Source organism: Chryseobacterium sp. MEBOG06 (assembly GCF_021869765.1).
GTDB lineage: Bacteria > Bacteroidota > Bacteroidia > Flavobacteriales > Weeksellaceae > Chryseobacterium.
This window is the reverse complement of record NZ_CP084580.1, coordinates 1326446-1441788: the sequence shown is the minus strand read 5'-3', so window position 1 is coordinate 1441788 and position 115343 is coordinate 1326446. Positions and strand designations below refer to the sequence as shown.

106 protein-coding genes, 3 tRNA genes and 2 riboswitches (1 of these 111 cut by a window edge) are annotated in these 115343 nt (G+C 36.5%); of the genes, 65 read left to right on the top strand and 44 right to left on the bottom strand.

Translation table 11 applies throughout. The features are described from left to right. Positions 1 to 41: 41 nt before the first annotated feature. Positions 42 to 1115 (bottom strand): prolyl-tRNA synthetase, encoded by a 1074-nt coding sequence (locus tag LF887_RS24310; protein WP_317207789.1) that lies wholly within the window; start codon positions 1113 to 1115, stop codon positions 42 to 44. A gap of 144 nt (positions 1116 to 1259) precedes the next feature. On the opposite strand from LF887_RS24310, the gene proS reads away from it, so the two are divergent. The 6 genes from proS to LF887_RS06685 all read left to right on the top strand — a co-directional run bounded on the left by proS (position 1260) and on the right by LF887_RS06685 (position 8160). After that, positions 1260 to 2735 carry a proline--tRNA ligase gene (proS, locus tag LF887_RS06710; protein WP_236858071.1) on the top strand — a complete coding sequence of 492 codons (1476 nt, stop codon included), beginning with the start codon at positions 1260 to 1262 and terminating at the stop codon, positions 2733 to 2735. A 119-nt stretch (positions 2736 to 2854) separates the two neighbouring features. After that, positions 2855 to 4180, top strand: a complete 1326-nt coding sequence (locus tag LF887_RS06705) for an OmpA family protein (RefSeq protein WP_236858070.1) — start codon at positions 2855 to 2857, stop codon at positions 4178 to 4180. A gap of 113 nt (positions 4181 to 4293) precedes the next feature. Beyond that, positions 4294 to 5628 (top strand): Nramp family divalent metal transporter, encoded by a 1335-nt coding sequence (locus LF887_RS06700; RefSeq protein ID WP_236858069.1) that lies wholly within the window; start codon positions 4294 to 4296, stop codon positions 5626 to 5628. 229 nt (positions 5629 to 5857) lie between these two features. Next, positions 5858 to 6394 carry a nucleotide exchange factor GrpE gene (locus LF887_RS06695; protein WP_410681015.1) on the top strand — a complete coding sequence of 179 codons (537 nt, stop codon included), beginning with the start codon at positions 5858 to 5860 and terminating at the stop codon, positions 6392 to 6394. Positions 6395 to 6503: 109 nt separating this feature from the next. After that, positions 6504 to 7622 carry a molecular chaperone DnaJ gene (dnaJ, locus tag LF887_RS06690; protein WP_236858068.1) on the top strand — a complete coding sequence of 373 codons (1119 nt, stop codon included), beginning with the start codon at positions 6504 to 6506 and terminating at the stop codon, positions 7620 to 7622. A gap of 154 nt (positions 7623 to 7776) precedes the next feature. After that, positions 7777 to 8160: a hypothetical protein gene (locus LF887_RS06685; RefSeq protein ID WP_236858067.1), complete on the top strand. Its 384-nt coding sequence runs from the start codon at positions 7777 to 7779 to the stop codon at positions 8158 to 8160. A gap of 63 nt (positions 8161 to 8223) precedes the next feature. On the opposite strand, the gene LF887_RS06680 is transcribed toward LF887_RS06685, so the two are convergent. Beyond that, positions 8224 to 9102 (bottom strand): DUF808 domain-containing protein, encoded by an 879-nt coding sequence (locus LF887_RS06680; protein WP_236858066.1) that lies wholly within the window; start codon positions 9100 to 9102, stop codon positions 8224 to 8226. A gap of 132 nt (positions 9103 to 9234) precedes the next feature. On the opposite strand from LF887_RS06680, the gene LF887_RS06675 reads away from it, so the two are divergent. Then, positions 9235 to 10104 carry an alpha/beta hydrolase gene (locus LF887_RS06675; protein WP_236858065.1) on the top strand — a complete coding sequence of 290 codons (870 nt, stop codon included), beginning with the start codon at positions 9235 to 9237 and terminating at the stop codon, positions 10102 to 10104. A gap of 125 nt (positions 10105 to 10229) precedes the next feature. On the opposite strand, the gene LF887_RS06670 is transcribed toward LF887_RS06675, so the two are convergent. From LF887_RS06670 to LF887_RS06660, 3 genes are all read right to left on the bottom strand, one after another. Next, entirely contained in the window at positions 10230 to 10925 is a 696-nt protein-coding gene (locus tag LF887_RS06670; RefSeq protein WP_152291316.1) for a DedA family protein, read from the bottom strand. Between the two features lie 85 nt (positions 10926 to 11010). Next, positions 11011 to 12123 (bottom strand): peptide chain release factor 2, encoded by a 1113-nt coding sequence (gene prfB / locus LF887_RS06665; RefSeq protein ID WP_236858064.1) that lies wholly within the window; start codon positions 12121 to 12123, stop codon positions 11011 to 11013. Between the two features lie 168 nt (positions 12124 to 12291). Then, positions 12292 to 13650 (bottom strand): AAA family ATPase, encoded by a 1359-nt coding sequence (locus LF887_RS06660; protein WP_236858063.1) that lies wholly within the window; start codon positions 13648 to 13650, stop codon positions 12292 to 12294. Between the two features lie 117 nt (positions 13651 to 13767). Here LF887_RS06660 and LF887_RS06655 point away from each other — a divergent pair, with 117 nt between their 5' ends. The 3 genes from LF887_RS06655 to LF887_RS06645 all read left to right on the top strand — a co-directional run bounded on the left by LF887_RS06655 (position 13768) and on the right by LF887_RS06645 (position 16259). Next, positions 13768 to 14670 (top strand): ABC transporter ATP-binding protein, encoded by a 903-nt coding sequence (locus tag LF887_RS06655; protein ID WP_236858062.1) that lies wholly within the window; start codon positions 13768 to 13770, stop codon positions 14668 to 14670. Positions 14671 to 14672: 2 nt separating this feature from the next. After that, on the top strand, positions 14673 to 15518 hold the full coding sequence (locus tag LF887_RS06650; RefSeq protein WP_236858061.1) for an ABC transporter permease: 846 nt from the start codon (positions 14673 to 14675) through the stop codon (positions 15516 to 15518). Positions 15519 to 15617: 99 nt separating this feature from the next. Continuing rightward, entirely contained in the window at positions 15618 to 16259 is a 642-nt protein-coding gene (locus LF887_RS06645) for a hypothetical protein (RefSeq protein ID WP_236858060.1), read from the top strand. A gap of 52 nt (positions 16260 to 16311) precedes the next feature. Here the strand turns inward: LF887_RS06645 and msrB are convergent, their stop codons facing one another. From msrB to LF887_RS06625, 4 genes are all read right to left on the bottom strand, one after another. Continuing rightward, positions 16312 to 17409, bottom strand: coding sequence for a peptide-methionine (R)-S-oxide reductase MsrB (gene msrB, locus LF887_RS06640; RefSeq protein WP_236858059.1), 1098 nt, complete (start codon positions 17407 to 17409; stop codon positions 16312 to 16314). A 17-nt stretch (positions 17410 to 17426) separates the two neighbouring features. Continuing rightward, a complete protein-coding gene (locus LF887_RS06635) occupies positions 17427 to 17876 on the bottom strand; it encodes a DUF417 family protein (RefSeq protein ID WP_236858058.1) in 450 nt (149 codons plus the stop codon). A 79-nt stretch (positions 17877 to 17955) separates the two neighbouring features. Continuing rightward, on the bottom strand, positions 17956 to 18168 hold the full coding sequence (locus LF887_RS06630; protein WP_236858057.1) for a hypothetical protein: 213 nt from the start codon (positions 18166 to 18168) through the stop codon (positions 17956 to 17958). Positions 18169 to 18233: 65 nt separating this feature from the next. Beyond that, positions 18234 to 18785 (bottom strand): sigma-70 family RNA polymerase sigma factor, encoded by a 552-nt coding sequence (locus tag LF887_RS06625; protein ID WP_236858056.1) that lies wholly within the window; start codon positions 18783 to 18785, stop codon positions 18234 to 18236. Between the two features lie 367 nt (positions 18786 to 19152). Between LF887_RS06625 and alaS the strand changes: the two genes are divergently transcribed. From alaS to LF887_RS06605, 4 genes are all read left to right on the top strand, one after another. Continuing rightward, entirely contained in the window at positions 19153 to 21756 is a 2604-nt protein-coding gene (gene alaS, locus LF887_RS06620) for an alanine--tRNA ligase (protein ID WP_236858055.1), read from the top strand. Between the two features lie 309 nt (positions 21757 to 22065). After that, the gene (locus LF887_RS06615; protein WP_236858054.1) at positions 22066 to 24390 is read left to right on the top strand and encodes a hypothetical protein; all 2325 of its coding nucleotides are present in this window, start codon (positions 22066 to 22068) and stop codon (positions 24388 to 24390) included. A gap of 68 nt (positions 24391 to 24458) precedes the next feature. Further along, positions 24459 to 24695: a hypothetical protein gene (locus tag LF887_RS06610; protein WP_236858053.1), complete on the top strand. Its 237-nt coding sequence runs from the start codon at positions 24459 to 24461 to the stop codon at positions 24693 to 24695. Positions 24696 to 24703: 8 nt separating this feature from the next. Beyond that, positions 24704 to 26173, top strand: coding sequence for a M20/M25/M40 family metallo-hydrolase (locus tag LF887_RS06605; protein WP_236858052.1), 1470 nt, complete (start codon positions 24704 to 24706; stop codon positions 26171 to 26173). A gap of 60 nt (positions 26174 to 26233) precedes the next feature. Here LF887_RS06605 and ilvA read toward each other — a convergent pair whose 3' ends face one another. The 7 genes from ilvA to folP all read right to left on the bottom strand — a co-directional run bounded on the left by ilvA (position 26234) and on the right by folP (position 34750). Then, positions 26234 to 27493, bottom strand: a complete 1260-nt coding sequence (ilvA, locus tag LF887_RS06600; protein ID WP_236858051.1) for a threonine ammonia-lyase IlvA — start codon at positions 27491 to 27493, stop codon at positions 26234 to 26236. 14 nt (positions 27494 to 27507) lie between these two features. Then, a complete protein-coding gene (gene ilvC / locus LF887_RS06595) occupies positions 27508 to 28554 on the bottom strand; it encodes a ketol-acid reductoisomerase (protein WP_236858050.1) in 1047 nt (348 codons plus the stop codon). Between the two features lie 41 nt (positions 28555 to 28595). Continuing rightward, a complete protein-coding gene (locus LF887_RS06590; RefSeq protein ID WP_236858049.1) occupies positions 28596 to 28877 on the bottom strand; it encodes an ACT domain-containing protein in 282 nt (93 codons plus the stop codon). Between the two features lie 17 nt (positions 28878 to 28894). Beyond that, positions 28895 to 30616, bottom strand: coding sequence for a biosynthetic-type acetolactate synthase large subunit (gene ilvB / locus LF887_RS06585; RefSeq protein WP_236858048.1), 1722 nt, complete (start codon positions 30614 to 30616; stop codon positions 28895 to 28897). Between the two features lie 10 nt (positions 30617 to 30626). Continuing rightward, entirely contained in the window at positions 30627 to 32306 is a 1680-nt protein-coding gene (gene ilvD / locus LF887_RS06580) for a dihydroxy-acid dehydratase (RefSeq protein WP_236858047.1), read from the bottom strand. 361 nt (positions 32307 to 32667) lie between these two features. Continuing rightward, entirely contained in the window at positions 32668 to 33540 is an 873-nt protein-coding gene (ilvE, locus tag LF887_RS06575) for a branched-chain-amino-acid transaminase (RefSeq protein WP_236858046.1), read from the bottom strand. Between the two features lie 358 nt (positions 33541 to 33898). Continuing rightward, a complete protein-coding gene (folP, locus tag LF887_RS06570) occupies positions 33899 to 34750 on the bottom strand; it encodes a dihydropteroate synthase (protein WP_236858045.1) in 852 nt (283 codons plus the stop codon). Positions 34751 to 35033: 283 nt separating this feature from the next. On the opposite strand from folP, the gene LF887_RS06565 reads away from it, so the two are divergent. From LF887_RS06565 to tpiA, 5 genes are all read left to right on the top strand, one after another. Then, a complete protein-coding gene (locus tag LF887_RS06565; protein WP_236858044.1) occupies positions 35034 to 35600 on the top strand; it encodes a DUF1599 domain-containing protein in 567 nt (188 codons plus the stop codon). Position 35601: 1 nt separating this feature from the next. Next, the gene (locus LF887_RS06560; protein WP_236858043.1) at positions 35602 to 36711 is read left to right on the top strand and encodes a BT_3928 family protein; all 1110 of its coding nucleotides are present in this window, start codon (positions 35602 to 35604) and stop codon (positions 36709 to 36711) included. Between the two features lie 109 nt (positions 36712 to 36820). Further along, positions 36821 to 37171 carry a TerB family tellurite resistance protein gene (locus LF887_RS06555; RefSeq protein ID WP_236858042.1) on the top strand — a complete coding sequence of 117 codons (351 nt, stop codon included), beginning with the start codon at positions 36821 to 36823 and terminating at the stop codon, positions 37169 to 37171. A gap of 24 nt (positions 37172 to 37195) precedes the next feature. Further along, positions 37196 to 37600, top strand: coding sequence for a hypothetical protein (locus tag LF887_RS06550; RefSeq protein ID WP_236858041.1), 405 nt, complete (start codon positions 37196 to 37198; stop codon positions 37598 to 37600). A gap of 12 nt (positions 37601 to 37612) precedes the next feature. Continuing rightward, positions 37613 to 38371 (top strand): triose-phosphate isomerase, encoded by a 759-nt coding sequence (gene tpiA, locus LF887_RS06545; RefSeq protein ID WP_236858040.1) that lies wholly within the window; start codon positions 37613 to 37615, stop codon positions 38369 to 38371. A gap of 158 nt (positions 38372 to 38529) precedes the next feature. Here tpiA and LF887_RS06540 read toward each other — a convergent pair whose 3' ends face one another. Continuing rightward, positions 38530 to 39792: an esterase-like activity of phytase family protein gene (locus LF887_RS06540; RefSeq protein ID WP_236858039.1), complete on the bottom strand. Its 1263-nt coding sequence runs from the start codon at positions 39790 to 39792 to the stop codon at positions 38530 to 38532. Positions 39793 to 40051: 259 nt separating this feature from the next. Then, a riboswitch (cobalamin riboswitch) is annotated at positions 40052 to 40244 on the top strand. 62 nt (positions 40245 to 40306) lie between these two features. On the opposite strand from LF887_RS06540, the gene LF887_RS06535 reads away from it, so the two are divergent. The 3 genes from LF887_RS06535 to LF887_RS06525 all read left to right on the top strand — a co-directional run bounded on the left by LF887_RS06535 (position 40307) and on the right by LF887_RS06525 (position 44419). Beyond that, positions 40307 to 41410, top strand: coding sequence for a T9SS type A sorting domain-containing protein (locus LF887_RS06535; RefSeq protein WP_236858038.1), 1104 nt, complete (start codon positions 40307 to 40309; stop codon positions 41408 to 41410). Between the two features lie 303 nt (positions 41411 to 41713). Continuing rightward, positions 41714 to 41904, top strand: a riboswitch (cobalamin riboswitch). A gap of 102 nt (positions 41905 to 42006) precedes the next feature. Beyond that, complete coding sequence (locus LF887_RS06530) at positions 42007 to 43287, top strand: T9SS type A sorting domain-containing protein (protein ID WP_236858037.1); 1281 nt, start codon at positions 42007 to 42009, stop codon at positions 43285 to 43287. A gap of 7 nt (positions 43288 to 43294) precedes the next feature. Further along, positions 43295 to 44419, top strand: a complete 1125-nt coding sequence (locus tag LF887_RS06525) for a T9SS type A sorting domain-containing protein (protein ID WP_236858036.1) — start codon at positions 43295 to 43297, stop codon at positions 44417 to 44419. 108 nt (positions 44420 to 44527) lie between these two features. Here the strand turns inward: LF887_RS06525 and clpP are convergent, their stop codons facing one another. The 4 genes from clpP to LF887_RS06505 form a co-directional block, all read right to left on the bottom strand. Next, complete coding sequence (gene clpP / locus LF887_RS06520) at positions 44528 to 45214, bottom strand: ATP-dependent Clp endopeptidase proteolytic subunit ClpP (RefSeq protein WP_034726592.1); 687 nt, start codon at positions 45212 to 45214, stop codon at positions 44528 to 44530. 111 nt (positions 45215 to 45325) lie between these two features. Next, positions 45326 to 47311: a DNA primase gene (gene dnaG, locus LF887_RS06515; RefSeq protein WP_236858035.1), complete on the bottom strand. Its 1986-nt coding sequence runs from the start codon at positions 47309 to 47311 to the stop codon at positions 45326 to 45328. Between the two features lie 220 nt (positions 47312 to 47531). After that, positions 47532 to 48407: a GLPGLI family protein gene (locus LF887_RS06510; RefSeq protein WP_236858034.1), complete on the bottom strand. Its 876-nt coding sequence runs from the start codon at positions 48405 to 48407 to the stop codon at positions 47532 to 47534. Then, a complete protein-coding gene (locus LF887_RS06505) occupies positions 48382 to 48969 on the bottom strand; it encodes a GLPGLI family protein (RefSeq protein ID WP_236858033.1) in 588 nt (195 codons plus the stop codon). Before LF887_RS06505 ends, LF887_RS06510 begins: the two co-directional genes overlap by 26 nt. A 471-nt stretch (positions 48970 to 49440) precedes the next feature. On the opposite strand from LF887_RS06505, the gene tsaE reads away from it, so the two are divergent. The 8 genes from tsaE (at position 49441) to LF887_RS06465 (ending at position 56695) form a co-directional block, all read left to right on the top strand. After that, positions 49441 to 49848 (top strand): tRNA (adenosine(37)-N6)-threonylcarbamoyltransferase complex ATPase subunit type 1 TsaE, encoded by a 408-nt coding sequence (tsaE, locus tag LF887_RS06500; protein WP_236858032.1) that lies wholly within the window; start codon positions 49441 to 49443, stop codon positions 49846 to 49848. 66 nt (positions 49849 to 49914) lie between these two features. Beyond that, on the top strand, positions 49915 to 51105 hold the full coding sequence (locus LF887_RS06495) for an alanine dehydrogenase (RefSeq protein ID WP_236858031.1): 1191 nt from the start codon (positions 49915 to 49917) through the stop codon (positions 51103 to 51105). Further along, the gene (locus tag LF887_RS06490) at positions 51105 to 51476 is read left to right on the top strand and encodes a hypothetical protein (RefSeq protein WP_236858030.1); all 372 of its coding nucleotides are present in this window, start codon (positions 51105 to 51107) and stop codon (positions 51474 to 51476) included. The genes LF887_RS06495 and LF887_RS06490 overlap by 1 nt, the downstream gene beginning before the upstream one ends. 20 nt (positions 51477 to 51496) lie before the next feature. Next, positions 51497 to 52270 carry a histidine kinase gene (locus LF887_RS06485; RefSeq protein ID WP_236858029.1) on the top strand — a complete coding sequence of 258 codons (774 nt, stop codon included), beginning with the start codon at positions 51497 to 51499 and terminating at the stop codon, positions 52268 to 52270. Continuing rightward, positions 52245 to 52955 (top strand): LytR/AlgR family response regulator transcription factor, encoded by a 711-nt coding sequence (locus LF887_RS06480; protein WP_236858028.1) that lies wholly within the window; start codon positions 52245 to 52247, stop codon positions 52953 to 52955. The genes LF887_RS06485 and LF887_RS06480 overlap by 26 nt, the downstream gene beginning before the upstream one ends. A 108-nt stretch (positions 52956 to 53063) precedes the next feature. Further along, a complete protein-coding gene (locus LF887_RS06475; RefSeq protein ID WP_236858027.1) occupies positions 53064 to 53453 on the top strand; it encodes a hypothetical protein in 390 nt (129 codons plus the stop codon). Positions 53454 to 53549: 96 nt separating this feature from the next. Beyond that, entirely contained in the window at positions 53550 to 55829 is a 2280-nt protein-coding gene (locus tag LF887_RS06470; protein WP_236858026.1) for a cation:proton antiporter, read from the top strand. 329 nt (positions 55830 to 56158) lie between these two features. Then, entirely contained in the window at positions 56159 to 56695 is a 537-nt protein-coding gene (locus tag LF887_RS06465; protein ID WP_236858025.1) for a hypothetical protein, read from the top strand. Positions 56696 to 57080: 385 nt separating this feature from the next. Here LF887_RS06465 and LF887_RS06460 read toward each other — a convergent pair whose 3' ends face one another. Together LF887_RS06460 and LF887_RS06455 are read right to left on the bottom strand one after the other, a co-directional pair. Beyond that, entirely contained in the window at positions 57081 to 57842 is a 762-nt protein-coding gene (locus tag LF887_RS06460; RefSeq protein WP_236858024.1) for a hypothetical protein, read from the bottom strand. Positions 57843 to 58180: 338 nt separating this feature from the next. Further along, positions 58181 to 58963, bottom strand: a complete 783-nt coding sequence (locus LF887_RS06455; RefSeq protein WP_236858023.1) for a hypothetical protein — start codon at positions 58961 to 58963, stop codon at positions 58181 to 58183. Positions 58964 to 60322: 1359 nt separating this feature from the next. On the opposite strand from LF887_RS06455, the gene LF887_RS06450 reads away from it, so the two are divergent. From LF887_RS06450 to LF887_RS06425, 6 genes are all read left to right on the top strand, one after another. Then, positions 60323 to 60868, top strand: a complete 546-nt coding sequence (locus tag LF887_RS06450) for a suppressor of fused domain protein (protein WP_236858022.1) — start codon at positions 60323 to 60325, stop codon at positions 60866 to 60868. 200 nt (positions 60869 to 61068) lie between these two features. Further along, positions 61069 to 61320: a hypothetical protein gene (locus tag LF887_RS06445; protein WP_236858021.1), complete on the top strand. Its 252-nt coding sequence runs from the start codon at positions 61069 to 61071 to the stop codon at positions 61318 to 61320. A gap of 203 nt (positions 61321 to 61523) precedes the next feature. Then, the gene (locus tag LF887_RS06440; protein WP_236858020.1) at positions 61524 to 62366 is read left to right on the top strand and encodes a prephenate dehydrogenase; all 843 of its coding nucleotides are present in this window, start codon (positions 61524 to 61526) and stop codon (positions 62364 to 62366) included. A 378-nt stretch (positions 62367 to 62744) separates the two neighbouring features. Beyond that, positions 62745 to 63017: a DUF2089 family protein gene (locus tag LF887_RS06435; protein WP_236858019.1), complete on the top strand. Its 273-nt coding sequence runs from the start codon at positions 62745 to 62747 to the stop codon at positions 63015 to 63017. Between the two features lie 10 nt (positions 63018 to 63027). Then, entirely contained in the window at positions 63028 to 63609 is a 582-nt protein-coding gene (locus LF887_RS06430; RefSeq protein ID WP_236858018.1) for a YIP1 family protein, read from the top strand. 7 nt (positions 63610 to 63616) lie between these two features. Continuing rightward, positions 63617 to 65026, top strand: coding sequence for a serine hydrolase domain-containing protein (locus tag LF887_RS06425; protein WP_236858017.1), 1410 nt, complete (start codon positions 63617 to 63619; stop codon positions 65024 to 65026). A gap of 178 nt (positions 65027 to 65204) precedes the next feature. Here the strand turns inward: LF887_RS06425 and LF887_RS06420 are convergent, their stop codons facing one another. From LF887_RS06420 to LF887_RS06390, 7 genes are all read right to left on the bottom strand, one after another. Next, positions 65205 to 66623: an L-serine ammonia-lyase gene (locus LF887_RS06420; RefSeq protein ID WP_236858016.1), complete on the bottom strand. Its 1419-nt coding sequence runs from the start codon at positions 66621 to 66623 to the stop codon at positions 65205 to 65207. 101 nt (positions 66624 to 66724) lie between these two features. After that, positions 66725 to 68068 (bottom strand): ammonium transporter, encoded by a 1344-nt coding sequence (locus LF887_RS06415; protein WP_236858015.1) that lies wholly within the window; start codon positions 68066 to 68068, stop codon positions 66725 to 66727. A gap of 99 nt (positions 68069 to 68167) precedes the next feature. After that, on the bottom strand, positions 68168 to 68818 hold the full coding sequence (locus tag LF887_RS06410) for an alpha/beta hydrolase (protein WP_236858014.1): 651 nt from the start codon (positions 68816 to 68818) through the stop codon (positions 68168 to 68170). 220 nt (positions 68819 to 69038) lie between these two features. Then, the gene (locus LF887_RS06405) at positions 69039 to 69668 is read right to left on the bottom strand and encodes a YceI family protein (RefSeq protein ID WP_236858013.1); all 630 of its coding nucleotides are present in this window, start codon (positions 69666 to 69668) and stop codon (positions 69039 to 69041) included. A gap of 78 nt (positions 69669 to 69746) precedes the next feature. Beyond that, positions 69747 to 70313, bottom strand: coding sequence for a YceI family protein (locus LF887_RS06400; protein ID WP_236858012.1), 567 nt, complete (start codon positions 70311 to 70313; stop codon positions 69747 to 69749). Positions 70314 to 70456: 143 nt separating this feature from the next. Continuing rightward, positions 70457 to 71506 carry a glucokinase gene (locus LF887_RS06395; protein WP_236858011.1) on the bottom strand — a complete coding sequence of 350 codons (1050 nt, stop codon included), beginning with the start codon at positions 71504 to 71506 and terminating at the stop codon, positions 70457 to 70459. Between the two features lie 116 nt (positions 71507 to 71622). Continuing rightward, positions 71623 to 72186, bottom strand: coding sequence for a hypothetical protein (locus tag LF887_RS06390; RefSeq protein ID WP_236858002.1), 564 nt, complete (start codon positions 72184 to 72186; stop codon positions 71623 to 71625). A gap of 405 nt (positions 72187 to 72591) precedes the next feature. Between LF887_RS06390 and LF887_RS06385 the strand changes: the two genes are divergently transcribed. Continuing rightward, entirely contained in the window at positions 72592 to 73971 is a 1380-nt protein-coding gene (locus LF887_RS06385) for a DUF1800 family protein (protein ID WP_236857998.1), read from the top strand. A 109-nt stretch (positions 73972 to 74080) separates the two neighbouring features. Continuing rightward, complete coding sequence (locus LF887_RS06380) at positions 74081 to 75265, top strand: DUF1501 domain-containing protein (protein WP_236857997.1); 1185 nt, start codon at positions 74081 to 74083, stop codon at positions 75263 to 75265. A 64-nt stretch (positions 75266 to 75329) separates the two neighbouring features. Here LF887_RS06380 and LF887_RS06375 read toward each other — a convergent pair whose 3' ends face one another. The 3 genes from LF887_RS06375 to LF887_RS06365 all read right to left on the bottom strand — a co-directional run bounded on the left by LF887_RS06375 (position 75330) and on the right by LF887_RS06365 (position 77034). Beyond that, complete coding sequence (locus LF887_RS06375) at positions 75330 to 75467, bottom strand: hypothetical protein (protein ID WP_236857996.1); 138 nt, start codon at positions 75465 to 75467, stop codon at positions 75330 to 75332. 110 nt (positions 75468 to 75577) lie between these two features. Continuing rightward, complete coding sequence (locus LF887_RS06370; protein WP_236857995.1) at positions 75578 to 76597, bottom strand: helix-turn-helix transcriptional regulator; 1020 nt, start codon at positions 76595 to 76597, stop codon at positions 75578 to 75580. Positions 76598 to 76698: 101 nt separating this feature from the next. Next, positions 76699 to 77034: a HopJ type III effector protein gene (locus LF887_RS06365; protein ID WP_236857994.1), complete on the bottom strand. Its 336-nt coding sequence runs from the start codon at positions 77032 to 77034 to the stop codon at positions 76699 to 76701. Positions 77035 to 77191: 157 nt separating this feature from the next. Here LF887_RS06365 and LF887_RS06360 point away from each other — a divergent pair, with 157 nt between their 5' ends. The 4 genes from LF887_RS06360 (at position 77192) to LF887_RS06345 (ending at position 81248) form a co-directional block, all read left to right on the top strand. Continuing rightward, positions 77192 to 78574: an RtcB family protein gene (locus LF887_RS06360; protein WP_236857993.1), complete on the top strand. Its 1383-nt coding sequence runs from the start codon at positions 77192 to 77194 to the stop codon at positions 78572 to 78574. 122 nt (positions 78575 to 78696) lie between these two features. Beyond that, positions 78697 to 78803, top strand: a tRNA-OTHER gene (locus LF887_RS06355). 186 nt (positions 78804 to 78989) lie between these two features. Continuing rightward, positions 78990 to 80744: a hypothetical protein gene (locus LF887_RS06350; protein ID WP_236857992.1), complete on the top strand. Its 1755-nt coding sequence runs from the start codon at positions 78990 to 78992 to the stop codon at positions 80742 to 80744. 108 nt (positions 80745 to 80852) lie between these two features. Further along, complete coding sequence (locus LF887_RS06345) at positions 80853 to 81248, top strand: hypothetical protein (RefSeq protein ID WP_236857991.1); 396 nt, start codon at positions 80853 to 80855, stop codon at positions 81246 to 81248. Between the two features lie 38 nt (positions 81249 to 81286). On the opposite strand, the gene cobC is transcribed toward LF887_RS06345, so the two are convergent. Genes cobC through cobT form a run of 3 tightly spaced genes read right to left on the bottom strand, consistent with a single transcriptional unit; the run spans position 81287 to position 83612 of the window. Further along, entirely contained in the window at positions 81287 to 81841 is a 555-nt protein-coding gene (gene cobC / locus LF887_RS06340) for an alpha-ribazole phosphatase family protein (protein ID WP_236857990.1), read from the bottom strand. Next, positions 81826 to 82608: an adenosylcobinamide-GDP ribazoletransferase gene (locus LF887_RS06335; RefSeq protein WP_236857989.1), complete on the bottom strand. Its 783-nt coding sequence runs from the start codon at positions 82606 to 82608 to the stop codon at positions 81826 to 81828. The genes cobC and LF887_RS06335 overlap by 16 nt, the downstream gene beginning before the upstream one ends. Further along, positions 82608 to 83612, bottom strand: coding sequence for a nicotinate-nucleotide--dimethylbenzimidazole phosphoribosyltransferase (cobT, locus tag LF887_RS06330; RefSeq protein WP_236857988.1), 1005 nt, complete (start codon positions 83610 to 83612; stop codon positions 82608 to 82610). The genes LF887_RS06335 and cobT overlap by 1 nt, the downstream gene beginning before the upstream one ends. A 241-nt stretch (positions 83613 to 83853) precedes the next feature. Between cobT and LF887_RS06325 the strand changes: the two genes are divergently transcribed. The 11 genes from LF887_RS06325 to LF887_RS06275 all read left to right on the top strand — a co-directional run bounded on the left by LF887_RS06325 (position 83854) and on the right by LF887_RS06275 (position 92649). Further along, positions 83854 to 84603: a DNA polymerase beta superfamily protein gene (locus LF887_RS06325; RefSeq protein WP_236857987.1), complete on the top strand. Its 750-nt coding sequence runs from the start codon at positions 83854 to 83856 to the stop codon at positions 84601 to 84603. A gap of 11 nt (positions 84604 to 84614) precedes the next feature. Beyond that, a complete protein-coding gene (locus tag LF887_RS06320; protein WP_236857986.1) occupies positions 84615 to 85250 on the top strand; it encodes a hypothetical protein in 636 nt (211 codons plus the stop codon). A 19-nt stretch (positions 85251 to 85269) separates the two neighbouring features. Further along, positions 85270 to 86001, top strand: a complete 732-nt coding sequence (locus LF887_RS06315; protein ID WP_236857985.1) for an ATP-grasp domain-containing protein — start codon at positions 85270 to 85272, stop codon at positions 85999 to 86001. Between the two features lie 4 nt (positions 86002 to 86005). Then, complete coding sequence (locus tag LF887_RS06310; RefSeq protein WP_236857984.1) at positions 86006 to 86440, top strand: ATP-binding protein; 435 nt, start codon at positions 86006 to 86008, stop codon at positions 86438 to 86440. Further along, positions 86430 to 87191: a tRNA(His) guanylyltransferase Thg1 family protein gene (locus LF887_RS06305; protein WP_236857983.1), complete on the top strand. Its 762-nt coding sequence runs from the start codon at positions 86430 to 86432 to the stop codon at positions 87189 to 87191. Before LF887_RS06310 ends, LF887_RS06305 begins: the two co-directional genes overlap by 11 nt. 74 nt (positions 87192 to 87265) lie before the next feature. Further along, a tRNA-OTHER gene (locus tag LF887_RS06300) sits at positions 87266 to 87396 on the top strand. A gap of 94 nt (positions 87397 to 87490) precedes the next feature. Then, positions 87491 to 88867 (top strand): TROVE domain-containing protein, encoded by a 1377-nt coding sequence (locus LF887_RS06295; protein ID WP_236857982.1) that lies wholly within the window; start codon positions 87491 to 87493, stop codon positions 88865 to 88867. 79 nt (positions 88868 to 88946) lie between these two features. After that, positions 88947 to 89210, top strand: coding sequence for a hypothetical protein (locus LF887_RS06290; RefSeq protein WP_236857981.1), 264 nt, complete (start codon positions 88947 to 88949; stop codon positions 89208 to 89210). 145 nt (positions 89211 to 89355) lie between these two features. Then, positions 89356 to 90414, top strand: a complete 1059-nt coding sequence (locus LF887_RS06285; RefSeq protein ID WP_236857980.1) for a DNA polymerase beta superfamily protein — start codon at positions 89356 to 89358, stop codon at positions 90412 to 90414. Positions 90415 to 90579: 165 nt separating this feature from the next. Further along, positions 90580 to 91386, top strand: a complete 807-nt coding sequence (locus LF887_RS06280; protein ID WP_236857979.1) for a helix-turn-helix domain-containing protein — start codon at positions 90580 to 90582, stop codon at positions 91384 to 91386. A 60-nt stretch (positions 91387 to 91446) separates the two neighbouring features. Beyond that, the gene (locus tag LF887_RS06275; protein WP_236857978.1) at positions 91447 to 92649 is read left to right on the top strand and encodes a hypothetical protein; all 1203 of its coding nucleotides are present in this window, start codon (positions 91447 to 91449) and stop codon (positions 92647 to 92649) included. 73 nt (positions 92650 to 92722) lie between these two features. Here the strand turns inward: LF887_RS06275 and LF887_RS06270 are convergent. The 3 genes from LF887_RS06270 to LF887_RS06260 form a co-directional block, all read right to left on the bottom strand. Beyond that, positions 92723 to 93975, bottom strand: a protein-coding gene (locus tag LF887_RS06270) for an IS3 family transposase (RefSeq protein ID WP_236855320.1) whose coding sequence is annotated in 2 segments (ribosomal slippage) — positions 92723 to 93648 and positions 93648 to 93975 — 1254 coding nt in all. Because the reading frame shifts where the segments join, the coding sequence is not laid out codon by codon here. Between the two features lie 105 nt (positions 93976 to 94080). Beyond that, the gene (locus LF887_RS06265; RefSeq protein WP_236857977.1) at positions 94081 to 96342 is read right to left on the bottom strand and encodes a polyribonucleotide nucleotidyltransferase; all 2262 of its coding nucleotides are present in this window, start codon (positions 96340 to 96342) and stop codon (positions 94081 to 94083) included. A 136-nt stretch (positions 96343 to 96478) separates the two neighbouring features. Beyond that, positions 96479 to 97228, bottom strand: coding sequence for an NUDIX hydrolase (locus LF887_RS06260; RefSeq protein WP_236857976.1), 750 nt, complete (start codon positions 97226 to 97228; stop codon positions 96479 to 96481). Positions 97229 to 97783: 555 nt separating this feature from the next. Here LF887_RS06260 and LF887_RS06255 point away from each other — a divergent pair. The 5 genes from LF887_RS06255 to LF887_RS06235 all read left to right on the top strand — a co-directional run bounded on the left by LF887_RS06255 (position 97784) and on the right by LF887_RS06235 (position 105559). After that, a complete protein-coding gene (locus tag LF887_RS06255; RefSeq protein WP_236857975.1) occupies positions 97784 to 100036 on the top strand; it encodes a TonB-dependent receptor in 2253 nt (750 codons plus the stop codon). 10 nt (positions 100037 to 100046) lie between these two features. After that, complete coding sequence (locus LF887_RS06250; protein ID WP_236857974.1) at positions 100047 to 102347, top strand: glycoside hydrolase family 3 protein; 2301 nt, start codon at positions 100047 to 100049, stop codon at positions 102345 to 102347. Positions 102348 to 102371: 24 nt separating this feature from the next. Further along, positions 102372 to 103250 carry an alpha/beta hydrolase gene (locus LF887_RS06245; protein ID WP_236857973.1) on the top strand — a complete coding sequence of 293 codons (879 nt, stop codon included), beginning with the start codon at positions 102372 to 102374 and terminating at the stop codon, positions 103248 to 103250. Between the two features lie 395 nt (positions 103251 to 103645). Then, entirely contained in the window at positions 103646 to 105070 is a 1425-nt protein-coding gene (locus tag LF887_RS06240) for a sugar MFS transporter (RefSeq protein ID WP_236857972.1), read from the top strand. Between the two features lie 129 nt (positions 105071 to 105199). Further along, positions 105200 to 105559 carry a DUF4260 domain-containing protein gene (locus tag LF887_RS06235; RefSeq protein ID WP_236857971.1) on the top strand — a complete coding sequence of 120 codons (360 nt, stop codon included), beginning with the start codon at positions 105200 to 105202 and terminating at the stop codon, positions 105557 to 105559. Positions 105560 to 105743: 184 nt separating this feature from the next. Here the strand turns inward: LF887_RS06235 and rpsO are convergent, their stop codons facing one another. Continuing rightward, positions 105744 to 106013, bottom strand: a complete 270-nt coding sequence (gene rpsO, locus LF887_RS06230; RefSeq protein ID WP_034692246.1) for a 30S ribosomal protein S15 — start codon at positions 106011 to 106013, stop codon at positions 105744 to 105746. 173 nt (positions 106014 to 106186) lie between these two features. On the opposite strand from rpsO, the gene LF887_RS06225 reads away from it, so the two are divergent. The 5 genes from LF887_RS06225 to LF887_RS06205 all read left to right on the top strand — a co-directional run bounded on the left by LF887_RS06225 (position 106187) and on the right by LF887_RS06205 (position 110222). Further along, entirely contained in the window at positions 106187 to 106735 is a 549-nt protein-coding gene (locus LF887_RS06225) for a pyruvate decarboxylase (RefSeq protein WP_236857970.1), read from the top strand. 425 nt (positions 106736 to 107160) lie between these two features. Then, the gene (locus LF887_RS06220; protein WP_236857969.1) at positions 107161 to 107301 is read left to right on the top strand and encodes a bacteriocin-like protein; all 141 of its coding nucleotides are present in this window, start codon (positions 107161 to 107163) and stop codon (positions 107299 to 107301) included. 341 nt (positions 107302 to 107642) lie between these two features. Next, positions 107643 to 107792, top strand: coding sequence for a hypothetical protein (locus LF887_RS06215; protein WP_236857968.1), 150 nt, complete (start codon positions 107643 to 107645; stop codon positions 107790 to 107792). Between the two features lie 343 nt (positions 107793 to 108135). Beyond that, positions 108136 to 109458, top strand: a complete 1323-nt coding sequence (mgtE, locus tag LF887_RS06210) for a magnesium transporter (protein WP_236857967.1) — start codon at positions 108136 to 108138, stop codon at positions 109456 to 109458. A 26-nt stretch (positions 109459 to 109484) separates the two neighbouring features. After that, entirely contained in the window at positions 109485 to 110222 is a 738-nt protein-coding gene (locus LF887_RS06205) for an ABC transporter substrate-binding protein (protein ID WP_236857966.1), read from the top strand. Between the two features lie 229 nt (positions 110223 to 110451). Here the strand turns inward: LF887_RS06205 and LF887_RS06200 are convergent, their stop codons facing one another. Beyond that, positions 110452 to 110901: a GAF domain-containing protein gene (locus LF887_RS06200; protein ID WP_236857965.1), complete on the bottom strand. Its 450-nt coding sequence runs from the start codon at positions 110899 to 110901 to the stop codon at positions 110452 to 110454. A gap of 12 nt (positions 110902 to 110913) precedes the next feature. Beyond that, on the bottom strand, positions 110914 to 112341 hold the full coding sequence (locus tag LF887_RS06195; protein WP_236857964.1) for a TonB-dependent receptor: 1428 nt from the start codon (positions 112339 to 112341) through the stop codon (positions 110914 to 110916). Positions 112342 to 112395: 54 nt separating this feature from the next. Here LF887_RS06195 and LF887_RS06190 point away from each other — a divergent pair, with 54 nt between their 5' ends. Together LF887_RS06190 and LF887_RS06185 are read left to right on the top strand one after the other, a co-directional pair. Beyond that, positions 112396 to 113163, top strand: a complete 768-nt coding sequence (locus tag LF887_RS06190; RefSeq protein ID WP_236857963.1) for an MBL fold metallo-hydrolase — start codon at positions 112396 to 112398, stop codon at positions 113161 to 113163. Positions 113164 to 113256: 93 nt separating this feature from the next. After that, a tRNA-Leu gene (locus tag LF887_RS06185) sits at positions 113257 to 113336 on the top strand. 78 nt (positions 113337 to 113414) lie between these two features. On the opposite strand, the gene LF887_RS06180 is transcribed toward LF887_RS06185, so the two are convergent. Then, entirely contained in the window at positions 113415 to 115055 is a 1641-nt protein-coding gene (locus tag LF887_RS06180) for a hypothetical protein (protein ID WP_236857962.1), read from the bottom strand. 203 nt (positions 115056 to 115258) lie between these two features. Next, on the bottom strand, positions 115259 to 115343 hold the 3' end of the coding sequence (locus tag LF887_RS06175; RefSeq protein ID WP_236857961.1) for a hypothetical protein. The gene runs 386 nt beyond the window's last position; 85 of the gene's 471 nt are visible here — the last part of the coding sequence; the start codon falls outside the window, past its right edge — the gene reads right to left on this strand; it ends in the stop codon at positions 115259 to 115261.

The following is a 115343-nucleotide window of genomic DNA, read 5'->3' as shown; positions in this document are numbered from 1 at the left end:
TTTTTTTAACATTATTTTTTAATAGTTTATTCGTTTGAAAATTATCTAAAGCCGCCTCTTCCGCCGCCAGATCTCATTCCGCCGCCTCCGCCGCCAGAGCCGCCTCTGAAGCCGCCGCCACCGGAATTAAAACCTCCGCTGGATCTGAAACCTCCGGAATCATTGGATCTGAAGCCTCCATTATTATTATATCTTGGCTGAGATTGCTGATAGTCAGGTCTTGACTGAGGAACTGAATTACGGAATCCGCCATTATTAGGCTGTGTACCTCTGAAACCTCCGGAATTACTATTTCTGAATCCTCCGGTGTTACCCTGCTGTCTGAATCCTCCGTTTGAGTTACCATCTCTGAAACCTCCACTATTTGTGTTTCTGAATCCTCCGTTATTATTGTTATTTCTGAATCCTGAATTAGCCGTATTGGTTCTGTACACCGCATTGTTTATACCGGTATTCTGGAATCCTCCTCCACTAATTCCACTTCTTCTGTATATAGGTCTATTGTAGTAACCATTACCCCAGTAGCCTCCTCCGTACCCCCAATAAGGGTTTCCGTAGTAACCACCCCAGAACGGATCATAATATCCGCCCCAGTAAGGACTTCCCCATCCAATAGAGCCGCCCCAGCCCCATCCAAATGATCCGCCCCAACCCCAGGACATATTAGCACCCCAGCCCCAGCCTCGGTTCCAGCCCCAATAGGGACTATATCCTCCATACCATCCATATGGAGATCCCCATGAGTTGTCATAGTAGTTGGTTTGGGAACCTGAATACAGTCCCCAATCAGAATCTGTGGCATTGGAACCCCAGTTCGTATTGGTTCCACTCCATTCGCTATATCTGTTTTGCTGTTCTCTGGAATTCGCTTCTGCATTTTGAATTACATTGGAATCCTGATAATAGTCATAATATTCACCTACTCTGTTACCGCTATCATTAATGATAACTCCTTCAGGTAGCGTATCCTTGTTAGGGTCGTAATACACCCCATCTGTCTCGCTATACCCTCCCATCTGAGCACCACAAGACACAAGCAATAATCCGCCTGCTACTGCCAGAATCCCTTTGGATCTTAGCAGATCAAGCAAATTTTTATGTATATTTCTTTTCATGATAACGTAAAAATTTTTAATTTAAATTATATTTGCAATCTGTACCAAAAATGTACCAAAATACTGGTAAAAAAATCTATCAAAAATAGATTTTTATTTTTAGATAACAATAATGTACAAAAGTTAAAAAAATTTTAAAAAATAATGGCAAAATTAACCTCAAGAAGCGAAGATTACAGCAAATGGTATAATGAGCTTGTTGTAAAAGCTGACTTAGCTGAAAATTCAGGTGTGCGCGGGTGTATGGTAATCAAACCATATGGCTATGCAATCTGGGAGAAAATGCGTGATGAAATGGATAAAAGATTCAAAGAAACAGGTCACGTTAACGCATACTTCCCGCTTTTTGTGCCCAAAAGCTTATTTGAGGCAGAGGAAAAAAATGCGGAAGGTTTTGCAAAAGAATGTGCTGTAGTTACTCATTACAGGTTAAAAACAGATCCAAACAATCCTCACAAACTTATTGTTGACCCGGATGCAAAATTAGAAGAAGAGCTTATTGTACGCCCTACTTCAGAAGCCATTATCTGGAATACTTATAGAAACTGGATTCAGTCATACAGAGATTTACCTATACTAATTAACCAATGGGCTAATGTTGTACGCTGGGAAATGAGAACCCGTTTATTCCTTAGAACAGCAGAATTCTTATGGCAGGAAGGGCATACAGCTCATGCTACAAAAGATGAAGCTGTTGAGGAGGCAGAAAAAATGAATGACGTGTATGCTGATTTTGCAGAAAAATTCATGGCGATGCCTGTTATTAAGGGTCTAAAAACGCCGTCTGAAAGATTTGCAGGTGCCGACGAGACATATTGTATCGAGGCATTGATGCAGGATGGAAAAGCTCTTCAGGCAGGAACTTCTCACTTCCTTGGTCAGAACTTTGCAAAAGCATTTGATGTTAAATTCACCAACAAAGAAGGGAAAATTGAACATGCTTGGGCTACCTCATGGGGAACATCAACCCGTTTAATGGGAGCTTTGATTATGACTCACTCTGATGATTTCGGTTTGGTACTGCCTCCAACCCTTGCACCTATTCAGGTAGTGATTGTCCCTATCTTTAAAGGAGAAGAACAATTAGAACAAATCAGTGAAGTTGCATTAGATATTCAGGCTAAGCTAAAAGCAAAAGGAATTTCTGTGAAATTTGATAACGATACTCAGAACAAACCGGGCTGGAAATTTGCTGAATACGAATTGAAAGGTGTTCCTGTAAGAATTGCAATGGGACCAAGAGATTTGGAGAACAAATCTGTTGAGATCGCAAGAAGAGATAACCTTACCAAAGAAGTACGTTCTATTGAAGGATTGGATTCTTATGTTGAAGAATTATTAAAAACCATTCAGGAGGAGCTTTATACTAAAGCTTTCAACTTCAGAAAAGAAAACATTACAAAAGTGGACTCTTATGAAGAATTTAAGAAAGTTTTAGAAGAAAAAGGAGGTTTCATCTATGCACATTGGGATGGTACTGCCGAAGAAGAAGAGCAGATAAAGGACGAAACTAAAGCAACAATCAGATGTATTCCTCTGGATGATGATGTAGAGGAAGGCATTTCACTGATCTCAGGAAAACCTTCTAAGAGACGTGTATTATTCGCAAAAGCCTATTAATAATTTTCAACGATTTAAAAAAAAATCGTTGTTTTTTAAAGAAAAATTCAAAAAAAGGTGACATTTGGACAGATTTTTGTTTAAATTTATATCAACATTAATCAAAAAAATTTATTATTATGTCTTTAAATGTCATTGATTTAATTAAAGGACAATTAGGTCCCGCTTTGGTTTCACAGGCTGCATCACAGTTTGGAGAAAGCGAATCCGGTATTTCTAAAGCAATAGGTGGCTTGTTACCTGCGGTAGTAGGTGGATTGGCCAATAACGCAGACAACCCTGGTGTTGTGGATGCTATTACAAAGGCCTCTTCGAGTGGAATTTTAGGTAATTTACTAGGTAATTCATCCAGTAATCCTATAGTTTCCAATTTATTATCTTCTATTTTTGGAGATAAGATAGGAGGGTTAGTAAATTCCATTGCCAGTTTTTCAGGAATCAGCAATACTTCTGCAGGTTCATTGTTAAACCTGGTTACCGGGGCTACAGCAGGCACTGTTGGAAAATATGCGGCAGACAATAATTTGGGTGCTTCGGGTATTTCCAGCTTACTGCATGATCAGAAAGGCATGATCTCTTCTTTATTGCCGGCAGGCCTATCTTTGGCATCCTTTGGATTAGGAGCTGAAAATTGGTTCGGGCAGGCTAAAGAAACAGTTTCTTCAGTAACCTCCACGGCGAAAGATAACCTTGCAGAAGGAGTAGCTACAGCCAGAGAACACGCTTCAGAAGGAGCCAGAGAAATAAGAGAACAGTTTGAAAATAATAACAATAATCAAGGCGGAGGCTCCATCTGGAAATGGTTGCTTCCGCTTTTATTATTACTAGCAGCGGCATATTTCTTATGGAAACAATGCGAGAAAAAGCAGACTACCACCACTACTACAGCTATGTCTGACTCTGCATCTGCCGTTTCACATACAGATACCACCAGTATGGGGGCTACAGCCCCGGCTCCTGCTACCGTTAAAACGGATGAAAATATAGACCTTAACGGGGTAATGCTGAAAGGCTATAAAGGAGGAATGGAAGATCAAATGATTGCATTCCTGAAATCCGGAGCCTACAAAAATGCAGCTGATGATTCAGCATTGAAAGATAAGTGGTACGATTTTGACCATGTAAATTTCAAAATGGGAAGTGCTGCCGAGCTGGAAGCTGGTTCACAAGGACAGCTGGATAATTTAGTAGCGATTCTTAAAGCTTTCCCTGAAGCTAAGATCAAAATCGGTGGCTATACTGACAAAACAGGAAATGAAGCTTCTAATGTAAAACTATCAAAAGCCAGAGCTGAATATATCAAAGCTGCTTTAGCAAAAGCAGGAATAGGAGCTCAGGTACTGGAAGCAGAAGGGTACGGAAGTAAATTTGCTAAAGTAGATGCAAAAGCATCTGATGCAGAAAGAGCTGCTGACAGAAAAATGTCTGTAAGATTTGCAAAATAATCTTTAGAATCAATAAAAATTAAGTCCCGGAAATTGATTTCCGGGATTTTTTCTTTCTATGATTTTTGTGTTTACATTTATTTAATTAAATTTGTTAGTCATTTCTAACATTTATGAGTTTCAATTTAAAAAGCGCTTGGCGAAAAGATAAAACATCTCACTCGTTATCAGAAGTATATTCTTCTATAAAAGTTCCTAGAAAAGCAGGTTTTTGGAGGAAATATCTCGCATTTGCAGGTCCGGGACTTATGATTGCTGTAGGATATATGGATCCGGGAAACTGGGCTACGGATATTGCCGGAGGAGCTCAATTTGGATATACCTTACTTTCTGTAATTCTTATTTCAAATATTTTTGCAATGGTTCTACAGCATTTATCTGTAAAACTGGGAGTTGTTGCAGAACGAGATTTAGCACAGGCCTGCAGGGATCATTTCAGCCCTACGACCAATTTTATTCTCTGGGTATTTTGTGAAATAGCCATTGCCGCCTGTGATCTGGCCGAGGTCATTGGCTCTGCCATTGCTCTAAACTTATTATTCCATATACCGCTTACGTGGGGTATTGTCATTACCACCGTTGATGTTCTCATCATCCTTTTACTTCAGGCAAAAGGTTTCCGATGGATTGAAAGTATTGTAGGCGGGCTTATTTTCATCATTTTAGCCTGCTTCGTTTATGAAATAGTCATTTCTCAACCTGCGTTCAATGAGATATTGGGAGGTTTGGTTCCTCAAAAGGAAATCATTACCAATCCGGCCATGTTATATATTGCCATAGGGATTTTAGGAGCAACCGTTATGCCGCACAACCTTTATCTTCATAGCAGTATTGTACAGACAAGAGATTATCCCCGTGATACGGAAGGAAAGAAAGAGGCGATCAAGTTTGCAACGCTGGACAGTACGGTTTCACTGATGCTGGCTTTCTTCATCAACGCCGCGATCCTTATTCTTGCTGCTGCAACCTTTCATACAACAGGTAACGAACATGTTGCAGATATTCATGATGCCTACAAAATGCTCACTCCTATTTTGGGAGCTTCAATGGCAAGTATTGCCTTTGCTATTGCCTTATTGGCTTCCGGACAGAATTCAACACTTACAGGTACTCTCGCAGGACAGATCGTCATGGAAGGTTTTCTTAATATCAGAATGAAACCATGGTTAAGAAGATTGATCACAAGGCTTATAGCAGTGATTCCTGCGTTAATTGTTGCTATTCTGTATGGTGAGCAGGGAACAACTCAGCTATTGGTCTTAAGCCAGGTCATATTGTCTATGCAGCTAAGCTTTGCAGTCGTTCCACTGGTCATGTTTACCAATGATAAAGCCAAAATGGGTGAATTCGTGAACAGGCCTTTTATGAAAGTATGTGTCTGGGGCATTTCCATTATCATTATTGTTTTAAACCTCTATCTTTTGTATCAGACGTTTACAGGAGAATAAAAGTATGAGAAATTAATAATGAGTAATTGATAATTGATAGTTAATAATTAAAAGCGAATGTGAATTATGGTCAATAAATAGTAATTGGGGTATTCATTATTTCAATTCTTAATTTTCAATAATTCTCTTTCAAAGCCCTTTTTCAGGTGCTGTCTTTTTCTGCCTAAATGTCCAGATTTCTGATTTGGCAGGTTCTTTGTGAAACATTTCTGTAAATAAATATTGAATTATGGAAAATCAGGATATTAACGAAGAAAGCATCAATAATCAACAGGAAAACAATGTTCAGAACGAAGCAGCGTCTCAGGACAATGTGACAGCTACCCCTTCTCCAGAGGAACTTTTGGCAGAAGAAAAAGACCGTTACATCAGATTGTATGCTGAGTTCGAAAACTATAAAAAAAGAACGACTAAGGAGAAGATGGAATTCTTCCAGTACGCTAATCAGGAAATGATGGTTTCTATGTTAGGAGTTTTAGATGATTTTGAAAGAGCATTAAAAGAAATCGCTAAAAACGGAAATCCGGCTGACCTTCAGGGGGTAGAGCTTATCTATCAGAAATTCAAAAATAAACTTACTGAAAAAGGGTTAAAAACAATGGAAGTTAGATCCGGAGACACTTTCAACGTGGATTTCCATGAGGCTATTACTCAAATTCCTGCTCCATCGGAAGATTTAAAAGGAAAAATCGTAGATGTTATCGAAACAGGTTACACTTTAAATGATAAAGTAATCCGTTTTGCAAAAGTAGTAACAGGAAACTAATATTATAAATGATAAATGATGAGTGATAAATGATGATCAGCTATACTTTTATTACTAAATTTTTAAATATCTTTTATCATTTATCCCATCAATTATAGAATAGAAAGTCATGTCAAAAAGAGATTATTACGAGGTTCTTGAGATCAGCAAATCTGCCTCAGCCGACGAAATAAAAAAAGCATACCGTAAGATGGCCATCAAATTTCACCCGGATAAAAACCCAGGTGATAAAGAGGCTGAAGAAAAGTTTAAAGAAGCAGCAGAGGCCTATGAGGTATTAAGCGACGATCAGAAACGTGCCAGATACGACCAGTTCGGCCATGCCGGAATGAGTGGAAACGGAGGTTACGGAGGTGGAGGCTTCGGAGGCGGTATGAACATGGAAGATATTTTCAGCCAGTTTGGAGATATTTTCGGTGGTGGTTTCGGAGGATTCGGTGGCGGCGGCGGCGGCCGTCAGCAGGTAAAAGGTTCTAATTTAAGAATCAGAATCAAGCTGAACCTTGAGGAAATGGTCAACGGAACTCATAAAACAATCAAAGTAAAAAAAATGAAGATGGCAGAAGGTGCCACTTCAAAAACGTGTCCTACATGTAACGGTTCCGGTGTTCAGCTTAAAGTAATGAACACTATGTTTGGTCAAATGCAAACCCAAACTACCTGCTCTACTTGCCAGGGAATCGGAAAGGTAGCTGATAAAATTCCGGCTGGAGCTAATGCTCAGGGCCTTATAAAAGAGGAAGAAGAAATCACAATCAATATTCCTGCAGGAGCCAGAGACGGTATCCAGCTTAATGTAAGAGGAAAGGGGAACGACGCTCCTTTTGGAGGAATTCCGGGTGACTTATTGGTGATTATAGAAGAGGACGTAGATCAGACAATTAAGAGAGAAGGTGATAATCTTCATCAGGAATTATATGTTTCATTTGCAGAAGCTGCTTTAGGAACTAAAAAAGAAATCCCTACCGTAGGTGGAAAAGTAAAAATTACAGTTGATCCGGGAACACAATCCGGAAAAATCCTAAGACTTGCCGGAAAAGGACTTCCAAGCATAGACAGCTATGGAAAAGGAGATATGTTTATTCACATCAATGTATGGACCCCTCAAAAGCTTACTAAAGAACAGAAAGACTTCTTTGAAAAGCAGATGTCCAGCGGAGAAATGGTTGCAGAACCATCCGGAAAGGAAAAAACTTTTTTTGATAAAGTAAAAGATTTATTCAATTAATATACAAAGGGTTCTTACGGGAATCCTTTTTTTATTTGTATTAACGGGCTTTAATTTAGCATCTAAATAAATCAAAGCCATGAAATTTATCTCAGTCTGCTTCTTACTTTTTTTAATAACAATTATTTCCTGTACAGATGGAAAACGAAATTTAATGATTAAAGAAACTAAAGCTGAAACTAAAAAATATAGTTTAGCTAATGATGAATTTCGTGAGAAGGTACTTCCTCAAATAAAACATGATAATGATAAAAAGAAGCTTCATTCTCTTTTAAAAGTTCTGGATCAAAAACAGCTAAGCTTCTGTAGTTTTGTGAAAAGGGAATTTGAGATGGATGATTCATGCTATACTGTTGCATTGAAAGAGTATCCCTTCCCTGAAATGCAAAATGAGTTTATTAAAATGCATGATGAAATATACGACGTAGCAGAGAAAAAATACTTAAGCAGAATTGGGCTCACTTATGAAGATGCAAATTATCTTACAACAGTATATTCCTTTGATCAAAACGTAAAATATTTCTGTGGTAAATATTAGTCATATAAAAATCCTGCACTCTCACGAATGCAGGATTTTCGGTTATTTAAATCTAATTCTATTTTATTTTTTTGCAGCCAGCGAATACACTGCTTTACCAATGGTAAATACAGCTACAGCTGCCAAACCTCCAACAAGCCCGAAGGTAAGTTGTTTGAGCATCTCCGGCCACGTTGGAAACATCTCATGCAGATAATGAATATTATGATCAAAAATACCGCCTGAAACAAGAATCAAGGCAATAGTTCCTACAATTCCTAAAAGTTTGATGATTACCGGCAATGCCTTTACCAATAAATGACCAAGTTTTGAAAAGAATCCTTTATCGTGGCTCTTTTTAATCAATGAAAAACCAGCATCGTCCATTCTTACAATAAGAGCAACGATTCCGTAAACCCCTACAGTTGCTAAAAATGAAACAAACGTCACAGTAAGAATCTGTGTAATGAGCGGATGCTCCTGTTGAATAACAGTTCCCAAAGCGATAATAACAATTTCAATAGAAAGAATAAAATCTGTTCTGATGGCTGAATTTATTTTTGCTTTTTCAGCGGCTTCTGAGTTTTCTTCTACTTTCTCTTCTACAGCTGCCTCTTCTTTTTTGGAGCGGTGAAATAAGTATTCTATAATTTTTTCTACTCCTTCAAAAGCAAGATATAAACCTCCCAGAATAAGAATAATCTCAATAGCCGGTTTATACAGCCAGTTGAGAAGAAAAGCTATAGGAAGAATAATAAGTTTATTGATAAATGAGCCTTTTGTAATCGCCCATAAAACAGGAAGCTCCCTTGAAGAAACAAATCCTGTAGCTTTTTCGGCATTTACAGCCAGATCATCGCCCAAAATACCTGCTGTTTTTTGTGTAGCTATTTTACTCGTAACCGCTACATCATCCATCAATGCAGCAATATCATCTAAAATCGCAAAAAAGCCTGATGCCATATTTTAATGTTTTTTTAATCTTTGTTAAGTTCAGCAAAAATAAATATTTAATTCTGTTTTTTAATAGTTTGTACCATAATAATTTTACTTCCCTAAAATCAAAGAATTTGTTATTTTCACTACATTTGATCTATGAAAAAGCTCATTCTCAGGTATCATTTTTTCGTTATGGGATCTATATCCTTTCTTTTGCAGTCATGCAATACGAAATTCCGGGTTTGGGTAGGTCCCGGAGGCCAGCAGAAAATCTATAACTTAAAATACGGAGAGCATAAAAAGCAGAGAATGGATGTTTTTCTTCCCAAAGACTATCCCGAGGATTCTCCGGTTGTTCTTATCGTGCATGGTGGGGCGTGGACTCTGGGAAATAAAGAACATATGATTCAGATTCAGAAAATGCTCTTTGATAATAAGATTCCCAGCATTAATATGAATTACCGCCTGGTTTCTGCCCGCAAGGAAATCACGTACAAAAAGCAGCTTGAGGATATCGGTTTGGTGATTGATAAATTCAATTCTTTGGCTGAGAAAGCTGAACTTCACCCCAACAACTATATTATTCTGGGAGAAAGTGCCGGTGGACATCTTGCTCTGCTCTATGGCTACCAGCATCCGGAGCAGATCAAAAAGATCATTTCTCTAAGTGCCCCTACAGATTTTTACAGTCCTGAATATCTTGATTCTTTTTACTCAAGATATACTTCCCCCACAGTCCAAAAAGTAGTAGGAAGCAAATTTGACCGGAAAAACATATCTGAAGCCTTTAAAGAAGCAAGCCCTACTGCCAATATTACGAATGTTCCCACGCTGTTATTTCAGGGAACCAATGATATTCTGGTGAACCAGCATCAGGGTTTAGCAATGGACTCAGCACTTACCCGTCTGAATGTTCCCCACAAGCTTATCTTTATGAAGAGAACCGGGCATGCTCCAAGATTTTTCAGTAAAAGAAAAAGAGACAGTATTATTTATCCCAACATTCTGGATTGGATAAAAAAATAAAACCTGTTCAAACATACTCCTGGTCTTTAGCCACTAAAGAGCATTTTTTATTATTACTCTCAATTAGAACAAAAAAGGCTGTCTCACTATTGAAACAGCCTCTATATTTTTGGTGTAATTACTTTTTATTCCAGGTCTTTATCTTCGTATTTAGAGAAATCCTCTTTTTTTCCGAAAACAAATTTGAAGATTACCGGAAGCGTTGTTACCAACACAATCACAATAATGATGTACTCCAGTTTTTCTTTCAGATTGATTCCAAACTGCTCCATGAATAATTTATCAAGGTAATGTCCTGCAAAGATCAAAATAAATGACCATAAAACAGCTCCGATAACATTATCTCTTAAAAACTCTTTCTTATCCATTTTTACAATTCCTGCAACAATTGGAGTAAAGGTTCTTACAACGGGTAAGAATCTTGCCATAATGATGGCTAAAGCCCCATGTTTTTCAAAGAAATCATGAGCCTGATAAAGGTATTTTTTCTTGAAAAGCATTGAATCTGGTCTTTTATACAAAGCCGGTCCTGCTTTTCTTCCAAAATAATACCCTACTTCATTTCCGATAATAGCAGCAAGCGCTACACCTGATGCAAGGATAGTGGTATCCAGAAAATCACTTCCTGTAGAACCAAAAGTCTCTTTGATGATTTCAACGGCATAAATTCCTGAAACAAACAGGAGTGAGTCTCCGGGAAGAAAGAAACCTACAAAAAGGCCCGTTTCAGCAAAGACAATAAATAATATAAGCCAAAACCCTCCCATTTTAATATAAAACTCAGGGTTTAATAAATCCTTCCAACTATTGAAATCTTCCATATATATCGATGAACAACAAAAATAAGTCTAAAATACCTGAAACAAAAATTAATTATAAGATTTTAACTAAAAATCCTATGATATTTTATAGATCCAGGTCATCATCCGAAACTGCCGTCCCATCGGCCATCAGGAAAGCTTTCAGGAAAGGGGTAATATTCCCGTTCATTACAGCATCCACATCTGATGTTTCATGACCTGAGCGTACATCTTTTACCAATTTGTATGGATGCATTACGTAGTTTCTGATCTGACTTCCCCACTCGATTTTCATTTTGTTGGCTTCAATTTCAGTTCTGGCCTTCATACGCTCTTCCAATTCCATTTCATATAGTCTTGAACGAAGGAGCTGCATTGCTTTTTCTTTATTCTGAAGCTGAGAACGTGATTCTGAATTTTCAATGATAATTCCTGTTGGCGCGTGTCGAAGACGTACAGCAGTTTCCACCTTATTTACGTTCTGACCTCCGGCTCCGGAAGATCTCATGGTTTCAAATGATATATCGGCAGGGTTGATATTAATTTCAATAGTATCATCTACCAATGGATATACGTATACGGATACAAAACTGGTATGTCGTTTTGCATTACTGTCAAAAGGGGAAATTCTTACCAAACGATGTACACCATTCTCTCCTTTCAGATAACCAAAGGCATATTCACCTTCAATTTCAAGGGTAACTGTTTTTACTCCGGCTACATCACCTTCCTGAAAGTTAAGCTCACGGATCTTATAGCCCTGCTTTTCTGACCACATTGTATACATTCTCATCAGCATGGAGGCCCAATCACAGCTCTCTGTACCACCAGCTCCGGCAGTAATCTGAAGAACAGCAGAAAGCTCATCTCCTTCATTGGAAAGCATATTCTTGAATTCAAGATCTTCAATTTTTTCTAATAACTGGGGGAAGGTTTCATCCAGTTCTTTTTCAGAATCCGGATCTTCTTTAGCAAAGTCAGCCAACACCTGCAGATCTTCAAACTGTGTCTGAATCTCATCGTATCCTTCTACCCATTTTTTCTTGGAACGAAGCTGTTTTAGGAAAGCTTCAGCAATTTTAGGGTTATCCCAAAACTCAGGAGCTGCCGTTTTTTCATCATCATTGGCTATTTCAATCTTCTTTTTTTCAATCTGAAGATATCTGTGTAAATCTTCAATTCTGGATTGAACATCTTTTATCTGGTCGTTGTTGATCACGAATTTTTCTTTTTACAAAAATAAGGATTTCTTTTAGAGTGGAAAGCAGAAAATAGAAAGCGGAAAATTGAAAGTTAAAAGCTGAGTAATAAAATTCAAAAAAACAATTTCTCTAAACTTAACCTCATCATTTTCAATTTTTAACTGTCAATTTTTTATTTTTAATTATCAACTCTTCCCTTCTTCTTTCGCATCATTATGATGAAAACCAATTTCTCTTGTTGGTTCTTCTACAGCTTTATAAGTATCCAGTTCGTTTTTCAGGGCCTGTATTCTAAGGCGGAATTCATCAAAATTATTAATAATAACATCCGCCAAGAACCTGGCCACCTGATCAAGGTATTCTTCAGTAAGTTTTCCTCCGGCATCTCTTAAAGCAGCATTCAGAAGGTTCTGATCTATTTTAAGCTTTTCATTTTTTGTTCTCTGGTAAAGATTTTTAATCCGTTTTTTCAGACTTTGGGTGAAGTCGATCAGCATGGTATTGCTGAAGGCTTTCATTTTAGAAGCGATGTCATGCCAGAAAGGAACTTTGTCAGCTTTATTGTTCTTTAGTATTTTATAAAGCAGAGAATCTTCTTCAAGGCCTTTTGTCATGGCATATAAAATAATTTCTGAACGCTCTCCGGCATTGGGAGGAAATATAGGAATCAGCACATCAAATCTCCCTGGAGCCAAAATTTCTTCATCAATTTCCGAAACGGAATTGGCAGAACCTACCATGAGTACTCCCTCTTTTTCAAATTTCCCGATATAATGAAGAATAAGCTCCTGAGCTTCGAGATTACATGACGTAATATCGTTATCAGATCTTCTCTGCATCATAATTTCATCAAAATCATCAAGGAAAAGCAGTACTTTGTTTTCCTTCATCATGGTTAACAGGAAATCACTGAAATTAATCTCATTACCATCAACCCAAGATGTTCCCAGATAATGTTTTTTGACTTCTTTAAACTGATATCCGATAATCTCGGCAATTTTGTTTGCCCAAAAAATTTTCCCGCTTCCCGGTGGACCATAAAGGATAATTCCCGCAGGCTTATTGATTCCCCAATCTTTAATCTGCTGAGGATTCAGAAAAGGTTCCAGTAGGGTGGAGGTATAAAAGAACAAGTCTCTGTATCCTATAAAATCTCTCTTTTGCAAACTGGTCTGATGGCCAAAATAGTCATAGACAAATTTATAGTTTCCGCCCAGTTTGTTATCGATCCCATAGCTCGAAATCGAAGACTTAAAGAAGCCATTATCAAAAATATTGAGGTTGTTATCTTTAATTGCTTTTTCAACTTTATCTTTAGGCTGATTAATGACTTCAGCAATCTGCTCCAGTGTTTTATTTTTGTCCAGGTCCTTTTCATACAGTCTCAAAAAATCTACATTTTCACGGGCAAATTTTTCAAAATCCTCTTTTACATCAAAGTTTGTACTCATACAGTCTACCAATTCAAGATCAAAATCTTGTATAAACTGTTTAATGGCTTCTGCAGAAACTTTCAATTCTTCTGCCAGTTCAATTAACTTCATAACTGTTGATTAATTCTATCAAATTTAATGTATTTATCATTAAATGTAAATTGATTTATGATAATTATTGTAACATTTTCTAATTTACATAGACTACTACTATGTAAAACAAATTACATGGAAAAAATTTTATCAGTAAAGAATCTGACAAAAAAATTCAAAAGAGTGGTTGTCAATAATATTTCTTTTGACGTAGAAAAAGGGAATGTCTACGGACTTCTGGGTCCCAATGGCAGCGGAAAATCCACAACCTTCGGGATGCTTCTTTCCACAATCAATCCTACCAGTGGAGATTGGTTTTGGTTTGGCAAAAAAGGAACAGATCCTGAAACGTTAAAAAGAATCGGAGCAATTATTGAACAGCCCAACTTCTATCCTTATTTAAGTGCTGAAACCAACCTTAAAATCGTTGCTGAAATTAAAAGTGTTTCTTATTCCAGGATTGAAGAAGTGCTGAAAGTCGTTAATCTGTATGAAAGAAGAAAAGATACCTTCAAAACTTATTCTCTGGGGATGAAACAGCGACTTGCTATTGCTTCTGCCCTGTTGAACAATCCTGAAGTCTTAATTTTAGATGAACCAACAAACGGGCTGGATCCTGAAGGAATTATCCAGATCCGTGACATCATCAACAATATTGCTAAACAAGGGATTACGATTATCATTGCAAGCCACCTTCTTGATGAAATTGAGAAAATATGCAGCCATGTTATTGTATTAAAAGAAGGAAACTCAATTTATTGTGGAAGAGTGGACGAAATGACCGCGAATAATGGATATTTTGAATTAAAAGCAGACAATAATGCATTGCTTTTAAGCACCTTGAATGAACTTCAATGGTTTACATCTATTAACCAGACAGGAGATCTGATAAAAGCCCAGATACGTGATGATGCATCGATTTCAGCTTCAGCCTTGAATCAAAAACTAGCAGAAAAAGGGATTTTTCTATCTCATTTAACAAAGAAAAAAATGTCTCTTGAATCTCAATTCCTTGAACTTGTAAAAAACACCAATTAATCATGATAAAACTATTAAAATTAGAATACTATAAAAACCTGAATTACAAACCATTCAAGGTTTTCACAATACTCTATTTTGCCATTCTTATTGCATTGCTTTTTATTGGGTTGGTGGATTTTGATCTTTTTGGAGGAACCATTAATTTAAAAGAACAGGGGATTTATAATTTTCCTGAAATATGGAATTTCACCACATGGATTGTTGCTTTATTGAAAATTTTCTTAGGGTTGATCATTGTTTTTTCAATTTCACAGGAATTCAGCAACCGGATGTTTAAGCAGAATACCATTGACGGATTGAGCAGAAAAGAATTCATCACTTCAAAATTGTTGACAATCGGGATTTTCACCATTGTTTCTACCCTCATTGTATTTGCTCTTACAATGTTTCTAGGATACAAATATTCGAACACCAAAGAATCTGCAAAGGTTTTTGGAGAGATTTTCTTTATTGGAAATTACTTTGTAAAGCTGTTTACGTTCTTCTGTTTCTTAATGTTCCTTTCTATTTTACTCAGAAAATCTGTTTTTGTATTTCTTGCTCTTTTCGTTTTCTGGATTGGTGAGGGAATATTGACAGCCGTTGAAGTATACACAAAAGTAAGTGGAATGCAGGGTCCGCAAAGAAATGAGATACTGCAAAACGATTTTTTTGTGACCCATCTTCTGCCTTTAGAAAGTATGTCAAGCCTTATTCCTAATCCTATGATGAGATTAAATATGGTAAAAATGATGGGTGTAAAATATGAATTCCACTACCCTACAGAAAGTTTAATTGCCTGTTTGGTATGGTGTGCTGTTTTTATCTTCGGATCTTACTGGATTTTGAGAAAACGTGATTGGTAAGCTATTCTCAAATAATAAAGATAATTCTAAAAAAGTGGTTCATTTCGGATCACTTTTTTGGCTTAATATTTTCATTCAGTTGAAGTAAAAACACTAACCGTGAAAAAAATATACTACGTTCCGGGACTGATCAGCGCTGTTCTTATTCCTATTTTATTCTGGTATTATGGAAATCAGAAGTTTGAACAAATTAATATCTCTGTTATAGATATCGGACTTCCGATAAAGTTAGACAAGAATAAGAAAAATTATGATTATACCTTTGAATCAATAAGAAACTGGAATTACAAGAAAATAAAAGTAGCTCCGGGTAGGGCTGATCAGGACTCAAAGTCATACGTTTCTGAACTAAAAAACCTTCAGAAAAGAAACATAAAGGAATCTGGCATTGAGTTTATCTTAGGACAGCATAATACATATGGTGATTTTGTATCTATTTTGAATGATCTGCATATAGCCCGACAGGAGGAATATGCCATTGATATGGATAAAACAGGGAACATATTTGCTGTTTACAGCTATAAGGATCCTAATGCTGAACAACCCGAATATGAATGCTTACTTTGTAATGATACAATAGATTTGACAGCATCAAGTGTTGACACTTTTGAATCGCCTATTTATGGAAAAATCTTCAATGCTTTCACTTCTTTTCCAAAAGAGGCGTGTTATATTATTTTCGGATTTCTGATATTTCTGAATATCTCCATGCTAAGCATTAAAGAAAGATTTCAAATGTGATATTTCACCAGTCCAAAATAAAAGGCTGCCAAATGGCAGCCTTCCTTTCAAATTACTTTTTATCTAACAACGGAAGATATTTTCCGTATCCTTTGTTCTCCATCTCTGCTTTTGGAATAAATTTCAGGGAAGCACTGTTGATACAATAACGAAGACCTCCTTTATCTGCAGGACCATCCGTAAAGACATGGCCTAAATGGGCATCTCCGGTTTTACTTCTTACCTCTACTCTATCCATTCCATGCGTACGGTCCAGTTTTTCGTCAATCAAACTTTTCGTAATCGGTTTTGAAAAGCTTGGCCACCCGCAACCGGATTCGAACTTATCTGTGGAAACAAATAAAGGTTCACCCGTTGTGATATCTACATAGATTCCTTCACGGGTTTCATTCCAGTATTCATTTTGAAAAGCTCTTTCCGTACCGTTTTCCTGAGTAACGTTATATTGTTCCGCCGTCAGTTTCTCTTTTAGAACCTTCTTATCCTGTTTATGATAAGCCGGCTTAGGAAGTGGATTAGCCTTTTTGGCCATTTCAAAAAGTCCTGGTTCAATATGGCAATACCCTCCCGGATTTTTATCCAGATAATCCTGATGATAATCTTCTGCTCTATAGAAATTTTTCAATGGAATAGTTTCGACCACCACTGGTTTACTATAGCTTTTTGCTAACTTCTGAACTTCATCTTTCACAACGCTTTCAGCTGTTTTATCGGTATAATAAATTCCTGTTCTGTATTGATTTCCTCTGTCATTTCCCTGCTGATCTTTGCTGGTAGGATCGATTGTTTTAAAATACAGATCAATCAGCAGTTTCAAATCAACCTGTTCAGGATCATATTTCACTTTTACTGTTTCTGCAAAGCCTGTCGTATGGCTTACCACTTCTTCATAAGTTGGGTTTTGAGTATTTCCGTTGGCATATCCTACCTCTGTTCCTACTACTCCGCGAATCTGTTGAAAGAAATGCTCTGTTCCCCAAAAACATCCACCTGCAAAATAAATTTCTTTAACGTTTTTATTATCCATAATTTCCTCTTTTTCCTTTTTCACTTCAACTTGCCCTGGCTTGTTTTGCTTGAAAAGCCCCGACCCTGCAGCAAAGGCTGCTATACCCAGAATGATTCCGAGTACAATTAATATATTTTTCATATTTAGCTTTTTATTCATTATTTATTATCTTGAACAATCATTAATCCAAATCCTAAAAGCATCAGATCTTTTAAGATAAAAAAGTCCGTTACAGGAACTCCATCTACTACCTTCCATATTCCCGGGGTGGTAAACAGATAGCTTAGTGTCACCAGAAAAGTAACTATCATTCCTATTCCTGCATACTTCTTTAGTACAGCAAATTTCGCACTAAATATCAGTAATAAGGCAATGATAATTTCTATCGTTCCGATAAGGTTTGACACTGTCTGACCACTGAGTACTTTATATACGAAAAACGTGAGAAAATGGTTTTCTACCAGAGGTTTTATAGATGCTGCCTCAGTAGGTGTAAATTTGAAAATTCCTATCCAGAGTAATATAAGAGCTGCTCCGAAAAGCGAGATATAATATCCTGACCTGGATAGTAATTGATTTTTGCTGAACGCGTTTGTTGATCCGACCATATTTTTAAGATTTTGAATGAATACTTTGTTGTTTTCAAAAGTATAGTCGGGGCAATTTCAAAATCCTGACAAAATTTTCTTAAAAATTTAATTTATCAATCATTTTATTTTTAAAATCCTGAATTTCAGACTCATTTATTTCAGTTTTCTTTTCAGAAAATGTCTTTTCAAAAATCTTATCCAGTACTTTCAATTTTTCATTGTACATCTTGCACCATTTGCAGATCATCAGGTGCAGGCTCAGCATCCGGTTTTCTTTCGCAGAAATGGATTGGGCATTACGTTTTTCCATCAGCAGAGTTGCCTCGCTGCAGGGTAAAAACAATATATGTAGAATCTTTTTTATCATTTCACTTATCATCTTGAAAACCAGTTGAACTCCAGGCATTCTCTCAGCTGCATCCGGCTTCTTTGAAGAATCTTCCAAAGGTTAGTCGTTGAAACATTCAATTCCTGACTTACTTCCGGTGCTTTTTTTTCTTCGATGTAATACATTTTTAACAGGATTTTCCATCTGGCGGGCAATTCTTCAATACATTCTTCCAATGTTTTGTTAAAATCATGATTGTCCAAAAGTTCAGTTTCTGTTCCTGATACATTCCAGTCCTTCAGAACATCATTACTCTTCCATGATCCTGTTTCATCAAAAAAATGATCGAGTCTGATGTTGGTTTCAGATTTATATTTTTTCCTGTAAAAATCAGCAACTTTTCTGTTGAGAATAGCCATCAGCCATGTTAAAGGCTGGCTTTTTCCTTCAAAAGAATCATAGGCAGAATAGGCAGCCAGAAAAACGTCCTGAACTACATCCTGTGCATCTTCTTTATTAGAAAGTACATACAGTGCTTTCTTTAAAAGTGGTCCTGAATATAGCTCTATCCAGCTTTTCAGCGTCTCATTTTTCATCATCGGGCGACTGATTTTATCTTATTCAGATCATAACGAAGATAATAAGTTAAATGGAGATGAACAAAAAACATTCGGGGTACTAATGGTTTTTAACATTATAGCAGATTTTACTATTGGAAAAGGCAAAGGCATAAAAAATTTCAGATAATAAGAATGTTTTTAAAGCGTAAAGAAATGATTCAAAAAACTTTGCGTCATTATGTTTTTTTAAAAAACAATGCGAATATATTCATTGCTACAGAAACTATTATAGGTAATATTTGGCGAATCAACCTTGAAAATGTCAAATATTAGACATTAAATCACCTAAAAATCTTAAATTTGCATCTTATCAAAATTTGATATTAAAAAAAGCAAAAGCAATACTATGACATCACAAGAGATACGTCAAAAATTTTTAGATTATTTTAAAAGTAAGGAGCACCTTATCGTTCCTTCAGCTCCTATTGTGCTGAAAGATGATCCTACCCTTATGTTTTCCAACTCAGGAATGACGCAGTTCAAGGATTTTTTCCTGGGCTACAAAACTCCTACCGCCCCTAGAATTGCCGATACACAAAAGTGTCTTAGGGTTTCAGGGAAGCATAATGATTTGGATGATGTGGGTAGAGATACTTACCACCACACTATGTTTGAAATGCTAGGAAACTGGTCTTTCGGGGATTACTTCAAAAAAGAGGCTATTGCTTTTGCCTGGGAATTACTTACTGAAGTATACGGAATTCCAAAAGACAATTTATATGTAACGATTTTTGAAGGTGATGCTTCTGAAAACCTAGACAGAGACCAGGATGCTTACGATTTCTGGAAATCTCATATTTCTGAGGACAGAATCATCAACGGAAATAAGAAAGATAACTTCTGGGAAATGGGTGAAAGCGGACCATGCGGGCCGTGTTCAGAAATCCATATTGACTTGAGAACGCCAGAAGAAAAAGCCAAAGTTTCAGGGCTTGAACTGGTTAATAATGACCATCCTCAAGTGGTGGAAGTATGGAATCTGGTTTTCATGGAATTCAACAGAAAAGCAGATAAATCATTAGAAAAACTTCCTGCTCAGCACGTGGACACAGGAATGGGCTTTGAGCGTCTTTGCATGGCACTTCAAGGAAAATCATCCAACTATGATACGGATGTTTTCACTCCATTGATTGCTAAGGTGGAAGAACTTTCCGGTAAGAAATACACAGGAATCTTAGAAGATGAAAAGGATATTGCTATCCGTGTAGTGGTAGACCACATCAGAGCGGTTTCTTTTGCTATTGCAGACGGGCAGCTTCCTTCAAGCGGAGGTGCAGGTTATGTGATCAGAAGAATTTTAAGAAGAGGAATTTCCTATGCTTACAGATTCTTAGGAATGCAGGAACCTTTCCTTTATAAATTAGTTGCTGTTCTTCAGGAACAAATGGGTGAATTCTTCCCGGAACTGAAAAAACAGGGAACTTTGGTGACTGAGGTAATTAAAAGTGAAGAAGAATCTTTCCTTAAAACTATTGAAACGGGTCTGATCAGAGTTGAAAAATTAATTCAGCAGACTATTGCAGATAATCAGAAAGTCTTACCCACTCCTGAAGTATTCGAGTTGTATGATACTTATGGTTTCCCGGATGATTTGACAAGAATTATTGCAGAAGAAAAAGGGTTAACGATTGATGAGGAAGGATTTAAAGCTGAAAGAGAAAAGCAAAGAAAGCGTTCTCAGCAAGATTCTGCTCAGAAAGTCTATGACTGGGTAAATCTTGAAGATAAACCTGAAACATTTGTAGGATACGACCAGACAGAATCTGAAACGTATATTACAAGATACAGAAAGGTAGAAAACAAAGACGGCGAATTTTATCAGGTGGTATTAAGCAGCTCTCCGTTCTACCCTGAAGGAGGTGGACAGGTTGGAGATCACGGAGTATTGGAAAATGCTTCTGAAAGCGTTGAAGTACTGGAGACTAAGAAAGAAAACGGATTGATTATTTCATTAATCAGCGGTCTTCCAAAAAATCCGGAAGCGGTTTTCAATGCTAAAGTAAATGCTTCTGAAAGAAAGAACTCTCAGGCCAACCACTCTGTAACTCACCTTCTGCATGAAGCACTAAGGGATGTTTTAGGAACTCACGTAGAACAGAAAGGTTCTTATGTAGGTCCTGATTATCTTCGTTTCGACTTCTCTCACTTTAATAAAATGACGGAGGAGGAATTGGCTTTAATTGAAGAAAAAGTAAATCATAAGATCAAAGAAAGTATTGCTTTACAGGAATTCAGAAATATTCCTATCCAGGAAGCTCTGGATAAAGGAGCGATGGCTTTATTTGGTGAAAAATACGGTGACAGTGTGAGAATGATCCAGTTCGGAAGTTCAAAAGAACTTTGCGGGGGAACTCACGTAAAAAACACCAGCGAAATCGGTCATTTCAAAATTACTTCCGAAAGTTCTGCTGCTGCAGGAATCAGAAGAATTGAAGCGATTTCAGGTGATCAATCTGAAGCATATTTCAAAAACCTTGAGAAGCAGATTTCTGAACTTTCTCAATTGCTGAAATCTAAAGATGTTGTAAGATCTATAGAAAAACTGATTGATGAGAATGCTTCATTAAGATCTGAAGTGGATGCTCTTAAAAAGGAAAAAGCTAAAGGGGAAATCGGAGAATGGAAGAATGCTTATGAACAGAAAGGCAATAAACAGCTTCTGGTAAAGAAAACTTCTCTGGATGCAGGTTCTGTAAAAGATATCGTATTCCAGTTAAAAAGAGAAATCCCTGCTTCAGTAACCATAATCCTATCTGATGCGGACGGAAAACCTATGATTACTGTAGGTGTTTCTGATGATCTTGCAAAGGATTATCAGGCTGGAGCTATCGTAAAAGATCTTGCAAAAGAAATCCAAGGCGGAGGCGGAGGAAATCCCGGCTTTGCAACAGCAGGGGGTAAAAACCTTGACGGATTGGAAAATGCTTATCAAAAAGCTTTAGCACTTTAAGAATAGAAAAAATTCTTTTAAAATATTGAAAACTCCTGAATATAATCTATTTGGGAGTTTTTTTATTCAAAATCTGCTCTAAATACAGAAAGACTATCTAGATATTCTTCAAGGCTGTATTAACTTTAATGCATCATTAAAATCTCACATTAGAAGATTAGATTAAATCAATGTTATACTCTGTTAAAAACTTTTCCAACACAATAAATATTATTAATTTTGAACTAGTTTTTTTACATGAAAAGGGGTTTACTGTTATTATTTTTTCTGATCTGTTTTTTGGGGTTTTCACAATCAAAAATAAAAGTTGTGGATGACACCAGTCAAAAACCTGTATCTAATGCCAAAATTTCCTGTGACAACAAGGTTATCGGCTATACCAATGAACAGGGTATTTTGGAATTTAAAACAGGGTGCAAAACCATAGAGATTGACGCTGACTCTTATCAGAAAGAAACCGTTGCACCGGAAAGCAGCATGGAAGTAGCGCTCGTCAAAAAAACTTCAATAACAACTGCTATTGAAGCAATAGTCATTGAGGATAAAAGTGACCCCAGAGCTTTGGAAATTTTAAAAAAAGTAAACAAACTATTCAATGAGAATTCTCCAAAAAGTTTAGGTTCCTATGCCTATAAATCTTATGAAAAAATTTCCCTGGATATTGATGAGGACAGCATCTCTCAGTTTCAGGAGTATTTCAATGACTTAAATCTTTTTAAGAAAAAAAGAGAAAAAGACTCTCTTAATAATATTACCGCAAGAAGGATATTTTCAAAGAGTAAACTTTTCCTTTGGGAAAGAGCGCAGGAGTTTCTGTACTCCAGAAAGTATGGTGAAAAGATTAATATTCTGGATAACAGGATCTCAGGTCTGAGACAGCCTATTTATGAGATGATTGCCCTTCAGCAAAGTAACAGAGATGTAGTTCCTGAACAGGTAAAACCGGAAAACAGAGGACTTTACAGATTTTTTCTGTCTGATACTATTGAGCTGGACGGAAGAAAAAACTTCGTAATCCGCTTCCGCGAAGTGAATTATAAGAATCCTGACAGAAAAAGAAAATACAATGGAGCCATCTATGTAGATACGGAAACCTACGGAATCAAAAAAATAGAAAACTTCAGCAAAAATAAGAACGACGGGATTATTACCAGTACCTGGGTATTCTACAATAACAAATGGTTCCTTGCTCACGAAAAAGCAAAGCTTAAGATGGGTAAAATGGCCATGGGCGATAAAGACCGGCTCAACAAAAAAGATAAAAACAGCTTTGGCACCTATGCCTTTCTGACATCTAAATATTTTGATTTTGAATCCCCTATTGAAGAAAAGGCTAAAGACTTTAAAGGGTATACCTTCTCAGTAAAAAGTATTGACGGGCATTCTCTGGATAAATACAGAACTGATCCTCTTACCAGCAGAGAGCAAAATACCTATAAAACAATAGACAGTTTAGGAAAAAAGTATAATATAGACAGTAAGGCCCAGATCTTATCCGGATTACTGAACGGGCAGATCAGAGTACGCTCTGTAGACTTTGCTGTAGATGAAATTGTGAATTACAACTCTTATGAAGGGTTCAGACTAGGATTAAAGGCAAAAATCAATGAAAATTTCAATCCCTATTTTTCTCCGGATTATTATTTTGCCTATGGTGTGAAAGATAGAAGATGGAAGTATGGAATGGGGCTGGATGTGAAAACTACCTTGGAAAAAAATTCAATCTTCAGATTTGAATTGTATGATGATGTAACGGCTTCGGGAGAATTCAACAGAAAGCTGTGGAATTTTAAAATGAGAATGATGAATTTCGGTAATAACCTGAACAATGACCGGTATTTCCACTTCAAAGGGGCCTCATTATCTTATATGAATGATGTAACGAATGGTCTGACCTTAGCCTTTGCAGCAAGAAGAAATATTGAAGAGGCTGAGTTCGACTACCAGTTCAGAGACCGAGGTACTTCCTATAAAAATTTTAACACATTATTTACGTTAAAATATTCTCCGAATTCCACCAATATTATGACTCCACAGGGAAAATCTCTGATCGATCAGAAATATCCTGAGCTTTATTTTAATTATGAGCAGAGTTATAAAATGCTTGGCGGAGATTTTAATTATTCCCGTTTTGATGTCCTTTTTGTTCATAATTTCAAAACGCCAATCGGAACTACCGGTTTCAGGTTATATGGAGGGGCTGTTTTAGGCCAGGCTCCAATCTGGAAAAACTTTACCATGAACGGACTTGCTTCTCCTGGCAAAGACTTTAATTTTAACCTTACCTCTTATCTTGGTTTTGCAACGCTGGAGGGCGGTAAATATTATAATGACAAATTTATAGCCTATTATTTCACTCACAAACTTCCCTTGTATTTTAAAAGCTTTGGACACAATGTTTCAAGTTTTGATTTTGTATTCAGGGGAACTATCGGAGATATGAAGCACCCGGAATATCATCAGTTTAAATTCAGAAAACTTGATCATCTGTATCAGGAAGTAGGTTTGGAATGGAACAATTTCCTGTCCAGCTATTTTAATCTGGGATTATTCTACAGAGTAGGCTATTATGCAACTCCTAATTTCAAGCAGAACTTTGCCATTCAGTTTAAGCTGAAGTTTTTGGAATTTTAATGTTCGGGTGAAGACAAATCTTTAGTTTTAAAATAGCATTCAACGACAATATATATATTAAAAAGAATATGCAGAAAATCGAAATCAAAGCAGAACAGTTTTTTGAATTATTAAGATTAAAAGACACTCCGATGTGGGAAATTTTCTCACAGATGATCGATGGAAATGAAAAGGAAATCATCTTTTTAGATCATGAAGATAAGATCCTTTTTAATTATGTTTTACCTTCCAACCCGGAAAAACTGGAAGAAGACAGAAAGGAATTTTCAAAACAGTTTTCAGAGAAATTGGCTAACTTCAATTAAAATTTTCAATGAATAAAAATTATGTTTTTTCTCTGCTGAGCCTTTTCTTATTTACGCTCGGAAATGCTCAAAATTATAAAAAACCATTGGTTTCCGCGATCAAAGAGTCTGACCTTCGTACAGATATGTACCAACTAGCAGCAGATTCTTTCTGGGGTCGTGAAGCAGGAACGCTGGACGAGCTGAAAGTTTCAATGTGGCTTGCTGATAAAGCTAAGGAAGCGGGAATGAAACCTGCCGGAGATAACGGAACGTTTTTCCAGTTTTTTGATATGTACAGACATCAGATCATTCCTCAAAGCAGTCTGAAAATTGGTGATCAAAATCTGAAATTATGGAAAGATTTCCTTGTTGCGGAACCTGTAAACGCTTCTATAGATTCGGAAATCATCTATGCCGGAACTACTGAACCAGAGGATCTTTCCAAATTGAATATCAAAGGAAAAGTTCTTGCTGTAAATGCTTCTGATAAAAATATTTCGAAAGATATGACTCTTTTCGTAAGAAGATATCCTGGGTTTGTAAGAACAAAATATTATAATAAAGCTTCTGAGCTGGGTGCCAAAGCAATCATCTTCATTACGGATGATATTTCTGAAAAAAGCTGGGTAGAAATACTTCCTCAAATGACAAGAGGCAGCTATGGCGTGGAAGGTTTACGAGAAAAGATCACTAATAATCTTCCTGTACTTTGGATCAAAAGAGAAAATGCAGGCTGGGTAAAAAACAATCCTAAAGTTTCTTTGAACCTGATTACAGAAAGCTACAAATACCCTTCTGTGAACATTATCGGAAAAATAGAGGGTACAGATCCTGTTCTTAAAAAGGAATATGTTTTATTAAGCGGACACCAGGATCATGACGGGATAAGACATCCTGTAAAGAATGATACCATCTATAACGGTGCTGATGATAATGCCAGCACGTGTGTCGCAATGCTCGCTATGGCAAGAGCTTATAAAAAACAGCCTGGAAAAAGAAGTATTTTATTTGTTTTTCATGGTGCTGAAGAAAGAGGTTTACTGGGTTCCAGATGGCACGCAGCACATCCTGTTGTTCCGAAAGAAAATATTGTAGCTGTTTTGAATGGGGATATGATCGGTAGAAATGATAATAATGAAGCGGCTTTACTGGGAGGAAATACTCCACACAAAAACTCTGAAGAGCTTGTGAAAATGGCTGAAGATGCCAATAATGAAAGTACAAAATTTAAATATCTGAAAGACTGGGACTCTCCCAGCCATGCGGAATATTTCTACTTCAGAAGTGATCATCTTCCTTATGCTAAAATCGGGATTCCTTCTATATTCTTCACCAGCGTATTGCATGACCAATACCATACACCACAGGATGAATCTGAAAACATCAATTACAAAAAGCTTTATAAAATGACAGAATGGATGTACAGAACATCCTGGAAAGCAGCTAATGAAACTGAGCGTCCGAAAATCATTCCGAATTTTACACTTGAAAGATAAATAATAAAAAAGCTTCACAAATTGTGAAGCTTTTTTCATCTTAAAATGCCTGAATTAAATTTAAATAAGTAAATTCATTAAAGACGGATCATTGTTGAGATAATTGACAAAAAAATCATACTTTTTCATTTTATCAATCAATGGAGTAAAGTCCAGGTTTTGTTTCAATGCAATACCTACGACTGCTATTCCTTTTTCTTTTGAATTCTTTTGGGTATATTCAAAATAGGTAATATCATCATCAGGCCCCAGAACATCCATTACAAAGGTTTTCAAAGCACCGGGACGCTGCGGAAATCTCACCAGGAAATAATGTTTCAGGCCGGCATGCAACAGGGCCTTTTCTTTAATCTCCTCCATCCGGGTAATATCATTATTGCTTCCGCTTATGATACATACTACATTTTTTCCTTTTATTTCCTCTTTATATTTTTCCAAAGCGGCTATTGATAAAGCACCAGCAGGTTCTACGACTATCGCATCTTTATTATATAATGAAAGAATGGTTTCACATACGAGCCCTTCATCTACAGTTACTATATCTGAAAGTACATTTTTGCAAAGCTCAAAAGTTATCTCCCCCACCTGCTGTACTGCCGCACCGTCTACAAATCTGCTTATTTTGTCAAGAAGTACAGGTTTCCCTTTCTCCATTGCCTTTTTCATACTTGCAGCAGCTGAAGGTTCTACGCCTATAATTTTAGTTTGTGGTGACAAAATCTGAAATACTGAGCAGATTCCCGCAGCCAGCCCGCCTCCGCCAATAGGAACGAAAATATAATCTACAGGTTCTTTTGTCTGTTCCAGAATTTCTATTCCTACTGTGGCCTGCCCTTCAATAATGGCAAGATCATCAAACGGATGAATGAATACGCCGTTTTTTTCACTGCAAAATCGCATCGCTGCATCTTTTGCTTCATCAAAAGTATCTCCGTAAAGAACAATGTTAATATAATCTCCACCAAACATTTTTACCTGCTCCAGTTTTTGCCCGGGAGTAGGCAGAGGCATGAAAATAGTTCCTTTCACTTTCATTGTGCTGCATGCAAAAGCTACTCCCTGAGCATGATTTCCCGCACTGGCACAAACGACTCCTTTCGCAAGACTTTCAGAAGATATTGAAGCCATCTTATTATAAGCACCTCTTATTTTGTAGGATCTTACCTGCTGGAGATCTTCTCTTTTAAAATTTATTTTCGCTTCATAAATGAAGGAAAGGTTATTGTTGGCAGCTAAAGGAGTTTTTACAACTACATTTCTAAGTCTTTCCTCTGCTTTACAGACATTCTCCAACATAGAGGAATATGTTTCTATTTTCATCTTTTTAAGGTGGATTAATTATTTTCGGGTCTGAGACTTCGTACGGTCTTTCCTGCTTTCCACATTTCGCTGTCTCTCAATTCAGTCAATTCTACTTCCAGCTTTTCTCTGTAATCCGGTTTGCTGTTACTGTCTATGGAACGCTGGGCTTCGTTCCCTTTTGCTACATTATCATACAACTCTTCAAATAAAGGAGAGGTAACATCTCGGAAGCGTTTCCACCAGTCCAGTGCTCCTCTTTGGGCCGTTGTACTGCAGTTGGCATACATCCAGTCCATTCCGTTTTCAGCAACTAATGGCATAAGGGACTGCGTAAGTTCTTCAACGGTTTCGTTAAAAGCTTCAGAAGGGCTGTGTCCGTTTTTTCTCAATACATCATATTGTGCAGCAAATATTCCCTGTACTGCCCCCATGAGAGTTCCACGTTCTCCGGCAAGATCACTGTATACTTCTTTTTTAAAATCGGTTTCAAATAAATAGCCGCTGCCTATTGCAATTCCAAGTGCGCTTACTCTATCTCTTGCTTTTCCTGTAGCATCCTGATAGACTGCAAAACTGCTGTTCAGTCCTCTGTTCTGAAGAAACATTCTTCTCAATGAAGTTCCTGATCCTTTGGGAGCTACTAAAAACACATCCACGTCTGCAGGGGGAACAATTCCTGTACGCTCATTAAATGTAATCCCAAAACCATGGGAGAAATACAATGCTTTTCCGGGGGTAAGATGCTGTTTCACTTTAGGCCAATATTCAATCTGGGCTGCATCACTTAAAAGATAGCAAATGACTGTTCCTTTTTCCAGTGCTTCTTCAATTTCAAATAGTGTTTCACCTGGAACAAAACCGTCTGCCACTGCCTTATCCCAGGATTTAGAGTTCTTTCTCTGTCCTACAATTACATTAATCCCGTTATCTTTCTGATTAAGAGCCTGCCCCGGCCCCTGAACTCCATATCCGATAACGGCTACTACCTCATTTTTTAATACTTCCTGAGCTTTTTCCAATGGGAACTCTGCTCTTGTTACTACGTTTTCTTCAACTCCTCCAAAATTCAATTTTGCCATTTTCTTATTTTTATTTATTATGTATTTTATTTATTGTATTCTTAGCTGGCACATTCTATTGCCGTGAAATGTGGATTTTTATGATAATGAACTTCCAATACATCCACCTGTTTTTCCATCTGTCTGGTAATCTTCTGAACTGATTCTTCTGTTTCTCTTATCACAATTACAAACTTTTTGACCTGCTCTGTGTCAGACGGTCCCACATTAAAGTTCACCATAGAGATTCTCCTTCTTGAAAAAATAGCATTGATCCTGCTGATCAACCCCAGGTAATCTTCTGTATATGCCGTGATGGTATATTCTTTATTTTCTGTTCTCATCTTTTTCTTTTTTTAATCTATTTATTAACCAGTACAATTTCTGAAACACTTTTCCCCTGTGGGATCATCGGAAATATATTATGTTCTTTTCCTGTCATCACCTCCAGAAGGAAAGCTCCCTTATGAGCAAGCATTTTCTGAAGGGCATTTTCCAGGTCTTTTCTCTGGGAAACTTTATTTCCTTCAATGCTGTATCCTTTTGCCACCTGTACAAAATCCGGACTCTGAATATCTACAGACGAATATCTTTCTTCATGAAAGAGTTCCTGCCACTGTCTTACCATTCCCAGATAGCAGTTATTAAGAATTAAGATTTTAACATCGGGGCGGTACTGCATGATAGTTCCCAACTCCTGAATATTCATCTGCGCTCCCCCATCTCCCATAATAGCAATGACGGGACGGTTCTTTTCTCCATATGCCGCACCTATTGCTGCGGGAAGACAGAATCCCATTGTACCCAATCCTCCACTTGTAATATTGGTTCTGGAATGTTTAAAGCGAGAATACCTGCAGGCGGACATCTGGTGCTGTCCTACATCTGTAACAATCACCGCTTCGCCTGCGGTCATCTCATTGAGGCAACGGATTACCTCTCCCATCGTAATCTCTCCTTCTAAGGGATATAATTCTTTACTGATCAGGCTGGTATCTTCAATTTCAAAACAGTATTTGAACTTCTGATGCCATTCGGAATGCTTTCTTTCTCTGATCAAAGCTGTAAGAAGCGGCAGGGTTTGCCTGCAGTTTCCCAATATCGGTACATCTGCTTTTACATTTTTATCAATTTCTGCTTTGTCAATATCCAGATGAATGATCTTTGCCTGTTTTGCATACTGGTCCAATCTTCCTGTAACTCTGTCATCAAAGCGCATTCCTACTGCAATAAGGACATCACATTCATTGGTAAGCACATTGGGACCATAATTTCCGTGCATCCCTACCATCCCTACCGACTGTGGATGATCAGTGGGAATAGCACTCATTCCTAAAACCGTCCATGCCACTGGAATTCCTGATTTTTCTGCAAACTGCAAAAATTCTTTTTCTGCTTTCCCCAGCATAATTCCCTGCCCGGCAATAACAAAGGGCTTTTCTGCATGATTAATGAGGTTTGCTGCTTTTTCTATACTTTCTGTGCAGGGAGCAGGATCGGGTTTATAGCTTCTTATTGACTGGCATGGAGAATATCCTTTGTATAGGATATGCTGCAACTGGGCATTTTTAGTTACATCAACCAGTACTGGACCCGGACGCCCTGATTTTGCGATGTAGAAAGCTTTAGCCAGTACTTCAGGAAGTTCATTAGCGTCAGTCACCTGATAATTCCATTTGGTAACAGGGCTCGTCACATTCATCACATCAATTTCCTGAAAAGCATCTGTTCCTAAAAGATGCTCAAAAACCTGACCTGTAATACATACCAAAGGAGTATTATCCAATAAAGCATCTGCTAATCCTGTGACAAGATTTGTGGCTCCGGGCCCGCTGGTAGCCAATACCACTCCTACTTCTCCTGATACTCTTGCCAATCCCTGCGCTGCATGTACAGCTGCCTGCTCATGGCGCACCAGAATATGCTCCAGTTTTCCATGATAGTCATAAAGTGCATCGTAAATGGGAATAATGGCACCTCCCGGATATCCAAAAACTGTTTTTACGCCTTCCTGCAAAAATGCTTCCAGTATGATCCTGCTTCCGCTCATTTCTGTGTTGGCAGATTTATTTAAATTCTCCATGATATTGTGATTATGAGATTTCATCCGTTACACAGCCTTCAGCAGCTGATGATACAGTTAATGCATATTTGTAAAGCAGTCCTTTCTTTACTTTAAGGGAAGGTTTTTGCCATCCCTGTTTTCTTCTTTCAATTTCTTCTTCTGAAACTTTGAGCTGTATCGTATTGTTGACTGCATCTATTTCGATCAGATCGTTATTTTCTACAAAGGCAATCAGGCCTCCTTCGTAGGCTTCCGGTGTAATGTGTCCCACTACAAAACCATGTGTCCCTCCGCTGAATCTGCCATCTGTAATCAAAGCAACACTGCTTCCCAGCCCTGCACCAATCAAAGCGCTGGTTGGTTTCAGCATTTCCGGCATTCCGGGGGCTCCTTTGGGGCCTTCATTTCTGATGACAATAACGTCTCCATACTGCACTGTTCCATCCTGAATTCCTCTGATGAGGTTTTTCTCACCGTCAAATACCCTGGCTTTTCCTACAAAGCGTTCCCCTTCTTTTCCTGTGATCTTGGCCACACTTCCCTTTTCAGCGAGGTTACCATAGAGTATTCTTAAATGCCCGGTTTCTTTTACAGGTTTTGAAAGAGGTCTTATGATCTTCTGCTTACTAAAATCCAGATCCGGAATATTCTGCAGATTTTCAGCTAATGTTTTTCCGGTGACGGTCAAACAATCACCATGTAGTAATCCTTCTTTTAAAAGGTATTTCATTACCGCCGGCACTCCTCCGTGTTCATAAAGGTCCTGCATAAGGTATTTCCCACTTGGTTTAAGGTCTGCCAAAACAGGCGTACAGTCGCTCATTTTTTGAAAATCATCCTGATCCAATGGTACTCCCACACTTTTTGCCATCGCTATAAAATGTAACACTGCATTGGTACTTCCTCCAAGAATAACAATCATACGAAGTGCATTTTCAAAAGCTTTGCGGGTCATGATATCAGATGGTTTGATATCTTTTTCCAACAATGTTTTCAGGTATTTCCCGACCTCCCGGCATTCTTCGTGTTTTTCTTTGCTTAAAGCCGGATTGGAAGATGAATAAGGAAGACTCATTCCCAATGCTTCTATTGCTGAAGCCATTGTATTGGCTGTGTACATTCCGCCACAGGCTCCGGCACCGGGACATGAGTTTTTAATAACTCCATTAAAGTCTTCTTCGGAAATTTCTCCTGCTATTTTTTTTCCTAAGGCTTCAAAAGCAGAAACGATATTCAGTTGTTCTCCTTTATAGCATCCGGGAGCTATAGTTCCGCCATACACCATAATAGAAGGTCTGTTCAGTCTTCCCATAGCCATAATGGTTCCCGGCATATTTTTATCACAACCTGGCAGCGCAATCAATCCGTCATAATACTGTGCTCCGCAGATGGCTTCAATACTGTCGGCAATTACATCGCGGCTTACGAGTGAATAACGCATTCCGTCTGTTCCATTGCTCATTCCGTCACTCACTCCAATGGTATTGAATATTAACCCTGCCAATCCATGTTCCCATGTTCCCTTTTTTACCATTTTCGCAAGATCATTAAGGTGCATATTACAGGTGTTCCCGTCATAGCCCATACTGGCAATACCGATCTGAGCCTTATGCATATCTTCTTCTGTAAAACCTATTCCGTAAAGCATGGCTTTGGCGGCGGGCTGTTCACTATTCTGAGTGAATGTTTTTGAATATTTATTTAACATATTATGCTGCTATTTCTTTTTTATTTCTTTAAAATCCGGCTCTTTTTATCTTATCTCTTTATTCCCTCGAAGGCTGAACATCTTGTCTGCTGGATCTGAATCACTTCAATGATATGCATTCCCAGTTTATCAGATCTTTTGGCAATCTCATCCCTTCTCTGTATTCAGTTTCCCATTCCTCCCTATGGAACCAAAAATTTTAACTTTTACGAAATTCATAAATGAAGTTTTTACTTAATTTTGGTCCAAAGCTACAGTTTGCAATATCTTTTCATTTTCAAATCTTCTGAAAACTACAATACTCAATCATTTGAAAAACGAACCTATCAATCTGATAATTAAATATTTATATTTTAAAAATTTACAATGACAGAACTCTTACCAGTTTTGAATAAGCCTGCTGTACTTTGTTACTTACTGTATCTTCCCAGTTTCTTGTAAAAGGAATATCATCCAGTGAGTCTAATGCAACAATTTCGGCAGCTGTTCCACAGAAAAACCCCGCATCAGCTCCCTGCATTTCTTCGGATGTAAAGAACTTTTCCTGAACAGGAATATCTAATTCATCACAGATTTCAAAGACCGTCTGTCTCGTAATCCCGGGAAGAATACTTCCTTTTGCAGGTGTAAAGAGTACTCCGTCTTTTTCGTAGAATACATTGGCTCCGGAGCTTTCAGCTACATACCCGTTTTCATCCAATACAAGAGCCTCATCATAGCCTTTATCTTTTGCATCCTGACAGGCCAGAATAGAGTTTACGTAATGTCCTCCCACTTTAGCCTCTACCTTAAAAGCCTTAGGATTGGGCCGCTGAAACTCTGAAGTCATGATTTTCATCTTATCAGCCAGATATCCGTTACTCCATTCCCAGGCTAAGAGGGAGAGGTAAGATTTTTTTCCTTTTGAAAGGGACATATTCGGGGAACAAGTTACTAACGGGCGAATGTAAGCGTCTGTGAAACCGTTGCGGTCTAACAGTTCATAAGTAAGCTCAGTAAGCTGTTCTACGGAATAATTGAACGGAATATGCATCAGCTCTGCTGATCTTTTAAGTCTTTCATAGTGTTCTTCTGCTTTAAATATTCTGGTTCCGTGTTCTGTAGAATAGGATTTAATACCTTCAAAAACAGAATATCCATAGTGAAGTGATTGTCCGTAGAGATCTGTTCCTGCCTCACTGGCTTTCATGAAATTTCCGTCAAAATAGATGACAGTGTTGTCGTTGTAGTACATATTATGGGGTTAAAATTTAACAATAAGGAATAAAAAAAGCCCTCTCACAGTGTGAGAGGGCTCAATATAGGTATGATCATACACTATCCTTCTCACAGACGCAAGGGAATAATAATGACGATAATAATTACGTTTAGTAACTGATACATATTCTGTACAAATAAAAAATTAAAAACAAAAAAAGCCGTTTCAAATATGAAACGGCTTGTATATAATTTAAATTAAAAATCTATTTTAAAATGCCGTTTCCCTACTGTTATCAATGACAACAGCAATAATAGAAATGACAATACTATTTTTCTGATTCGTAAAATTCATGTTGCAAATGTATAAACTTTTTAAATACTCACAAGTTTTTTTAACACTTTTTATTTTTTTCGCAAAATTCTATCAGAGTTTTCTTTGCTTCTGCTACATCGTGAACCCTCAGAATTTTGGCTCCCTGCTCCAGTACTTTCAGGTGAAGTTTCTGGGTTTCATCGTTGATATCCAGAGGGGATTTTCCGAGAGGTTTATAGATAAAAGATTTTCTGGAAATTCCTATCAGTAAAGGAAGTCTTCCAAATCCAAGATAGTTAACTTCGTTAATCATTTTCATCTGATCTTCCACTGTTTTTCCAAAGCCAAAACCGGGATCAAGAATGATATCATTCGCTCCTTTTTTCAGCAGTATATTAACCTTTTCAGAGAAATATCGATTGACCTCAAGGGTGATGTCTTCAAACCGGATTTTATGATGCATGGTTTCGTAAGAAGGGTTGATATGCATAAGAATGTAAGGCAGCTTTGTTTCTGCCACTGTATCAAACATTTTATCGTCATACTGACCGCCAGAAATATCATTAATGATATCAATTCCCTCGTTAAATCCAAACTTTACGGTCTCAGCATAAAATGTATCAAGAGAAACCAATACGTCCGGAAATTCTTTTTTAATCTGAGAAATGATATTTCCAATCCTGCCGACCTCTTCTCCACTGCTCAGAAATTCTGCATTGGGACGTGTAGACTGGGGGCCAATATCGATAATTTCGGCACCGTCTTTCAATAATTTTTCCGCTTGTTTCAATGCTGAACTTTCATTATTGAACTTCCCCCCATCAGAAAAAGAATCGGGTGTAAGGTTGAGGATTCCCATAATCTTTGGAGTATCAAGCTGTATTAAACGGCCGTTGCAATTGAGAGAGTGAATTTGGGAGTTGGAAGACATAAATTGATAATTGATAATTGATCGTACAAAATTAAGAATTTGCGCTGTGTATTGGTATATTTATGTATGATGTATTTAAAATAGATTATTGAGGAAACTGGGCAAAGAGATATGAGATAAGAACTGCGTAAACAGTAATTCACAATTTTAAAATCTGGGAAGCTAACCCCGCATCTCAGAACTTATCGGTCATTACCTCTACAACCATAATCCTTTTAAACTCTCTGTTTTCAGCTTAAAAATTTAAAACCGAATTCGTATATTTGGAAGATTAAGAAAGTTTATGCTAAAAACGTCAGTACAATTCGAGAAAGTTATCAGTGAGTGTCGTGATCTTTTCGGTAAAAAGTTACAGGATTACGGTGCAGCCTGGAGGGTTTTAAGACCAAGTTCCATTACGGATCAGATTTACATTAAAGTCAATAGAATCCGTACGCTTCAGATGACCGATAAAAAGATGGTAGATGAGAGTGAGGAAGATGAATTTATCGCAATTGTCAACTATTCTATCATTGGGCTTATCCAGCTTGAAAAGGGGCTTTCCAATGATTTTAATGAAAATAAAGAAGAAATATTAAGTCTTTATGACAAGTATGCCCATGAAGCTAAGGCTTTAATGGAAAGAAAAAACCATGACTACGGTGAAGCATGGAGAGATATGAGAATTTCTTCGATCACTGATCTTATTTATCAAAAAGTATTAAGAACGAAGCAGATTGAAGACAATCAGGGGCAAACTATTGTTTCCGAAGGTCTTGATGCCAATTATTTTGACATGCTGAACTATGCTGTTTTCTGTCTGATTAAGTTCTCTGAAAAAGATAATCAATTCCAACCCAAAACTATTTAACATGATCAAAGGTTTATTACGCTTTATTATTGCTGTTATTTTTATCCTTTCCGGCTTTGTAAAAGCTGTGGATCTGGTGGGATTTTCTTTCAAAATGGAAGAATATTTCGCACCTCCTGTTTTCAATATGCCGTTTTTTGAAAAATTTGCACTGCTGTTTTCAATTATAGTGGTTGTACTGGAGCTTTTCCTGGGATTTATGCTTCTGCTGAAAATAAAGCTTAAATTTACCTTATCATTACTGATAGCCCTTTGTGTGTTCTTTGGGTTCCTTACCTTCTATTCTGCTTACTTCAATGTGGTAACAGACTGTGGATGCTTTGGTGATGCTATAAAGTTTACGCCTTGGCAGAGTTTCATTAAGGACGTTGTTCTTTTGGTGGGACTTATTATTTTGTTTGTTCTGTATAAAAAAGAATTTGTGGTAAGAGATGAGTATGGAGCTACCAGAAAAGAGTCTTCGAATAAGTTCAAATATTATATTTTAGGAGCTTTTTCATTGGTTATGATCTACATTATGGCTCAGGGAATTATGCATGAACCGCTTATTGATTTCCGTGATTATAAAATAGGGACGGATATTAAAGGAGAAAAAGAAAAAATAAACAAAAATCCTTCTGAATACAAGACTTTTTATTCTTTAAAAAATCAGAAAACAGGAGAAGTTGTGAAAGTAAACCAGGACGACTATATTAAGGAAACAAAATACTGGAAAGAAGGAACTCCATGGAAGATTGAAGAGGGGAAAAATGAATCTGTCCTGATCAAGGAAGGATATAAATCTGAGATCGTAAAATTCAAAATTGAAGATGCTTCAGGGATGGAGATTACAGAGGAGATCATCAATGCTCCAAAAGTAGTTTTGGTATTCTCCTATCATCCAAAAGAGGTGTCTGCTGATCTTCTGAAAAAAGTGGAAGCTAAAGTTAATGCTCAGAAAGGAGCTCTTATCTATGGTATTTCTACTGATCCGAATACTTTTAAAACAATTAAAAATGCAATGATGGATGGCACTGCCATCAAAACCATTGCAAGAAGCAATCCATTTGTACTCATCCTGGAAAAAGGGAAAATTATAGACAAACAGCCTGCAAAAGACTACGTTGAATAATTATAAATGAAAATTAATAATTGATAATTGAGGAAAGATCAAAGCAGGTACAGGATACTCAACTATCAACTATCAACTTTAAACACTAATCTTAAACATAAAACAGCTCATGCAAAAATCAAATAAATCTATCGCCGGCTACCACTTACTAATGATTCTTTCTTCTGTAGACGGAGAGTTTGCTCCTGAAGAAGGAATGCTTGTACAGCAATATCTGGCGGATGAATTTCCATTCCGAATGAACCTTGATAATGAACTTGAAACACTTGCTCTCTTACAACCTGAAGAATGGAAAGACCACTTTGAGTTTCATGGGAGATGCTTCCACGATGATTCTACAGAAAACGAGCGTATAAAATTTGCAAAGTTTGCCAAATCATTAATCAAAGCTGACCATAAAGTGACGGATGAGGAACATACATTTTATGTTCTGCTGAAAAACTTGTGGGGATTATCATAAATATCAATCTAACGTAAAAAAACCATGAAGAAATTATTTGTTTTATCTCTGTTGGCTATAACAGCAGGGTTAACAGCTCAAAAGAAAGAATATGATCCTAAAATAATGGGATGTTATAAAGGATCAGAAGTCAACCAGCAGGTTGAAGGGGTTTCAAAATACTGGGTATCATGCAGGCTGGAGAAAGGTAAAAGCATATTAATGTTTGTGGCCATTAATGAAGACGGCTCTGTGTCCCAGCAAACTGAAAATGGCAGCTGGTGGACCAAAGACGGTAAATATTATGAACTTCACAATGTAGATAAGGTTACAGATATTTATAACTATGAAGTATTGAATAATGGTGACGTTAAGTTTCACTCTATTAAACTGATGGGTAGCAAAGACAATACCTACATTTTTACTGATACGAAAATAAAAGAAGATTAAATAAAAATAATTATGAGAAGAAAGATAGTTGCAGGTAACTGGAAAATGAACAAGAATGTAATTGATGCTCAACAATTGATGATCCAATTACTAAGTTATAAAAACAACAATGCAACAAACTGTGAGGTTTGGATTGCTCCACCATCTTTATATTTAATGATGGCTAAAGACATCTTTGAAAAGGATGAAATCGGAGTATTTTCTCAGGATATGAGCGAGCATGAAAGTGGTGCTTATACGGGTGAAATTTCTGCGGATATGCTTGAATCTATCGATGCAACCGGATCATTGATCGGTCACTCTGAAAGAAGACAATACCACGGAGAAACTGATTCCCACTGCAACAAAAAAATCAAATTAGCATTGGATAAAGGTCTTACTCCTATCTACTGTAACGGAGAAACTCTTGATCAGAGAAAAGCGGGACAGCATCTTGAAGTAGTAAAAAACCAAACTGAAGTTGCTCTTTTCACCCTTTCTGCTGATGAAATCAAAAAGGTAGTAATCGCTTACGAACCTGTATGGGCTATCGGAACGGGAGAAACTGCGACTCCTGAGCAGGCTCAGGAAATCCATGCTCACATCAGAAATATTATTGCTTCCAAATATGGACAGGAAGTTGCTGATGAGGTTTCTATCCTTTATGGTGGTTCTGTAAAGCCGGACAATGCAAAGGAAATTTTCTCTCAACCTGATATTGACGGTGGTCTTATCGGAGGAGCAGCTTTAAAATTAGAAGATTTCTCTAAGATTATTGAGGGATTTAATTAATATTGAGAGGCTATGTTTTGGCTAAAGCCAATGGCATTATTTCTTTTATGTATTAAACGGGCTAAAGCCCGTTCCTATTGAAAGATTAAATACCTTAGAATCATACAAATAAAAACGGCGGAATCTTCGATTCCGCCGTTTTCTTTAAAAAAATCTAATTATTGAATATCGACTACATACATTGTTCCTTTGTCCACCTTTCCTGTTTTAGGCAGAATTTTTGCTTTGGGATTTCCATTTCCATCATCCACTACTCCGAAATCATCATCATTGAAAACAGCCAGTTTATTGTTTCCTAAGTAAACAATTCCCTCAAATTTATCATGCTCATACCCCAGTTTGGTAACCAGATTTACAGCTAATGATTTGGAAACGGCTTTTATTCCTGCGTTAGTTATTTCATCCCACGAACATTGTTCCAGGGCTTTACCATTCACTTTCATTCCGTCTACAGCTGAAATATCAGCTCCGTTGACATCACTAGCGTTAGCTAAATTGATTCTATACACTTTTTTAATCCCTCCCTGAGATCCAAAATTACCGTCTCTTTCGATGACTAAAAACTCTGTATTGCTCAATGCTGTGATATCACAAACTGAGTCGGAAGCTCCACCATCCTGTTTATATAAAAACTGTTTGGTCTGTCCTGTGGCAATATCAAAAGTCACAATCCTCGTTAAAGTTGTATTGGTTGCCAGCGTTTTACTTGGTACAAACATCATAGACTGTATAGTACCTACCAAAGTTTTACCATCGGGAGTAATGCATAGTCCTTCCATCCCTCTGTTTGCTCTTCTTTTGGCTAAAACGGCAGGCAGTTTCCTTGTTCCGGTGTTCACTCCTATCGGGCTTATTCTTTCCATCTCTACTCCATCAGCACTATAATGTACAATATGAGGCCCATATTCATCTGACACCCAGAATGTACCATCTGCTGCAGCTACAATGCTTTCACTATCCAATCCGTATTTATCTGTTCCTAAAACATTTCCGGAGGCATCGTAAGCCACTTCACCCGTACTGCCCATTCCTACAGGGTTCGGCAGTCCTGTAATAAGCTGTCCGGATGGATTTTTAAGCTTAATATATTTGATTACCTCTACGTTACCTTCGGCATTAATTTTAAAATGCATAATGGTAGGTGTAAAGCCAGGTGTCAGAAATTTTTTACCATTAAGGTAGTCCGTATTCGGGCCACGGTCTGTAATGACGTAAAACTCGCCTTTTCTGGTGGGGTGAGCAGCAGCTCCGGAGCCAAATCCTCCGTTGATGACGTCTACTCCACTGATTGTAGCTAATTTAGAAAAAGGAAATTCCTGAGGAAGCTTGGAATAATTAATATCCTGATTGTTTACAGGATCATCATCCTTACATGATGCCAGCGCTGTAAGCATCAAAGCAGATAATAGTAATTTTTTCATATTCTATTGTATGGCTGCGAAAGTATAAATTGATTATAAACTGATCTTGAATCTAATGATAATTGTAGTTTAACAATAGATCCTTCAAAATGAATTCAGTATAAACAATAAAAATTTTGATTTTAATTCTAAAAATCCAACGAACTCATATAATGGATTGTTAATTTAATAAAACAAGCTTTTAGAAAACTTATTTACCATGAAAAAACCTGTTAAAGCAAAGATAATTCACAAAACACGTCCTAAATATTTATATGATATATTTGCGGACTTTTAGGGTTGAACACTGTTCATTAATAGGGAATCAGGTGAGAATAAATATTCGAATCCTGAGCTGTACCCGCAACTGTAAACTATTCAACTTATAGCACATAATGCCACTGGATGAGAAGTCCGGGAAGGCGGCTAATAAGATGTAAGCCAGGAGACCTGCCTTAAAGTATCATCTTCAGACAAGAAATTATTTTTCCGTTGAAGGTAAGTTTCGGGAATAAAACTTTAATTTAATTATATCATGAGAAAAATCTATTTTTTTTTCTTACTGCTTATCATGCAGTCCATGTCGGCCCAATTTACAGAAAATGACATTAAATTCTGGATAGGAACCGGTTCCAAAAAAGCTTATTTCATTGCTGATTTTAATGATAACAATACTCCTACGTCTTATGCATGGGGATATCGTTTTGATTCTAATGACTTAACAATGGAAGACCTTATCAATGCTATTGCTAATGCAGAGCCTAAGATAGAGGTTGAAATTCCTTCCGGGTTTCTTTACAGTTTAAACTACAATCATCATACACCAAGTCTTGATGATTATTGGTCTACCTGGTCAGGATTAACCTCAGAAAATTTATCATTCAATAACGGAGTAAATAATGACCTTTTGATTGACGGAAAATGGTATGGAATCTCCTATGGTTTTGATCCGCCTTCCAAGCCTTCCGCTCCTGTCCCTGCCTACAGTTCAAAGTGGTACAGTTCTTCTCAGATTACCAACTGGATAGGAACCGGAAGTAATAAAAGTCTGGTAGTAATTGACTTTGGGACAGATAGCACAAACGGAAATGCTGACTCTTTTGTATTCGGAATTCAATATAACGGAACAATAACTGCGGAACAGGCTTTACAGTTAATTCAGTCACAGACTTCTTATTTCAGTTTTACATCTACCAGTAATCAGGTTTCCAGTCTTTCACTGAATAACTTCACCGGAAACCCTTCCGCACCAAACAGCTGGAAATTATATAAAGGAAATGACCTTTCAAGCTGGCAGGCAAAAACCAATTTATCTCAAATTCAGCTGAATAACAATGACTGGCTAGGTTTAAGTTTCGGACAAAGAAGACCAATTACTCCGGCAGAATCATTTTCTACATTGGGTGTTTCCAGCGTCAATAAGAAAAAATTCGGTATCTATCCTAATCCGGCAAGTGACTTCATTCAAATTGATAGTCCTGAGAATGTGAAGGAAGTGAATATCTATTCTGCTACAGGGCAGAAAGTATTAACTTCCCAAGCAACAAAGATTAATATCCGGTTTTTGAATTCAGGAGTTTATTTTGTTGAGGTAAAAACTTCTGCCAATTCAACCATTCATAAGATAGTAAAGAAATAGGAAAAAAATATTTTCCCGGCCACGACTGGTAACTTTTTTTAAATGCAGTGGTGTCAAAACACGAGACTTTCTCAATTTTTGAGAAGGTCTTTTTTCGTCACGGGATTCCATTTTAACGACCGAAATTGTAAAATGAATTCAATATAAACTATAAAGCTCCTAATTTTAATTCTGAAAAACCAACAATAAAGATAGATTACTTATCAATTTGATAAAATATCTTTTTGAATAATTTATTAAATTCCATAAAAGACTTGAAATCAGGTACAATTCACAAAAAAACATCTATTAATTTATATGATATATTTGCAGCGTTTTTAAGGTTGAACATTGTTCATTAATAGGGAATCAGGTGAGAATAAATATTCGAATCCTGAGCTGTTCCCGCAACTGTAAACTAATCTACTTATAGCCTTTAATACCACTGGATAAAAATCCGGGAAGGCGGCTATAAGATGTAAGCCAGGAGACCTGCCTTAAATTAATTTCAACTTTCGGGAATAAAAGTTTGTGAAAGAAAAATCTAAACAGATTTTTTCATGAATGTTTTGTCCTGTGGTGAGGTTTCGGGAATAAAACTTTAATTTAATTATATCATGAAGAAAATCTATTTTCTTATTCTTGCGTTTGTACTCTCTTTTGCAAATGCGCAAACTGAAGGGGTCCTGGTACTCAACGAAGGCGGTGCCGGAAGCAATAATGCTGAAATATCGCTGATCTCCAATCAATCGGTTGTGACCAACAACTATTTTAAAATCAATAACAATAATGCAACACTGGGCGATACCGCACAAGACATTAAAATTTTTGGTGACAAAATTTTTGTGGTTTTAAACATTTCCAACCAAATAAAGGTCATCAACAAATCTGACTTTTCTTTGATTACCACGATTTCAAACAACCTGGACAATCCAAGATACATTGCTTTTAGCGGAGACAAATTCTATGTAACCAACTGGGGAGGAACAGGTTCTGTCAATAATTATGTAGCGGTTTACAATCTCAACACGTATGCTCATGAAGCAAATATTGCTGTAGGGTCGGGACCTGAAAAAATTTACAGTAAAGACGATAAGCTTTATGTTTTATTAAAGGGAGGTTTTGGAATCAATCAGTATATGGATGTTATCAATACTTCTACCAATTCGGTTATCTCAGAAGTAAATGTAGGAGATTTTCCACACAGTATTTTTGAAAAAAACAACCTTCTTTACATCATGAGTTCCGGAAATCCTTATACTCCTAATTCTTTTGGAACTTTTACGGTTTACAATACAACAAGCCAAAGTATCGTTTCCAGCACAGCACTTCCTGCAGGGACAAAACCAGCTTATATGGATACAGACGGTACGAATATTTATTATATGAAAGATGCGTCAATTTATAAAACATCTATTGCCGCTCCTTCTTTTTCAACAAATGCAATTGCAAGTGCACCTATTCCTATAAATAGTTATGGTACGGCCTATGGGTTTAATATTGTTAATAATAAAATTTATGTTGCTGACCCTAAGGGATATGTTGCACCGGGAAAAATTTACACTTATGATTTGCAGGGAACCTTAGAAAATACTTTTACAGTGAGTCTGCTTCCTAATCAAATCATTGCTTATAATAGTGCATCACCATCTCTTTCTACAGCTGAAAATACAAAAGCTTCTAAATTGTCATTATATCCGAATCCTGCAAGTGACAAATTCTTTGTACAAGGTTTAAATACCGGAAATATTCAGATTTATGATACTGCCGGAAGAATGATCATCAACACGCAGTATACTCAAAACGGTATTGATGTAAGTACTCTATCTAAAGGCAATTATATTGTAAAAATCACAGATAAGAATAATAATTTCACTGAAAAACTAATCATTAAATAATTCTTCAATGCAAAAATTATTAAGTCTTTTATGTACACTTATTGTGGGACTGTGCCTTGCGCAGTTTACTGCAAATGATGTAAAATTTTTCGTGGGAACAGGTTCTCAAACTGCCTATTTTGTAGCAGATTTCAAAGATGGAACTGATGACCGATCTTACGTCTGGGGAGTAAGATTTAATCCGGGGCAGAATATAACCGGGCCTCAAATGCTTCAGATGATCAAAAGTGCAGAACCTGCTTTTGATTATATTTTAACGTTTAATAACGGATTTCTTGATAAGGTTAGTTTTAATGACCATTCTCAACAATCTACACCGGACTGGTGGAGTTTATGGCGTGGTAATGATACGAACAGCTGGTCTTCAGTAGGATGGATGAACAATGGAACGATATTAAACGGCCAGTGGTACGGTGCATCTTATGGATTCAGCAATCCTACAGCACAAGCACCTGCTACGCCAACTCCTGCATACAGTTCTTTATGGTACAATTCCTCTCAAATTACCAACTGGATTGGCACCGGATCTAATAAAAGCTTAGTTGTTATAGATTTCGGAACTGATAATTCTAATGGAAATGCTAATTCATTTGTCTTTGGAATTCAATACAATGGAACGATTACTGCTGAACAGGCTTTGCAGTTGATTCAGTCACAAGCTTCTTATTTTACCTTTACCTCAACCAACAACCAAATTTCCAGTCTTTCACTGAATAATCTCACTGGAAACACTTCCGGATCAAACAGCTGGAAATTGTATAAGGGAAATGATATCTCAAGCTGGCAGACACAGTCCGAACTTTCACAAATTCAATTAACCAATAACAAATGGCTTGGATTAAGTTTCGGACAAAGAAGACCTTTTACTCCTACTGAAGCATCTAATGCAACACTGGGTGTTTCTACTGTCAATAAGAAAATTTTAAGCATTTACCCTAATCCGGCAAGTGACTTCATTCAGATTGACAGTCCTGAAAATGTGAAGGAAGTAAATATCTATTCTGCATCGGGGCAGAAAGTAATGACAGCGCAGGCTACTAAGATTAATATTCAGTCTTTAAGTTCAGGGGTTTATTTTGTTGAGATTAAAACCTTAAACAATTCAGTACTCCATAAAATGGTTAAGAAATAGAAAAAAGAATATTTTTTCAACCCTAAATACACGATTTTTTTATTCATGTATCATGGTAAAACAAAAACGCACCCGGTTGGGTGCGTTTTTCATTTGATTTAAAATCAATTATTTTTTTTCTGTAGATCTCTGTAAAACCTCATCTACCATTCCGTAGCCTTTAGCCTCTTCAGATGTCATCCAGTAATCTCTGTCAGAAGATTTTTCAACCCACTCATAAGTTTGTCCAGAGTGGTGCCCGATAATTTCATAAAGCTCCTGCTTCAATTTCAACATCTCTCTAAGGTTGATTTCCATATCAGAAGCCACTCCCTGAGCCCCTCCTGAAGGCTGGTGAATCATGACTCTTGAATGCTTCAGCGCAGAACGCTTTCCTTTTTCACCTGCCACCAATAATACAGCTCCCATAGAAGCAGCCATACCGGTACAGATCGTTGCTACATCCGGCTTAATGATCTGCATGGTGTCATAAATACCTAAACCTGCATAAACACTACCCCCTGGAGAGTTGATGTAGATCTGAATATCTTTTGACGGATCTGCACTTTCTAAGAATAAAAGCTGTGCTGTAACAATGTTTGCTACCTGATCATCAATCCCTGTTCCAAGAAAGATAATCCTGTCCATCATCAAACGGGAGAAAACGTCCATCTGAGCAACGTTTAATCTTCTTTCTTCCATGATGTACGGAGTAAGATTCGTTGGCCCATACATTCCCATATACTGATCGGTTACCAAACCGTTGTTTCCTAAATGCTTTACAGAGAAATCTCTGAAATCTTTTTTAATGTCCATATTTCTATTATGTATTATTTTAAACAAATATTTTCAAAGTTTAAATTACAATATTTATTCCTAAAATTTTATAGGACTTTTTGTCACAGAATATAAAATATTGTCTATAAACTATCTATTTCTATCTCCATAGATCCCTTTGATCGGGGAATATTCGATAATATTACTAAGTCTTATTGAAGCCTGTTTCAGCAAAGTGATCTTCTTGATCAGTTCATAATATTTTCCTTCATCGGTATTGCTGTACTGATCCAGCTCTTTTGCTGTCTCTGTAATCAGATAATCAATGTACCGGTATTTGTGCAGTAAAACATCCCCCTGAATCTGATCCGCCACCTTATCTCCATAATTGGGAGGATAGATGTTTCTGGAAGCCCAGTTTTCAAGATCATCCAGCGGTATCAGTGCATCTACTACTTTGGTTGTGATTTCTTCATCCATAAAAGATACAAAAAAGTTTCCGCTTCTAAGCTCATCTTTCTGAATTCCCTCTCTTACCTGATTGATAATAATCTCATTTTCTTTGACTAAAAACGTATACTGTTCTTCTTCAAAATGATGAAGAATTTCTTCAATAACTGTAATCTGGTACTCTTCATTTTGTTCATTTCTGCGTTTCAGGACAATATCCCCAAACATCAGCATATGATCTACCAGCTTATTCTCCATAAACAGTACTCCAAACAGGAAAGGATCTTCTTTCTCTTTATCCGGAGGGACAATCTCCATCTTGGGAGCCGTTTTATCCTTCTGCTGCTGCTGAACATGGCTCGTCTGATTCTGGGTAATCTGCTTCTGAACATCCAGTTCGTTGAAAAGGCTCTGCTCAGAAAGTCCGAACTTATTCGAAACCTCCTTAAGATATACCTCCCTTTTCAGGGCATTCTGTACAAAGGAAACCGATTTTACAATATCCCTTATCGCTTCAGCCTTTTTAATAGGATCATTTCCTATATCTCTCAACAGGATTTCCGCTTTAAAGTCGATAAAATCCATCGCTTCATTTTCGATGTATTTTTCAACGTATTCCTGCGGATGTTTTCTGGCAAAAGAATCCGGGTCATCTCCATCAGGGAACAGTAGTACACGGATATTCATGCCTTCTGTCAAAAGCATATCGATACTTCGGAAACTGGCTTTAATCCCGGCATTATCTCCGTCAAAAAGTATGGTTACATTTTCCGTAAGCCTCTTGATCAGTTTAATCTGCTCAGTCGTCAGCGAAGTTCCGGAGCTTGCTACCACATTTTCTATCCCGGACATATGAAGTGAAATCACATCCATATACCCTTCTACCAAAAGACAGGCATTTTTTCTTGAAATAGCCTGTTTACTTTGGTTTAACCCGTAAAGAACATTGGATTTATGGTAAATCTCCGTTTCCGGAGAGTTGAGATATTTTGCTGTTTTTACATTATTCTTAAGAATTCTGGCTCCAAAACCTAAAACTCTACCCGAAAAACTATGAATTGGGAAAATAACCCTTTCACGAAACCGGTCAATTCCTGCCGGTGAATTTTCAGGGAAGATAGAAAGTCCTGATTTTTCAAGAATATCTTTGTTATAGCCTTTCTCCAGCGCATACGCTGTAAAAGCATTTTTCTTTTCAGGAGAATATCCAAGCTGGAATTTCCTGATGATATCATCCTTAAGCTCTCGTTCTTTAAAGTAAGAAAGACCTATACTTCTGCCATCCTGCTCATCCCAAAGTATCTCCTGAAAGTAAGTGTTGGCGACCTCGTGGATCTTATATAAAATATCTTTTTCGGTCTGGGCATTCTTTGCTTCCTCAGAAATTTCACGTAAATCCTCTTCTATTTCGATTCCATACTTTTTAGCAGCATGACGAAGAGCTTCAGGATAAGTAAAATTCTCAATTTCCATCAGGAAAGAGATCGCTGTTCCTCCTTTTCCCGTAGAGAAGTCTTTCCAAATCTGCTTACTTGGCGAAACGACAAAACTTGGCGATTTTTCTTCATGAAAAGGACTGAGTCCTTTAAAGTTAGACCCCGCTCTTTTCAACTGCACATATTCCCCTACAATCTCTTCTACCCTGATTGTGGAGAATATTTTATCTATCGTCTGCTTAGAAATCATGCTGTAAAATTAAGTATTTAGTCTGAAGAAAAAAATTTGTAAAAAAAGAATAATCATAAATCAATTTTCAGAAAATCCATTAAACGATACCTGTAGTATTGATGAAACTAAATCATAATGTTTGTTTAAAATTCATACATCGTTTAAGGCCCATAAATAAAAATCCGACTGAAAAACTATCTAGTCGGCTATATTTTTTACAAAAAATTCTATAATGGAATTATTTATACAGTTCCAGTTCTAAGAAATTATTATTGGTTTTAATTTCCATTTCTGCCTGTTTCTTAAAATTTCTAATAATATCGCTCTGTTTTACTTCTTCACCATTCCAACTTAAGCTTGCCTGAACACTGGAGTTTAAAATTGTACTTTTAATACTTACAGACGGATCTTTCTTGTAATCATTCCAAATCTTATTAAACTTTTGTTCTGTAATAGTGAATTTGTTATCATTAGTAAACTCATATTCTGAAGAAATATCTTTTTTGATTCCTATCAAATTGAAAATATGGTCTCCTTTGGTATCTTCAACAGTCAGAATTAAACCTGGCAGACCATAAAAACAATAAGGTCCATCCGAAAATGGAATTTCATTAGTAAACCAGGCAACCCAATCTCTTCCCCCAAAAGAAGTGGTTGCTTTCTGAACAGTATAGTTTTTTACCTTTTTCTTATCGGGAAGAATATTCCAGCTTAAAAGTTTTCTTTTTCTTATTATTGTATATCCCTTTCCTCCTATTTCATTCTGAAGAAGGATTTCGTATTCAGGGTATTTCTTTTCAACAGAAAATTTTGTTTTAGATTTGTCCTGAAAATTTGAAAAATTATACTCTTTTAATCGTAAGGAAGAGACCTTTTGTATCTGAACATTTTTCAATGAATCATACACAAACTTTGGATAACTATAAAAGTGAGATCCTTCTTTCAAAATATCAAGGAACATTACTTCTTTCTCTATCCTTTCTTTATTTAATGAATCAATTTTATAAATATATTCATATGCCACCCTCGTATTCTGTCCAAAAGATAATGAACAGAATAATATGCATATTAAAATTTTTATTGTTTTGCTATTCCCACTCATATATTTTTTCAATCGCAGTCCTTTTTGGTTGTTCTATATTCATCACTGTCCCATTATTTGGTAGTTTGGCGGTTAACCTTTTTACCTCATCCTCATTTTTCTTATCCTGCAGGTGAATAAATTCTCTGTAGGTAATTGTTTTTTCCTCTGTAGCAGTCAATATTACATTATTCGGGATAGTAAATTCAATACTTTCTGCTTTCCATGAATTAACAGCATTATCATCTTCTCCAACTTCTAAGATAACTCCCGGTAAACCAGCAAATTTATAAGGTCCAAATGCATAAGGTAAATCAGGTGTATAATAAGCGGTTATTTTACTGCCTCTGAATAGTCCCGTTGCTTTTTTACAAACATATTTTCCGATCTTCTTTGTATTACTATAATTTGTATTCCATACAATTTTTGGAAGTTCATCTTTTATCCAGTAAGAATGATCATCAATATGCTCATGTATAATCACAGTTTCATTCAGAGCAGACCTATAATACTTGGCTTTTTGTTTTGTTGTTTTCCCTAATATTCTGGTATTATTTCCATCAGCATGTAATTGTTCATTGGTATTCTTTATCATGACAGAATCTCTTATACCCAAAGCATTAACACCTGATATATATAAATCTTCATGTACTAAAAAATTTACAGGATTTACATAAGTGTATTTAATATGCAAGTTTTGAGATTGTACAAAAATCAGCATTACTGAACTTAAAAATAGAAAAAATTTACTCTTCATTTAAACTCGATTAAGATTGTATGATAAAGAAATTGCACTTTATTTTTTTCCATTTTGTAATTAAAAAATATTTATAATAAATCAAAATTTAAACACATTGTATTCTTTATGTGTAGTACACTACAAAAGATTCACCGATTAAATCAATTTAACAATTTCAATAAGGATAGAAATTTTATTTTATATTTTTGTAGCACTAAAATATAAAACAATTTAGATCTAAAAAATAGTTTTAAATAATAATCACAAAATAGTTATTTATTATTTAAAAAATCAGCTCTTTATTACAACGAAAACAAGATTCATTCAATGAAAATAAGAATCAATACAATCGAAGACTGGCAGGAAGTTGTCACTACCATCCTTCCGGAATTAAAACATAACATCCTTCTTTTAAAAGGAAATCTGGGTGCCGGGAAAACTACTTTCACGCAGTTTCTGCTTAAAAATCTGGGAAGTACGGATGAAGTAAACTCCCCTACCTACTCTATTGTCAACGAATATATGACGCCTAAAGGGAAGATCTATCATTTCGATCTTTACCGCTTAAAAAACATTGAAGAAGTATATGATATCGGGATTGAAGAGTATCTTGACAATTCCTTTCTGTGCATTATAGAGTGGCCGGAAGTTTACGAAGAAGAGCTTTACGGGCTCAACTACCACACAATGAGTATTGTGAATACGGGTGAAAACAGAGAAGTTTCATTCGATTAAATATTATGTATCTTTGCTCATTAATTAAGTATAAAAACAATCTGTAAGACATAATTTAATTTAAGGATGAGTACAAATATTTTTACTCCTTTCACAGAAGAAGAATTGATGCCGAAAGAGGAAAAATTGGAGGTTATAAAAAAAGGAAAACAGTTCAGTATTGGGATTCCTAAAGAAACCTGTCTCAACGAAAGGAGAACCTGCATTACTCCTGACGCCGTACAGGTGTTGGTAGAACATGGTCATGAGATCATTGTGGAGGCAGGAGCCGGAGAAGGTTCATTTTTTACAGATTTACAGTATTCTGAATCTGGAGCAAAGATTACCACTGATCCTAAAGAAGCTTTTGGACAGGATCTTATTTTAAAAATTAATCCTCCTACCGAAGATGAAATTGATTATATGAAACCAAATACCTATCTGGTTTCAGCACTTCAGATCAACCTTCGGGATAAAAATTACTTTTTAAAACTTGCGGAGAAAAAAATAAATGCTATTGCTTTCGAATTTATCGTTGACGAATACAAACAGCTGGCATTGGTAAGATTAATCGGTGAAATTGCAGGAACAGTTTCTATTCTCTATGCATCGGAACTTCTCGCTTTATCCAACGGATTAATGCTGGGCGGTATTACAGGAGTAAGACCCTCTGAAGTAGTGGTTCTTGGAGCCGGAATTGTGGGTGAATTTGCTACAAAAGCAGCCATAGGATTAGGAGCCAGTGTAAAAGTTTTTGATAATTCATTATCTAAACTGAGAAGACTTCATACCATAGTTGACAGCAGGGTTCCCACTTCTATCATAGACCCCAAAGAACTCAGTAAAAGTTTAAGACGCGCTGATGTAGTGATAGGAGCTTTACCAAGATTAAATATGACTCCTATTGTAACTGAAGATATGGTCATGAAAATGAAAAAAGGCAGTGTCATCATCGATATTACAATAGACAACGGTAAGGTGATTGAAACATCAGAACTTACAACTATGGAAGACCCTTACGTCATCAAACACGGCGTTATCCACTGCGGGCTTCCAAACCTTACATCCAGAATGCCGAGAACTACAACAAAGGCAATTTCAAATTTCTTCCTTTCCTATATTTTAAATTATGATGAAGAAGGCGGTTTTGAAAATATGCTGATCCGCAAAAACGAAATGAAGCAGAGTTTATATATGTACAAGGGAAGACATACTAAAAAGATCATCTGTGACCGTTTCGGACTTACGTACCACGATATCAATCTTTTAATTTTCTAATGAAAAAACTGAAATTTTATGCAATAGGCTTCGTTCCGGGGTTGTTGCTTGTATTTTTTATTTTAAACAAGAAAGGAGCAAGCTGCAGCGGTTATTTACCGAACAGCCGTGTGATTGCAGAAACACTTTCTAAAGAATTCAAATATTCTGAAGACTTTAAAAACGGAATGACTACTTACAAAATCAATGAAAAATTTGTAAAAGACAGTATCATTACCAAAGGAAAAGTAGATTTTGACCGAAGCAATGCACAAAAACAGCCTTGCCCGGACTATCTGATCTCTTATCCTGAAAAAAATCCATCATACGAGATCACTTTTGAAAAGTGTGAAGAAACCGTGACTTTAAACAGTCTTAAGAAAATTAGATAGTTTTCTATAACTGATACGATATGGAAGGCAATTACTACATGATTCATGATTATCTGATATTCATCGGAGTTTTTGCCATTTTCCTTTTCCTGACAGCAAGTATTTATCTGTTCAGCCAAAGCCAGAAACTGAAACTGAAAAATGCCAAACTGTCAGAAGCCAATAAAATCATTGAGCAGCGACTGAATGAAGTCCGTCTGGAACATATCGGGACCAAACTGAATCCGCACCTCTTTAAAAACATTCTTAATTCCGTTCAGTCTCATGCCTACCAGACTTATATGTCTCTGGATAAGCTGGCCAACGTTCTGGATTACATTTTGTATGAAAGCAACAATAAGTTTGTAAGCCCAAAAGAAGAACTGCACTTTGCCTTGAGCCTGATTGAAATTAATAAAATTAAAATAAATCCCCTTTTCGACTTCAGGATTAAATCCAGGATCAACAAATCTGACTCTGTATACGAAGAAAAGGTATTTGCTCCTCTGATCTCTGTGGATCTGATAGAAAATGCTTTCAAACACACAGATTTTCTTGCCCCGGATTCTTTTATTTCCATCTATATGGAGCTTGAGAACGGTATTTTCACAATGAAAGTCAGTAACAAAGCCTCCCAGAAAAACATTCTTGAAAAAGAAAAAAGTGGTTTCGGGAGCCAGTCTTTTGATCAAAGGCTTAAAATGATCTACACTACTTACTACCAGCTGGAAAGGAGTTCAAAAAATGGAATCTTCACCGCTGAATTAAAAATCAATTTAGGAGAATTCTATGGTAAAATGCGTTATTCTGGATGATGAACTGCTTGCAATAAGCTATCTGAAACTTCTGTGCGGGCAAATTGACGATGTAGAAGTGGTAAAAGCATTCAATGATCCTAAAATTTTCCTGAAAGAAATTGAGACTCTCGACTGCAATCTCTGCATCCTGGACATTGAAATGCCCGGAATGACAGGCCTTCAGGTTGCCGAGTTGATTTCCGGTTCTAAAAAGATCATCTTCACGACCGCTTACAAAGAATATGCAGCAGAAGCTTTTGATCTTAATGTAGTAGATTACGTAAGAAAACCCATCAAAAAAGAACGACTGATTCAGGCTTTTGAAAAGGCTAAAGAACAAATCAGCACTGTTCAGAAAAAAACCTTTATCGAATGGAATACCAACATCGGCAAGACCATTATCCCCACCGAACAGATTGTCTACATCAAAACGTCTGAAATTGACAGCCGTGATAAGGATATTACCCTCAATGATGGTATAACCATCGTATTGAAAAATCTTAACTTCAAAAATCTTCTTGAAATGCTGCCTGCCAGAGACTTCGCACAGGTAAATAAAAAAGAGATTATCGCCCTGTCTTCCATCAAGGTATTTACCACCAACGAAATCATTACAACAATCCTTACCGAAGGAGAGAATTTTCTGAAACTTCAGATTGGAGATACTTATAAAAGCTCACTGATGGAATTATTCGGAAAATAAACTTTTCAAACATTTCCTGTTTCATTACAGAAAGACTCTGCTTCATTACACTCTCTGTTTTTGAGACCTCCTGCAAACGTACTTTTGTTCGATATTAAATGATTAATAATGAAAAAGGTTATTTATGCTGTGGGGATTATCATATCCGGACTGTGTTTTTCTCAGGAAACCCCTTCAAAAATTAAGGCTTCATTCTTTGAGGGAATTGCAGTTGCCGGATATGTAGATCACGGTGCTTTCATCAACTTTACCGGTCCAAACGTAAATGCTTCCTACAAAGGATTCAAATTTATTATCGGAATGCTTCCTTCTTTGAGAATAAAAGAAGATCAATCTCCCGGGGCGAAAAACAGTGCCATAACCCCTAATCTGGGTGCAGGACTTACAGTGGTTTATAAAAAAATGGTTGTTCAGATTCCTGTTTATTACAATACCAAGACCGCTACACAGGACGGCAGCTGGAAAATAGGAGCCGGAATCGGATATTCTTTCAAATAGATTTTATTACATTTTTTGAAACCTTCATTACATTTTAATAAAAAGGACATTTAACATAACTATATTCTTATCAACTTTGCAAAAAATATTGGAATCATGAATTGGGGAAAATACAGAAATTTAATTTTCTATATCATTACTATAGCAGCCTTTTCCTGTCTGATGTACTACTTTATCATAGAAGGACAGACGCTGGAAATCAAAGAAAATATAGTTGCTAAAACAAGCAGCGGCTCTACCTGGGAAAACTTCCAGGAGTCTTTTAAAACGAATCTTCACCATCCTCTGGCATTATTACTGGCACAGATTGTTACCATCATTATGACCGCCAGGCTTTTCGGATGGATCTGTATGAAAATCAAACAGCCTACCGTAATCGGAGAAATGATTGCCGGGATTGTATTGGGGCCTTCTCTTGTAGGGATGTATTTCCCAGAATTTTCCGCTTTCTTATTCCCGAAAGAATCTTTAGGCAACCTACAGTTTCTGAGTCAGATAGGTCTTATTCTCTTCATGTATATTGTGGGAATGGAGCTGGATCTTAGTGTGTTAAGAAAAAAGGCACATGATGCTGTTGTGATCAGCCACGCCAGTATTATTATCCCTTTTGCCTTGGGAATTGGGCTTTCTTATTTTATTTATCGTGAGTTTGCTCCTGATGGTATTCAGTTTACGTCCTTTGCCCTGTTTATCGCAATCTCAATGAGCATCACAGCCTTTCCGGTATTAGCAAGGATTGTACAGGAGAGGAACCTTCAGAAAACCAAATTAGGAACCATTGTTATTACGTGTGCCGCAGCTGATGATATTACGGCATGGTGTATTCTGGCAGCCGTTATTGCCATTGTAAAAGCAGGTTCTTTTACAAGCTCTATTTATGTTATTCTGATGGCGATTGCCTATGTCTTTTTAATGATTAAAATAGTAAGACCTTTCCTGAAAAGGATTGGCGATCTTCAGGCTGGCAAAAATACAATCAGCAAGCCAATGGTTGCTATTTTCTTCCTTACCCTTATTCTTTCTGCTTACGCTACTGAGGTTATCGGAATTCATGCTTTGTTTGGAGCGTTCATGGCTGGTGCTATTATGCCGGAAAATGCAAAATTCAGAACGCTTTTCATTGATAAAGTTGAAGATGTGGCATTGGTATTACTTCTTCCATTATTCTTTGTATTTACAGGTCTTCGTACACAGATCGGCCTTTTAAATGACAGCCACCTGTGGATGACTGCAGGGTTCATTATTCTGACTGCAGTTATTGGAAAGTTTGCAGGAAGTGCATTGACCGCCAAATTTGTCGGCATCAACTGGAAAGAGAGTTTAACAATTGGAGCATTGATGAATACCAGAGGCTTAATGGAACTTATTGTACTGAATATAGGATATGATCTTGGAGTACTAAGCCCTGAAATATTTGCAATGCTTGTTATTATGGCTTTATTTACCACGTTCATGACAGGTCCTGCTTTAGACTTTATTAATTTTATTTTTAAATCTAAAAAAGAACATCCTGAACCTGCTCATGACAATGACTCCAAATACCGTGTTCTTTTGTCCTTTGATAAACCTGAATCCGGCAGCACACTGCTAAAACTGGCACATGACTTTACTAACAAAATGAATGGCAATAAAAGCATTACCGCCATGAATATTGCTCCGGTAGATGAAATGCACGCTTATGACAGTAATGAATATGAAGACTCACAGTTTCAGAATGTGATCGAAACGTCTCACGAACTGAATCTGGAAGTCACTACCCTGTTTAAAGCTTCAACCGATATAGAAAATGACCTCACCAGCATTACCAATAAAGGACATTATGACCTTCTTCTGATCATGCTTGGAAAATCAATGTACGAAGGAAGTTTGTTAGGAAGATTATTAGGTTTTACCACCAAGATCATTAATCCTGAAAAGCTTCTGAACACCGTAAAAGGCAAAGGGAATATCTTCAACAACTCACCTTTTGACGATTTCACGCTTCAGATTTTAGATAAAGCCAATATTCCTGTAGGCGTATTGGTGGAGAAAGATTTCAAAGCGGCAGATAAAGTATTTGTCCCAATCTTTAACCTGAGTGATTTTTATCTGCTTGAATATGCCAAAAGGCTTATTAATAACAACAATTCACAGATCATTATTCTGGATGCTGCGGGACAGATCCGAAACAATATTGAAGTGAAAGAGCTGATAAGAAGTATTGAGCAGGTAGCTCCCAATCATATTACATTGTACAATGAAAAAAAGATTGAAAAAGAATTCCTGAACTCACAAGATCTGATGCTTATCAGCAGTAAAAGCTGGAAAAGCCTGATTGATACGAAGAGTCTCTGGCTGTCTGACATACCTTCCACTTTAATTATTTCAAATCCATAACACACACCGATATTTCTATTTCCAGAAGAAGCTGTTAAATATTATTCGTTGCCTGTAAAGAAAAACGAGTATATTTACAGCTTCTTTTTTTGAGACTTACTGATTAACAGTGACAACGGCGGAATAAAAAGAGATAAAGGCTCTGATCCCTATCCCTGAAAATTCTCCATCCAAAAAAAGATAAAACCATATCCAGGCTGCTTTTTTAAATTTCCATGGGGAAATAAATGGTCAGTACATGACCTGTGAAGTAACAGCCGCCCGATGGTAATACGTTTGATGAAGGGGGATAAATAAAATATAAAATAACCAAAGAATAAGATCGTACTATGTGCCGATATGCCATGATGGTTTACAAAGGTCATTATGCCTGCTTTAACTGCCAGAAAACATTTAAACGCCGTATATTAAAAGATGCGAACAAAGATGCCGTTACTTCAGTGGAAGCCAAATGTCCTGAATGTGGAAATCTGATGGCCAATATGGGCCTGGATTTTGAATCTCCGGCAAAAAATGATCACAAACAATGGGCACATATCAGAAATCTGTATACTGTAGGGATCACCTTCCATTCATGTGGCTGTTCCGGTCCCGGTTATATTCCACAAGACCATAAAGCCATCATCTCCTATCTCGAAAAGATCCGTTCAGACTATATGCATTCACTTGTATTCTGGAGATACCGCATTGAACCTGAAAATAAAAGGGAGCGCGAACTGGACTATCAAAAAAACGGCTCCCATCTATGGACTGTCAGCCGTAATGCCTTTAAAGAGACAGTCTCCAATCAGGAAGGGATCAATTACTGGATCGCAAAGATAAAAGAAGTGGAGGAACGGCTTAGCATGATCCGGCAATCAAAATAATCATGCAAATCCCGCATCATAGCATGTATATCCGGAAACTTTTTACTTTATTTTTTATTTTAGCCACGAAGGGATTTTACATTATAAACTTTAAGTAGATCCTACCCGTCTAAGAGGCAGAAAATTGCAGGACCTGACAAGTTGGCTATAAGGCCTGTCCCCTAAAAATACACCACGCAGTGAAAAAGTTTCTGTTTAGAAAAATAATCTTTTGTAATGTTTGCCATACGAATGGCCTTCAACAGATCAGCCCACCCGGTACACGGGCAGGCTTCTCCATTAAAAAAAAACTGATAGGAAAATAATGGTCAGCAATACCGCGGTCACTCTTTTTTTGAAGAAGCCCCGCGGCCATATGAAAACCAATAATCTGTAATGATCCGATTTACTGGATCGCGGAAAAAATAATATTGAAACTTCTCACCCCGGCAGTGAAACCACCTAAAGCAGCAGGATTACGGTAAGCTCCCACCCAGATGACCTCTCCCGGGTCAAGAATCATAGTCCCTGTAACACTCAGGTTTTGGGAGGTCTGGCCAGGAGAACCGGCCGAAGCCACCTGGCTCCCTCCATGTATAGAGAGACCAGACCCTGCAAAATCAGTCATGTTTTCCATCGTTAATGCTGCTGACATCAGGAAAACCCCTCTTTTGGCCACCGTAAACCGGCTGGTGGTACTATCCCATGTCCCGATACTGCTGTCTGCGTCAATGTTGACAACAGGAAAACTAATCCTGCTCTCAGGTGTTGCCGGAAATACAGTAGAAGGGTCTGCGTCTCCTTTTGCATTAAAGGCCGCGACTACCGCAGGCGCCCTTACCACATCAATAAATTTCACCCATACTGCTCCGTTAAAATAAAAATATCCCCGATTGACCACGGCAAGGGTCTTGGGACTTGTTTCTGTTACCGCCAGCCCTTCCGTCACATACACGATAGCCCCAGTTTGGTTGGTCCCGTAAAGAGTATCCTTTGCCTTAAGGGCACTCCCGGTAATTCTGGGTGCCAGAAAACCATCCGGCTTGGTAGTCGCCGCCGGAGTAGAGGCCACATCCAACGTAGCATTGGGAGCGGAAGTATTGATTCCAATCTGGGAACACACAAATGCATACGCACACAGGAACCCGGTTATCATTATTTTTTTCATTTGTATTTAAGTATTTAAATAAAGTTAAAACGATATTCTTTGTCTAAAAATCTGTTGCAAAAGTAGGGTAATGAAGAAGCCCGATCAAGGAAATGGCTGTCATTATTCGGAATAATGACAGCTATTCACTATTGATAAATACTTAAAAATAAGCGCATTATAAATATAACAAAAACACATAGCGCCTTAGTAAAAAGGCTGCCACTATCCGTGAAAAGTGACCCAACATTTTTTTGAATCGGTGGAGTCTGACCACACAATCCGGATGGTTCTGATATGCTCCTGTTCCTACAAAATAAAAACGTTCCAAAATATTCCGGCCATGACAGGCATCAGAGCTAATGAATCTCGGAAAAGATAATATTAATTGTTCTGGCCCCTACTGTAAATCCTGAAGTTCCAGCATTACGGCGCGCACCTATCCATATAATGTCACCGGGATTAAGAATCATGGAGGCCATGTTACTTACTTGTATTCCAGCAGGGGAAGAGGTACTTCCCCCAGCAGGAGTACTAGTAGTTGACAACTGACTTCCTCCATGTATGATGATAGCGCATGCTCCAAAATCCGTAATATTTTCCATTCTTAAGTTTCCTGAAATAAGGAAAACCCCCTTTTTATATACCGTGTATTCATTGGTTGTACTGTTCCATGATCCGATAGAAGAATCGGCTGCAATATTCACAACGGGGAAGTTAATCTTATTTTCGGGGAATGGAGGAATTACAGTCCCCAGATCCGGATTTCCCTTGGAACTAAAAGCCATTACCATTTCCGGCTCCTGCACTACGTTTTCAAACCTCACCCATGCGGTTCCGTTAAAATAAAAATATCCGGGATCAATAACCGCACGGGTCTTTACACTGGTATCCGCTGCAGCAAGGCCTTCTTTAACATAAATGATGGCACCTTCCTGATCAGGTCCATACGCCGCATCTTTTGCCTTAAGCTCGGCTCCTGAAAGCCTTGGAGCCATAACCCCCTCCGGTTGGGAGGTCAGGCCAGCATTGACCCTTACATCAAGGGTGGCAGACGGAGTATTTGTATTGATTCCAACCTGAGAGAACATTAATGCAGAAGCCCATAAAAACCCTGCAATCATTATCTTTTTTTTCATCATAAAGTATTTTTTCAAATTATTTTTCATCATAAAAAAGCATCCAAAAATAACCTATAGCAAAGGATACGGCAATAAAAAGGCTGTCACTATTCGCGAATAATAACAGCCTTTTTATTAATTCAGTATACCTTTAAATAAATTATACAAATAAACACCAGGTAAATCTACTGATTCCTATAAGCGCTGCAGAGTGCTCCTTATTTGGCTCTCATTCTCTATTTATATATTGAAGCTTACCTTTAGTTAGTTTAGACGACTCAGTCTTTTGTTTCTTCTGTGATTTACACAGTCTGAAAACCCCTTCCGGAATCATCAGATAAAATTCTTTGACGGCAGCAAATAGTTTCCTGTGACCCCGTCAAAGAATTGAAAAATGAAAATTTAAACTAAGACTTTCTCATCACTTTAGTAGCACAAAATTATAGTGATGTTTTTTTACCCGCAAGAAAGTATCTGTCAATATTCGGGAATATTAACAGCCTAAAAAAGTGGATCACCTGCCTCTGATACTAGTAAATTGCTTTTATATAACGGTAAATAAAATCTTAATCTTTATAAGATAATATCTGTTATTATTCGGGAATATTAACAGTTTAAAGCATGATATAAGATTGAAAAATAATAAAAAATTACGGGGTCTTCCACTCTGCTGCTTTCTATTTCCAGCAAAACATTTATATACCCATCACTCTTCATGGACCAATTTTCCTCCAACTGTTATTATAAAATAAAGTCCGGGCAGCCACTTTTAAAGTACCCGAACGAAATCATGAAAAATACAGGGCGCATTGGTTTTCAGCAGAACTCCAATAAGCAGTCCCGTAATGTGTACATATGCATATATATTGTATGCATATTGCATGCATATTGTATGCAGGAAGCAACAACCTGTAATCTGCAGGCCGCCTCTCTCCTGCAAAGAAAGTCCCGTAATGCTATTTTCATAATAACAGATGAAGAATCCCCCCATCACTTACCCCTGATATCCAATACAATATATTTAAATACAAATCTCAATAAAAATGAATAAAACGATTTCTTCAACTGCTTTTTACTGAAATAATTTCGTCATTAAATCATATGAAAAGAATGTTTTTCAATTACGGTTATAAAGTATAAATAAATCCTAAATTATTTACATAAAAGCTCTATCAGCATGAAGAAAAATTAGTGTATGCATATTGTATTTACGCCATGCAATATAGACATCCGTACAGAATTATTGTACAATAGTAAATGTATCATTTCTTTCCCGGATATGGTAAAGCGATTTGTTCATTCACATTGTACTTTCCTGCCACAGAAAGTGAATTATACAGTTGAAATTATAACATTCTATACCTATAAAAACAGTAAATAATGAAAATAACAGAACATTTAGAAAAGTATATCGGTAAAATATCCAGAAGAGCAGATATAAAAAATAAAAGATATAATCATACTATATCCTTTTACGATAACATTCCATTTGGAGGGACACGAACTTATACAACATTAGGATTGAACAGGTATTTCACAGATTATAGCATAGAATTTGTCTTGGTTTGCCTCTCACAATATAACGAGAATGAAATTGCATCGTTTTTAACAGCTTTTTCAGAATATCTAATTGACAATAAAAAGGGAGTCCAAAAGGGAGATGTGATATCCTTTGATTTTACGATGACTTCTGAAACCCAAATGGACTCTTTGTATTTCACTTTCCCATTTTATTTTTACGACGATTTACAGCAATTAGAATTAGAAGACAAATCTGTAATTTTTCTACTCATAGTTCCAATTTACAGGGAAGAAGCTGATTTGATAAGGGAGAAAGGATGGGATCTCTTTGAAGAATTTATGGAAGAAAAGACAGTGGATGATCTTTGGGATTTAAAGCGAGAGCCCTATATCTGGTCATTTTAAATTGGTCATTTTTACAAAAAACCATGAGAAAGTTATTCCGGATTTACTGTGACTTTGAAGAAAATTGAGCAGGAGAAACTGAATGGATAGCCCTCCTTGTGCTGATGCGAGCATCATGCTCTCTTCCGAAATGCAATCAAGACTGATATAGGAAGGTAAATAATCCTATATCTTTTCTTAGTATAGCTAATTTAGAAGTAGTGTTTGGTGATAACGGATATCAGAAAACCATTAAGGAAAAAGAAGTAGAATCAGCAGAACTTCTGATGGCAGAGCTGCCAAAGCAAAGTATAAACAAAGAAATCAATCAGGATGGTTTGGATCTGATCAGTTATAAAGTATCTTCCAACAAAATTGAAATTGATTTCCAGTTTGCAGGCGACGTTACCACTTTAGAGCTGGAACAAAAAAGCAGTGATGTGAAAAGAACCATTACCCACAGTGCTGATTAGGCCTTTATAGATGCTATCCATATATAATTTAGATAAGAAATTTTTAAAGTTTAAAAAAAATTTTATACCTTCGCTTCGTGAATTTCAACAACGGAACATATTATTATAGAATTTTTAACTCAGAACTGGGATAGGGATTCTTATGAACATAACTTACAACCTCGTCCTTGACGAGGTTTTTTTATTTACAAAAAGTTTAAAAGATGAAAATAGGTATTATCGGAATAGGATTAATCGGAGGTTCAATGGCTTTGAAGCTGAGAGAAAAAGGCATTGCGGACTTCATCTATGGAATTGATAATGATAAACAGCATATTGATGAAGCCCTGGAATTGAAAATAATTGATGCCGGAGCTGACCTTGAGCAAGGTGTGAAAGATTCTGATCTCATTATTATTGCCATTCCCGTGGATGCTGCCCGAAAAATACTGCCGGGAGTTTTGGATCTTATATCAGACCACCAGACGGTGATGGATGCAGGTTCTACAAAAGCAGGTATCGTAAAAGCCGTAAAAGACCATCCTAAGCGATCAAGATTTGTAGCCTTTCACCCGATGTGGGGTACAGAAAACAGCGGTCCAAAATCAGCTATTGCTGAAAGTTTCTCGGGAAAGGCCGGAGTGATCTGCAATAAAGAAGAATCTGCAGAAGATGCATTACAAACGGTTGAAAAAATAGTTGAAGCTTTAGATATGCACATGATCTACATGAATGCAGAAGACCATGACATCCATACCGCTTATATTTCCCACATTTCCCATATAACCTCTTATGCCCTTGCCAATACCGTACTGGAAAAGGAACGCGAAGAAGAAACTATTTTTCAGCTTGCCAGCTCTGGTTTTTCAAGTACCGTACGTTTGGCCAAATCTCACCCTGAGATGTGGGTTCCAATCTTTAAACAGAATAAGGAAAATGTACTGGATGTACTGAATGAGCATATCACCCAGCTCAGAAAATTCAAATCTGCTCTGGAAAAAGAAAACTATGAATATCTTGAAGAGTTGATTACTAATGCCAACAGAATCAGAGGAATTTTAAGATAAAACATCCCGCGGAGAAACTGAAGATTTATTTCATTTTCATCTGCCTTATTTCAATTTTTAAAATACAGTTTTTAAAATACATAAAACCTCTGATTTTCAAATCAATACTACAAAATACTATAATCCCTTCAGAATAACAAGAGTGGTACTTACTGTATGCAGATTTTGTTATTCCGAAGGAATTTAAACTTATCTATTCAGAAAAGATATTCTTAGATTTATAACACTACTACTTCTACACATTTATTCATCTTACTGGAAGTCTATTTCATCTCGAAATTTTTCTTTCTTCTGGTCTTTTTTACAATTAATTTTAATAAAATTAAAAAACATTTTAACTTTATTAAAAAAAACATTACTTTCGTAAAAAAATAATCCATGAAGCTACCCATAATCTGTCCAAGTTGTGATCATACCCTGAACGTAAGCCAAATGAAATGTCCGAGCTGTAAAACGGAAGTCAGTGGTGATTATGAACTTCCTGTTCTCCTGAAACTAAACCGTGAAGAACAGGATTTTATTCTCAACTTTTTCTTATCCAGCGGAAGCATTAAAGAAATGGCCAAACAGGCTAACCTTTCTTACCCGACTATGAGGAATAAAATGGATGACCTTATTACAAAGATTGATCAACTAAAAACTAACCTGTAAACTCATTCTAATGAACTGGAAAACCATTTTTAATCCATTTGAAAAATTTGATGAAAAACTACTCCTGTTGATAGGTATTCTCACTGTAATTATTTCTATTATAGCAGGATATTGGACAGGTACTACTTTCTCAAGCATATACAGAATAAGTAATTTAAAAGAAATTTCTTTTCAAGCCATAGCTATTTCTACCTTAGCCAGTTTTTCGTCTTCCATTATTATTCTTTTTATACTGGGTAAAATCTTAAATAGTAAAACAAGGCTTATAGATATTATCAATACCGTCTTAATTTCACAGCTTGTCCTGGTTATTTTACAACCTGCTTATAAGATTCCCTTTATAGATTCTGCTAAAAAAAACATGGCCGCCTACTCGAAAAATCCTACTGATTCTATTCCACTAATAGATATGTCGATGATGATGATGATGGGCATATTCAGTATTCTGGTTTTAACTTATAGCATTGTAATTTTTTATAACGGCTTTAAAACAGCCACCAATATCAAAAAATGGCAGCATATCGTTCTGTTTGCAGTGGTAGCACTGATCAGTACTATAATCTGCCAGATCATAACGACTAACTTTATTTAACAATACCATGAAAATCAAATTATTATTCGTGCTGGTCTTTCTGGCACACCTTTGTCATGCCCAAATTGAAGGCATCTGGAACGGAGAACTGGACATCCAAAGTATGAAACTTCCTGTAATCCTCAAGATTAAAAAAGAAAAAGAAGGCTACACTTCGTCTCTGAGCAGTCCAAAGCAGAGCAAGGAATACCTCTATTCAGAAAAAACTGCTTTCATTAATAATGAACTTAGTTTCGAAATCCAAAAGATAAATGCTTCTTATAAAGGGACATTTAAAGACAATCATTTTGAAGGAAACCTTACCCAGAAAGGTAAAAGCTTACCTTTAAATTTATTCAGAGAAGTACAAAAAACTACAGATATTCCTTATCTCAATGGAAAAGCAATCAACACAAAAAAAATCGACAGCTTTCTGGATTATATCGCTGAAGAAAATCAGGGCATCGGAAGTGTATCTATTTTCAGAAATGGTTCTGAAGTCTACCGTAAAGACTTTGGCCAGAAGCAGCTAAAAAATGTCACTCATGACAAAAACACCTTATATCAGATAGGCTCTGTCAGCAAACTTATCACTGCTGTTATGCTTCTTCAGCTGGTAGAGCAGAATAAACTCAGCCTGAGTGACAAACTTTCAAAATTTTATCCCGAAATCCCTGATGCTGAAAACATTACTATTAAAAGCATGCTTAATCATACCAGCGGATTGGGAGATTATGTAGGAAAATCTATTGAAAACAATTGGCTTTTTGGAAAACCGGTCGGTGATAAGGCTATTATTGATGTTATAATAAAAGATGGCGTAAGTTTTAAGCCAGGACAAAAAATGCAATACTCTAACTCAGCTTATTTCCTATTAAGCAGAATCCTGGAAAAATTATACAACAAGCCTTACAATGTAATTTTAAAGGAAAACATCTTGAAAAAAGCCAATATGAAACATACTTTTTCAGTGCTTGATAATGTTCAGAATATTTTTAAATCTTATGAATTCTCCAAAGGCAATTGGGTTAAAGTGAAGGATTTTGATTTTCATAACTGCATAGGATTGGGAGATATCGCATCTACTACGGAAGATATGAATATCTTTATTAACGCATTATTCAATGGACAGTTCATTGATGAAAATACTCTGAAAATGATGATTTCAGATGAGAATGAAAAGATATTCGGGACCGGAATCATTAAAATGCCATTCTATAATATTATATCCTACGGTCATGGTGGTGATACAGCCGGTACTCACTCCACTGTATCTTATCAGCCGAATGATAAACTATCCTTTGCTATAACTGTGAATGGTAAAAATTTTCCACACAATCAATTATTCCTGGCTGTCCTGAATTTGATATATGACAGGGATTATGAATATCCTGTATTTGAAGCAGACAAAACAACTTTACCAGCACAGAAAAAATAAGCTGATATAGCTTACACTGAATGGAAAAACACAGTTGTTCAACAAAAAAAAAATTTAAGTTTTAGCTAAGCAGGCTATGTAAAATATTATAAAAAAATCCTTAGATATGGACTGCCCCTAAAAAGTGTCTAACTTTTTGGGTGCAGTCTAATATTTTATATTTTTAAAATGATTGGTTCTAGCACTCAGGAACGTTAACGGCAATAGCCAGCCCTCCTTCAGAAGTTTCTTTAAAACGATCACTCATTGCCTGAGCCGTTTCCCACATCGTCTGAATAACTTCATCCAACGTTACTTTTGCTTTAGCGGGATCACTTTCCAAGGCAATATTGGCTGCCGTAATGGCTTTTATAGCTCCCATTGTATTTCTTTCAATACATGGGATTTGTACAAGACCTTTAATAGGATCACAGGTTAGTCCAAGATGATGCTCCATTGCAATTTCTGCTGCCATAAGCACTTGCCCTACACTTCCTCCTAAAATTTCAGTAAGACCCGCTGCAGCCATTGCTGAAGACACTCCTATTTCTGCCTGACATCCTCCCATAGCTGCAGAGATGGTTGCATTTTTCTTAAATAATGTTCCAATCTCTCCTGCCACAAGCAGAAATCTTACAATATCATCTTCACTTTTGAATGACGTAAATGCCTGTGCGTACATCAAAACAGCCGGAATTACTCCGCTCGCCCCGTTAGTAGGAGCTGTAATAATTCTACCAAAGCTTGCATTTTCTTCATTCACAGCTAATGCAAAACACGCGATCCATTTATTAATATTGGTAAAGTTCTCCTCAGCATCTACTACAAGTTTGAACCATTCGTCTTTATTTTTGTAGATCTTATCACCAAGAAGTTTTCTGTTAATTCCCGCAGCTCTTCTGGTAACATTTAGTCCACCGGGAAGGATACCTTCTTTATTTACGCCTTTATAGACACATTCTTTGATCTGGCTCCAGATATATAAAGCTTCCTTTCTTGTTTCTTCCTGAGATCTCCAGCTTTCTTCATTGATTAAGATAAGATCTGAAATTCTGCTGAATCCCAGTTTTTCACAATATTTTACAATATCCGAAGATTTATGACAAGGATATAGGGTACGTACACACTCCTTTTGAATAGAGTTTTTTTCCTGGCTCGCGATAAAACCTCCTCCTACAGAATAAAAATCCTGAACAAGCTCTGTTCCATCTTCAAAAACCGCTCTAAAGATCATTCCGTTTGGATGAAAATCGAGTGATTTTTGCATATTCAGGACCAAATGATATCCATAGATAAAGGGAATTTCCTTCTCTCCACCCAGGTTAATAATCTGCTCTTTTTTTATCTTTTCTATTTTTTCGTCAATTTTGGAAGTATCGATGGTCTTAAAGTCCTCTCCATTTAGCCCAAGCATTCCAGCGATATCCGTTCCGTGTCCGATACCGGTTTTGGCTAGAGAGCCAAAAAATTCAAGGAAAACCTCCTTCACCTCTTCAATTGACCTTTCTCTTTTTATAATTCTGATAAATGCAGACGCTGCATTCCAGGGCCCCATCGTGTGTGAACTGGACGGGCCTATTCCTACTTTAATAATCTCAAAAACCGATATAGATTCCATAAATGATTCTTCATTTTCCTCAAAAGCAAAGATACATGATAAATCTTAATAAAAATCAGGATTTAACTGTGCTTTGGTGATAATTTAGGAACAGGAGAACATCACATCAGGCTTTCATCGTGCTGAGAAAGGTCCAGCCCCTTATTCTCGGATTCTTCAGATACCCGCAGCGTAATAATAGAATCTGTAATTTTATATAGCAGCAATGATCCGAAAAAAGTAAAACAGGAAACAAGAATCAAAGCAGCCATGTGATGAAGAAATACATTAATTCCTCCATGAAGGAGACTTGCCTTTTCACCATGAGCAAAAACTGCTGTCAGAATCATTCCCATAATTCCTCCTACTCCATGGCAGGCAAAAACATCCAGTGTATCATCTACCTTTTTTAAAGCTTTCCAGTTGACCATTACATTAGAAACTACAGCGGTTAAAAATCCTATAAAAAGGCTCTCCCCGATACTTACAAATCCACATCCCGGCGTGATCGCTACCAATCCTACTACAGCTCCAATGCAGGCTCCCAGTGCTGAAACGCTTCTACCATTGATTCTGTCAAAAAATATCCATGTCATCATCGCAGATGCTGATGCAATAGTAGTGGTTCCAAATGCTGTAGCCGCAGAAGCAGAAGCACTGAGTGCCGATCCTGCATTAAAACCAAACCAGCCAAACCAAAGCATTCCGGTTCCTAAAAGCACATACGGAATATTGGATGGTTCATGATGGGGATTTTTTCTGTTTCCTACTACCAAAGCTCCTGCAAGCGCCGCAAAACCGGCACTCATATGCACTACGGTTCCTCCTGCAAAATCTTTTACTCCAAAATATTTGTTCAGAAGGCCATCAGGATGCCAAACCATATGACAAAGCGGGGTATAAATGAAAATACAGAAAAGAACAATAAACAACAGATAGGAAATAAAACGTACCCTCTCTGCAAAAGAACCTGTGATAATGGCAGGGGTAATGACTGCAAATTTCATCTGAAAAAGGGCAAAAAGTATAAAGGGAATGGTAGAAGCCATCTGAGAATGAGGCAGGCTTCCTACCTTATTGAAAAACGGATAGCTCAAAGGATTACCTATAATCCCATAATGGACACCTTTAAACGAGAATCCAAGCGATTCTCCAAAAGAAAGGGAAAACCCAACGACCACCCATAAAATAGAGATCACTCCTAAAGCAATAAAGCTCTGAAGCATCGTAGAAATCACATTTTTCCTTCCAACCATCCCTCCGTAAAAAAACGAAAGCCCCGGGGTCATCAGCAATACAAGTCCTGCAGCAGCCAAAATCCAGGCTACATCTGCTCCCACAATCTTATCTTCACTTAAAAACTCTCCGGTATTGGCAACATCCGAGGATGGATTCCAGAATAAACCTCCGACAGCTACCAGTGAAATAACCGAGAATGAAACGATCCATTTTAATCCTATTTTCATAAAATTCATATTTAACCCTATCAAATTTAAATATAAATTCTGAAAAAACTAATTTTTCAACAGCAATACCCCTGTTAAAAAACCAATCAATAAATAATATTACTTTTTTTCACAGAAAATATCTGCGAGTATTTTTGAAACTTCCTTATGTTTAGTTGCCGGAAAAAGATGAGTTCCTCCCTTGATTACATAGTCAGGCTTTGAATTCCGGATAGGAAAAACAATATCTTTATCTCCCAAAATCTGGATTACGTCAGGATTTTCATCGAATTTCCACTCAGCAACCTTCTCTACAGACCATTTCAGGTAATAAGGATCTCTTACTTTGAAATACTGAAGAAGCTTAGGATTTTTAGGATCAAAAAGTTTTCGGACTACCACATATGCATTAGCAGCTTTATCATTAAACAAACCTACCGGAAGAATACGTGGGATCTTCGTGACCTCTCCTGTTTTTATAAATTTGGATTTTTCTTTATCAGATTTTATACTTCCCAGAATAACAACTTTCTCTGCGGGTTTCAATCGGTTGATTTCCTGCACAATGATTCCTCCGAAAGAATACCCCAAAAGACAGAATGGCTCCGAATCATCTACTTTTTCAGCCATTCTTTTGACATAGTCATGAAAAGGTTCATTTTTTTCAGGGATAAGCCAGTCTATAAAAATCAATTCACAGTGCCCGGGAAACTCTATTCTTTCAAGTACCTTAAAGTCTGCTCCAAGACCGCTTACGATATAAATTTTCATGCCGCTAATTTATAAAAATTGCAGAAAAAGGAAAAAGTATAAACCAAAAAGAACATAAGAAATATGAGAGATTGCTTTTGTATGACGCACTTGATCATATTTGGAGGTTATCTTATTAAATCGTCATGAGATGTACAAAGATTTGTTTCGGCATTAGCAGCTAATAAAAAAGAGCAGTCCCGCAGGAACCGCTCTTTTGATATCAATATAGTATTTAATCTTATTTTTTCTTTTTAGCAGGAAGTCTGTTCTCGTTATCTAACATTTCAGTAGTTACTTTGAACTGGATATCCATTTCATTTTTGATGAAATAATCTTTCAGTGAAGATTGATAGAATACTTTAAAGTCTCTTCTGTTCAGAGAGAACTTAGCAGATTCAATAGATGTTGTAAACTGAGTCACATATACATTGGCTGGGAAAGAGATTGTTTTTCTCACCCCTTTAAGGGTAAGATCACCATACACTGTAGAGTTATACTCACTGTTTGCTAAAGGAATAATTTTAGTCAAATGGAATTTGGCAATCGGGAATTTCTTTACTTCAAAGAAGTTAGTACTTTTCAGGTCATCTGTAAGTTTGATCTGATCTTCGTCGGAAACATCTCCCGCCATGATGCTTCTCATATCTATTACAAACTCTCCGTCTACCAAAACAGTATGGTCAAAGTTGAATTTTCCGCTCTTTAGCTTTACAGTTCCTGAGTGGGAAGAAGCTTCAGTCTTTACAACCTTATACCCCCACCATCTGATCTCTGATGAAGTTACCTTTGCAACTTTATCAAACTTCTTCTGAGCAGAAACAAATGATATACCTGCGCACACCATAGCAAACAATAGTAATCTTTTCATTCTTTTTTATTTACAATTCAACAAAAATAAAAAAAAGTGTAGAACTTCTACACTTTTAACAATCTTTTTTTGATTAATTTATTGAGCAGTTACCTTTACAATCATATCGATGTCATCTTTCACAAAAACATCCTGCATTGTAGATTTGTATGCAACATCAAATTTCTGTCTGTCGAAAGAGAATTTGTTAGATACCAAACTTACTACTCCTTTGCTGTAAGAAATCTTGGCAGGGAAAGTAATAGGGCTTGTTTTCCCTTTTAAAGTAAGGTTTCCTGTTACTAAAGAACTGTAAACTTTATCATTGTTTTTCTTTACAGAGGTGATTTTGAAAGCAGCTGTAGGGAATTTTTCAACTTCAAAGAAGTCACCGTTTTTAAGGTGTCCGTTTAATTTTTGCTGATATTCACCTGTAAGGTCAGTTGCATTGATAGAAGTCATATCCAGAACGAAGCTTCCTCCTACCAAATCATTTCCTTTCATCACCATATCTCCTGACTTTACTTTTACAGTACCGTCGTGAGAACTTGCCTCAGATTTTGCTACTTTATACCCCCACCAGTGTACATCAGATGCTACTACTTTTTTTGACTGCCCGAAAGCTAAACCTCCAGCTAAAACTGCTAATAAAAATATTTTTTTCATTGAATAGAGTTATTTACTTATTTAATACCACAAAGGTAGCTATCTTATCCGATAGACCACATTGATGTATATCAAGAAAATTAATTATTTTTATGAATAATATCATCTCATAAAAAAGCTCCGAATTTCTTCGGAGCTTTTTGTTATTCTTGAGAGTAAGCGGTGTAAAGTGCCATACCCTTTAGTGCGGTGTGGTTTTGCTTGACCAGATAGATTGGAATATTTTTAAGCATTTCTTCCATCTTATCACTGATCTTGAATTTTTCGTAGAACTTATCTTTATCCATATATTCTCTCATCATCTGTGGAATATCTCCTGAAATCAGTAAACCTCCTGTCGCTTTTAATTTTAATGTTAAATTGTTCGCTTCACGGGCCAGAAACTCAAGGAAGGTATCTAAAGCAATTCTACAGATCAATACATTATCTTCTACGGCAGCTTTATACAATTCTTCTACAAAGTTCCCCTGGGCAAGACGCTCTCCCAGCCATTCAGGTTCAGGATGTCTTTTTACGTCTCTCAGGAATCTGTATATATTGAATAAGCCTGTCTTAGAAAGTACATTTTCCCAGCTAACAATTCCGTAGATATTATTTAAAAACTGATAGAATTCTACCTCTACGTTTGTTCTTGGTGAAAATTCAGAATGTCCCCCTTCTGTAGCGAAAGGTCTCAGATTTTTTCCGTCAAAGAAATATCCCGCTTCTCCCAATCCGTTTCCGGGTGCAAGAATGGCAACATTTCCTTTTTCAAGATGACCGCTTGTATAGATGGCATCAAGATCGTCATCTTCCAGAAGAGCCATTCCGTAGGCAGATGCTTCCAGGTCATTCAGCATATCTACTTTTTCAAACCCGAATTCTCTGGCATACTCCTGGATGTCTAAATTCCAGCCTAATCTTGCAGGGTTGCTTTTCCCGTCAAGTACAGGTCCCGGCACAGCCATTCCCAGACGTTTTACGTTTTCCAGCTGGTTATCCTGAATAAACTTCTTTAAAATATCAGAAAAAGAAGCGTACTCTTTCGTTGAATAAGTATTCTGGAGTTTTATATCAAGACCTCCGTTACCGGAAACAAAATAGCCAAGGATGGTTATATCTTCACGGAGACTTGCCCCGATGATAGAAATGTTCTCATTATTACTGTTCTCTACTCCTGGTAAATAAAGTGGAAACTTTGGATTCAGAATCATAACCTCAAATTTTACCAAATATAATAATTGTTTTTGTAAATCCTGCACAGAACAAAAAAACCTTTTCACTTTCGTGAAAAGGTTTTGGTTAATAATTGTTTATATATTAAATCTAACTACTTTCCTAATGGAAGATTGTAACCGAATCCTACTCCGATGTTCCCCACATTATAGTCCTGACCAGCTAAATCTCCTTTAGTTCCTACAAAAACCTTCTGGTATTGTACGAAGAAATTCCAGTCTTTATTGTGGTATCCGATCTCCGGCTTAATGTAGAAACCACCGTTGGCTCTTTCTACACTTGTATTGGAAGCAACCTGCTTATCTCCAACCAGGAAACCATATCCTAAGTCTGTTCCGAAATAGAAACCGGTTTGTTTTGGATAAATTCTTATTAAAGCTGCTACAGGAACTACGCCTACATCATTATTTTTATAACCGTTGTTCTCTTTACCAAAATAGTGAGTATATCCTGATGCGATTCCTAATCCGAACCCAGGTGTAATAAGGTTCTGATAAGACACATCTACTCCTACAGCTGCAGAAAGATTGTCTGCAGGAACTGCTAAACCAACATTTGCGCCCACTTTGATCATATTATTCATTTTTGAATTCTGTGCGCTTGCTATTCCTGCTGTTAAAACTCCAGCCAGCAATATTGCTTGTTTAAACATTTTCATAACTCTAATTTTTTAATTTTACTAAACTAGAAGATGTAAAAATCGTGCCAAGGAAAGCAAACCGCTCCACTTTAACACTCGAAAAACGCATAAAACAATGGTTATCAATTGATTATTTTTAACAAAATTTAAATGATTGTTTAACAAAAATTACCAGAAAAAAGCCTTGAAAAGTGAATTAAGAGTTAAAATTTGCAAAAATATAGTAGGAGTTATTATGCTTATCCTGAGATTTAGTATATTTAGTATTTATCCTTAAAAAATACAGATCATCTAATTTTCGATCTGATTCTGTTTACAGATGATTATGTCTTCTGTATTAATATAGTAATATTAACAATCATTAATTCGTTATCATTTTAACCTTTCTCCTTAAAATACATCAAAAAAATAAATGTTCTCACCATGGCTGATTCATTATTAAAAAACAAGCATCTTCTTTGGCGCGCAGGTTTCGGTGTTGGAATCAATCAGATTGATGATCTGAAAAATAAAAACACCAATACCCTTTTAAACGACCTGTTCAGGCAAGATAGCTTTAAAGAGATCACATATGACACTCCCGATTCAGATCCAACAGCTGATGACATGAGCAGCACCGCCCCTGCGGAAAAGAAAAAAGAAATGCAGCGGATTTATAGGGAACAGAACAATGAACTGAACCTTAATTTTCTGGATTCCATGGTGAACAGCAAGGAACAGATGAGAGAAAAGATGGCTTTTTTCTGGCATGGACATTTTGCATCAAGGGTTCTGAATCCAAAATTCAACAGGCAGCTTCTCAATACCATTCGGAAAAATGCATTGGGGAACTTCAAAGATCTGCTTTTCGAAGTCAGCCAATCACCGGCTATGCTCAACTTTCTGAACAATCAGCAGAATAAGAAAGATCATCCTAATGAAAATTTTGCCAGAGAGGTTATGGAGCTTTTTACGATGGGCAGGGGAAATTACACTGAAAAAGATGTACGGGAAGGAGCAAGAGCTTTTACAGGATGGAGCTATGATAAGGATGGAAATTTCAAAGAAAGAAAAAATCTTCATGATGAAGGAATCAAAACTTTTCTAAACAAAACAGGAAACTTCAGTGGAACAGATGCTTTAAACATTATTCTGGAACAGAAAGCGACGGCCAGATTTATTACGGCTAAGATCTATAGGTTTTTCGTTAATGAAAAGGTGGATGATACTATTGTAAACAGCTTAAGTACTAAGTTTTACAGCTCTGGATATGATATTAAAAAATTAGTGAATGAGATATTTTCAAGTTCATGGTTTTATGATCAGAAAAATATAGGAAACAGAATAAAATCTCCTGTAGAGCTGATGGCAGGAATCATGCGGGTACTTCCTATGCATATTCAGAATCCGGAAAACCTCATCGTTTATCAGAAACTCTTAGGACAGATGCTTCTTTATCCTCCCAATGTTTCAGGATGGCCCAATGGAAAATCCTGGATCGACAGTTCTACGCTGATGCTGAGGCTTCAGGTTCCACAGATCTGGTCCGGACTCCGTCCGCTAGAATACAGTCCTCGTGAGGATGACGATATTGATATGGGAATGAAATCCAGAGAAACAGCCTTAAATAAAACGTTTAAAAACCCGAATATCACCATAGACTGGGAACGTGTAGACAAGATATTTGCGCATAAAAACTGCGAGGATTATCTTATCCAAAATGCCCAAAGCCTGGATATAAATACGATAAAGAGTTTTTCTGATAACAGTACAAAAATGAATGTCATCAATCTGATGTCTACCCCGGAATATCAGTTAATGTAGTTTTTTAAGATCGCAGATGATAACGATTAAGACATTATTCCTGTGAAATATAAGGTATAATCTGCAACTTAAGATCTACTCATTATTCAGCAACCTAAACCTTAAAGTTATGCTAATCAAAAGAAGAGAATTCCTCAAAATAAGTTCGTTGGCTACCGCTTCGCTGCTGGTGCCTAATTTTCTGCAATCAATGACATTGGATGATGCTCTGGTTCCGGGTCAGAATATTTTGGTGGTCCTCCAGTTTACAGGTGGTAATGATGGTTTAAATACTATCATTCCGGCAAAAAATGACATTTATTTCAGGGAAAGAAAAACACTGGCTATTCAGGATTCACTTTCTCTAACAGATGAAGCGGGGATCAATCCTTCTCTCTCCTATTTTAAAGAGCTTTTTGACAATGGTGAACTTTCTGTAATGAACAGTGTGGGATATCCAAATCCTGACAAATCCCACTTCCGGAGTATGGATATCTGGCAGTCTGCAAGCCGGAGCGATCAGTTTCTGGAAACAGGCTGGCTTGGGCGTTTTCTGGATGAAGAATGTTACCGTTGTGACCACCCAACTCAGGCACTGGAAGTAGATGATATGCTGAGTTTGGCGTTAAAAGGTGAAAATAATAAAGCTTTTGCTTTTAAAGATCCTAAAAGACTTTATCAAACCAGTCAGGAGAAGTATTTCAAATCTTTGTATGATCACCATCATGATGATGAGACAGTTTCTTATCTATATCAGACCCTGGGCTCTACCATCAATAATGCCGGTTATATTTTTGAAAAGAGTAAAGCTAAAAAGACAGAACAAGTTTATCCCAATTCACAATTAGGAAAAGATTTCAAAACAGTCGCTTCCTTAATAAAGTCTGATATCAATACACAGGTTTACTATCTTTCGGTGGGAAGTTTTGACACCCATGTTAATCAGAGCGACAGACAGAAAAAACTATTTGATGACATCAATGAAGCTGTAAAATCATTTGTTGCGGATATGAAAAGCAACGGGCTTTTCAATAATATGCTGCTGATGACTTTTTCGGAATTTGGCCGCCGTGTTGCTCAGAATGCCAGCAACGGAACGGATCATGGAACAGCCAACCAGATGTTTTTCATCAGCGGAGCTCTTAAAAAGAAAGGATTATTAAATCCTCTTCCAGATCTTCAAAACCTGAATGAAGGAGATCTCATCTACAAGGAAGATTTCAGAAAAGTATACGCTACGATTCTGAAAAACTGGCTAAAAGCGGATTCTTCTAAAGTGTTGGGGTGGAAAGACGGAATTTACGACTTTGTATAAAAAAAAAGGGACTGTGCATATTCATGACAGTCTCTTTTTCAATAATTTTAAATTTCAACCATTTTTAAGCAGTCACCTGCTTTGGCTTTTTTTCTTTCTGCTCTTCCTTTGGATCAAGTTTTTCTGATATTTTTTTCACAATATATTCTATTACCAGTGGTGCTACAATTGCAACTAATGCTTTAAATATTCTTGATTTCATAAACGTGATTTTATATATGTTAAAATAATGCAATTTCTAAGCCAAGCTTAAAATCATTAATTAAGAATTTATTAATCATTGATCCATTTTCTTTTAAAAGCCTTTACAGATTAATTCTCATCGGTAACAATCAGATTCTGATAATTTTTACTTCCTGCACTGAACTTCTCTTCCATTTTAATTCTCAGTTTCTGAGGTCTGTGAACAATCAGAGAATCGCCAAACCCCAGCAGAAGTCTTTCCAGTTCAAAATTAATCTGGACACATATTTTAAAAATTGTTCCTTCATTATCTTCACTTACAATCACCTGGCTTTTATGGAGTGGTTTTGTCTTTACATAAGGGGCATTTCCGGAATCTACCCAAAAAACCACGTTTCTGGGAGCCATTCCATCTGCAACTGTAACTCCTATAATATCTTTAAAATATTCGTCCCCATCCAGATCTTTATCAATATACTGAAGGCTTTCATCAATTTCGATACTTTCCATCCTGTCTAGTGCCAGATTATACATTTTCTGTTTATAAAGACAGATCAGGAACCAGCGGTTATTAAATTCCTTTAACAACTGCGGGTGAACCGTGAAGATATTGGATTCTTTTGCGGTAAAGCTTTTATAGAAAATCTTTAATACTTTCTTATTGGCAATACTTTCGTACAGAATATCGATGTGTTCAAGTCCTTTCAGCTGTTCATTTTTATCCAGATGAATAATCGATTTCTGGCTGGTAGCATGAATAGAATCCTCCAGTTTCTGGATAACCCCGTTCATTTCTTTAAACATCGAAAAGTCTTTGAACTGCTTTAAAATCTGAACCGCATTATTCATTGCCTTCAGATCACTTTCATTCACAGAGATGTTATGGATACTGTAATCGGGATCACTGTACCGGTAATATCTTCTTTCATAGACTTCAATAGGAGCCTCATATCCGAACTTCTCACTCCGCATATTCTGCAGATCAAGCTGAACCGTTCGCTTACTGACATAGGACTCCTTACCTTCGAATTCAAATAAAGCTTCGGAACATTCGTCAATGAGATCTTCAAGCGTATATTTCCTGTATTTGTTTTTAAGGCATTTATCTAATGTTTTATATCGAATCAGAGCGTTTTTATTGGATGACATAACCTTAGTGTTTAATAGTCTGATTTATATAATATTTCAGGTTTTAGCATTCGCTGATTTGCAAATTTATCTTTTGCTTTATCTGCTTTTTAGCATAAAAATTACTTCTCTTTCAAAGCTTCTCCTTCAAAGGTAATTCCGTCCCAGCCAAACTGCATAAAGTTTCTGATATTCTGGTGGTCTTCTCCTTCAGGATTTTTCAGGACCTCTTCTCTGTAGAACTCTCCAAATAGCTGAAGAGTTTCTTCTTTCGGCAGATTGTGAAGCTGGGCATAGCTGAAAACTTTACATGAACCGTTATTTTGTCCTGCTTCATTGCTTGTACCACCATTCTTAAACGATGTTGGTGTAAAATCGTAAGTTTCATCGATATGAGCAATGACATCAGCAAACTGGATGGTTTCCGGGAAATGTTTTAATTGTTCTAATAGTACCATAATAAATATTGTTTTTAAAATTTAAAAGATTTACTTATCAGGTAAATTTGCGAATTCACCCTTCACTTTATTATTTTACAAAAATAATTATTTTTTTTAATCTACGCAAAACTATTGCGCAATTATACTTTTACTTTGCATCATCAAATTGAATAAGATGGAATTTAACGGAAATCATTTAATCGAATTAGGATATAGACCAGCAAAATGGTTTAAAGACGCCATTACCTATATCAATGAAAATAATCTGGATGAAATTCAGATTGCAGCATATCTTGAACAGTTTAAACAACCCGACCTTATGCCGCTTCATGAAACCGCTAAAGATTTTGTGATTAATATCAGAGCTGAGCACGAGAGTGAAAATGATAATGTAGAAAAAGTAATCAGAACGATGAAAGTTCTGATGAAGACACCTACACTGACTGGAGGGGCACTAATGCCGGATGCCTGTCCTACAGGTCCTGAGGGTCAGATTCCTGTGGGAGGTGTTGTGATTGCTAAAAATGCTATTCACCCGGGATTCCATAGTGCTGACATCTGTTGTTCTGTCATGCTGACTGATTTTGGGAAGGCAGATCCAAAAAAAGTGCTGGATGCAGCTCATTCGGTAACTCATTTCGGATATGGAGGAAGACCAAGAGGAGAACAGATGCCAATGTCTCAGGAACTGATGGATGCTTTCAGAGAAAATGATTTCTTAAATGATGAAAAGTTAATCAGCATCGCCCGTTCTCATATGGGAACTCAGGGAGATGGAAATCATTTCTTGTTCGTAGGGATTTCTAAAAATAGCGGAAATACCATGATGATTACCCATCACGGGTCAAGGGCTCCGGGAGCTGCATTGTATGATAAGGGAATGAAGACCGCTAACCGTTTCAGACAGGAAATCTCTCCTGAAACGCTAAGAGAGAATGCATGGATTCCTTATGATACTGAAGAAGGTAAATCTTACTGGGAAGCTCTTCAACTGGTCAGACAATGGACAAAGGAAAACCATACCTCTATTCATGATGCTGTATTGAATAAAATGGAAACAGAAAAGGAAAACAGATATTGGAATGAGCATAACTTCGTTTTCAAAGATGGAGACCTGTTTTATCATGCTAAAGGAGCAACTCCTCTGGATGATAAATTCCTGCCTGATATTACAGGGCCAAGACTGATTCCTTTGAATATGGCAGAGCCGGTATTGATTGTTCAGGGAAAAACCCATGAAAGAAATCTGGGTTTTGCGCCCCATGGAGCCGGAAGAAACTTCAGCAGAAGCCAGCATAAGAAGTCTATGACTCATAAAACAACTGAAGAAATTTTCAATGAGGAAACAGAAGGATTAGATATCCGTTTCTATTCCAATGAAATTGATATTTCTGAATTGCCAAGTGCTTATAAAAGTGCTAAAAATGTAAGAGCACAGATAGAAGAATATGGTCTTTGTGAGGTTCTGGATGAAGTGATGCCTTACGGATGTATTATGGCCGGAGATGTTCAGAAGAATGCACCATGGAAGAAAAAGAAAAGATTCAGAAAAGAATAATTTTTCATCTAATATTTAAATCTTATCAGTGTAAAAACCTATAAGATTGACAAAAAACCAATAACTAAACTTTATGGGTGTAAAAGCCCGTAAGGTTACTGAAAACTTTTTTCATAATGGCAGGGGCAGTAGCTCACATGGCAGAGCAACAAGATTACTTTTCTCTAACGGCAGATAAAGTTCCTATTAATTCCAGTTTTAGTCACAGGTTCGAGTCCTGTCTGCTCCTCACTATCATGGAAATGTCTATCTTTAGATATTGATCATTTTCATTGATTACAAAAAATAAAGCAAAGGGAGTTCCTATATTTTTGGTAATTACTCCCCGCTTTTTATAAATTATAGGTAAAAGGAGTTCCTATATACTTCACTTTTAACGAATCTACTCCTCACTTATTTTTTAAACTAAAAGACAATGAAAACATTAAAATTATTCAATGCTGTACTGGCTAGAAAGTCAGATGAACAGCCATTTATTTCTAATGATGGTTTTATCGTTGAACCTGATGCTGTTTGGGCAAAAGATGAAATCATCTCCTACTATGCAAAGGAAAAACTGAATGGAAATGAGTTGAATAAAACCTTCCATAAATCCTGGAAGAAAATAAAAAATACTTCCAGAGCTGATTTATTTTTTGAACAGATTAAGCATTATCTTTCAACATATGGAAGCGATTTTCAGAATGAAATCTATATTCCCTCAGAGGTATTGAATGTTCCCGATATGAAACTTATTTTTAAGGTGATAAAAGCCTATACTGCAGAAGAAATGAAGGAAAAATGCCTTTCTCTCCTGAAGTCCGGAATTGCTTTGAAAGAGGAAACGATTGATGATCTCCTTTATATTCTGCATACAGAACTGGAGTATGATTTTACCGGAAAGGAGAATATCAGAAATAAAGAAGCGATTATAAAAATAGCCGATCTGTATGACATCTACCCTGAAAATCCTGTGGAGTTTTTCCGGTATGTAATTTATAAAACAACCACGACAACGCTTTTAATCAAAAATGATGAATTGACTGACTTAATAAAGCAAAGCAGATTTAATCCAACCTATCTGTTCGAACGCTTTGGTCTGGAAAAACTTGCGGAAATTTTCAACAGATTTAAACCGCTATTCCTTGCTTTTAAAAATAAGGCTCCGAAAGCAATTAATAAAATTTCAAAACTGTCTAAGGTACATCATAAGCCATTAATTTCAAATCCATTGAATGATGCTACCAACACATTTCTGGAAAACAGCGACTGGCACTGGCTGGAAAACGCGACACCTTTTGCTCTATTTAAAGCTTTGTCAGCATGTTATTCAAGAATATATGGTCAGGATACTTTTGTGTACAGAGTCAGAAACGGAAAATCATGGGTAAAAAAAGGTAAGGCAACTTACGTAAATCAAATGAACTATGATTTTATTTTGGATTATCTGAAACTGAAATATGAAAATCTTTCCGGAAAGAAATTCTATTTCCCTGAAAATGTAGAATTTGCATTGCCAACTTCTGAAAAGATGTTCGTTGGCAATATTCCTACAGGAACCCGTTTTTATGGAGATAGGCTGGCTGTTGGTATTTATTGGGAAAATCAATGGGGGGCTCATGACCTTGACCTTTCGGGACTGAATATTGCCGGAAAGATAGGCTGGAATGCCGCTTATAATCACGATAACGGACAACTGATGTATTCCGGAGATATAACTTCCGCTCCCAATGGTGCTGTTGAATATCTTTACGCCAACAAGCGACTGAGTACACCAACACTCGTGATGAATAATGTTTTCAGCGGAGATACCAACTGTGGATATAAAATCGTTATCGGAAAGGGAGATGATATTTCCTACGACTATATGATGAATCCTAATCATCTATTTGCTGAGGCCAGATGTAACTCTGTTCAAAAACAAATGATTCTGGGAATACTGCTGCCAAAAAACGGAAAACAATGTTTCGTACTATTGAATTTCGGAGCAGGACATTCTCATATTTCAGGAAATACAGAGGTTTCTGCGATGGCAACAAGTGCATTATATCAGCAATGGTATGATTCTCTGTCTTTCAATGATCTTGTAAAAGAACTTGGAGCCGAAATTACAACGGAAAGAGCGGAAGCTGATTTTGATTTCTCGCTGGAAAGGCTTGAAAAAGATAGCTTTATGAGGATTTTTAAATAAAAATGTGCCATTTGACATGATCGAATGGCGTTTTTTTGTTATTTTAGCAAGCAAGTCGCCAATGAAGAAATCTTGGCTGCCAAAAAACTAATTAACAATGAATAAAAAATGAAATTCAAGCCTCTCTCACAAACTAAATATGTATGGATTATTATCATTCTACTGTCCATTGTAGCAATACTTTTTAAATCGATTTACAGACAGTATATTTATGCAAACCACATTAATGATTACGGGATTGCAGATTCTTCACCCAATTTTTTCGCAGGACTTATCATTGTCATTTTCTATTTCACTCAAAATCAAAACTTAACACTAAAAAAACATACCCTATTTACAGTTGTAGGACTTGTAGGTTATGAATTAATTCAAGGAAGTATTTTTAAAAACAATGTTTTTGATTACAAGGATATCTTCGCATCCATTCTTGGCGCTTTTATAGGATATTTATTGTGTCTGAAGTTTAAAACAGGTTCAGCTTTGAATAATCCAGAAACCAAATAAAATATTTGATTCTTCTCCAGGCACAAAATAAGTATATTTCAGACATTAATATTTTTAATTGACATCAGATTTTTATGACGATTGAGAAGTACTTTTTTTCCATAATCAATCTGAATACTAAACATTTTCTCCAACGGAAACTGAAGGACAGCCTGAAGAATCAGACGAATCACTCCGGCATGGCTAACAATCAATACTTTATCCGTATCTTTTTTCAGAATCAATTCATTCCAGAAACTAAGAACCCGGGTTTGCATTTCGAGTAAATTTTCACCACCGGCCGCTTTTACATTGACGAAATCCTGATACCACGGATTGATCTCTTCTTCCGGAATATCGGTCCATTTTTTCATCTCCCAATTTCCAAAATTCATTTCACGAATCCTCTCATCTGTTGTATACTCGAATTGAAAATGATCAGCTAAAAGGTGACATCTTAAAGACGGACTCGAAATGACAAAATCATAATCATCATCCAGTAATATTCTTTTAAAATCTTCCTGATAATTCTTTCTTAAAGGGATATCCGAAAATCCATAACACAGATTTTCGGGATTTTCTACAGCAGTATGGCGGATCAGATGAATTTCCATGCGATAATTGTTCCTAAATAAAATAAAACTTCACAAACCTGCTGTACAGACCCCAGACAATCGCCTGTATACCCTCCGATATGTTTTTTAAAATACCATCCCATATAGATTTTACCCAAATATGCCAACGCAAAAGCAAAAATCAAACGCCAGTCCGGAATTATGGCAAAAGCAATTAAAACACTGATAAATCCCATCACTAAAGCCATTCCATCCAGTGGTTTATTGGCTAACGGTTTGGATTTACTGGCGTCAATATCTGTCACATACTGATGGGTATAGATCATCGTTCCGGAAATAAAACGGCTTACGGTATGACCTAAAATGACAATTGATAAGGTTTTAAACAAATCAACTGTTCCCAAAGCCTGAATACTGTAAAATTTCAAAGCAAAAAGCAAAATTATCCCAATCGTTCCATAAGCACCCACTCTACTGTCCTTCATGATGGTAAGGATTTTCTCTTTACCATAACCTCCTCCAAAACTGTCACACATATCTGTGAAACCATCTTCATGAAAAGCCCCGGTCAACAAAATACTTGAGATCATCATGAGAACAATCCCTATTTCCAGATTAAAAAGCTGGCTGGAAAAGTACAGAATCCCGGCATTGATTAATCCTACCAGCAGCCCCACCCACGCAAAATATTTTTGAGATCTGTTCATAATCTCACTGGAATATGGAATGGTAAACGGAACCGGAATTCTGGTGAAAAACATCAATGCAGTTGCAAAGTAGATGAGTTCATTCTTTACTGCTTTCATCACTCTTTATTTGAAATATGAGCATCTTCAAAGCTTGACATTTCATTTAGGAAATTCACTGCACTCTGTATCAGCGGATAAGCTAATGCACAACCTGTTCCTTCTCCAAGACGCAGATTGAGATTTAAAAGTGCTTTCTCCCTCATCAACCCTAAGAGCTGAAGATGGGCATTTTCATCACTTACATGGCAGAAAATGCAGTTGTTCAGAATCTCAGGATTCTTTTTCCAGGCAGCAGCTACGCTCACAGTTGCGATAAATCCATCCACCATAATCAGCATATTATGGTGATAAGCTTCTTTTATAGCCCCTATCATTTGGGCAATTTCTAATCCACCAAAGGTTTGTGCAATTTCGTCCTCAGACATTGAAGCGGGATATTTTTCTATCCCTTCCGTTAAGATATTGATCTTATTCTGCAGCTGATGATCATTCAGTCCGGTTCCTCGTCCTATACAGTTTGTAATCGGGATATCAAACAATTTGCTCATCATCAGAGAAGAAGCAGAAGTATTCCCGATCCCCATTTCACCGAAACCAATGATATTACATCCTTTTTTTACAATTCCGGCCACCACTGATCTTCCGTTTTCCAAAGCCTGCTGGTATTCTTCAACTGTCATTGCAGGTTCTTCCAGAATATTGCGGCTTGACTTTCTGACTTTTTTATCTACCAAATTTAATCCTTCCGGAAAATCAAAATTCACCCCGGCATCTACAATTGTAATCTCAATACCGTGCTGTCTGCAAAAAACATTGATGGCAGCTCCTCCCCCGATGAAATTCATCACCATCTGATAGGTTACCTCCTGAGGATAAGCACTTACACCTGCTGTGGCAATCCCATGATCCGCAGCAAAAACTACCATATGGGGATTCAATAACTTTGGTGTAGTTGTCTTCTGAACCATTCCAATTTTATGGGCAAGATGTTCCAGATGCCCTAATGCACCTAAAGGCTTTGTTTTAAAATCAATTTTATGCTGTAGTTCGTTTGATAACATGGTCGTGATAAATAATTATGTTAAGTAGAGAAAGTGCAATATTAGTGAAATAGGGGTTAAGAGCCAAGAATTGAGAAAAAGAGAGGAGCAAGGAGTAGGAATGCAAGATTTAAGATTATTAAGATGAAAGGGACATTCAATCTTAAACTCTGAAATCTGAGCTTTAAACTCTTTATATAAAATTACTACGTAATAACATTACGCACTTAACTGTTTACTTTGCATGAGAAAATTGAAAACAATGACACCAAAAATCATAGAAAAAATAAAAGAAATAGAGGAAAAGAAAAGCGTAGAAGTTCTTCTCGCTGTAGAGTCCGGAAGCAGAGCCTGGGGGTTTTCCTCTCCTGACAGTGATTATGATATACGTTTTATATACCGTCATGAAAAGGACTGGTATCTTTCTCCCTGGGATAAGGATGAAACCATAGAATTCATGACAGAAGATGATCTGGATGGTTCCGGTTGGGATCTGCGGAAGACTTTTCACCTTTTGCTGAAGTCGAATGCTGCCTTGCTGAGCTGGTTCTATTCTCCTATCGTTTATAAAGCAGATGAAAAGTTTGTAGAACTATTCAGACCTTTTGCAGAAGTCTGTTTTTCACCAATAGCGGTATCCTATCACTATTTAAGCATGAGCAAAAAGTATCTGGAAGCCTGCAGAGTGGATGAAGTAAAGCTAAAAAGCTATTTTTATTGTCTTAGAACTACATTAACTGGAAAATGGATCATAGAAAAAGGGACTGTTCCTCCTGTACTGTTCAGTGATCTTCTTGTCTTAACGGATGATGCAATCAGACAGAAAATAGAAGATCTTATTGCCTTAAAAGCGACCAAAGGAGAATCATACGACCATCCGAACGATTGGGAATTGTTTGGTTTTCTTGAAAAAACAGTCGCCGAAAATGAGGGAAAATCGAAGAGTTTATCAGGAGGAAAAGCAGATAGAGGTGAGATGGAGAGGGTTTTTAGGGAGATATTAAAACTTTAAAAAAAGATAACATGAATATATTTAACTTCTTCAAAAAGAGGTATATTCAACCCCTTCAAAAGGAGGTTGAAAAATTGATTCCCAAAGAGAAAGAAAAAATACATGAATTTATTGAAAGGTGTCAATTTTTAAAGGAAGAAATGGGAATTGAAGTTCCCCTGTCAGTGATTGAAACTTTCAAAAGGTATGATCTTCCAAAACACAATTATTTTTATAGTATTTTTTGGAATGTTGATGATGATAGTTTTATCATTTTCTATACAGAAGCTTTTATTGAATTAGTTGTTACCCGATACAAAGAAATTCACGGAAAGGATGCAGATTTGGCTACATTGTTACAGCAGCTTGATGATTCAGTTTATGAATTCCGTGTAAAAGAAGATTGTTTTGACAGAACAAATCCTTCTTTTGACTTCGTCAACAACTGTTATGAAGAGTTCAAAAAGTCTGGAGAAGAACTGACTATAACCATGGATCTGGGAAATTATGACAATCTCGTTCTCAATAAAGAAGAAAAAGGCAATGTGGGGTATAATCTATCATCTTATAAAACAACTGCAGGAATAAAATATAAATTCCTTACACAATTCAGACCTTTAACGGAAGTCATCAAAGAAACTTTAGACAGTCAGCAAAACCATTATTAATTTTATTAAATAAAATCAAATGAGAAATATAATCGCACTCTCCCCCATGTATACTGAAGACAGCAACAATCTTAAAAAAGCATCACTCAACTCATCCTATAGGCTCAGCCGTTTCAATGCCCAATGGAATGTGCCTGAAGAATTTCGTGAGGATGTAATTGCGGTGTATGGTGAGGATATTTATGCAGAGATTGTTGCTGAGCAGTGTCATCTTACCCTGCTCAAACCTGCTGATGACTGGTTAGCTCATATCAGTGAAGATTTTATCAAACGTAAAATCTCTTATGGCCGCCTTAAGAATTTTACAGATCAGAAAAATATATTTATAAAATGTTCTGATTTCAAAAGTTTTAAGGCCGGAGTTTATCAAAAAGTAACGGATATAAAAGGTTTTGAATCCCTGGATTTGGAAACTACAGTTTTTACATCAGAAGTAGTTGACTGGGATCTTGAAGTAAGATGCTTTGTTCTCAATAACAAAATAAAAACATATTCTTCTTACTGGAGAAATAATACTTATGACACAGATTCTCTTTCAGAGCAAGAACAGAAAAATATGTCTTCTTTTTTTGATTCATTTATAAAAAAATACTCCTCTACCCTTCCAGATGCAATTGTACTGGATTTCGGAATAATCAGAGGAAAGGGCTGGGCATTGATTGAGGCAAATCCCGCATGGTGCTCCGGACTGTATTCCTGTGATGCAGAAAAAGCTTTGGAAGTGGTTGTAAAAAGCTGTATTAAAAATTAGAATAATGGAAATGATCATTTTTACAGGAATCCCTGCCAGTGGAAAAAGTTCTTTATACAAGGAACTTTTTTTTAATTCTCATATAAGAATAAGTCTTGACCTTCTAAATACAAGGCATAAAGAAGGAAAGCTTCTCCAGTACTGTTTTGATACCCAATCCAAAATGGTCATTGACAATACGAATGTATCCAGAGAAAGCAGGAAAAAATACATTGACCTTGCCCAACGGAATAAATACAGAGTGGTCTGCTATTACTTCGAATCCGATATTCAGGATTGCCTTGAAAGAAATAAAAATCGGAAAGAATCTATTAATGAAACAGGTATAAAAGCAAAATATAAAGAGTTTGAAATTCCTGTATCAGAAGAAGGATTTGACAAAATAATAAAAGTAAAAATCATTAATAATCAATTTGAAATCAATGATAATGAAGTTTGAGAAAATAGAAAATTTAATGCGTACAAATGAAGCTTTTTCTGAGCAATATATCCTGCCTGAAAACTACATTATTGTAAGATTGGATGGAAAAGGTTTTACAAAACTGACCAAAGAAAAACTTTCATTAGAAAAACCTTTCGATGAAAAATTCAGCCAGGTAATGACTAAGACCGTAGAGCATCTTTTTAATTCAGGGTTCAGAATTTTGTATGGTTATACTCAAAGTGATGAAATTTCATTGTTGATCCATAAGGATGATCATACATTCAGCAGAAAAACAAGGAAAATTAATTCTGTTCTGGCAGGAGAAGCCAGTGCTTTTTTCAGCCTTCAGTTTAATGAAATCTGCGTTTTTGACTGCAGGGTGATTTCAGCTCCCAACCAGAATATGATTTTAGATTATTTTTGCTGGCGGCAGGAAGATTCACACAGAAATTCCCTTTCCGCATACTGTTACTGGACTTTAAGAAATAATTCATTTAATGCAAAACAGGCTGCTGAAAAAATTGAAAAGATGTCTATGTCTGATAAAAATGAAATGCTTTTTCAATATGGAATCAATTATAATAACGCTCCACTTTGGCAAAAAAGAGGAATAGGAATCTACCCTAAAAACGAAATTAAAACAGGCTATAACCCTATTACAAAGGAAAATACAGTTTCTACACGAAAAATTCTCTATGCTGAAAAGAATTTGTCGGTAAAAGAGGACTACAGACAATTTATACAGGACATTCTGAATAAATTTTAATTTTTTTTCAATAAAAAAATCTACGCAAATACAATGCGTACATATGTACTTACTTTGCATCATCAAATAACAAGGAGGCTGTAGCTCAGTTGGTAGAGCAACGTAACAACACTTTATAATATTTTAATCTGCATTGCAGGTGTGATCCATAAAGTTACTTCGCATTAAACGCCGTTTGTCGCCGGTTCGAGTCCGGCCAGCCTCCCAATTGAAGCGGTGTGAGATTTAGGTTACTTCGATTCCAAAAAAAGCCTTAATCAATTTTTTAACCGCTTTATTTTAATAAAAAAACTAAGAATATGTCAAAATTTAACACAAAAAAAACTGGGTTTGACTCCGGCATCATTGCTGGAAAATTGACAGATAAAGCTGGAAAATATTCAGATTACGAATTGCTGAGACGGGTAACTCTGGCTAATATGCTTTTTGAATCCGACTATTACCAATCTTCGGACGAGATCATGAAACAGATCGAAGACCTTTGCTATACAGTAAGTGGTGAAATGATTATTGAACTTGCTCTTGAGTGCCGTTTTGAACAAAAATTAAGACATACTCCACTATGGCTATTGATACTTGCCAATGAAATTCATGATGTTTCTGTAAAGGATGCTGTGGCTAAAATTGCCAACAGACCAGATATGACTATTGATCTTCTTCAGATGCTGAAAGTAAGAAACGGTTCTTATAAAATGTCAAAATCCATCAAAAAAGGCATTGCCAAAGCATTTGATAACTACGATAAATACCAGATTGCTAAATATAGAAAAAGTAATATGGAGCTGTCTCTGGTAGATGTTGTCAACCTTGTGCATCCTAAGCCAACGGTAAAAAATGAAGAGGCATTACAATCACTTGTTGCGAATACGCTTCAACCCGCAAACACCTGGGAAACAGCTTTGTCACAAGGTGCTGATAAAAAACTGACGTTTGAAAGAATGATCGCTGAAAAAAGCCTTGGTTCTCTGGCTATTCTGAGAAATCTTAGAAATATGACAGAGGCAGGACTTTCAAGAACAGATATCAGAACTGCTCTATCACAGGTAAAAAGCAACTGGCTTACTCCGCTCAACTTTCTGGCAGCCCAGAGAAATGCTCCGGATTATACTGCTGCGATTGATGAAGCCATGGAAAACTGCTTCGCACAGGAGAAAATAAAAGGAACTACGATTCTTGCTATTGATGTTTCCGGAAGTATGGGAAGGGTTACATCTTCTCATTCGAACTTTTCAAGAATGGATCTTGCATTTGCCATGGCAGCTGCCGGTTCCTATATTTTTGAAGATCTGATTTTGGTATTTACTGCCGGAAGCGATCAGGAAAGAAAAGGTAAACATATGATCTGGAACCATTCCAAGGGATTAAGCATGTTCAACAATTATTCTACAATCGCTGCAGAAATGGGCGGAGGTGGTATTTTCACTTACCAGCTGTGTGAATGGCTGAAAGAAAAAGGGTATGCCAGGGATGCTGAAAGACTGGTCGTAATATCGGATAGCCAGGATATTGACGCCCATTACGGAGTGAACAGAAAACCTGATACGTCACCTTATAAAAGTTCATATATCATTGATATCTCCACCCATACCCATGGTATAAAAACCGGAAACTGGACCGCTGAAATCAATGGATGGAGTGATAAAGTATTTCATTATATTAAAGCTCTGGAAAACTAGGATTTTCCAGAGTTTTTTTTAACCAGAACCATGAATTATAAAATCATATACAACGCAGAAAAATTGAAGGAATTCATTGATGAGAGAAATTTCTGACAAACTGATCAGAAATGACAATGCCATCAACCCTCATACATCAGCTTTGAATAGTATTCAGACCACAACATCAAGAAAGATATTCTTTGATCCTGATATTGATTTCAAAACTGATGATCATCAGAATGCTGTTAACCGATTCAGATCAGACATAGAAAGTATTGTGAATGCAGATTGTCTAGTCTTTATCAAAACTCATGGTGGTTTCCATTGCCTGATAAAAACAGAAAGTAAAGAAAATAAATAGAAAGCTGGTATCAGAAGGTTTTTCAACTTAGCTGTGATGAATATGAAGTAACTATGAATGGTGGTAATGTACTTCCTGTTCCCGGATGTATTCAGGGCATAGATTTTTCACCTTATTTTTTAGATTAAATTATTCATATCCAATCATGACGATCCAAGACTTAAAAACCAACAACCTCATCCTTTTCGAAGTTATCTCCGGAAGCCGGTCATTTGGGCTGGCAACGGAAAACTCAGATACCGATATCCGTGGGGTCTATTATCTGCCGAAAGAGGATTTCTTTGGACTGAACTACATTCCGCAGATCTCCAATGAAACAAATGATATTACCTACTATGAAATCGGGAGGTTTGTAGAACTGCTTCAGAAAAACAATCCCAATATTCTGGAAATTCTGGTAAGCCCCCACGAATGTATTTTGCATAAACATCCGTTGATGGACTTTTTGAAACCTGAAGATTTTTTATCCAAACTCTGTAAAGATACCTTTGCCGGATATGCTATTTCACAGATCAAAAAGGCCAAAGGACTTAATAAAAAGATATTGAACCCCATAGATAAGGAAAGAAAATCAATTCTTGATTTTTGTTTTATTCTGGATGGTCAAGGTTCTATTCCTTTGAAAAAATGGCTTTTGGAACATAGGAAAGTTCAGGAAAAATGTGGATTAACGGCTATTGACCATACCAAAGGAATGCTTGCCTTATTTTACGACGATTCACACACATTGGGATATAAAGGAATTATACAACACGAGGAAGCGAATCAGGTTTCTGTATCCTCTATTCCCAAAGAAGAAAAACCTGTTGCTTACCTGTTTTGCAACTTAGACGCTTATTCCATTTACTGTAAAAATTACAGGGAATACTGGAAATGGATCACTGAGCGTAATGAAGACCGTTATAATGTGAACGAGAACCATGGTCAAAACTATGACAGCAAAAACATGATGCATACGATCCGGCTCCTACAGTCTTGTGAATCTATTTTTAAAAATAATTCGCTTAAAACCCGTGTGGAAAACCGGGATGAACTGCTTGATATCAAATCCGGCTGTCAATCTTATGAAGCCGTAATGCAAAAAGCTGAGAATCTGATTGAGTCTATTGAACATCTTCATTCTATCTCTACGCTTCCTGAATATCCTGATTTAGAAAAAACAACACACATTTTAATAGAAATCAGAGAGAATTTATACCGCTAAATCAAATAAACAGGATTCAATAGATAATGAAAGAAACAGGGAATTAAAGATCCAGATAACATCAAAAAAAGCAGTACATTAGCCAGATGCCATATCTTAAAAAACAGTAGTAGTGAAGACCTTATTTTATCCTTTGGCCGTAACAGGTTCTACAAAAATCATTCAATGAAATTACAGTTTTATACTCCCCAAAACAATACTTTAAAAAAGTATATTGAGGGATATTATTTTATAACCGCTGATGATAGTGAAGAACCGGTACATTACTGGACTTTCCCGAATAACTACTGTATTCTCAGTGCCAATCAAAATTCTATTGCGACACAAGTAGATCAGAAGATCTCTATTTCCTTTACTTCAGATAAAAATATTGCCTCCAGCCTGGTGTTCCGCTATACCTCGCCGATAGAGGTTCATTATGAAAGACCGGTCAATGAGATCACACTCTACTTTAAACCTTTGGGACTTAATCAGTTTGCCAGTAATCTGGAAAAAATATTTATGCACCATGATCTCCTGGAATATAGTCCTTTTCCGGATTTTAATGAAACAATGGGCCATATCTTCAATCTCATAAACAGGGAACAACAGATTGAGGAATTGGAAAAGTATTGGCTGTCTAAACTGCATACAAAAGATCTGGGACTGATAACTGGTATTGTTTCGGATATAGAAGCTGATCTAAAAATGGAAGACATAGCAAAAAAACATCATATTTCAAGACAGCATATCAATAAAATATTTCTAAAAAACATTGGAAAACCACCTTCAGAATATCGGAAGATATACCGTTTCAGAAACACTGTTACCCGAAAAAAAGGAACAAAAAGCTTAACGGAACTATCTTATGACAATTTATTTTACGACCAGTCTCATCTTAATAAAGATTTTAAAGAATTAACGGCTGTCAACCCCAAGATGTTTTTCAAAAATGTAGATGTCAACAAGGAAAATATTTGGCTTTTTATATAGACTGTTTACATTTTTACAATTTTAGCCCATGAAACCGGCCTACATTTGTAAAAAAAATAAATGAAGATCTTGCATTTTTTAACTGTAATTTTATTAAGCAGTACCACTGTTCTCGCTCAGGATTCTTTGATTACAAAGATTGCTTCTGAACATGAACAGATCATCAGTTTTGACAGCCATCAGTTTTCCGGCGAAGGAATTAAAACATTTACCCAAAAGATAGCACAGCACAGATACGTTTTAATCGGTGAAGATCATCTTAATAATGAGGTGTTAGATTTCACTTCCTATCTGACCCAAAAGATAGACTTTGACAATTATATCACAGAGGCAGATCAGCTTACAATGGATATCCTTAGGAAGGATTATAATAAAGTTAAAGAATACCGGTCTATAGTGACCAATTCTAAAGATAAATTTTCTTTTTTCTCTTTTGACAGAGACCGCGAGCTCTTAAACTCCTTTTTTAAAAACAATAAAACAACAATAGGCCTGGATAATGTTTTTTTTAATTCCGACTGTGTTGTTTTCCAGGAACTGATCAATAAAACATCCAATAAGCAGGCTAAAGCAAAATATGAAGCAATGCTGCAGGAATCCCTTGCCAGATGGAACAGATATAAAGCTAATCCGGATCAACAGCCTTCTGTAGAGTTTAACCAGCCCTATCTGTTTACCAGTGATTTTGGCAAAAAGATTATGGACATTCAAAAATTAAAGATTTCCGAATATGAATACCAAGCCTTAAACAGTCTGCTGAAAAGCAATAGAATCTATAATCTTGGATACACCGGAGACGGACTTGAATCTCATTATATGAGAATCTCGTCAATGAAAGCACAGCTCTTGAAAAATCTGGATAAAATAAAAGGTAAAAGAAACTTATTTAAATTCGGAGCCAACCATGTAGGCAAAGGGAGGAGCTTATTTCAGAACAGTTTTGATGTTGGAAATCTGGTAACTAATCTTGCGGATGCTGAACAGGAACAGTCTTTACACATTGCGATTATTCAGCAGGGAGGAAAAGCCGGCTCTTTCTTCTCCGAAAGTAGTGAAGCTGATAATGTTTCCTTCTTAAAACCATTTTACAAACTGATAGGTAAAGACAATGAATGGCTGCTATTTGATCTGAATAAGATCAATGAAAATATAAAAAAGCAAAAGACCTTCATCAAATCTACCGGGCTTAAAAATTTAATAGAAGGGTATGATTACTTAATCATCATTCCAAAAGTAACTGCACAAAAAATAGTAACTGCATAGTTTAATAGCTATTGTCCATTACTATAATGACTAGTCCTGAAAAAGGTTGACTAGTTTTATAAGTTAAATATACTTAAATCAGAGTAGGGATTTTCCTATTCTGATTTTGTTTTTTATAGGTTTTTAATTTCACATTATTTTTCATGTGTACTTGGCTTGGAATATTATAATGTAATGAAAAATGGGGTCTCAAATTATTATAATAGTAAATTGATTGATCAAGCTGTCGAGAGAGATTTTTAAAATTTTCAAAAGTACCAATCAATCCAAATTCATATTTTAGAATGCCATTCACTCTTTCTGCTACAGCATTTTCATAAGGATCCGAGTTCTCTGTCATACTGATAAGAATATCATTCTTCTTTAGCATTTCGGTATATTCTTTACTACAATACTGTAAACCTCTGTCTGAATGATGAATTAAGGGATGTTTATATACCCGATTCCTTATGGCTTGTTTTAATGCCTTCAATGTAGAACTGGTCTGTAAATTATCACTCAATTCATATCCTACAATTTTTTTTGAATAAGCATCAGTAATCAGGTGAAGATAATAATTCCTCTCTTTAGTTTTCAGATAGGTAATATCTGCTACCCAAACCTTCTCTGAACATTTCAATTCTTTTTCTTTGATGATATTGGGATATTTCTTCATCCAATGTCTGGAGTTCGTTGTTTTAAAGTAACTGTGTCTTCTGGGAATTAAAAGATAATTTGATCTTAAAATCTTAAACAATCCATCTCTTCCTATTTGAATGCTTTCTTTGTTAAAATCATTTTTAAGTAAGAAATAAAGTTTCCGAGTACCTATTTTAGGCATCTTTTTGCGAATTGATACTACTAATTCTATAATTCTTTCTTGATTATTATTTAAACTCGGCCGGCTCCTTCTTTTGTAATAAGCTTGTTTACTGTATCCAAACAATCGGCAGATATCTTCTACTGGAAGATTCGTATGTGCCTTTATTTCCTGGATTGATTGGAACCAGACTTTTTTACAATTTCAATCTTTAATTCACGTTCAGCGATTTCTATAAATTTCCTAAAGACCTTGAGTTCTTCTTCCTTTTTTGATAAAGCTGCCTCAAGCTCTTTAATCTTTTGTTTCTGTGGGTCTTTCATGGGCCTGCCTTTACTTATTTGTTTTTCATAAGTAAAGTTACCATATTTTATTAACCATTTCGGAATACATGAATTACCACGGATATTGTATCGTGTTTGCAATTGGGATTTTGTATATAATCCCCGTTCATATTCAGAGACAACTTGTCTTTTGAAGGCCTCACTGTACTCATGTACAGGACCTGATGTTTTTTTTGAATCCATAACGCTGACTGGTTTTATTGTTTTTTAGTCAACTTTTTTCAGGACGAGACATAAAAACAAAAATCCCTCAAAATAGAGGGATTTTTTTATATTTAAGAATAAATCTTATTCTTCGTTGGAAGGCTCCTGGTTTTCCACAGGTTTTACTTCACCTTGTGGTCTCTGTCCTTCAGGTCTTCTTTGTCCTTCCGGTCTACCCTGCCCCTCTGGTCTTCTTTGCCCTTCTGGTCTTCCTTGTCCTTCTGGTCTTGCAGGTCTTGGTAAAAGAACTTTACGGGAAAGTTTCATTTTCTTACGATCATCGTAACCCATAAATTTAACTTCTACTTCATCACCTTCAGCATAAGGAACTTTGTCCAGACGAGCCCACTCAATTTCTGAGATGTGAAGAAGCCCTTCTGTTCCTTTAGCAATGGCTACAAAAGCACCGAAGTCCATTACTTTCACTACTTTCCCGTTGTAAACTTCTCCTACAACCGGTACAAAAGTAATTTCGTTGATTTTAGCAATAGCAGCATTGATTTTCTCTCTGTCTGTTCCTGCGATTTCAATACGTCCTATTTCTCCTACTTCTTCAATAGCGATTACGGTATCCGTATCTTTCTGCATCTGCTGAATAATTTTTCCACCAGGTCCTATTACCGCACCAATGAAGTCTTTTGAGATCTCCATTACTACCATTTTCGGAGCGTGAGGTTTCACGTCTGGTCTTGGTACAGCGATCGTTTCAGTGATTTTATTTAAGATGTGTAATCTTCCGTCTTTAGCCTGCATCAAAGCTTTTTCCATGATATCCATAGAAAGTCCCTGGATCTTAATGTCCATCTGACAAGCTGTAATACCGTCTGCAGTACCTGTTACTTTAAAGTCCATATCTCCTAAGTGATCTTCATCTCCTAAGATATCAGAAAGTACAGTGAATTTACCAGATTTTGCATCTGTAATAAGACCCATTGCAATACCTGAAACCGGTTTTGTAATCTGTACTCCAGCATCCATTAGTGCTAATGTTCCTGCACAAACTGTTGCCATAGAAGAAGAACCGTTAGATTCTAAAATATCGGAAACAATTCTGATTGTATATGGATTTTCTTCAGGAATAACTGCCTGTAACGCTCTCTGAGCAAGGTTACCGTGTCCTACTTCTCTTCTTGAAGTTCCTCTTAGAGGTCTTGCTTCACCTGTAGAGAATGGCGGAAAGTTATAGTGTAGGAAGAATTTTTCGTCGTGCTGAGAAATAACGCTGTCTACCATGTTTGCATCTTTCACAGAACCTAAAGTTACTGCTGTTAAAGACTGAGTTTCACCTCTTGTAAACACTGCAGAACCATGAGCTCCCGGAAGGTAGTCAATCTCTGACCAGATAGGACGGATCGTCTGAGGATCACGACCATCAAGACGGATATTGTCTTCCAGAATCATCTGACGCATTGCTTCTTTCTCTACGTCATGATAATATACTTTTACGAAAGGAGTTACTCTTTCCAATTCTTCTGCATCATCTGCATATTGAGCAAGGAATTCTTCACGAAGTGCTTTGAATTTCTCTCCTCTTTCTTCTTTACCAGAAGGAGTTCTTGCAACTTCATATACTTTATCGTAAGTTTCTTTCCACACTTTTTCACGAATTTCTTCGTCGTGGTTTTCGTGGCTATATTCTCTCTTAGGGAAAGCTTTTCCTACCTTTTCAGCCAATCTTTCCTGAGCTTCGATTTGCTTCTTAATTTCAGCATGACCAAAATTGATAGCTTCCAACATTTCCTGCTCAGAAATTTCCTTCATTTCTCCTTCTACCATTACGATTGAATCTTTAGTAGCTCCAACCATAATATCCAATTCAGAACTCTTCAATTCTTCATAGCTAGGATTAATAGAAAGTTTTCCGTCAAATCTTACTACTCTTACTTCAGACATTGGTCCGTTGAAAGGAATATCAGTAATTGCAATTGCTGCAGAAGCGGCTAAACCAGCTAAATCATCAGGAATCGTTTTTCCATCATAAGAAATTAAAGAAATCATTACCTGAACTTCAGCATGGAAATCTTCAGGGAAAAGCGGACGTAGAACTCTATCTACCAAACGCATTGTTAAAATTTCCTGATCTGAAGGTCTTGCTTCTCTACGGAAGAAATTTCCTGGAATTCTTCCACCTGCGTAGAATTTTTCTCTATAATCTACTGTTAATGGTAAAAAATCTACACCAGGGTTTGCTTCTTTATTGGCTACAACCGTTGCTAAAAGCATGGTTCCGCCCATTTTTACTACCACAGATCCATCAGCCTGTTTTGCCAATTTACCTGTTTCAATCGTGATTTCTCTGCCGTCAGCAAGAGTAATCAGTTCTGTAAACGCTTGAGGTATACTCATAAATTTGTCTTCTTAATACTCCGTATTGAGTATGAATTAATATTTAAACTCTTTAAATTTTCGTTTGCAAAGATAATATATTTTATTTGTAACTGCCAGCATCGAAAAGAAAAGAACCCGACATCCCAATCATCTTTTACCAACTGCTTAGGCCCTCTTTTAAAAGCATATTATAGTTTTCGATATGGAAGCTGTACAGGTCCGGAGACTTATGGGCACCTCCTTTCTTTCGTTCATCCAGTTTCTGAAGTATTCCCGTATTTTTTATTTTCCGATAAAAATTACCCCGGTTAAGTTCTTTTCCCAAGATAACTTCATATAATTTTTGCAGCTCAGGGAGCGTAAATTTCTCTGGAAGCAGATTATAACCAATGGGTTTGTAAGCCATTTTCTCTCTAAGTGCCAACAACGCTTTTTCTATAATCATCCGGTGATCCATCGTCAAAAGTATATCAGGGAGCTGAGTGAGATCAATCCATTCACAGGCCTCACTAAGAGCATCATGCTTCGGTTCTACATTCTTATAGTCTACCAATGCATAGTAGCCAATAGAAATAAACCGCTGCTTATGCCACAGATCATCATCAAAATCTTCAAAAAAAGACTCATTGCGGTTAAGCTCTCCAAATACCCCAAACTCTTCCAGAAAGATATTTTCTACACCGGCCCTGTTTTGTAAGATACGCTGTGCCGCAGCATTTAAAGATTCTGATTTTCCCACATATCCCCCAGGCAAAAACCATTGCTTATTATAATTCATTTTGAGCAGCAAAACTTTCAGTTCGCTTTCATTAAATCCAAATATGACAGTATCTATAGAAAGATGAGGCACGTAAATCTGGTAAGCCTCTTTTGACTTTTCAATAATCTGTTTCTTAAAATTCATATTTCTAAAACATTGAGTTCAACAAAATTAATGTTAAAAACAGACCTAATTCCATTTTTTTAATCTGAGGATAAATTTTGGTTAATTTTTAATCTCAAAATTTTCAATTCTTCACCATAACTCTAATTAATAAGCAATAAATAAAAAATACAATCATCTGAATACAAACAACATACACGTAATATTAATTTTTTGTTAACAAAATTTTGGTAGTGTCAATAAAATTGCTAGTATTGTAATGCTTCATAATGAAGCATTAAAGAAAAACGCTACTTTATGATTAGATTTTTATCATTTTTTTCTGCATCAGGCAAAAAATTAATACATGATCAAAAAAGCATTAAAAAAATAAAGAGATCATGCTTATGGGCGTAAATGCATCACAACACGTAGCAGGTAATCGCAGCAGTTAGATAATTGTCATATAAAAAATATGACAGCAATAGCAGAAAAGTGCAGATCTATGAAGGCGAAGCATTGTTATAAAAGAATCCCTCTCTTATATATGGTCAGAATACAAGATCACAGCAAATAAAAAAATTAAACATTATTGAAATGAAAAAAACTACATTTAAAATTGCAGTCCTAAGTCTGGTACTCTCCTGCTGCAATCAGGTATTTGGACAACAGACAGACAGTCTTTCTGTAAAAAAAGTATTAAAGGCCGAGGAAGGCATCAAAACTACAGCGGTATCTTCTAAAGAAGACAACAACAGAAACGTAATGCTAAATGCTGCCAACAACACCAGCCCCAGAGATGTGAATATCGGCCTTCCCTCTACAGTAGGTGGAATTACTATTCTCGAAAACGATCTGCCGTCTGTTTATCTCTTCTGGCCTGAACTTCCCAATAAAACATGGAGACAGAGTGTAGGGCTCGAAAAAACAGGACTCTTAAAAATGGACCAGCTCGCCAATACCATGGGAGACCTTGGTTTTGCTGTTAATTCTTACTCCCAGACTGGTACTAAAGATTTAAAAATAAAAGGAAAATTCACCACAAGCAGCTTTGGCTGGCTGCAGGGTGACGTCAATGTCTCCGGGCCTATTTCTAAAAACGGATGGACTTATACTGCCGGTGCATTTTTAAATTACGATCCCAGTACTTTTAAACTTGGATTTGCCAGAAATGTAGATGAAACCAAGATTTTCAGACTTGGGATTACAAAATATTTTAATAATGACAAAGGGAAAATCACGGCATTGTACAAATATGCAGACTCGTACAATATAGGCAACTATGCTGTCTTTCAATATGGAGAAAATGGTAAAGTAACCGAACTGGATGACTTTAGGATCGGAAGGGATTCATACGTTGTAAACGATGGGCGTATTAAAATGAAGGACCTTCTAAAAGGAAATGATTATTGGGCATCGATGGCAGGTAATGATAATACCACCAAATCCCACAACATTGATATTTTCGGTAATTACTTACTGAACAACGGATGGAATTTCAAATTCTCAACAAGAATGCATTTTGCTAAGGTTGCCATATCAACCATCATTCCATTGAGTATCTTCCAGACTAGTGAATCGGCAGGCTATACAGTTGCCTCTACAGGCCAGCCCTATTCCGGGTACATAGGAACACAGCTTGCCATGCACACGCCGGAAACTCCCATCACCAATATTGCCGGCCGTTTTTCTTTCAATAAGCAGATTGGCAATCATAATCTTACTTTAGGAATATTAGAGCAATATTATAATGTTGACAAATTTACCTCCAACAGATCTTTCTTCTTTCAGACCGTCGGGGCACAGCCACAAAGATTAGTAGGTACCAATACAGATAGTGACGGATTTTATAATTACAATATAGGCGGAGAGTACCATAGCGGAACTGAAAACAAACTCTCTGTATATGCCACTGATGAATGGAAGGTAACGGATAACCTTAATCTGAGCTACGGCCTTCATCTAAGAAATCATATCGTTGACGGAGAGTTTTCAATGGTACCAAGAACTCCCGGATTTACTTTTGGAAACTCTGTTTTTACCAATATTAAACAAAACTGGCTGCAGGTTGCAGGAAGTTTAAATGCAACCTATAACATCAGTAAAAATTTCGGTCTACTGGCCAACTTCTTATATACTGAAGAAAACAGACGGTTAGAAAGCTATTCACAGGCATTTGATCCTAATACACAAAAAATAAAAAGTCCGCTGGGCGCCATTGGCGTATTCTGGAATACGGATTATATCCAGCTGATTTCACAAGCTACAATCCTTAAAAAGAATAATAATCTTAACCGATACAATCTAGTAAATCCCCTTAATACAACAGAAGCCCAGACAGCAACGGTTTATTATGATATCCAGACTTTGGGATGGACTACAGATTTTGTTTTAAAACCATTCAAGGGGTTTAACCTTCATTATTTAATTACTTTCCAGGATCCTGTATATAAGAATTTTAAATTTAATGCCTTCGGAAAGGATTATGACTACAGTGATAAGAATGTATTAGGCGTTGCTAAAGTTTTAATGGAAATTGATCCAAGCTATACTATAGACAAATGGAGGTTTTGGGCAAGTTTCCGTTATTTTTCAAAACAATATGCCAACTTAACCAATGTACTGTACTTTGCTCCGAGATGGGAAACTTTTGGAGGCGTCAATTATACCGTCAACAAAAATATTAATGTAGGGGCAACCGTGATCAACTTCCTGAATCAAAGAGGAGCAAGCGGAACTATTAACGGTGCAGAACTGATTACCGATGCAAGTCCATATTACGGAAAACTATTGACCGGAACTTATATCATGCCGTTTACAGCCCAATTTTCAATCAACTTTAACTTCTAAACTTTATCTTATGAAAAATACAGTACTGAATATAGCCGCTTTATTTCTAAGCATTACAGCATTCTCACAGACCATCCATACCGTAACCAATGCTAAAGGACCTACTTTAGGATATACTGAGGAATCCGGTGTTGCCATTCTTACAGTGGGAGGTCATAAATTCAAAGATCTCAATAAAAACGGAAAATTAGATCAATATGAAGACTGGCGTTTACCTGTAGAACAAAGAGCAAAAGATCTGGCCTCGAAAATGAGCATTGAACAAATAGCAGGGCTGATGCTTTACAGTGCCCATCAGGCAGTCCCCGCTCCATCAGAAGGTTTCAGAGCCGGAAAATATAACGGAAAGTTTTTCAGTGAAAGTGGTGCCAAAGCCTGGGACCTTACTGATCAGCAGAAGAAATTCCTGAAGGATGACAATCTCCGCCATGTACTTGTTACCACTCTTCAGTCTCCGGAGGTTGCTGCCAAATGGAATAACAATCTGCAGGCTTATATAGAAGGATTAGGACTGGGAATTCCTGCCAACAACAGCTCGGACCCAAGACATTCTGCTTCTGTAACGGCTGAGTTCAATGAGGGTGCCGGGGGCCAGATTTCATTATGGCCGGATGGGCTGGCCATGGGAGCTACCTTTGATCCTGAACTGGTAAAAAAATTCGGAAATATAGCGGCTCAGGAATACCGCGCCTTAGGAATTTCCACAGCGCTCTCTCCGCAGATCGATCTAGGTACTGAACCCCGCTGGTACAGAATTGCATATGTCTTCAGTGAAAGTCCAGAACTTACCACTGATATGGCACGAGGCTACATTGACGGTTTTCAAACCTCTTTCGGGAAAGATGTTATCAAAAACGGATGGGGATATAAAAGTGTTAATGCTATGGTAAAACACTGGCCTGGCGGAGGGCCTGAAGAAGGGGGAAGAGATGCTCACTGGGCCATGGGAAAATATGCCGTTTATCCGGGGAATAATTTCCAAACACACGTAAAACCTTTTGTAGAGGGTGCTTTCAAATTAAATGGAAGTACTAAAGAGGCATCTGCCGTAATGCCTTATTACACGATCAGCTTTAACCAGGATACCAAAAACGGAGAAAATGTAGGAAACGGCTTCAGTAAATACCTGATCACGGATCTTCTCCGTGGAAAATACGATTACGACGGTGTAGTGTGTAGTGACTGGCTCATCACTGCAGATGAGGGCAAAACGCCTGGTACATTTGCTGGAAAACCCTGGGGAGTAGAAAAACTGTCAGTTGCAGAGCGTCATTATAAAATACTGGAAGCGGGTGTAGACCAGTTCGGAGGAAATAATGATAAAGAACCTGTACTGGATGCTTATAAGATGGGTGTAAAAGAACATGGTGAAAAATATATGCGTAACCGGTTTGAGCAGTCTGCGGTTCGTTTATTGAAAAATATTTTCAGAACAGGCCTGTTTGAAAATCCATATGTAGAGGTAGAGGAAACTAAAAAGATCGTAGGAAATCCGGAATTCATGAAAGCGGGTTACGAAGCTCAGGTAAAGTCTGTTGTCATGCTGAAAAATAAGTCAAATGCATTACCAATAAAAGAACGTAAGACTGTTTATATACCCAAAAGATATTCTCCCGCAGCATTTAACTGGTGGGCAGTCTATACCGCTCCTTCACTCAGCTATCCTATAGATTTAGAGTTTGTTAAAAAGTATTATAATGTTACCGATGATCCTGCGAAAGCAGATTTTGCTATTGTTTTTGTTCAGAGTCCCTATAGTGAAGAAGCGGGTTACAGCGATGTGGATGTTAAAGACGGAGGAAACGGATATCTGCCAATTTCACTTCAATATGAAACGTATACCGCTACAGATGCCCGGGAGAAAAGTATTGCTGCCGGAGATCCGGTTGTTGCTCCTAATATAAAGGATAGAAGCTATAAAAATAAAACGACAACAGCGAGTAACTTTACGGATCTTCAAACTATCCAGAATACTCAAAAAGCAATGAATGGCAAACCTGTAATCGTTTCTGTGACTGCATCAAAGCCTATGATTTTCTCTGAGTTTGAAAAACATTCGGATGCTATTTTAGTCAATTTTAATGTATCTAATCAGGCTGTAGTAGATATTATAGCAGGAAAATATGAGCCTTCGGGATTATTGCCGCTTCAGATGCCAAAAGATATGAAAACCGTAGAAACTCAAAAAGAAGATGTTCCTTTTGACATGGTTCCTTATACAGATTCTGAAGGGCATGCTTATGATTTCGGATATGGCCTGAACTGGTCAGGCGTGATCAAAGATGCGAGAACTATGAAGTATACCCGATAATTTATTAAAACAATACTATATAGCATGAAAAACCTAATTACAGCTGGATTATTCCTTATAGGAATCACTACTATGCAGGCACAAAAAAGCATTCCATTATACAATGGAAAAGCACCGGGAACGGAAAAATGGAAACAGAAAGAAGCCCATACGTATTCCGATCTGTTTAAAACCGAAGTGGTATATAATGTAACCAGCCCTTCTATGCTGGTATTTGAAGCTCCAAAAGACAAAGCGAACGGAACAGTAATCGTTATTGCTCCGGGAGGTGGCTTTCAAAGCCTTTCTATCAATAGAGAAGGGATTGATTTAGCAAAAAAGCTTGCTGAAAAAGGAATCACCGCAGTTGTTTTAAAATATCGGCTTCTGGAAACAAAATCTAATGATCCTGCCCGTGAAATGATGGAAAACATTAAAAACCCCACTGCATTTGAGACTAAAACAGCTCCTATAAAAATGATGGCCGGAGAAGATGTGAAAACAGCTATTACGTACCTTCGATCTCATGCAAAGGAACTGAATATCAGAACAGATCATTTAGGAGTTATTGGATTTTCTGCAGGGGCAAATGTTGTTTTAGAGAGTATTTTACACAGCACCAATGCTTCTACTGTTCCTAATTTTGCAGCCGCTATTTACGGAGCACCTGATGAAAACCTTTTAAATGCACCAATTCCCCAAGGATCATTGCCTATGTTTATCTGCGCTGCCAGTGACGACCAGCTCAAATTAGCACCGAAAAGTATTTTATTGTATACTAAATGGCTGGAAGCAGGCCAGCCCGCTGAGCTCCATATGTATGAAAAAGGCGGCCATGGTTTTGGAATGGGAGTTCAAAATTTACCTGTAGACCACTGGATAGACGTGTACATCCAGTGGCTGAAATATCATCGATATCTGTAGAATTTAAACAAAGAAAATATAAAAAAGAGTCATCCGGTTATTATACGATTTGTCCGGAAGAATAAATATTCAGGAATAATTTTATTTTCATGACTACTCTGAAAAATATAAATATCAATAGAAAGTAAAATTCATGAGATGAACCTTTTTTTAACAAAAGAAGAAAATGACATTTTTTTAATGATATTGTATTGAAAAATCCTGTTCTTTTTGTATTATTGTCTCAAAAAATGAAAATAATATTTTAAGTCAATAAAAAGTATACATTTCGCTGTAAAAAACGTTAAAATAATTGCAAAAATATGGGTTCATCCCTATATTTGCCCTACTTCACAAAATATAATGCTGTAGGCAAAATCTAAGGACCTTTCCTTACCACAGATAAATAAATGTTTATGAATAATAAAGAAGTACAACCGCAAAGCAGGAATTATACGATTCCGCTGATTACCATTACCCTCTTGTTTTTTATGTGGGGATTCATCACTTGTATGAATGACATTCTTATCCCCTATCTGAAACAGCTTTTCAAACTTACTTTTTTTGAATCTATGCTTGTACAGTTCTGCTTTTTCGGAGCTTACTTTATAGGTTCATTGATTTATTTCTTCATCTCAATCTCTAAAGGAGATCCCATTAATAAAGTAGGCTATAAAAAGGGAATTCTCTTTGGAATTTTCCTTGCTTCTTTAGGCTGTATTCTATTCTATCCGGCCGCCACATTTTCCTATTATCCTTTATTTCTAGGTGCGTTGTTTATTCTTGGTTTAGGATTTACAGTACTTCAGATTACAGCTAATGCTTATGTATCCTTATTAGGATCGGAAGACTCAGCTTCCAGCCGCTTAAACATGACTCAGGCTTTCAATGCGCTGGGAACTACTATTGCACCGGTTTTAGGGGGACATTTGATTTTTGAATTATTTTCCTCAGAAGACGGTTCTTTCAGTGCTGTAGCAACAAGAATCCCTTATCTGATCTTTGCAGCCATCCTTTTATTGGTAGCTTTACTGATTTCCAGAGTTAAACTTCCTTCTTTTCAAACCAATGATACAGAAGAAATTGTAAAAGGCTGGGGTGCTTTAAAGTTTAATCACTTAAAATTCGGAGTCTTTGCTATGTTTTGTTATGTAGGCGGTGAAGTTGCAGTGGGAAGTTTTATTATAAGTTTTCTGGAGCAGCCTCAGATCATGGGCTTTGATGAAATAATCAGTAAAAATTATCTTTCTTTATATTGGGGAGGTGCTATGATTGGGAGGTTCTTAGGTGCTATTTCTCTAAACCACTCTATCAGTCAGGGTAAAAAAGCGATTTATATGCTAGGTGCAGCAGCCCTTGTATTTTTAGTCATTTTCAGTATTGTTAATCTGACCTTTGCCCAAATCAGTTTCTTCCTTGTATTTATTGCACTTAATTTTGTTGCTTTCTTTATTGGTAAAGCAGCTCCGGCAAGAACATTATCTATTTTTGCCGCTGTCAATGTAGTATTATTGATTTCTGCGATGGTAAATAGTGGTGAACTGGCGATGTACAGTATTCTGGGAATCGGAATTTTCAATTCTATTATGTTCTCTAATATTTATACGCTTGCCATCTCAGGATTAGGGAAATATACCAGTCAGGGATCCTCTTTGGTCGTAATGGCAATTTTAGGAGGTGCCATTGTACCCATTTTCCAGGGCTATCTTGCAGATCAGTTTGGGGTACAGCATTCATTTATTATTCCTGTATTCTGCTATCTGGTGATCCTGATCTTTGGTGCTTATTGTACAAAATATCTTGGCCACGTGGAAAGTACGGAAGCCAAGTCAGGCCATTAAAATTATTTAAATCAAAATGTATAGAAGCGGAATATTAAAATATTCCGCTTTATTTTTTTCTTATCTTAAAGGTGTAACTTTCTATTAAAATAAAGGACTTATTCATAGATAATTTAAAGCCGGATTACAATGAAATTACAGTTACAATTCGAATATGCAGCTTTTCTTCTTTTAGGAATATATGCGTTTGCACAAACAGGATATTCCTGGTGGTGGTTCGCCGGACTGTTTTTTGCTCCAGACATTTCGATGTTGGGATATATGGTGAACAGTAAAGCGGGTGCCTTTTTCTATAACCTTTTCCATCATCTGGGACTAGCTATTCTTGTTTATCTGGCCGGAACATTCCTCTCTTTACCTTATCTGCAGGCGGCAGGGGCCCTATTATTTTCGCATTCTTCCTTTGACAGAATATTAGGTTATGGATTAAAATATCCGGACAGCTTTCAGAACACGCATTTGGGGAAAATTGGAAAAAAACCGAACTAATATACTCCGTTAAACCTTAAATTCAGCATTCAGGGATTCTCTCCTTCAACTGTACTATTTATTATGGTACTTATTTTATTCAAAATAAAAATTGTTGCGCCGTCTATGATTACATTTCACAGTCATACAAAACAAAAAAGCAACCTCTTTCGAAGTTGCTTTTTATTTTGAAAATCTTTATAGATTATTTTCTTAAACCTAGTTCAGCAATAATTGCTCTATATCTTGCGATATCCTTATTTTTAAGGTAATCTAATAAACTTTTTCTCTTACCTACCAATTTCACTAGAGATCTCTCTGTGTTGAAATCGTGACGGTTAGCCTTTAGGTGTTGAGATAAGTGGTTGATTCTGAAAGTGAAAAGAGCGATTTGTCCTTCAGCACTCCCTGTGTCTTGTGCAGATTTCCCGTGTTTTGCGAAAATTTCCTGCTTTTTGTCTGTTGTTAAGTACATTCCAATATTGTTTAATGATTATTATGTAACGGGTGCAAAATTACAACTATTTTTTGATCCTGCAAACATTATTGATTTCATAAATCAATTTTAATAGAAAAAAATGTTAAAAAAATCATAATAAATTTCATGTAATCCAACGAAAAGGCAGTAATTTTGCATTCGAATTACAAATGAAAAAAATTATATCCTTTACAGCAGTTATTATTTTTTTAGCCATTGGTTTTACTTCTGTAAAAGCACAGAAAAATACTGATGACAAAATAAGAAAAGTCCTGTACTTCAATCCCGAAGTAGAGCCTGATATTGATGAAATAAAGGATCCTACGAATAATGCTTTTTTTGATGCTGTGTCTGATAATTTCAGTGGAAAAAGAAATAAAATGCTTCGCGCAGAAGTTCAGGTTTCCTACGATAGTATAGACCGACAGACCATTATGGATTACTGTGTGAATAATGATGCTGATTTTGCCATTGTTTCCAAAGTAAGGTATTTCAAAGTAGGTTTTGGAAAATATGTGTTCTCGAATCAGGTTGTGGTAAGCATGAAACTTTTTGACGCTGACGGAAACTTTGTTACAGAAAGTGATCATGACACCTACCGCAAAAATATGCGTTTGCTTGGTTCTACCGTAAATTCTGTTAAGATGGGAACAGAAGGGGCAATAAAAGGGATTATAAAAAAACTGAGAAAACTGAAACCAACAGAAACAGAACTCTGAGCTGGAAGTTTATCGTTTTAAACTTCTCGCAGGTAACAGATTTTCTATCGTAAGCTCTCCCCTATCTCTTTATTTAAATCTAATAATTATCGATTTTTTACCGGCTGATTCATAATGGGCAGATACTTTTCAGCCTATATATCCGAACTTATAAAAATTTCAGATTTCTTCTGATTTTAGTTTCTCCAATACCATTTTCTTTTGAAAGTCGGAATGGATCATACTGTAATGGAATATTCATGAATGATCTCTATCCTTATTTATAAAAATATAAGCCTGAAATACAAAGCATTTATACCCATTAAAAAATACACATTTTATTCAAAAACATCACAAGATACTGATTAACAGTTTAATATTTTCACCAAATGATGAATAATTAAAAAATATTTACTATTTTAGTGATACATTACAACCTTAATCATATGAAAAATTTAAAGAAACTCAGCAGAGAGAAAGCCAAGCAGATTAAAGGCGGAGCATCAGCAAGATGCAGCAAAATGAATCCATGCACTATTGGATGGTGTTGCAATGGTATTTGCAGTCCGTTCATTTGTATGGAATAAAAAACAAGGTAAACTAAACTTTAAAATCAAATCCTATGAAAAATCCAAATCTTAAAAGACTTAGCAGACAAGAGCAAAAAGAAATTAAAGGAAACGGAATTATTAAAGGATGTACAGAACATTCTCAATGCCAAGGTGGATCATGCTGCCACAACACATGCGTTTTATACCCATGCCCCTTGGAATAATGATAATAATATGATCATTACGCACACCTGCAAATGCAGGTGTTTTTATTTAAAATATTAAACAAAACATTTATTCATTGTAAAATATTTTCACCAACAAATGAATAATATAGAAATATTTACTATTTTAGTACTACATTAAATCTAAATTATATGAAAAATCTAAAGAAACTTACCAGACAGGCTTCAAAAGAGATTAACGGAGGTATCGGACCATTCAGATGCAGTATAAACAGACCTTGTTCCGTTGGATATTGCTGCAATGGAGAGTGTCTTGATCATGACTGTATGATAGAGCCTTAATTTTAAATTATTAATAATCATGAGTAATTTAAATCTTAAGAAGCTCAACAGGCTGGAGCAAAAAAACATTAAAGGAAATGGAATAAAAAAGTGTGGCAGCAACTCAGATTGCGGGCCATACCAATGCTGTACAAACGCTGTCTGTACTTACATTCCTACTTCAGAATGCGAACCAATTTAAAGAATATTGGAATTTAAAATTTAATTTTTCAACATCCGTCCCGGCGGATGTTTTTTGTTCTTATTATGAAGCACTAAACTTTAATTAATCCTTAATTTTCCCAGTTTATTACGCAGTCTTAAAAATTTGAATTATTTTTGCATATCCAAAAAATTTCAGCCTTTGAATTCTAGAGACGAACTTATCTTCAATCCTGCCGACATTGCCGAAACACTCAGCGAACTTCCTGCTGATGAAAGGCTGCTCGCATTCCTGAAGGTACCGAAAGAATACAAAGCAGAAGTGTTTTCCCACCTCGACCCTGACTTCCAGGAAGATACCATCAGAAGTATCGGAAGCGATGAAGTATCCGAGATCCTGAATGCGATGACTCCGGATGACAGAACCTCTCTTTTTGAGGACTTCCCGGATGAGCTTATCAAGTACTCTATCAATCATCTTAATCCGCAGGAAAGGAGAATTGCTTTAAAACTTTTAGGGTACAATTCTGACTCTATCGCCCGTCTGATGACCCCTTATTATATCCAGATCCGTAAGGAATGGACGGTAAAAAGATGTCTTCAGCAGATCAAAAAGGTAGGGCGAAGAGTGGAAACTATGAATTATCTTTATGTGGTGGATGAAAGAAACCGCCTGATTGATGACCTTGCCATCGGGACCTTGCTTCTTGAGGAAGAAGATACACTGGTTTCTGATATTACAGATAATCATTTCGTCGCGATCACCACTACTACTTCAAAAGAAGATGCGGTAACTTATTTCGAAAAATACGACCGTGGTGCTCTTCCTATTATTACAGAAGCGGGTGTTTTGGTAGGTATTGTAACAATTGATGATATCCTCGACCAAATTGAACAGCAGAACACGGAAGACATCCAGAAATTCGGGGGATTGGAAGCGTTAGACCTTCCGTATACCCAAACATCATGGAATGAGATGATCAAGAAAAGAGCTACCTGGCTTATTATTCTTTTTGTTTCAGAAATGCTGACTGCTTCTGCAATGGGATATTTTGATAAGGAAATTGAAAAAGCAGTTGTTCTTGCTTTATTTGTTCCTCTTATTATTTCCAGTGGAGGAAATTCAGGATCACAGGCCGCCACTTTGATCATCCGTGCTATGGCACTTCAGGAGATCAATCTTAAAGACTGGTGGTACGTCATGAAGAAGGAAATTATCTCCGGAATATGTCTGGGAGCTATTCTAGGAGCCATCGGGTTTATCAGAATTATGCTTTGGCAGCAGATTGGCTTTTTCAACTATGGTCCATATTGGGTGTATGTAGGACTGAGTGTCTCCGTTTCTCTTATTGCTATCGTATTATGGGGAACTTTATCTGGTTCTATGATTCCTTTTGTTTTAAAGAAATTAAAACTTGACCCTGCTACTTCTTCTGCTCCGTTTGTGGCAACATTGGTGGATGTAACGGGACTTATCATTTATTTTACAGTCGCGGGACTTTTCTTAACCGGAAAACTTTTGTAATTTTAGGCATCATCTAATATGCCAATATGAAAATCGTTTCACTTGTACCCTCTATTACTGAGGCTTTATTTGACCTGGGACTGACCGAACATGAGGTTATCGGCCGGACAAAGTTCTGTATTCATCCTCATGATAAAGTAAAAAACGTAGCCATTATAGGAGGCACAAAAAACATTAATATTCAGAAAATAAAAGACTTACATCCGGATCTCATCATCGCCAATAAAGAAGAAAATGTCAAAGATCAGGTAGAAGCTTTAATGAGTGACTTTAAAGTAATGGTAACCAATGTAGAAACGATTGAAGACAATTATTATCTTCTTAAAAACCTTGGAAACCTTTTCAAAAAAGAAGAAAAAGCACAGCTTTTCAACCTTAAAATTTACGATATTCTTAATCTGTCAAAACTTGAAACACCGGTAAAAGCAGCATACCTGATCTGGAAAAATCCTTATATGACTATTGGTTCAGACACTTTTATTCATAAAATTCTGGCAGAAATAGGATTTGAAAATATTTTTAAAGACAAAACCCGCTACCCTGTGATTACCACAGAAGATCTTTCGGATGCTGATGTAATCATGCTTTCCTCTGAGCCTTTTCCTTTTAAAGAGAAACATATTGAAGAACTGCAGGTCTTTTATCCTGACAAAAAAATCATGATTGTAGATGGTGAAGCATTCTCCTGGTACGGAACTCATATTGCCAAATGTGAGCATTATTTTAAAGGATTACTCACAGAAATAAATTTAATGCGGATCTGACCTTTCAAAGATCTCAAAATTTCAGATGCTTAAAATGTAGAAGTGAAAATATTGCCTGCATCCAATCTAAAAGCTATTAATATTTACCTGAAAAGCTTTTCAATGCTATTTTTAAGAAACTACTATTTCTTATTTTTCACTAAAAATCAGCTCCTCTGTTCAGCAAATCAACATAAAAAAACTCCAGCCTAAAAGCTGGAGTTTCTATTATATTCTTATTGAAATTCAATTACAATACTTTGGAAACTTCATTACAAAGCCATTCCAATAATTCACGGTCTTCTGCTGTGAATGGATCTACGGTGTGAGAATCAATATCAATCTGACCAATATTTTGTCCGTCTTTGAAAATAGGAACCACAATTTCAGCCTTGGTATCAATTGAACAGCTCAAATAGTTACTTTCTTCATGTACATCCGGCACAACAAATGTTTCATTGGAAACGGCAACCTGACCGCAAATTCCTTTTCCGTACGGAATAATAGTATGATCGGTAGGTGCTCCTACGTAAGGGCCTAAGATCAGTTCTTCTTTATCTCCATTTTTGAAATAGAAACCTGTCCAGTTGAAATAAGAAATCTCCTGATCCAACAAGTGACATACTTTTTCAAGTTTTTCTTCTGTATTATGTTTAGGACTTTCAAGAATTGAGGAAAGTCTTTTCTTTAATTCTGACATTGTATTTATTTTTTAAGAGAATTGTTTTAAGGATAGTTCTTCTTTATAACCGAACATTCCACGCTCTTTAATCATTTCTGCCACGCCATCCGGAACCTGGGTTTCCCAGCCCTTGGCACAACAAGCAATTTTTCTCAATATTTCTCTTGAGTAAATTTCTAAAAATTCCGGATTATAATTGGTAATATCTACAATACGGTTATTGCGTTTGAAATATTTGTATAATTCTTTAAGGTTTTCTTCTACTTTAAGGTTTGAAGAATCCAGTAACTGATGTGTTTCCGGATCTTTGTAAGGATACAGATACACTCGCATTCCATTTCTGAAAAACTTACCGAATGCTTCCAGAATTCCTCCGGACATATCTTTGTAGTATTTCTCGTCAAATACCATCAACAGGTTATTTACCCCCATTGCAACTCCAATATTCCCGCTAGTATAAGAGGCAAAATAATCGATCAGCCTATAGTATTCCGAGAAGTTTGAAATAATAACAGTATACCCCAGTTTACCTAAAATATCTACTCTATCCAGGAAATCCCTCTCATCAATATCACCATCCGCTCTAAGATTGGAAATGGTAATTTCAATAAGGACCTCTGTGTCTTCATGGCTGCAGATAGCATCTTTAACGAACATATCCAGTCCATTTTGAAGCATATCAATATTTACTTTCGTAACTGGTCTGAAGCTTCCTCTTACCGCAAAGATATTTTTCTTGTACAAGACATCTGCCGGAAGCATATTGCTCCCCTGAGAATTGAAAATTACAGCATCCGTCATTCCGTTTTTCACAAGCTGTAAAGACATCAGCCTGTTATCAACATATGAAAAAGCAGGTCCGCTGAAATCGATCATGTCAATTTCCAGATTGTCTTTTGCGATATCATCGTATAAAGATTCAACAAGTGTTCTTGGGTTATCAAAGTAATTGAAGGCTCCGAAGATCAGGTTCACGCCAAGGTTACCCAGTGTTTCCTGCTGTAAGGTAGCATCATTTTCTTTGAATTTTACGTGGATAACGATCTCATTATAGTCTTCGTTTTCTTTGGTCTGAAAACGGATTCCTACCCATCCGTGACCTTTAACCGTCTTATCGAAATTAATCGTTGTTACAGTATTCGCGTATGAGAAGAATTTTCTGTCAGGATTATTATCCCTGGAAATTCTTTCTTCAATCAATGCAACCTCATAGCGGAGCATCTTGCGAAGTCTGTTTTGGGTTACATATCTGTTTTTTACTTCTTTTCCGTAGATGGCATCACTAAAATCTTTGTCGTAAGCAGACATTGCCTTAGCAATTGTACCGGAAGCTCCCCCTGCTCTAAAAAAGTGGCGAACAGTCTCCTGCCCGGCTCCAATTTCTGCGAAAGTACCATAAATAGTAGGATCTAGATTAATTGTTAATGCTTTTTGCTTAGGAGTTAGTTTCTGATACATTAGGACGTGAAATTTTTTGTAAATTTACCAAAATTAAACCAACCTCAAAACAAAATGAAGTTGAAATTTTTAGGAACTGGTACTTCTCAGGGTGTACCCGTTATAGGCTGTACATGTGAAGTGTGTACCTCCGAAAATCCGAAAGACAAACGTTTACGCTCTTCCGCTATGGTAACTACGGAGGAAAATAAGAAAATACTCATTGACTGCGGTCCGGATTTCAGGCAGCAAATGCTTACAAACCATGAGCACAACGTAGATATTGCGCTGATTACGCATGAGCATAATGATCATGTGATTGGTCTGGATGATATGCGCCCATTAATTTTCAAAAGCGGAAAAGATGTTCCCTTATACTGTTACTCACGGGTAGCATATGAGATTAAAAACCGTTTTCCATATGCATTTGCTGACGTACGATATCCGGGAGCTCCGGCTTTTGAACTTCATGAAATTGAAAATAAACCGTTTCATGTTCTTGATACGGAAATTACCCCTGTTGAAGTAATTCACTATAAAATTTCAGTTTTCGGATATAAGTTCAAAAATCTTGCATACATCACTGATGCCGGTTTTATTTCTGAGAAAGAAAAAGAAAAATTAAAGGATCTGGATGTCCTGATATTAAACTGTATCAGAAAATTTGATCCCCATCCGGCCCATTTTATACTGCCGGATGTTATCAAACTGTTTGAAGAGTTAAAACCTAAAAAATTATTTTTAACTCATATCAGTCATCATTTAGGTCTGCATGATATTGAAGATAAACAACTTCCGGACGGAATGCACCTTGCCTACGATGGTTTGGAAATATTTTTTTAATTTTTTTTCTTCAAAAAGCTTTTGAACATTGAAAAAAGTTCTTATATTTGCACACCAATTTGAAACAAACAACATGTTTGAAATCAACATCAAGCCCAGGTGGCGGAATTGGTAGACGCGCTGGTCTCAAACACCAGTTCTTAGGAGTACCGGTTCGATCCCGGTCCTGGGTACAAAAAACCTCTGAAATCATTTGATTTTCAGAGGTTTTTGATTTTTAGGGTGGTCAAAAGGGTGGCTAATTATTTTATTTAATTCAATTTTTTTTCAACAAAAGAATTCAGGATATTTTGAAATCTTGAACTTTCCCCCTCCCTATACCCTTTTTCTTTAGCTTGCCTCATAATATATTTATTAAAAGGAAGTAATTTATTTTGTTCAGATTTTTTACATTCCACTATGTAATTATCAATGAGGATATCTAATTGTAATATTCCGTCAGCAAAGTAATCTTCAAGTTTAATTAGAATTTCAAGAGGTACCATTACAAATTCTTTCACAAAACAATCTTCAGGAATAACTCTACTCCGTTTTAATTTTTCAAACCTGTCATTCAGTAAATACCTGAAACCTTCAATGTCAAAGCAAGGATCTTGATAGACAATTATAGGATAAACATTAAATCTATCCGTTATCTCAAATCTATCCAAATTCTGGAAGATTGTAGTTAAGTAACTCTCTATCACATTTAGCAACTGTGTTATACCTTTATCTTTATGTTTTTGATTTTTCCCACTTTTTTCTATTGTTTTAAGTTCAAAGTTTTGAAGAAACTCATGCTGAATTTCCTCTAAATTACCACAATGTTTAATCTTAGCATTTAGCATAACATCTTTAAATTCAAATAGAAATATGTTTTTTCCTTTTCTGATATAAAAATCAGGTTCTCCATCTCCTATTTTTTTTCTCAACTCATCTCCTGATATAAGTTTTTTATATGTTTTTGAAAAGCAACCTTCCATTATTTCATAAAACAAATATTTTTCTGTAAAACGTTCTCCTACTAATTGTTTAAATTGAGGATAATTTTTTATTTTATTCATCCCTTTCTCTTTCAACGTAGAAGCAAGGTCAAACAAAAAACTCTGAAACATTTTATCAATAAAAAAGTTTGAAAAAATAATACTGTATAAATTATTGCCATGACAATAAATCGGCTTACTTCTTAATCCTGTAAAATCAGCTGTCCTTTTGAAACTGTTGATATCGATACTCATCGTATGTAAGAGCTTTTTCTGATAGCATCTCACAGGAACGATTTTCATCAAGTTTGAAGCTCCTTCTTCGTTAGTAGTATTTCTAAGATAGATGTGCAAAACAAAGTGTAAATAATCCTCCCATTTTTCAATCTGATTTTCTTTTAGAAATACTTTTAGATATCCATTGAATTCTACATCTTGCTCACAAAAAATCATAAAGCAATAAAACCTTATAAATTCTACTCTATAATCTTTAGGATAAATTACATCATTAATTTTTAATTGTACTGGCAAATGATGTAAAACTTGTGAGTCCGCATCTTTAATAGACGCCAAATCCTTAGTTGAATAATGAATCCTTTCATCACAACAAATTAAATAAGCAATAAATAAATTTGAAAAATCATCCTTTGACTCAAGTATATCCTCATTATTCTCATTATGGTTTTCTAAAATATACTCAATTAATATCAATAAAGAAGCTTGATCTAAAAACACATAATTTTCTAATTCATCAGTAATGTACTGTAAATAATCAGTGATTTCACGTTGTAATTTTGCGTTCATTTTAAACAATAATGGAATAAAAAAATCAAGTTCGCTTTGGTTACTTGTCATTAAACCCTTTTTAAACAACAAATATGAAAGCCATGCAATAGCACTTTTTGATGGAATAATTTTAAGAATATCCATCAGATTATCTTTTCCTGCAGGAAATACACATGAATATGTAATCTGCCTTTTCACCACTAAGCACTCCATTTTTTCTACTAATTAATAATTTGAAATATTCTCATTTCTACTCTTTTGTTTTCTATCTCCTTAGCAAATAAAACTTCTTTTTTTATTATACACTAATACAGTATAAACTCTCCTCGTCTGAGTTGAATGGTTTTTTACTGTTTAGATAACTCTGTTTTACTATTCAATAAGTTGTAAATTTTTTTTGTATTTTCTGAGACTTTATCCCATTCTCCAACA

Coding starts and splice junctions, on each gene's coding strand:
- LF887_RS06465 (WP_236858025.1), top strand. CDS start 56,159: ATGTGCCGATATGCCATGATGGTTTACAAAGGTCATTATGCCTGCTTT.
- LF887_RS06525 (WP_236858036.1), top strand. CDS start 43,295: ATGCAAAAATTATTAAGTCTTTTATGTACACTTATTGTGGGACTGTGC.
- LF887_RS06470 (WP_236858026.1), top strand. CDS start 53,550: ATGAATTGGGGAAAATACAGAAATTTAATTTTCTATATCATTACTATA.
- LF887_RS06535 (WP_236858038.1), top strand. CDS start 40,307: ATGAGAAAAATCTATTTTTTTTTCTTACTGCTTATCATGCAGTCCATG.
- LF887_RS06705 (WP_236858070.1), top strand. CDS start 2,855: ATGTCTTTAAATGTCATTGATTTAATTAAAGGACAATTAGGTCCCGCT.
- LF887_RS06325 (WP_236857987.1), top strand. CDS start 83,854: ATGACACCAAAAATCATAGAAAAAATAAAAGAAATAGAGGAAAAGAAA.
- dnaG (WP_236858035.1), bottom strand. CDS start 47,311: ATGATTTCTAAGCAGACGATAGATAAAATATTCTCCACAATCAGGGTA.
- LF887_RS06245 (WP_236857973.1), top strand. CDS start 102,372: ATGAAAAACCTAATTACAGCTGGATTATTCCTTATAGGAATCACTACT.
- LF887_RS06275 (WP_236857978.1), top strand. CDS start 91,447: ATGAAGATCTTGCATTTTTTAACTGTAATTTTATTAAGCAGTACCACT.
- folP (WP_236858045.1), bottom strand. CDS start 34,750: ATGTCTTCCAACTCCCAAATTCACTCTCTCAATTGCAACGGCCGTTTA.
- tsaE (WP_236858032.1), top strand. CDS start 49,441: ATGAAAATAAGAATCAATACAATCGAAGACTGGCAGGAAGTTGTCACT.
- LF887_RS06540 (WP_236858039.1), bottom strand. CDS start 39,792: ATGAAAAAATTACTATTATCTGCTTTGATGCTTACAGCGCTGGCATCA.
- LF887_RS06420 (WP_236858016.1), bottom strand. CDS start 66,623: ATGGAATCTATATCGGTTTTTGAGATTATTAAAGTAGGAATAGGCCCG.
- ilvA (WP_236858051.1), bottom strand. CDS start 27,493: ATGAAAATAGAAACATATTCCTCTATGTTGGAGAATGTCTGTAAAGCA.
- LF887_RS06440 (WP_236858020.1), top strand. CDS start 61,524: ATGAAAATAGGTATTATCGGAATAGGATTAATCGGAGGTTCAATGGCT.
- msrB (WP_236858059.1), bottom strand. CDS start 17,409: ATGAAAAATATATTAATTGTACTCGGAATCATTCTGGGTATAGCAGCC.
- LF887_RS06180 (WP_236857962.1), bottom strand. CDS start 115,055: ATGGATATTCTTAAAATTATTCCATCAAAAAGTGCTATTGCATGGCTT.
- LF887_RS06490 (WP_236858030.1), top strand. CDS start 51,105: ATGAAAAAACTGAAATTTTATGCAATAGGCTTCGTTCCGGGGTTGTTG.
- LF887_RS06200 (WP_236857965.1), bottom strand. CDS start 110,901: ATGTCAGAATTAAAGAAAAGACTTTCCTCAATTCTTGAAAGTCCTAAA.
- LF887_RS06190 (WP_236857963.1), top strand. CDS start 112,396: ATGAAGTTGAAATTTTTAGGAACTGGTACTTCTCAGGGTGTACCCGTT.
- LF887_RS06395 (WP_236858011.1), bottom strand. CDS start 71,506: ATGATTCTGAATCCAAAGTTTCCACTTTATTTACCAGGAGTAGAGAAC.
- LF887_RS06425 (WP_236858017.1), top strand. CDS start 63,617: ATGAAAATCAAATTATTATTCGTGCTGGTCTTTCTGGCACACCTTTGT.
- LF887_RS06590 (WP_236858049.1), bottom strand. CDS start 28,877: ATGAGAACAGAAAATAAAGAATATACCATCACGGCATATACAGAAGAT.
- LF887_RS06475 (WP_236858027.1), top strand. CDS start 53,064: ATGAAAAAGGTTATTTATGCTGTGGGGATTATCATATCCGGACTGTGT.
- LF887_RS06365 (WP_236857994.1), bottom strand. CDS start 77,034: ATGGTACTATTAGAACAATTAAAACATTTCCCGGAAACCATCCAGTTT.
- LF887_RS06385 (WP_236857998.1), top strand. CDS start 72,592: ATGGCTGATTCATTATTAAAAAACAAGCATCTTCTTTGGCGCGCAGGT.
- LF887_RS06610 (WP_236858053.1), top strand. CDS start 24,459: ATGCAGAAAATCGAAATCAAAGCAGAACAGTTTTTTGAATTATTAAGA.
- LF887_RS06255 (WP_236857975.1), top strand. CDS start 97,784: ATGAAAAAAACTACATTTAAAATTGCAGTCCTAAGTCTGGTACTCTCC.
- LF887_RS06350 (WP_236857992.1), top strand. CDS start 78,990: ATGAAAACATTAAAATTATTCAATGCTGTACTGGCTAGAAAGTCAGAT.
- LF887_RS06250 (WP_236857974.1), top strand. CDS start 100,047: ATGAAAAATACAGTACTGAATATAGCCGCTTTATTTCTAAGCATTACA.
- LF887_RS06685 (WP_236858067.1), top strand. CDS start 7,777: ATGATTAAAGAAACTAAAGCTGAAACTAAAAAATATAGTTTAGCTAAT.
- LF887_RS06695 (WP_410681015.1), top strand. CDS start 5,858: ATGGAAAATCAGGATATTAACGAAGAAAGCATCAATAATCAACAGGAA.
- LF887_RS06560 (WP_236858043.1), top strand. CDS start 35,602: ATGATCAAAGGTTTATTACGCTTTATTATTGCTGTTATTTTTATCCTT.
- LF887_RS06290 (WP_236857981.1), top strand. CDS start 88,947: ATGAGAGAAATTTCTGACAAACTGATCAGAAATGACAATGCCATCAAC.
- LF887_RS06460 (WP_236858024.1), bottom strand. CDS start 57,842: ATGAAAAAAATAATGATAACCGGGTTCCTGTGTGCGTATGCATTTGTG.
- ilvD (WP_236858047.1), bottom strand. CDS start 32,306: ATGTTAAATAAATATTCAAAAACATTCACTCAGAATAGTGAACAGCCC.
- LF887_RS06265 (WP_236857977.1), bottom strand. CDS start 96,342: ATGAGTATACCTCAAGCGTTTACAGAACTGATTACTCTTGCTGACGGC.
- LF887_RS06240 (WP_236857972.1), top strand. CDS start 103,646: ATGAATAATAAAGAAGTACAACCGCAAAGCAGGAATTATACGATTCCG.
- LF887_RS06670 (WP_152291316.1), bottom strand. CDS start 10,925: ATGGAAGATTTCAATAGTTGGAAGGATTTATTAAACCCTGAGTTTTAT.
- LF887_RS06680 (WP_236858066.1), bottom strand. CDS start 9,102: ATGGCATCAGGCTTTTTTGCGATTTTAGATGATATTGCTGCATTGATG.
- LF887_RS06555 (WP_236858042.1), top strand. CDS start 36,821: ATGCAAAAATCAAATAAATCTATCGCCGGCTACCACTTACTAATGATT.
- LF887_RS06315 (WP_236857985.1), top strand. CDS start 85,270: ATGAGAAATATAATCGCACTCTCCCCCATGTATACTGAAGACAGCAAC.
- ilvE (WP_236858046.1), bottom strand. CDS start 33,540: ATGTACTACAACGACAACACTGTCATCTATTTTGACGGAAATTTCATG.
- LF887_RS06335 (WP_236857989.1), bottom strand. CDS start 82,608: ATGAAAGCAGTAAAGAATGAACTCATCTACTTTGCAACTGCATTGATG.
- LF887_RS06435 (WP_236858019.1), top strand. CDS start 62,745: ATGAAGCTACCCATAATCTGTCCAAGTTGTGATCATACCCTGAACGTA.
- LF887_RS06405 (WP_236858013.1), bottom strand. CDS start 69,668: ATGAAAAGATTACTATTGTTTGCTATGGTGTGCGCAGGTATATCATTT.
- LF887_RS06285 (WP_236857980.1), top strand. CDS start 89,356: ATGACGATCCAAGACTTAAAAACCAACAACCTCATCCTTTTCGAAGTT.
- LF887_RS06450 (WP_236858022.1), top strand. CDS start 60,323: ATGAAAATAACAGAACATTTAGAAAAGTATATCGGTAAAATATCCAGA.
- rpsO (WP_034692246.1), bottom strand. CDS start 106,013: ATGTACTTAACAACAGACAAAAAGCAGGAAATTTTCGCAAAACACGGG.
- LF887_RS06380 (WP_236857997.1), top strand. CDS start 74,081: ATGCTAATCAAAAGAAGAGAATTCCTCAAAATAAGTTCGTTGGCTACC.
- LF887_RS06260 (WP_236857976.1), bottom strand. CDS start 97,228: ATGAATTTTAAGAAACAGATTATTGAAAAGTCAAAAGAGGCTTACCAG.
- LF887_RS06530 (WP_236858037.1), top strand. CDS start 42,007: ATGAAGAAAATCTATTTTCTTATTCTTGCGTTTGTACTCTCTTTTGCA.
- LF887_RS06495 (WP_236858031.1), top strand. CDS start 49,915: ATGAGTACAAATATTTTTACTCCTTTCACAGAAGAAGAATTGATGCCG.
- LF887_RS06630 (WP_236858057.1), bottom strand. CDS start 18,168: ATGGAAAAACGTAATGCCCAATCCATTTCTGCGAAAGAAAACCGGATG.
- LF887_RS06550 (WP_236858041.1), top strand. CDS start 37,196: ATGAAGAAATTATTTGTTTTATCTCTGTTGGCTATAACAGCAGGGTTA.
- tpiA (WP_236858040.1), top strand. CDS start 37,613: ATGAGAAGAAAGATAGTTGCAGGTAACTGGAAAATGAACAAGAATGTA.
- LF887_RS06400 (WP_236858012.1), bottom strand. CDS start 70,313: ATGAAAAAAATATTTTTATTAGCAGTTTTAGCTGGAGGTTTAGCTTTC.
- LF887_RS06305 (WP_236857983.1), top strand. CDS start 86,430: ATGAAGTTTGAGAAAATAGAAAATTTAATGCGTACAAATGAAGCTTTT.
- LF887_RS06700 (WP_236858069.1), top strand. CDS start 4,294: ATGAGTTTCAATTTAAAAAGCGCTTGGCGAAAAGATAAAACATCTCAC.
- LF887_RS06655 (WP_236858062.1), top strand. CDS start 13,768: ATGGAAAAAATTTTATCAGTAAAGAATCTGACAAAAAAATTCAAAAGA.
- proS (WP_236858071.1), top strand. CDS start 1,260: ATGGCAAAATTAACCTCAAGAAGCGAAGATTACAGCAAATGGTATAAT.
- LF887_RS06205 (WP_236857966.1), top strand. CDS start 109,485: ATGAAAATCGTTTCACTTGTACCCTCTATTACTGAGGCTTTATTTGAC.
- LF887_RS06430 (WP_236858018.1), top strand. CDS start 63,028: ATGAACTGGAAAACCATTTTTAATCCATTTGAAAAATTTGATGAAAAA.
- LF887_RS06295 (WP_236857982.1), top strand. CDS start 87,491: ATGTCAAAATTTAACACAAAAAAAACTGGGTTTGACTCCGGCATCATT.
- ilvC (WP_236858050.1), bottom strand. CDS start 28,554: ATGGCAAAATTGAATTTTGGAGGAGTTGAAGAAAACGTAGTAACAAGA.
- LF887_RS06375 (WP_236857996.1), bottom strand. CDS start 75,467: ATGAAATCAAGAATATTTAAAGCATTAGTTGCAATTGTAGCACCACTG.
- LF887_RS06320 (WP_236857986.1), top strand. CDS start 84,615: ATGAATATATTTAACTTCTTCAAAAAGAGGTATATTCAACCCCTTCAA.
- LF887_RS24310 (WP_317207789.1), bottom strand. CDS start 1,115: ATGAAAAGAAATATACATAAAAATTTGCTTGATCTGCTAAGATCCAAA.
- LF887_RS06675 (WP_236858065.1), top strand. CDS start 9,235: ATGAAAAAGCTCATTCTCAGGTATCATTTTTTCGTTATGGGATCTATA.
- LF887_RS06345 (WP_236857991.1), top strand. CDS start 80,853: ATGAAATTCAAGCCTCTCTCACAAACTAAATATGTATGGATTATTATC.
- cobC (WP_236857990.1), bottom strand. CDS start 81,841: ATGGAAATTCATCTGATCCGCCATACTGCTGTAGAAAATCCCGAAAAT.
- LF887_RS06635 (WP_236858058.1), bottom strand. CDS start 17,876: ATGGTCGGATCAACAAACGCGTTCAGCAAAAATCAATTACTATCCAGG.
- ilvB (WP_236858048.1), bottom strand. CDS start 30,616: ATGGAGAATTTAAATAAATCTGCCAACACAGAAATGAGCGGAAGCAGG.
- alaS (WP_236858055.1), top strand. CDS start 19,153: ATGACATCACAAGAGATACGTCAAAAATTTTTAGATTATTTTAAAAGT.
- cobT (WP_236857988.1), bottom strand. CDS start 83,612: ATGTTATCAAACGAACTACAGCATAAAATTGATTTTAAAACAAAGCCT.
- LF887_RS06195 (WP_236857964.1), bottom strand. CDS start 112,341: ATGTATCAGAAACTAACTCCTAAGCAAAAAGCATTAACAATTAATCTA.
- LF887_RS06390 (WP_236858002.1), bottom strand. CDS start 72,186: ATGAAAATGTTTAAACAAGCAATATTGCTGGCTGGAGTTTTAACAGCA.
- LF887_RS06360 (WP_236857993.1), top strand. CDS start 77,192: ATGGAATTTAACGGAAATCATTTAATCGAATTAGGATATAGACCAGCA.
- LF887_RS06625 (WP_236858056.1), bottom strand. CDS start 18,785: ATGATGAAAAATGAGACGCTGAAAAGCTGGATAGAGCTATATTCAGGA.
- dnaJ (WP_236858068.1), top strand. CDS start 6,504: ATGTCAAAAAGAGATTATTACGAGGTTCTTGAGATCAGCAAATCTGCC.
- LF887_RS06455 (WP_236858023.1), bottom strand. CDS start 58,963: ATGATGAAAAAAAAGATAATGATTGCAGGGTTTTTATGGGCTTCTGCA.
- LF887_RS06565 (WP_236858044.1), top strand. CDS start 35,034: ATGCTAAAAACGTCAGTACAATTCGAGAAAGTTATCAGTGAGTGTCGT.
- LF887_RS06225 (WP_236857970.1), top strand. CDS start 106,187: ATGAAAAAAATTATATCCTTTACAGCAGTTATTATTTTTTTAGCCATT.
- LF887_RS06605 (WP_236858052.1), top strand. CDS start 24,704: ATGAATAAAAATTATGTTTTTTCTCTGCTGAGCCTTTTCTTATTTACG.
- LF887_RS06505 (WP_236858033.1), bottom strand. CDS start 48,969: ATGATAAAGAATACCAATGAACAATTACATGCTGATGGAAATAATACC.
- LF887_RS06280 (WP_236857979.1), top strand. CDS start 90,580: ATGAAATTACAGTTTTATACTCCCCAAAACAATACTTTAAAAAAGTAT.
- LF887_RS06215 (WP_236857968.1), top strand. CDS start 107,643: ATGAAAAATCTAAAGAAACTTACCAGACAGGCTTCAAAAGAGATTAAC.
- LF887_RS06410 (WP_236858014.1), bottom strand. CDS start 68,818: ATGAAAATTTATATCGTAAGCGGTCTTGGAGCAGACTTTAAGGTACTT.
- LF887_RS06480 (WP_236858028.1), top strand. CDS start 52,245: ATGGTAAAATGCGTTATTCTGGATGATGAACTGCTTGCAATAAGCTAT.
- clpP (WP_034726592.1), bottom strand. CDS start 45,214: ATGGACATTAAAAAAGATTTCAGAGATTTCTCTGTAAAGCATTTAGGA.
- LF887_RS06485 (WP_236858029.1), top strand. CDS start 51,497: ATGGAAGGCAATTACTACATGATTCATGATTATCTGATATTCATCGGA.
- LF887_RS06650 (WP_236858061.1), top strand. CDS start 14,673: ATGATAAAACTATTAAAATTAGAATACTATAAAAACCTGAATTACAAA.
- LF887_RS06235 (WP_236857971.1), top strand. CDS start 105,200: ATGAAATTACAGTTACAATTCGAATATGCAGCTTTTCTTCTTTTAGGA.
- LF887_RS06660 (WP_236858063.1), bottom strand. CDS start 13,650: ATGAAGTTAATTGAACTGGCAGAAGAATTGAAAGTTTCTGCAGAAGCC.
- LF887_RS06220 (WP_236857969.1), top strand. CDS start 107,161: ATGAAAAATTTAAAGAAACTCAGCAGAGAGAAAGCCAAGCAGATTAAA.
- LF887_RS06370 (WP_236857995.1), bottom strand. CDS start 76,597: ATGTCATCCAATAAAAACGCTCTGATTCGATATAAAACATTAGATAAA.
- LF887_RS06415 (WP_236858015.1), bottom strand. CDS start 68,068: ATGAAAATAGGATTAAAATGGATCGTTTCATTCTCGGTTATTTCACTG.
- LF887_RS06310 (WP_236857984.1), top strand. CDS start 86,006: ATGGAAATGATCATTTTTACAGGAATCCCTGCCAGTGGAAAAAGTTCT.